The 115343-nt window shown below is 49.2% G+C and carries 119 protein-coding genes (1 of these 119 running past the window's edge); 73 read left to right on the top strand and 46 right to left on the bottom strand.

The annotated features are described in order from the left end of the window. The first annotated feature begins 205 nt into the window (after positions 1-205). The 5 genes from KNP64_RS00005 to KNP64_RS00025 all read left to right on the top strand — a co-directional run bounded on the left by KNP64_RS00005 (position 206) and on the right by KNP64_RS00025 (position 5572). Positions 206-586 carry a YisL family protein gene (locus KNP64_RS00005; protein ID WP_214791786.1) on the top strand — a complete coding sequence of 127 codons (381 nt, stop codon included), beginning with the start codon at positions 206-208 and terminating at the stop codon, positions 584-586. A gap of 101 nt (positions 587-687) precedes the next feature. Then, positions 688-1689: a class I SAM-dependent methyltransferase gene (locus tag KNP64_RS00010; RefSeq protein WP_214791784.1), complete on the top strand. Its 1002-nt coding sequence runs from the start codon at positions 688-690 to the stop codon at positions 1687-1689. Positions 1690-1762: 73 nt separating this feature from the next. Beyond that, positions 1763-3289, top strand: coding sequence for a phytoene desaturase family protein (locus KNP64_RS00015; RefSeq protein ID WP_214791811.1), 1527 nt, complete (start codon positions 1763-1765; stop codon positions 3287-3289). Next, entirely contained in the window at positions 3286-4764 is a 1479-nt protein-coding gene (locus KNP64_RS00020) for a phytoene desaturase family protein (protein ID WP_214791782.1), read from the top strand. The genes KNP64_RS00015 and KNP64_RS00020 overlap by 4 nt, the downstream gene beginning before the upstream one ends. Beyond that, on the top strand, positions 4733-5572 hold the full coding sequence (locus tag KNP64_RS00025) for a phytoene/squalene synthase family protein (protein WP_214791780.1): 840 nt from the start codon (positions 4733-4735) through the stop codon (positions 5570-5572). Before KNP64_RS00020 ends, KNP64_RS00025 begins: the two co-directional genes overlap by 32 nt. 431 nt (positions 5573-6003) lie before the next feature. Here KNP64_RS00025 and KNP64_RS00030 read toward each other — a convergent pair whose 3' ends face one another. From KNP64_RS00030 to ybaK, 6 genes are all read right to left on the bottom strand, one after another. Next, entirely contained in the window at positions 6004-7470 is a 1467-nt protein-coding gene (locus KNP64_RS00030) for a phytoene desaturase family protein (RefSeq protein ID WP_214791778.1), read from the bottom strand. A gap of 19 nt (positions 7471-7489) precedes the next feature. After that, complete coding sequence (locus KNP64_RS00035; protein ID WP_214791776.1) at positions 7490-8557, bottom strand: glycosyltransferase family 2 protein; 1068 nt, start codon at positions 8555-8557, stop codon at positions 7490-7492. Further along, a complete protein-coding gene (locus KNP64_RS00040; RefSeq protein ID WP_114166384.1) occupies positions 8557-9252 on the bottom strand; it encodes a lysophospholipid acyltransferase family protein in 696 nt (231 codons plus the stop codon). The genes KNP64_RS00035 and KNP64_RS00040 overlap by 1 nt, the downstream gene beginning before the upstream one ends. Then, complete coding sequence (locus KNP64_RS00045; RefSeq protein ID WP_214763663.1) at positions 9218-9970, bottom strand: carotenoid biosynthesis protein; 753 nt, start codon at positions 9968-9970, stop codon at positions 9218-9220. Before KNP64_RS00045 ends, KNP64_RS00040 begins: the two co-directional genes overlap by 35 nt. Positions 9971-10058: 88 nt before the next feature. After that, on the bottom strand, positions 10059-10757 hold the full coding sequence (gene pssA / locus KNP64_RS00050; protein WP_021066674.1) for a CDP-diacylglycerol--serine O-phosphatidyltransferase: 699 nt from the start codon (positions 10755-10757) through the stop codon (positions 10059-10061). A gap of 19 nt (positions 10758-10776) precedes the next feature. Next, on the bottom strand, positions 10777-11241 hold the full coding sequence (gene ybaK, locus KNP64_RS00055) for a Cys-tRNA(Pro) deacylase (protein ID WP_214763665.1): 465 nt from the start codon (positions 11239-11241) through the stop codon (positions 10777-10779). Positions 11242-11393: 152 nt separating this feature from the next. Here ybaK and KNP64_RS00060 point away from each other — a divergent pair, with 152 nt between their 5' ends. Beyond that, positions 11394-12128 carry an enoyl-CoA hydratase/isomerase family protein gene (locus KNP64_RS00060; RefSeq protein ID WP_214791774.1) on the top strand — a complete coding sequence of 245 codons (735 nt, stop codon included), beginning with the start codon at positions 11394-11396 and terminating at the stop codon, positions 12126-12128. A gap of 88 nt (positions 12129-12216) precedes the next feature. Next, positions 12217-12561, top strand: coding sequence for a hypothetical protein (locus KNP64_RS00065; protein ID WP_214763668.1), 345 nt, complete (start codon positions 12217-12219; stop codon positions 12559-12561). Positions 12562-12857: 296 nt separating this feature from the next. Here the strand turns inward: KNP64_RS00065 and KNP64_RS00070 are convergent, their stop codons facing one another. Continuing rightward, positions 12858-13463, bottom strand: coding sequence for a hypothetical protein (locus KNP64_RS00070; RefSeq protein ID WP_214763669.1), 606 nt, complete (start codon positions 13461-13463; stop codon positions 12858-12860). Positions 13464-13466: 3 nt separating this feature from the next. Next, the gene (locus KNP64_RS00075) at positions 13467-13988 is read right to left on the bottom strand and encodes a hypothetical protein (protein ID WP_214763671.1); all 522 of its coding nucleotides are present in this window, start codon (positions 13986-13988) and stop codon (positions 13467-13469) included. Between the two features lie 168 nt (positions 13989-14156). Here KNP64_RS00075 and KNP64_RS00080 point away from each other — a divergent pair, with 168 nt between their 5' ends. The 4 genes from KNP64_RS00080 (at position 14157) to KNP64_RS00090 (ending at position 16727) form a co-directional block, all read left to right on the top strand. After that, positions 14157-15416, top strand: a complete 1260-nt coding sequence (locus tag KNP64_RS00080; RefSeq protein WP_214763673.1) for a helix-turn-helix domain-containing protein — start codon at positions 14157-14159, stop codon at positions 15414-15416. Positions 15417-15691: 275 nt separating this feature from the next. After that, positions 15692-15823 (top strand): hypothetical protein, encoded by a 132-nt coding sequence (locus KNP64_RS14890; RefSeq protein ID WP_256441338.1) that lies wholly within the window; start codon positions 15692-15694, stop codon positions 15821-15823. A gap of 179 nt (positions 15824-16002) precedes the next feature. After that, the gene (locus KNP64_RS00085; protein ID WP_214763675.1) at positions 16003-16353 is read left to right on the top strand and encodes a hypothetical protein; all 351 of its coding nucleotides are present in this window, start codon (positions 16003-16005) and stop codon (positions 16351-16353) included. Continuing rightward, positions 16350-16727, top strand: a complete 378-nt coding sequence (locus KNP64_RS00090) for a hypothetical protein (RefSeq protein WP_214763678.1) — start codon at positions 16350-16352, stop codon at positions 16725-16727. The genes KNP64_RS00085 and KNP64_RS00090 overlap by 4 nt, the downstream gene beginning before the upstream one ends. Positions 16728-16926: 199 nt before the next feature. Here the strand turns inward: KNP64_RS00090 and KNP64_RS00095 are convergent, their stop codons facing one another. Both KNP64_RS00095 and KNP64_RS00100 read right to left on the bottom strand, forming a co-directional pair. Beyond that, entirely contained in the window at positions 16927-18285 is a 1359-nt protein-coding gene (locus KNP64_RS00095; RefSeq protein WP_214763681.1) for an MATE family efflux transporter, read from the bottom strand. Positions 18286-18443: 158 nt separating this feature from the next. Next, positions 18444-20228, bottom strand: coding sequence for a glycoside hydrolase family 13 protein (locus tag KNP64_RS00100; RefSeq protein WP_214791773.1), 1785 nt, complete (start codon positions 20226-20228; stop codon positions 18444-18446). Positions 20229-20600: 372 nt separating this feature from the next. Here KNP64_RS00100 and KNP64_RS00105 point away from each other — a divergent pair, with 372 nt between their 5' ends. The 12 genes from KNP64_RS00105 to KNP64_RS00155 all read left to right on the top strand — a co-directional run bounded on the left by KNP64_RS00105 (position 20601) and on the right by KNP64_RS00155 (position 33247). Then, positions 20601-21866, top strand: coding sequence for an extracellular solute-binding protein (locus KNP64_RS00105; RefSeq protein ID WP_214791771.1), 1266 nt, complete (start codon positions 20601-20603; stop codon positions 21864-21866). A gap of 105 nt (positions 21867-21971) precedes the next feature. Further along, a complete protein-coding gene (locus KNP64_RS00110) occupies positions 21972-23324 on the top strand; it encodes a carbohydrate ABC transporter permease (protein ID WP_052090084.1) in 1353 nt (450 codons plus the stop codon). Position 23325: 1 nt separating this feature from the next. Further along, the gene (locus tag KNP64_RS00115) at positions 23326-24159 is read left to right on the top strand and encodes a sugar ABC transporter permease (RefSeq protein WP_034776607.1); all 834 of its coding nucleotides are present in this window, start codon (positions 23326-23328) and stop codon (positions 24157-24159) included. Between the two features lie 23 nt (positions 24160-24182). Next, positions 24183-25706 carry an alpha-amylase family glycosyl hydrolase gene (locus KNP64_RS00120; RefSeq protein ID WP_214791769.1) on the top strand — a complete coding sequence of 508 codons (1524 nt, stop codon included), beginning with the start codon at positions 24183-24185 and terminating at the stop codon, positions 25704-25706. A 38-nt stretch (positions 25707-25744) separates the two neighbouring features. Continuing rightward, entirely contained in the window at positions 25745-26788 is a 1044-nt protein-coding gene (locus tag KNP64_RS00125) for a LacI family DNA-binding transcriptional regulator (RefSeq protein WP_021066665.1), read from the top strand. Between the two features lie 248 nt (positions 26789-27036). After that, positions 27037-27984, top strand: a complete 948-nt coding sequence (locus tag KNP64_RS00130; RefSeq protein ID WP_214763692.1) for a YsnF/AvaK domain-containing protein — start codon at positions 27037-27039, stop codon at positions 27982-27984. Positions 27985-28072: 88 nt separating this feature from the next. After that, complete coding sequence (locus KNP64_RS00135) at positions 28073-28882, top strand: YsnF/AvaK domain-containing protein (protein WP_214791767.1); 810 nt, start codon at positions 28073-28075, stop codon at positions 28880-28882. Next, the gene (locus KNP64_RS00140) at positions 28879-29286 is read left to right on the top strand and encodes a general stress protein (protein WP_214791765.1); all 408 of its coding nucleotides are present in this window, start codon (positions 28879-28881) and stop codon (positions 29284-29286) included. Before KNP64_RS00135 ends, KNP64_RS00140 begins: the two co-directional genes overlap by 4 nt. 210 nt (positions 29287-29496) lie before the next feature. Continuing rightward, positions 29497-31794, top strand: coding sequence for a glycoside hydrolase family 65 protein (locus KNP64_RS00145; protein WP_214763695.1), 2298 nt, complete (start codon positions 29497-29499; stop codon positions 31792-31794). Between the two features lie 146 nt (positions 31795-31940). Continuing rightward, on the top strand, positions 31941-32789 hold the full coding sequence (locus tag KNP64_RS00150; protein ID WP_034776620.1) for a YitT family protein: 849 nt from the start codon (positions 31941-31943) through the stop codon (positions 32787-32789). 74 nt (positions 32790-32863) lie between these two features. After that, a complete protein-coding gene (locus KNP64_RS14895) occupies positions 32864-32986 on the top strand; it encodes a hypothetical protein (RefSeq protein WP_256441343.1) in 123 nt (40 codons plus the stop codon). A gap of 9 nt (positions 32987-32995) precedes the next feature. Further along, positions 32996-33247: a nucleoside phosphorylase-I family protein gene (locus tag KNP64_RS00155; RefSeq protein ID WP_232939043.1), complete on the top strand. Its 252-nt coding sequence runs from the start codon at positions 32996-32998 to the stop codon at positions 33245-33247. Between the two features lie 45 nt (positions 33248-33292). On the opposite strand, the gene KNP64_RS00160 is transcribed toward KNP64_RS00155, so the two are convergent. Continuing rightward, entirely contained in the window at positions 33293-34105 is an 813-nt protein-coding gene (locus tag KNP64_RS00160) for a Cof-type HAD-IIB family hydrolase (protein WP_214791763.1), read from the bottom strand. A gap of 165 nt (positions 34106-34270) precedes the next feature. Between KNP64_RS00160 and KNP64_RS00165 the strand changes: the two genes are divergently transcribed. The 11 genes from KNP64_RS00165 (at position 34271) to KNP64_RS00215 (ending at position 41012) form a co-directional block, all read left to right on the top strand. Next, positions 34271-34465: a YjzD family protein gene (locus tag KNP64_RS00165; protein ID WP_034776626.1), complete on the top strand. Its 195-nt coding sequence runs from the start codon at positions 34271-34273 to the stop codon at positions 34463-34465. A 67-nt stretch (positions 34466-34532) separates the two neighbouring features. Then, positions 34533-34952, top strand: a complete 420-nt coding sequence (locus KNP64_RS00170; protein WP_034776627.1) for a thioredoxin family protein — start codon at positions 34533-34535, stop codon at positions 34950-34952. Then, the gene (locus tag KNP64_RS00175) at positions 34949-35731 is read left to right on the top strand and encodes a phosphatidylserine decarboxylase (protein ID WP_214763700.1); all 783 of its coding nucleotides are present in this window, start codon (positions 34949-34951) and stop codon (positions 35729-35731) included. Before KNP64_RS00170 ends, KNP64_RS00175 begins: the two co-directional genes overlap by 4 nt. Positions 35732-35858: 127 nt before the next feature. Next, positions 35859-36485, top strand: coding sequence for a YqeG family HAD IIIA-type phosphatase (locus tag KNP64_RS00180; protein ID WP_034776630.1), 627 nt, complete (start codon positions 35859-35861; stop codon positions 36483-36485). Positions 36486-36619: 134 nt separating this feature from the next. After that, positions 36620-37732, top strand: a complete 1113-nt coding sequence (gene yqeH / locus KNP64_RS00185; RefSeq protein WP_214764016.1) for a ribosome biogenesis GTPase YqeH — start codon at positions 36620-36622, stop codon at positions 37730-37732. Continuing rightward, complete coding sequence (gene aroE, locus KNP64_RS00190; RefSeq protein ID WP_214763701.1) at positions 37729-38514, top strand: shikimate dehydrogenase; 786 nt, start codon at positions 37729-37731, stop codon at positions 38512-38514. The genes yqeH and aroE overlap by 4 nt, the downstream gene beginning before the upstream one ends. A 5-nt stretch (positions 38515-38519) precedes the next feature. Beyond that, positions 38520-38816, top strand: coding sequence for a ribosome assembly RNA-binding protein YhbY (gene yhbY / locus KNP64_RS00195; RefSeq protein WP_034776635.1), 297 nt, complete (start codon positions 38520-38522; stop codon positions 38814-38816). Then, entirely contained in the window at positions 38813-39382 is a 570-nt protein-coding gene (locus tag KNP64_RS00200; protein ID WP_214791761.1) for a nicotinate-nucleotide adenylyltransferase, read from the top strand. The genes yhbY and KNP64_RS00200 overlap by 4 nt, the downstream gene beginning before the upstream one ends. Continuing rightward, positions 39372-39929, top strand: a complete 558-nt coding sequence (gene yqeK / locus KNP64_RS00205; protein ID WP_214707941.1) for a bis(5'-nucleosyl)-tetraphosphatase (symmetrical) YqeK — start codon at positions 39372-39374, stop codon at positions 39927-39929. The genes KNP64_RS00200 and yqeK overlap by 11 nt, the downstream gene beginning before the upstream one ends. 10 nt (positions 39930-39939) lie before the next feature. Further along, complete coding sequence (gene rsfS / locus KNP64_RS00210; protein ID WP_034776639.1) at positions 39940-40287, top strand: ribosome silencing factor; 348 nt, start codon at positions 39940-39942, stop codon at positions 40285-40287. Then, a complete protein-coding gene (locus KNP64_RS00215; RefSeq protein ID WP_214791759.1) occupies positions 40287-41012 on the top strand; it encodes a class I SAM-dependent DNA methyltransferase in 726 nt (241 codons plus the stop codon). Before rsfS ends, KNP64_RS00215 begins: the two co-directional genes overlap by 1 nt. A 153-nt stretch (positions 41013-41165) precedes the next feature. Here KNP64_RS00215 and KNP64_RS00220 read toward each other — a convergent pair whose 3' ends face one another. Both KNP64_RS00220 and KNP64_RS00225 read right to left on the bottom strand, forming a co-directional pair. Beyond that, positions 41166-41714 carry a GrpB family protein gene (locus KNP64_RS00220; protein WP_214791757.1) on the bottom strand — a complete coding sequence of 183 codons (549 nt, stop codon included), beginning with the start codon at positions 41712-41714 and terminating at the stop codon, positions 41166-41168. Positions 41715-41932: 218 nt separating this feature from the next. Further along, on the bottom strand, positions 41933-42346 hold the full coding sequence (locus KNP64_RS00225) for a VOC family protein (RefSeq protein WP_214791755.1): 414 nt from the start codon (positions 42344-42346) through the stop codon (positions 41933-41935). 154 nt (positions 42347-42500) lie between these two features. On the opposite strand from KNP64_RS00225, the gene KNP64_RS00230 reads away from it, so the two are divergent. From KNP64_RS00230 to KNP64_RS14940, 4 genes are all read left to right on the top strand, one after another. Further along, positions 42501-43082, top strand: coding sequence for a DUF2238 domain-containing protein (locus KNP64_RS00230; protein ID WP_052090087.1), 582 nt, complete (start codon positions 42501-42503; stop codon positions 43080-43082). Positions 43083-43190: 108 nt separating this feature from the next. Beyond that, positions 43191-44660, top strand: coding sequence for a catalase (locus KNP64_RS00235; RefSeq protein WP_214763706.1), 1470 nt, complete (start codon positions 43191-43193; stop codon positions 44658-44660). Positions 44661-44798: 138 nt separating this feature from the next. Then, on the top strand, positions 44799-45551 hold the full coding sequence (nfsA, locus tag KNP64_RS00240; RefSeq protein ID WP_214791753.1) for an oxygen-insensitive NADPH nitroreductase: 753 nt from the start codon (positions 44799-44801) through the stop codon (positions 45549-45551). Continuing rightward, the gene (locus KNP64_RS14940) at positions 45458-46048 is read left to right on the top strand and encodes a YrvL family regulatory protein (RefSeq protein WP_371815260.1); all 591 of its coding nucleotides are present in this window, start codon (positions 45458-45460) and stop codon (positions 46046-46048) included. Before nfsA ends, KNP64_RS14940 begins: the two co-directional genes overlap by 94 nt. Before the next feature lie 68 nt (positions 46049-46116). Here the strand turns inward: KNP64_RS14940 and KNP64_RS00250 are convergent, their stop codons facing one another. The 3 genes from KNP64_RS00250 to KNP64_RS00260 form a co-directional block, all read right to left on the bottom strand. Then, on the bottom strand, positions 46117-47238 hold the full coding sequence (locus KNP64_RS00250; RefSeq protein WP_214791749.1) for a redoxin family protein: 1122 nt from the start codon (positions 47236-47238) through the stop codon (positions 46117-46119). 63 nt (positions 47239-47301) lie between these two features. Beyond that, the gene (locus KNP64_RS00255) at positions 47302-48702 is read right to left on the bottom strand and encodes an MBL fold metallo-hydrolase (protein ID WP_034776653.1); all 1401 of its coding nucleotides are present in this window, start codon (positions 48700-48702) and stop codon (positions 47302-47304) included. A gap of 69 nt (positions 48703-48771) precedes the next feature. After that, on the bottom strand, positions 48772-49068 hold the full coding sequence (locus KNP64_RS00260) for a rhodanese-like domain-containing protein (protein ID WP_029595926.1): 297 nt from the start codon (positions 49066-49068) through the stop codon (positions 48772-48774). A gap of 113 nt (positions 49069-49181) precedes the next feature. On the opposite strand from KNP64_RS00260, the gene KNP64_RS00265 reads away from it, so the two are divergent. From KNP64_RS00265 to KNP64_RS00280, 4 genes are all read left to right on the top strand, one after another. Then, positions 49182-49553: a rhodanese-like domain-containing protein gene (locus KNP64_RS00265; RefSeq protein WP_251126230.1), complete on the top strand. Its 372-nt coding sequence runs from the start codon at positions 49182-49184 to the stop codon at positions 49551-49553. A gap of 42 nt (positions 49554-49595) precedes the next feature. After that, entirely contained in the window at positions 49596-50375 is a 780-nt protein-coding gene (locus KNP64_RS00270; protein ID WP_214707954.1) for a sulfite exporter TauE/SafE family protein, read from the top strand. A gap of 196 nt (positions 50376-50571) precedes the next feature. After that, a complete protein-coding gene (locus KNP64_RS00275) occupies positions 50572-52479 on the top strand; it encodes an LTA synthase family protein (protein ID WP_214763708.1) in 1908 nt (635 codons plus the stop codon). A 103-nt stretch (positions 52480-52582) separates the two neighbouring features. Continuing rightward, positions 52583-53197, top strand: coding sequence for a class I SAM-dependent methyltransferase (locus tag KNP64_RS00280; RefSeq protein WP_138859835.1), 615 nt, complete (start codon positions 52583-52585; stop codon positions 53195-53197). 20 nt (positions 53198-53217) lie between these two features. Here the strand turns inward: KNP64_RS00280 and KNP64_RS00285 are convergent, their stop codons facing one another. The 4 genes from KNP64_RS00285 to KNP64_RS00300 all read right to left on the bottom strand — a co-directional run bounded on the left by KNP64_RS00285 (position 53218) and on the right by KNP64_RS00300 (position 55785). Beyond that, positions 53218-53412, bottom strand: coding sequence for a hypothetical protein (locus KNP64_RS00285; protein WP_034776662.1), 195 nt, complete (start codon positions 53410-53412; stop codon positions 53218-53220). Positions 53413-53518: 106 nt separating this feature from the next. After that, positions 53519-54067, bottom strand: a complete 549-nt coding sequence (locus KNP64_RS00290) for a cysteine hydrolase family protein (protein ID WP_214791747.1) — start codon at positions 54065-54067, stop codon at positions 53519-53521. A 64-nt stretch (positions 54068-54131) separates the two neighbouring features. Next, a complete protein-coding gene (locus KNP64_RS00295; RefSeq protein ID WP_034776666.1) occupies positions 54132-54869 on the bottom strand; it encodes an ABC transporter permease in 738 nt (245 codons plus the stop codon). Continuing rightward, a complete protein-coding gene (locus KNP64_RS00300) occupies positions 54847-55785 on the bottom strand; it encodes an ABC transporter ATP-binding protein (RefSeq protein WP_214791745.1) in 939 nt (312 codons plus the stop codon). Before KNP64_RS00300 ends, KNP64_RS00295 begins: the two co-directional genes overlap by 23 nt. Before the next feature lie 334 nt (positions 55786-56119). On the opposite strand from KNP64_RS00300, the gene KNP64_RS00305 reads away from it, so the two are divergent. Beyond that, on the top strand, positions 56120-58966 hold the full coding sequence (locus KNP64_RS00305) for a 2-oxoglutarate dehydrogenase E1 component (RefSeq protein WP_214791743.1): 2847 nt from the start codon (positions 56120-56122) through the stop codon (positions 58964-58966). A gap of 18 nt (positions 58967-58984) precedes the next feature. Then, a complete protein-coding gene (odhB, locus tag KNP64_RS00310; protein WP_214791741.1) occupies positions 58985-60262 on the top strand; it encodes a 2-oxoglutarate dehydrogenase complex dihydrolipoyllysine-residue succinyltransferase in 1278 nt (425 codons plus the stop codon). Positions 60263-60299: 37 nt separating this feature from the next. Here odhB and KNP64_RS00315 read toward each other — a convergent pair whose 3' ends face one another. Then, positions 60300-61892, bottom strand: coding sequence for a diguanylate cyclase domain-containing protein (locus KNP64_RS00315; protein WP_214710436.1), 1593 nt, complete (start codon positions 61890-61892; stop codon positions 60300-60302). A 159-nt stretch (positions 61893-62051) separates the two neighbouring features. On the opposite strand from KNP64_RS00315, the gene KNP64_RS00320 reads away from it, so the two are divergent. The 4 genes from KNP64_RS00320 (at position 62052) to KNP64_RS00335 (ending at position 64918) form a co-directional block, all read left to right on the top strand. Next, positions 62052-62723, top strand: coding sequence for a DsbA family protein (locus tag KNP64_RS00320; RefSeq protein WP_214791739.1), 672 nt, complete (start codon positions 62052-62054; stop codon positions 62721-62723). Then, positions 62720-63136, top strand: a complete 417-nt coding sequence (locus KNP64_RS00325) for a disulfide oxidoreductase (RefSeq protein ID WP_214791737.1) — start codon at positions 62720-62722, stop codon at positions 63134-63136. Before KNP64_RS00320 ends, KNP64_RS00325 begins: the two co-directional genes overlap by 4 nt. 11 nt (positions 63137-63147) lie before the next feature. Beyond that, positions 63148-63735 (top strand): SCO family protein, encoded by a 588-nt coding sequence (locus KNP64_RS00330; protein ID WP_214791809.1) that lies wholly within the window; start codon positions 63148-63150, stop codon positions 63733-63735. 88 nt (positions 63736-63823) lie between these two features. Next, positions 63824-64918 (top strand): MBL fold metallo-hydrolase, encoded by a 1095-nt coding sequence (locus KNP64_RS00335; protein WP_251126231.1) that lies wholly within the window; start codon positions 63824-63826, stop codon positions 64916-64918. A gap of 22 nt (positions 64919-64940) precedes the next feature. Here KNP64_RS00335 and KNP64_RS00340 read toward each other — a convergent pair whose 3' ends face one another. Then, a complete protein-coding gene (locus tag KNP64_RS00340; protein WP_214789439.1) occupies positions 64941-66158 on the bottom strand; it encodes an MFS transporter in 1218 nt (405 codons plus the stop codon). Positions 66159-66298: 140 nt separating this feature from the next. On the opposite strand from KNP64_RS00340, the gene relB reads away from it, so the two are divergent. Next, positions 66299-66523, top strand: a complete 225-nt coding sequence (gene relB / locus KNP64_RS00345) for a type II toxin-antitoxin system RelB family antitoxin (RefSeq protein ID WP_029335717.1) — start codon at positions 66299-66301, stop codon at positions 66521-66523. Continuing rightward, positions 66520-66789: a type II toxin-antitoxin system RelE family toxin gene (locus tag KNP64_RS00350; protein WP_214710439.1), complete on the top strand. Its 270-nt coding sequence runs from the start codon at positions 66520-66522 to the stop codon at positions 66787-66789. Before relB ends, KNP64_RS00350 begins: the two co-directional genes overlap by 4 nt. A gap of 90 nt (positions 66790-66879) precedes the next feature. Here the strand turns inward: KNP64_RS00350 and KNP64_RS00355 are convergent, their stop codons facing one another. Together KNP64_RS00355 and trhA are read right to left on the bottom strand one after the other, a co-directional pair. Then, on the bottom strand, positions 66880-67575 hold the full coding sequence (locus KNP64_RS00355; RefSeq protein WP_214791735.1) for a DsbA family oxidoreductase: 696 nt from the start codon (positions 67573-67575) through the stop codon (positions 66880-66882). An 86-nt stretch (positions 67576-67661) separates the two neighbouring features. Further along, positions 67662-68306, bottom strand: coding sequence for a PAQR family membrane homeostasis protein TrhA (trhA, locus tag KNP64_RS00360; protein WP_021066766.1), 645 nt, complete (start codon positions 68304-68306; stop codon positions 67662-67664). Between the two features lie 124 nt (positions 68307-68430). Here trhA and KNP64_RS00365 point away from each other — a divergent pair, with 124 nt between their 5' ends. Next, positions 68431-68955 carry a DUF1836 domain-containing protein gene (locus KNP64_RS00365; protein ID WP_214707982.1) on the top strand — a complete coding sequence of 175 codons (525 nt, stop codon included), beginning with the start codon at positions 68431-68433 and terminating at the stop codon, positions 68953-68955. 39 nt (positions 68956-68994) lie between these two features. Here the strand turns inward: KNP64_RS00365 and KNP64_RS00370 are convergent, their stop codons facing one another. The 4 genes from KNP64_RS00370 to KNP64_RS00385 all read right to left on the bottom strand — a co-directional run bounded on the left by KNP64_RS00370 (position 68995) and on the right by KNP64_RS00385 (position 71724). Continuing rightward, positions 68995-69273, bottom strand: coding sequence for a hypothetical protein (locus tag KNP64_RS00370; RefSeq protein WP_034776686.1), 279 nt, complete (start codon positions 69271-69273; stop codon positions 68995-68997). 14 nt (positions 69274-69287) lie between these two features. Continuing rightward, positions 69288-69902, bottom strand: a complete 615-nt coding sequence (locus KNP64_RS00375; RefSeq protein WP_021066768.1) for a PH domain-containing protein — start codon at positions 69900-69902, stop codon at positions 69288-69290. A gap of 13 nt (positions 69903-69915) precedes the next feature. After that, positions 69916-70749 (bottom strand): aldo/keto reductase, encoded by an 834-nt coding sequence (locus KNP64_RS00380; RefSeq protein ID WP_214763717.1) that lies wholly within the window; start codon positions 70747-70749, stop codon positions 69916-69918. Between the two features lie 63 nt (positions 70750-70812). Then, positions 70813-71724, bottom strand: a complete 912-nt coding sequence (locus KNP64_RS00385) for an MBL fold metallo-hydrolase (protein WP_214791733.1) — start codon at positions 71722-71724, stop codon at positions 70813-70815. Between the two features lie 365 nt (positions 71725-72089). On the opposite strand from KNP64_RS00385, the gene abc-f reads away from it, so the two are divergent. From abc-f to KNP64_RS00400, 3 genes are all read left to right on the top strand, one after another. Next, on the top strand, positions 72090-73784 hold the full coding sequence (gene abc-f, locus KNP64_RS00390; protein ID WP_214791732.1) for a ribosomal protection-like ABC-F family protein: 1695 nt from the start codon (positions 72090-72092) through the stop codon (positions 73782-73784). Positions 73785-73796: 12 nt separating this feature from the next. Then, positions 73797-74573, top strand: a complete 777-nt coding sequence (locus tag KNP64_RS00395) for a hypothetical protein (RefSeq protein ID WP_214791730.1) — start codon at positions 73797-73799, stop codon at positions 74571-74573. Between the two features lie 115 nt (positions 74574-74688). After that, positions 74689-75600 (top strand): cation diffusion facilitator family transporter, encoded by a 912-nt coding sequence (locus tag KNP64_RS00400; protein ID WP_214791728.1) that lies wholly within the window; start codon positions 74689-74691, stop codon positions 75598-75600. Positions 75601-75641: 41 nt separating this feature from the next. On the opposite strand, the gene KNP64_RS00405 is transcribed toward KNP64_RS00400, so the two are convergent. From KNP64_RS00405 to KNP64_RS00415, 3 genes are all read right to left on the bottom strand, one after another. Further along, positions 75642-76781 (bottom strand): zinc-dependent alcohol dehydrogenase, encoded by a 1140-nt coding sequence (locus tag KNP64_RS00405; RefSeq protein WP_114165942.1) that lies wholly within the window; start codon positions 76779-76781, stop codon positions 75642-75644. Positions 76782-76887: 106 nt separating this feature from the next. Continuing rightward, entirely contained in the window at positions 76888-77745 is an 858-nt protein-coding gene (locus KNP64_RS00410; protein WP_214791726.1) for a metallophosphoesterase, read from the bottom strand. Between the two features lie 93 nt (positions 77746-77838). After that, positions 77839-78252 carry an organic hydroperoxide resistance protein gene (locus KNP64_RS00415; RefSeq protein WP_021066776.1) on the bottom strand — a complete coding sequence of 138 codons (414 nt, stop codon included), beginning with the start codon at positions 78250-78252 and terminating at the stop codon, positions 77839-77841. 118 nt (positions 78253-78370) lie between these two features. Here KNP64_RS00415 and KNP64_RS00420 point away from each other — a divergent pair, with 118 nt between their 5' ends. Together KNP64_RS00420 and KNP64_RS00425 are read left to right on the top strand one after the other, a co-directional pair. Then, positions 78371-78817, top strand: a complete 447-nt coding sequence (locus KNP64_RS00420; protein WP_021066777.1) for a MarR family winged helix-turn-helix transcriptional regulator — start codon at positions 78371-78373, stop codon at positions 78815-78817. Positions 78818-78836: 19 nt separating this feature from the next. Beyond that, complete coding sequence (locus KNP64_RS00425) at positions 78837-79763, top strand: CAP domain-containing protein (protein ID WP_214791724.1); 927 nt, start codon at positions 78837-78839, stop codon at positions 79761-79763. A 42-nt stretch (positions 79764-79805) separates the two neighbouring features. On the opposite strand, the gene KNP64_RS00430 is transcribed toward KNP64_RS00425, so the two are convergent. After that, positions 79806-80279 (bottom strand): glutathione peroxidase, encoded by a 474-nt coding sequence (locus tag KNP64_RS00430; RefSeq protein WP_214791722.1) that lies wholly within the window; start codon positions 80277-80279, stop codon positions 79806-79808. Positions 80280-80441: 162 nt separating this feature from the next. Between KNP64_RS00430 and KNP64_RS00435 the strand changes: the two genes are divergently transcribed. Together KNP64_RS00435 and KNP64_RS00440 are read left to right on the top strand one after the other, a co-directional pair. After that, entirely contained in the window at positions 80442-80963 is a 522-nt protein-coding gene (locus tag KNP64_RS00435) for a VanZ family protein (protein WP_214791720.1), read from the top strand. A 290-nt stretch (positions 80964-81253) separates the two neighbouring features. Continuing rightward, the gene (locus tag KNP64_RS00440; protein ID WP_214791719.1) at positions 81254-82555 is read left to right on the top strand and encodes a murein hydrolase activator EnvC family protein; all 1302 of its coding nucleotides are present in this window, start codon (positions 81254-81256) and stop codon (positions 82553-82555) included. Positions 82556-82590: 35 nt separating this feature from the next. Here KNP64_RS00440 and KNP64_RS00445 read toward each other — a convergent pair whose 3' ends face one another. The 3 genes from KNP64_RS00445 to KNP64_RS00455 all read right to left on the bottom strand — a co-directional run bounded on the left by KNP64_RS00445 (position 82591) and on the right by KNP64_RS00455 (position 84986). After that, entirely contained in the window at positions 82591-82797 is a 207-nt protein-coding gene (locus KNP64_RS00445) for a hypothetical protein (RefSeq protein WP_138859809.1), read from the bottom strand. Between the two features lie 42 nt (positions 82798-82839). Continuing rightward, positions 82840-83685, bottom strand: a complete 846-nt coding sequence (locus KNP64_RS00450) for a GNAT family N-acetyltransferase (protein ID WP_214791717.1) — start codon at positions 83683-83685, stop codon at positions 82840-82842. Between the two features lie 86 nt (positions 83686-83771). Beyond that, entirely contained in the window at positions 83772-84986 is a 1215-nt protein-coding gene (locus KNP64_RS00455; protein WP_138859807.1) for a dicarboxylate/amino acid:cation symporter, read from the bottom strand. Positions 84987-85198: 212 nt separating this feature from the next. Here KNP64_RS00455 and zapA point away from each other — a divergent pair, with 212 nt between their 5' ends. From zapA to KNP64_RS00505, 10 genes are all read left to right on the top strand, one after another. Next, a complete protein-coding gene (zapA, locus tag KNP64_RS14790) occupies positions 85199-85420 on the top strand; it encodes a cell division protein ZapA (protein WP_021066785.1) in 222 nt (73 codons plus the stop codon). A gap of 8 nt (positions 85421-85428) precedes the next feature. Continuing rightward, complete coding sequence (locus KNP64_RS00465; RefSeq protein WP_034776712.1) at positions 85429-85965, top strand: CvpA family protein; 537 nt, start codon at positions 85429-85431, stop codon at positions 85963-85965. Between the two features lie 63 nt (positions 85966-86028). Beyond that, positions 86029-87744, top strand: coding sequence for a DNA polymerase/3'-5' exonuclease PolX (polX, locus tag KNP64_RS00470; protein WP_214791806.1), 1716 nt, complete (start codon positions 86029-86031; stop codon positions 87742-87744). After that, the gene (locus KNP64_RS00475) at positions 87745-90099 is read left to right on the top strand and encodes an endonuclease MutS2 (RefSeq protein ID WP_214791714.1); all 2355 of its coding nucleotides are present in this window, start codon (positions 87745-87747) and stop codon (positions 90097-90099) included. It begins immediately after the preceding gene. A gap of 13 nt (positions 90100-90112) precedes the next feature. Then, a complete protein-coding gene (locus KNP64_RS00480) occupies positions 90113-90523 on the top strand; it encodes a DUF350 domain-containing protein (protein ID WP_240731249.1) in 411 nt (136 codons plus the stop codon). A 141-nt stretch (positions 90524-90664) separates the two neighbouring features. After that, a complete protein-coding gene (locus KNP64_RS00485) occupies positions 90665-91129 on the top strand; it encodes a hypothetical protein (RefSeq protein WP_214791712.1) in 465 nt (154 codons plus the stop codon). Between the two features lie 32 nt (positions 91130-91161). Beyond that, positions 91162-91629 (top strand): hypothetical protein, encoded by a 468-nt coding sequence (locus KNP64_RS00490; protein ID WP_214791710.1) that lies wholly within the window; start codon positions 91162-91164, stop codon positions 91627-91629. A 292-nt stretch (positions 91630-91921) separates the two neighbouring features. Next, the gene (locus KNP64_RS00495; protein ID WP_214791707.1) at positions 91922-92734 is read left to right on the top strand and encodes an EcsC family protein; all 813 of its coding nucleotides are present in this window, start codon (positions 91922-91924) and stop codon (positions 92732-92734) included. Between the two features lie 76 nt (positions 92735-92810). Next, positions 92811-93014: a hypothetical protein gene (locus KNP64_RS00500; protein WP_034776722.1), complete on the top strand. Its 204-nt coding sequence runs from the start codon at positions 92811-92813 to the stop codon at positions 93012-93014. Positions 93015-93023: 9 nt separating this feature from the next. After that, positions 93024-93347: a nucleoside triphosphate pyrophosphohydrolase gene (locus tag KNP64_RS00505; RefSeq protein ID WP_214791705.1), complete on the top strand. Its 324-nt coding sequence runs from the start codon at positions 93024-93026 to the stop codon at positions 93345-93347. Between the two features lie 44 nt (positions 93348-93391). Here the strand turns inward: KNP64_RS00505 and KNP64_RS00510 are convergent, their stop codons facing one another. Genes KNP64_RS00510 through KNP64_RS00525 form a run of 4 tightly spaced genes read right to left on the bottom strand, consistent with a single transcriptional unit; the run spans position 93392 to position 97476 of the window. After that, a complete protein-coding gene (locus tag KNP64_RS00510; RefSeq protein WP_214791703.1) occupies positions 93392-93859 on the bottom strand; it encodes a hypothetical protein in 468 nt (155 codons plus the stop codon). Next, positions 93859-95877: an AAA family ATPase gene (locus KNP64_RS00515; RefSeq protein ID WP_214763741.1), complete on the bottom strand. Its 2019-nt coding sequence runs from the start codon at positions 95875-95877 to the stop codon at positions 93859-93861. Before KNP64_RS00515 ends, KNP64_RS00510 begins: the two co-directional genes overlap by 1 nt. Before the next feature lies 1 nt (position 95878). Then, on the bottom strand, positions 95879-96067 hold the full coding sequence (locus KNP64_RS00520) for a hypothetical protein (protein WP_128122838.1): 189 nt from the start codon (positions 96065-96067) through the stop codon (positions 95879-95881). Positions 96068-96087: 20 nt separating this feature from the next. Further along, a complete protein-coding gene (locus KNP64_RS00525) occupies positions 96088-97476 on the bottom strand; it encodes a DNA phosphorothioation system restriction enzyme (protein ID WP_214763742.1) in 1389 nt (462 codons plus the stop codon). Positions 97477-97597: 121 nt separating this feature from the next. On the opposite strand from KNP64_RS00525, the gene dptF reads away from it, so the two are divergent. From dptF to dptH, 3 genes are read left to right on the top strand one after another with little or no spacing between them, the layout of a single operon-like run. Then, positions 97598-99907 carry a DNA phosphorothioation-dependent restriction protein DptF gene (gene dptF, locus KNP64_RS00530; protein ID WP_214763743.1) on the top strand — a complete coding sequence of 770 codons (2310 nt, stop codon included), beginning with the start codon at positions 97598-97600 and terminating at the stop codon, positions 99905-99907. A 22-nt stretch (positions 99908-99929) separates the two neighbouring features. After that, positions 99930-101339: a DNA phosphorothioation-dependent restriction protein DptG gene (dptG, locus tag KNP64_RS00535; protein ID WP_214791701.1), complete on the top strand. Its 1410-nt coding sequence runs from the start codon at positions 99930-99932 to the stop codon at positions 101337-101339. After that, positions 101320-105357 carry a DNA phosphorothioation-dependent restriction protein DptH gene (gene dptH / locus KNP64_RS00540; RefSeq protein ID WP_214791699.1) on the top strand — a complete coding sequence of 1346 codons (4038 nt, stop codon included), beginning with the start codon at positions 101320-101322 and terminating at the stop codon, positions 105355-105357. The genes dptG and dptH overlap by 20 nt, the downstream gene beginning before the upstream one ends. A gap of 61 nt (positions 105358-105418) precedes the next feature. Here the strand turns inward: dptH and KNP64_RS00545 are convergent, their stop codons facing one another. The 7 genes from KNP64_RS00545 to dndD (KNP64_RS00575) all read right to left on the bottom strand — a co-directional run bounded on the left by KNP64_RS00545 (position 105419) and on the right by dndD (KNP64_RS00575) (position 114504). Further along, positions 105419-106537 carry a cysteine desulfurase family protein gene (locus tag KNP64_RS00545; protein ID WP_214763748.1) on the bottom strand — a complete coding sequence of 373 codons (1119 nt, stop codon included), beginning with the start codon at positions 106535-106537 and terminating at the stop codon, positions 105419-105421. Between the two features lies 1 nt (position 106538). After that, complete coding sequence (locus KNP64_RS00550; protein ID WP_214763750.1) at positions 106539-106919, bottom strand: DndE family protein; 381 nt, start codon at positions 106917-106919, stop codon at positions 106539-106541. Next, positions 106903-108927 carry a DNA sulfur modification protein DndD gene (dndD, locus tag KNP64_RS00555; protein ID WP_214791697.1) on the bottom strand — a complete coding sequence of 675 codons (2025 nt, stop codon included), beginning with the start codon at positions 108925-108927 and terminating at the stop codon, positions 106903-106905. Before dndD (KNP64_RS00555) ends, KNP64_RS00550 begins: the two co-directional genes overlap by 17 nt. Then, the gene (dndC, locus tag KNP64_RS00560; protein WP_214791695.1) at positions 108917-110572 is read right to left on the bottom strand and encodes a DNA phosphorothioation system sulfurtransferase DndC; all 1656 of its coding nucleotides are present in this window, start codon (positions 110570-110572) and stop codon (positions 108917-108919) included. The genes dndD (KNP64_RS00555) and dndC overlap by 11 nt, the downstream gene beginning before the upstream one ends. Before the next feature lie 28 nt (positions 110573-110600). Then, positions 110601-111701 (bottom strand): DNA sulfur modification protein DndB, encoded by a 1101-nt coding sequence (gene dndB, locus KNP64_RS00565; RefSeq protein WP_214763754.1) that lies wholly within the window; start codon positions 111699-111701, stop codon positions 110601-110603. 156 nt (positions 111702-111857) lie between these two features. Further along, complete coding sequence (locus KNP64_RS00570) at positions 111858-112253, bottom strand: hypothetical protein (protein WP_214791693.1); 396 nt, start codon at positions 112251-112253, stop codon at positions 111858-111860. 4 nt (positions 112254-112257) lie between these two features. Continuing rightward, a complete protein-coding gene (gene dndD, locus KNP64_RS00575) occupies positions 112258-114504 on the bottom strand; it encodes a DNA sulfur modification protein DndD (protein WP_214791691.1) in 2247 nt (748 codons plus the stop codon). A gap of 152 nt (positions 114505-114656) precedes the next feature. Between dndD (KNP64_RS00575) and KNP64_RS00580 the strand changes: the two genes are divergently transcribed. Further along, the gene (locus tag KNP64_RS00580; RefSeq protein WP_251126260.1) at positions 114657-114905 is read left to right on the top strand and encodes a hypothetical protein; all 249 of its coding nucleotides are present in this window, start codon (positions 114657-114659) and stop codon (positions 114903-114905) included. Positions 114906-115032: 127 nt separating this feature from the next. Beyond that, a protein-coding gene (locus KNP64_RS00585; protein WP_214763760.1) for a hypothetical protein crosses the window boundary here: on the top strand, positions 115033-115343 show its beginning. The gene runs 1228 nt beyond the window's last position; 311 of the gene's 1539 nt are visible here — the first part of the coding sequence; it begins with the start codon at positions 115033-115035; its stop codon lies beyond the right edge, outside the window.

A 115343-nucleotide genomic window follows, 5' to 3' on the forward strand; every position in this document is an offset into this window, starting at 1 on the left:
GTATGTCGACTTCTCGTCATAAAAAAACACTCCCCAATCAGATAAACAGATTTGTTATTTCATCTGTCTACTTATTGGGGAGCATATCATTCCTCGATCAGGCCTCTTTTTGATAGGCGATCAGATTTTTCAGTGTCCTGCTTGACCGTAAAGCGATCGACTCGTGTACAATAGAGATTGTACATAATGGAAAGGGGGACTTTGAATGCCATTGACTGCATTCCTACACACGCACGTCACGAGCTGGATTTTATTACTCGTCTTGTTCGCTGTCGCCTACGTCGGCTATAAGAACGCGAACAAGAGCGGGAAGATTGCCCACATGGTGTTTCGACTCATGTTGCTCGTCGCGTTCGGCACAGGACTTTATTTGTATTTACAATTGAACGGTGGCGGCATGTTCTATCACGTGAAAATCACGGTCGGACTGCTCACGCTCATCTTCGGTGAGATGACGCTCATCCGTGTGAAGAAGAACAAACCTGCGGGCACGATGTTCGGCGGTTTTGCGATTCTCGCGCTTGTGACAATCTTCATCGGCTATGCGTTGCCGTATGGACAGTCGTTCTTCAGCAACTTCATTTAAGTTTGGTTCCCACTTCGCACATCGGAGTGGGATTTTTTGTTTGTCCGTAAATTATTAGGGGAAAATAAAAAAATCAGTGATAAAGATGATGAGGTGAAACGATGGAACAACAGATGAATGAATGGTCACGCGTCTTGCACGCGCGAAGATGGATGAAACAAACCGAATCGTTCCTGCCGCTTTGGCACGGATATATCGGCTATAAATATGGATTGTTCGATGCACTCCAAGGCGGGGCCAGCTTTGCGGAGATGACGCTTCGCTTGAAGCAACCGTTGACGAAGCTCGCGCTGGAGCGTTGGCTCGACGTTGGGGTCGCCGTTCGTCATTTGAAGAAGAGAGGCTGGCGTTACTTCCCGACACGTAGTTTGAAATATCAATTGTCGCATGAGGATGAGCGCAGCATCGGCTTTATGCTCCAAGAGATGATGGAACTTCATATTCCGGCACTCATCGCATATCCTGACTTTTTAGAGTCGGGCAAACAGAAAACGTTCGATGGGGCGACACATGGCCAGGTCGTCGCACAGACGTCGACGCTCGTCGAGACGGTCGCGTTCCCGGTCGTGCAGCAGCTGTTGCGGCAAGCCGACGTCAAGACGATGCTCGATATCGGGTGCGGCCACGGGGGTTACTTACGCAAACTGCACAGACTCGAACCCGATTGGCAGTTGACCGGGATTGATTTGGAAGAAGACGTCATCGCCGAAGCCCGGGAGCAGGATGAGTCGGGCGACATTCGTTACGAAGTGGCCGATTTCATGGAATGGGATCATGAGGACCGGTTCGATGCCGTCATGATGAATAACATGCTCTATTACTTCTCGCCAGAAAAACGAATCGAATTGCTCGAACGGATGCTCGAGAACCTCGAAGCGTCCGGTGTCGCCGTCCTCGTCACTCCGCTCGCAGAGACGCCGCTCGGCTCTCGGTTTGCCTCGGCGTTCAATGCGTTCATGACCCTCCACGACAACTTGCATCCGTTACCGACAATTCGAGAGTTGCGCCGTCAAATGCAGCAAGTCGGCTTTGAAAATATTCGCTTTATCCCATTCATCCCGGAAGGATCATGGTATATCGTCATTGCCGAACGCGGCAATTGACACATGGCGGACACACGACGAGCCGATTCAAATTTGAACTTGTCTCCAGTCATTTCTATAATGAGATAGAAGCATAAGAGACTATTCACATAGGGAGTTGTTCAACGTGTCGGAAAAAAGAGTCGCCGTGATCGGTGCCGGACCAGGAGGACTTGCGGCTGCGATGCTGCTCGCAAGCCGTGGTGTGAAGGTAACAGTATTTGAGAAGCAGGCGTTCGTCGGTGGACGAACGTCTCGTCTTCAAGTCGGAGAATTCACGTTCGATCGTGGCCCGACTTTTTTAAATATGCCGTATATTTTAGAAGAGATTTTCGAAGAGACGGGTCGCGATTTACATGACTACGTCGAGATGAAACGCCTTGAACCGATGTACGACCTTTATTTCGATCGAGGGAACCGGGTACTGTCGATGACGACCGACCGTGATCAAATGCATCAGGCGATTGAAGAGCAATTCCCTGGGAACGGGGAAGGCTATGAACGTTTCATGGCCGAACAAGCCATCAAGCTGTCGAAGTTGATGCCGGTCCTGCAGACGGCGCATGACAAGCTGACGGATTACGTGGCTACACGCGTCTTGAAGGCGTTGCCGTTCTTGTCGATTGGTAAATCGTTATATGACGTGTTATCGGAATACTTCACGAGCGAGGAGCTGAAGTACGCGTTCACGTTCCAAGCCAAATATTTAGGGATGTCTGCTTGGGATTGTCCAGGCGGCTTCTCGATTCTGTCGTATATGGAGCATGCCTACGGCGTCCATCATCCGATTGGCGGCGTGAACCAACTATGTACAGCAATGGCGCGCGTCATCGAAGAAGAGGGCGGCGAGATTCGTCTCGGAGAAGGCGTTGACCGCCTCTTGCTCGACGGGAAACGCGTCAACGGACTCGTAGCGAACAATGTCCACTATGCCTTTGACGAAGTGATTGTCGGTGCCGACTTCGCACATGCGATGACGACACTCGTCCCAAGCGACGCACTCACACGTTGGAGTCCAAAACAGCTGAAGAAGAAACGCTACTCGTGTTCGACGTTCATGCTTTATCTTGGACTCGACCGTGTCTATGATGATGTCGCACACCATTCGATCCATTTCGCCGACGACTACGAGCGTAATGTGAAAGAGATGACGCAAGACCTGAAGCTGAGCGAAGACTTCTCGTTCTATGTCCAAAATGCTTCACGGATTGATCCAACACTCGCACCGTCAGGGAAATCCTCGCTTTATGTGCTCGTCCCGGTGCCGAACAACCTGTCGAATTTACCGTGGGAGACGCTCGAGACGACGATGACCGAGCGCGTCCTCGATGCACTTGAGACTCGTTCGCCGTATCGTGAGATCCGGAACCATATCGAGGTGATCCAGCCGCTCACGCCAAACGATTGGGAAGCGTTCGGTGTCTATGAAGGGGCGACGTTCAACTTAGGACATAACTTGTCACAGATGATGTATTTCCGTCCTCATAACCAGTTCGAGGAGCTCGACCACGTCTGGCTCGTCGGCGGTGGGACACATCCAGGCAGCGGACTGCCGACGATTTTTGAATCGGCGCGCATCACCGCCAACCTGTTGCGTGACCGGGCAGGTGTCGGCCAATGAACATCAGTTTCGTCGGTGCCGGAATTGGGTCGCTTTACGCGGCCTTGCTCCTGACCCACAAATATCCGTCGCTGGACGTGACCATCTATGAAAAAGAAGCTCGTGTCGGCGGCCGGCTCAATTATGTCGAGTTCGAGAACGGTGCCCGCGTCGATGAAGGGCCGACCATCGTCTTATTGCCCGGAAAATTGAAAAGTCAGCTCCTCGAGGCCGGTTTCCCGGAGCGAGAGCTCGAGTTGATCGAGGTCGACCCGCTTTATCGCCTCCGTTACGAGGATGGCACGACGTTCTACAAATACCGTGACATCGAACGTCAGGCGGCCGAAATCGACCGTCTGTTCAACGAGGGCGACGGCTTTAGAAAGTATATGACTCAAAAACGGGAAGAGTACCGCCTCGGGTTCGATGCATTCTTAGACCGGGGCTATAAAGGCAAGACCGATTTGTTCGAACCGAAACTATTGATGCTCCTCATGCGCTTGAAGGCGTATGAGACGGCCCACGAGAACATGAAACGCTTCTTTAAAGACGAGCGTCTGCGCGTCGCCTACAGCCTCCAAACGCTCTATATTGGTGGGAACCCATATGATACCCCATCCCTCTATGGTTTGATCCCGTACCGCGAACAAGAAGAAGGAATCTGGTACGTCAAGGGAGGATATTTCTCACTTGCGACGAAAGTAGAACAAGAGTTGAGACGACGCGGCGTCAAGTTCGAGTTGAACGCGAACGTCGAACGGGTGCAGGTGGAACAAAGCCGGGCGAACGCGGTCATCGTGGATGGTGTCGTTCATCCGTATGATGCGGTCGTCGTCAACGGCGACTTCCCGCTCATGGAACGGTTGATTGATGGCGTCAAGCCGAAATCATACGAACCGTCGAGCGGGACGCTCCTGCTTTACTTCACCGTGACCGGGGACATCGATTTACCGATCCACCAATTCGACTTGCCGAATGATTTTGCGGGGTCGATGCGGACCATCTTCGAAGATGGTAAACTAAGCAAGTATCCGGCGATGTATACGTTCAATCCGTCTTTGATGGACGACACGCTGGCACCGGACGGGATGAGCGTTCTCTATGTCCTCGTGCCGGTCCCACGTAAATTGGAGCGTGAGGACTTTGAAATGAGCGGTGCGATCGAGCATTTGATTGGCCGGATCGAACAGATGGTCCCCGACTTCAGGGATCGTGTCATTGAGATGAAAGTTCGGACGCCGATGGATGCGGAACGATTTGGGTTATTCGAAGGCGGGAGCTTCGGCATCGCTCCGAAATTGGCCCAATCGGCCGCGTTCAAACCACAGGCTCGCCCGTATGCGCATATCGATCGACTTTACGCTGTCGGAGCATCGGTGCATCCGTGCGGAGGCGTCCCGATCGTCATGATCGGCTCGCAGCTGTTAGTGAAGAGAATGGAAGAAGAAATGGGGGCATTGTACCATGACGACACAAGAAGCGTATCGTCACTGTGAAGACGTAATGAAAAAAGGCTCGCTCACGTTTTATCGGGCCTTTTCTTTGCTCTCCAAACCAGACCGTCAGGCCGTGGCCGCGGTCTATGCGTTTTGTCGGACGCTCGATGACGCGGTCGATGAATCCGACCGTCCTGAAGAGAGCTTGACGGACTTTTTGACCGAGTTCGATCGCTTCTTGGCCGGTGAACATCTGACCGATGCGCTCTGGGTGGCGTTGCGTGACGTTTGGGGACGGTACGACATGGACGTCGAACCGTTCTTTGAATTGGCTGAAGGCATGAAGTGGGACTTACATAAAACGCGCTACGCGACGCTCGAGGAGACGGAGCAATATAGTTACTATGCGGCCAGCACCGTCGGTTTGATGCTGTTGCCGATCCTCGCGCCGGATGTGGATGCGACGGGACGGCAACAGTTGAAACAAGGTGCGATCGACTTAGGCATCGCCATGCAGTTGACGAATATTTTGCGTGACGTCGGGGAAGACCTCGACCGAGATCGGATTTATGTCCCACAATCGTTGCTCGCCGAGTTCGGTGTCGCGGAAGCCGATTTGTTCGCGCGACAAGTGACCCCGGCGTTCATCGACGTCTGGGAGACGATGGCGCGCCGGGCCGAACACCTATACGTACGGGCCCGGGAGACCCATCACTTATATCCTGCGACGAGCCGGAAGCCGGTCAGCGCGGCGGGATTGCTCTATGAAGGCATCTTGGACGCGGCCCGGCAGAATGGGCACGACGTCTTCACGAAACGGGCGTTTGTCTCGACGATTCAAAAAGGGAAACTGTTGGCCAAGTTATAAAATCAGGCAGCCGTCGCAAAACGGCTGCCTTTTTTGTGCACAAAAAAAACCACTTTTGGCGGGGGACCAAAAGTGGTGTAAGCGTTGTGTGATTCGTTCATCGGGGAAACGAACGAATCGGACGTGATGAACCCTAAAGATGTGCCTCGTTTCATGGGGAATGAAACAATGGGGCATCTTCGCTGAAGCAGGATGCTTGATGGACTAAGGGGGAACATCATAATGCATGCTGTTCCAGCCGCGGGATACGAGTGGGGAAACTCGCTCATCACTTTTTTCTCGGGTGTGACAAGTTCAAAACGCGATAGGCTCGGGGAAGCCATTCGATCGCTACAGGTGTAACAAACGTTACAAAACTGCTTGAACTCGAATATGATGTTATCACGTCTATCCCGTGTCGACAAGTGTCGAATCTTCTGTTCACAAAATGTTCAAATTGTCAGAGGTATGTCCTCTAACATCGACCGGGCCGCAAATTGTCCTGAAAGCGTCACCATCGGGCTGCCGCCGCCAGGGTGGGTCGAGCCTCCGGCGAACCAAATGTTGGACACATCTTCCGAGCGAGCGGAAGGTCGGAAGAACGCTCCTTTTTTCGAGTTGGCCGATGTCCCATAGAGTGCCCCGTAATATGCGTAAAAATCACGCGTCAAGTCGAGCGGGGTGACACGGCGATGGAAGACGACATCGCGATCTTCCCATTCAACGCCGAATTTCCGGAGGCGTCGGCGAATCAAATGTTCATACGTCTCGGCATCGATGTCGGTCATATGGGCCGGCGCATTGACGAGGATGAACAAGTTGTCGCCAGCTTCTCCCATCGAAGGGTCGGTATGGGCCGAGTTCGAGATGTAAATCGTCGGCTCATCGGCATACCGTTCCTCGTCGAACAGCGCCCGGAATTCCGCTTCGTAGTCGTCTGAGAAGTAGACGTTATGATGCGCCAAGTTCAACCGCTTGTTCAAGCCGACCATGATGACGAAAGCGGACACCGATGGTTCAATCGTGTCACGCGTCGGTACCGGGAACGACGGACGGTCAGAAGCATCGACGAGTCGTGGATACTGCGTGAGCAGTTCTCCGTTCAATAAGACGGCGTCACAAGACACGACATCTTCATGGTCGATGACGACCGCATGCGCTTTTCCGTTCGTCACTTCAATTTTTGTGACTTCATGACCGAGCCGGAACTCGACGCCAAGCTCGCTCGCCCGTTTGGCGAAGCCTTTTGCAATCGTCCAGTTCCCACCTTTGGCGAAATAGACGCCATCATTCAGCTCCAGGTGCGAGATGAGCGCGAACGTGCCGGGTGTGACGTACGGACTGCTGCCGATATACGTCGCATAGCGGTCGAGCGCCTGGATGATGCGTGGGTCTTTAAAATACTTCTTATGGAGCGCATGAAGGCTCTTGAGCGGATGTACTTTCATCATGTCAGCCCAAAGGCCGGTATCGATTTTTGAATCCATCCGTGTGAAGAACCGGTTATTGGCGATTTCAAACAACTTCTCCGCCTCGTCTAAGTAGTCGGTCAATTGATTCTTGTCGGCCTTATCGCCGGTCAGACGGCGTACCTCAGCTTCCATTTTCTCGCGGTCTGAATGAAACGTGAACGTCGAACCGTCAGAGAAATGATTGACCGTGTGCGACTCAAGTTTGACGAGCTCAAAATAGTCATCCGGGTTGGCCCCGCTGTTGCGAATGACGGAGCGGAACACGTCCGGCATCGTAATCGTATTCGGCCCGAAGTCGAACCGGTGTCCATCGGTGATGATCGGCATGAGCTTTCCGCCGACGTGTTCATTCTTTTCAATGACGGTCACGTCGTAACCGCGGACGGCAAGGGTGACGGCGGCGCTCAAGCCGCCGAGCCCGGCCCCGATAATAGCGATATGTTTCATGTTGTGCCTCCTAGCGAGATTATTGATACGTCCGGCCTTTCCATGAAATCGGCTTTCGTCGCCATTTGCGCACGACCGCGCTCGCGAGGAGCAACAAGTAGGCGATGAGGCTGAACGGATGGAGCCAAAAGTGGCGTCCTCCCGATTTGACGTCGATCGCCAGTCGAGCGAGCAAGACGAACACGCACGCCAAGAACGAGATCCAGTCCATGCGGACGAGGAGTGCGATGAAAGCAGACAGCTGGGTGCCGTAGTATAAGAAGAAATAAAGGGCGATGCCCACTGCTTCATTCATTCCCTTGAATACGTTTTTTGAAAACCCGTTCCACACTTCTTCATTCGTCGCATACATGTCACATGTGATGTAAGGCGAGACGTTGACGAGCGATGTGACTTTTTTGCGTCGCTTGAACTCACGGCACAGATCGATATCATCGATCAATGAATTGTGGATCGAGGCGTGTCCACCGACGTCGTCATAACTTTTCCGTTCCACGAGCACGTTCATTCCGTTGGCGGCGGCGAAGGCGGGATGACGCACCTTTCGCCAAAACAACGGCAAATGTTGGGCGATCAAGACGTGTTGCATCGGAATCAACAGTTTCCCGAGCCACGTTGGTGTCGGGAAACGAGGAAAACCTGACAAGAAGACCGCCCCTTCACGGGCGAGTGTGCCGTGCAGTCGCCCGATGAACGTCGGGTCGATCGTCACGTCGGCATCGAGAAACAACACGTACGGTTCGGTCGTCCGGCTCGCCAACTGGTGACACGCGTGGACTTTACCGGCCCACCCTTTAGGTAACGGCACACCACGGAAAATGGTGAAGCGGACATCATCAGCGATGGCTCGAACGAGTGCCTCGTATGTATCGTCCTCAGACCGGTCCTCGTATAAATAGACGCGACATTCATCCGGCAAGGCGGCCTTCAAACTCGTGATGAGTTTTGGCACGTTCCGTTCTTCGTTCCGAAGTGGAATGCACACCGCAGTCGGAGGAGCGGGAACGGGTGCGGTGAGCGGACGTAAAAATAGTAAATTGACGAGTGTGAACACGAACATAAGGAAAGTGAGCGATAAAATCACCATCAGCGGCCTCTTCCAATTTGGAGCAAGTGTTCCGTCCAATCCGCGAGGCTGCGCTTTGGCGGGAACAAGGCGATATAGCGGTCAGACTGCGTGATCACGTCGTCGCGCGTATCGTCATATAGGCGTTCGATTGCTTCGGCGAGCTCTTGTTTTTGAAGCCGTCTCGTCTCGGAGACGACCGTATGGTTGCGGAAGCGCACATAGACGAGCGGGGCGGCGTGCGACGCGAACGTGTAATAAATGGCGCACAGCCGGACTTCGGGCTGGCGGAGCAACATCGTCACACCTGAGCCAATCTCGAGCGGACGATGTTCTTGTGGATACTCGCGTCCTTGCGGGAATACCCAGACGGATTTGCCTGCGAGTAACAGCCGATTGGCGTAGTCGAGAGAAGCGCGCACATCCGACAGTTTGCCTTTTTTGATGGAAAACGCGCCCAAGTGACGGAAGAACGGAAAGCGGCGCAACCCGTCCTCATCCATCAAGACGTGAACGTCGTGGCGCAAGTAGTATTCGTTCAACATGAGCAAGATCATCCCGTCCCACCAAGAGCTGTGGGTGCTCAAAAACAATCCTGGTGTCGGCACATCATCGGCCCGGACGTAAATCGTATGGAAAAACGGACGGATTTGACGTTCTTTCACGAACGTCGAAAACAAGTTATTGAACCATTTCTTTTTGCTCGCTTCGATCATGTCGGCTCCTCCGTTCTAGCAAGATGAGGCCTGCTGCTGTCACGATGCTGAGTACACCGATGCCGTAGAGGCCAGCGTTGACGGCCGTGACGCCAAACAAGGCGTGAAGCATGACGAACAAATAACGTCCATGTCCGAGTAGCAACGGTTCCGCCTCGACTTCAAACCGGTCAAGCAACCAAGAGAAGATGAGCGACAGTCCGAACCAACCGACGAAGTTTTGCGTCGGGATGTCATAGTAGAGACCGTCATTGGCCCATTCCCAGTACCCTTTCACGTTCGCGGCGACCGGGTCGATTGCCATGTCGAGCCAAACAGCGAGGAACGGGACGAGCCAGAGCGTCCGGTTCTTGAATGAGAATAGGCGGGCGACGGCAAAACTGGCGCCGATGACGGCGAGCCAGGCCGCGCCGATCGTGACCGGTACACCGAACACGGTGGGACCGAACGCCTCGGCATAGATGTACTCACTGAACGGGAACCCGGTTTTCACACCGAGCGTCTCGACGGCGATCGAACCGAAAAAGATGAACGGGACGATCAGACGGGCGTGGCGGACACCGTCCGCAATCACCCAGCCGCCGATGAGACCGGCGAGCCACAAGAAGACAGGGTTCGCCCATTCGAGCCAACTCGGCAACAAATCAAAGCCGACAAGGACGACCCCGACGACATACCAAACCAAAAACCATTTCCAAATCCATGGATACACTTTCATTTCATCACCTCTACCCCCATTCTAGAGAGGTTTTTGGTTCCCGTCTAATAAATGCATGCAAAAAAAAGAGCCCCTCGAGAGGGGCCCGTCAATTCGCCATCCGTTTCCGTTTCTTGACGAACGAGAAGGCAATGAACAAGACATAGAATGTGACGGCGATGAACCAAAATGATGGCCATTCTTTCCAGCGGGCGAAAATCATGTACGTCAAATAAATGAGACTGACCGTGATGATGAACGAGTGGCGCGGAAGCGGCACATCTTTAAAGCTCGGGATACGGACACGGCTGACCATGAGCAGAGCGAGACCCGTGAAGAAGATCGGGGTGAGGAGCTCGTTGATCTGGTCCCCGAACGTCGTCACGACGGCGAGGAGCCCGCCGGCCGCTGTAATCGGGACACCCGAGAAGTAACTGGCCGTGACGTTCGTCGCCGACAAGTTGAAGCGGGCCAAACGATAAGCACCGAATAACGGGAACAAGGCGGCGAAGAAGAGACCGTAGTTGCCGTAATCGATAAAGAACGTGTAGTAGGCGAGAAGTGCCGGGGCGACCCCGAACGTGACGACATCAGCGAGCGAGTCGAGTTCTTTTCCAAAATCACCGGCCACTCCGAGCATACGGGCTAGCCGTCCGTCTAGACTGTCAAGCATCATGGCGATGATAATCAATAACGTGGCATTCGAAAAGTCTCCTCGCGCGGCATAGACAATCGCCAAGACGCCGCAAAACAGGTTACCGAACGTAAATGAGTTAGGAATCCACGAGCGGATTCGTTCTTTCCACATAGGTGTTGCCTCCATCTTTTTATTGAGTGAACCAGCGACCGTCCGTGAACCGAAGCAAATCAGCCGGTGTGAGTTCGAGTTGGTAGCCGCGTTTGCCGGCCGAGATGATGATCGTATCTTTTTGTCTGGCGTTGTCATGAAGAAAAACAGGGAACCGTTTCTTCGCCCCAATCGGTGAAACACCGCCACGGATATAGCCGGTCAGCGCCTCGAGCTCTTTCATCGGGACGGGTGTGGCTTTTTTGGCACCCCAGGCTTTCGCGGCCGCCTTCAAATCGATATCTAACTCTCCTGAGATGAGGAAAAAGGCGTAGCGCCGCTCCTCGTTCTCGAGACAAATCGTTTTATACAGTTGGTCGAGCGGTTTACCGAGTGACACGGCGACATGTTTGGCGGAGACGTCGGACGCGTCCACTTCATAGGAGTGGTACGTGAACGGGATGTTCCGTTGTTTCAATTGTCTTGCGGCATTCGTCAGTTGCATCAGCCCCACCCTTTCGTTGAACGACTCTTTTAAGAATAGCAAATAGTGGTAGCGTCGGGCAATCGAACTCAGAAAGTTTTCATGACAAGAAGGAAACAGAATGGACGATATAGAAATGAATAGTGATTCATTTTAGTAAAGGGGGAATTGGGATGGAAACGATTCAACTAGAACGACATAACGGGGTCGGCTGGCTCAAATGGAACCGACCGGAGAAACTGAACGCGCTGAATGAGACGCTGCTCCGCGAGGCAAGGGAAGCAGTCGAGGGGCTCGTGGCAGACGAGACCGTCCAAGTCATCGTCCTTGTCGGGCAAGGACGTGCCTTCTCATCGGGACAGGATTTGACGATCGAGGGGGATGCCGACTATGGCCTCTATCTAGAGGAGGTCTACCATCCGCTCGTCCGGGCGCTCGAAGCTTGTCCGAAACCGGTCATCGCCGGGATTCACGGAGTCGTCGCGGGGGCGGGCTTGAGTCTAGCGCTCGCGGCGGACGTCCGTCTCGTCGCCAGGTCGACGAAGTTCAGTTCGGCCTTCATCAAGATTGGTCTCGTCGCAGATGCCGGGGGGCCGTATCATTTACGACGTCTGATGCGCCCAGACCTCGCGCTCGCTTGGATGTGGAGCGGGAGCACGATCGGCGCCGAACAGGCCGAGACGTTCGGTCTCGTCACCGAGCTCGTCGAGGATGAGGCGTACTTGGAGCGGTTGACGACATATGCCGAGACGCTCGCCGCCCAGTCACCGACGGCGGTACAGGGCATGAAGGCGTTGTTCCGAGCCAAGTCGTTCGAGGAAGAGCTCGAGCAAGAAATCATCTGGCAACGGAAATGTGGTCAGACGGACGTTCATCGGCAGGCGATGCAGGCGTTCCTAAATCGATGAAAAAAGAAGCGGTCATGGCGACCGCTTCTTTTTGATTCGGTGTACCCGGCATGGGCGTAATCTATTTGATGACTATGCATTCGGGGGATTGGATCCGTTCGTCCGGACGGTGTTCTTGGAACTGATGGAACATCCCGAGTGGATGCGTGTCGTCGACAGAGGACATTGCGTCGAAAAGGTCGTACGGTTTGATGAAGGACGGAACTCGCCTTATTTCCGTGTGGTGATCTATCTGGATGGAGAAGAGCGTCCGATCAAGATTGTGTATCTATATGGGACATGGGTGGTGGCGAATGGGGACGTCAGTTTCGTCGTCTCAGAGATACCCAAGGGTGTATTCGAATATGAAGTGATGCATGTCCATTGGCTCATCACGTATCGCTTCGAGGATTGGGGAGTCTTTGAGGACGGGGCATGGGAGAAGGAATGGTGATCCGGGCTCATGCGTGAGCGTCTAACGCCTTGTGGCGAAGTCGCTCATCGCACCGCTGCCCCCCTGACGGCCCGATAACAAGAGCTGCTGGCTCACCGCCGCATCTCTATGTTCCTGGATCTTTCTGACGGGAGGCACGGAGCGTAAGGACAACGTCAAAAGCACGAGCGTGGGCGCGTCTAACGCCACGCAAAAACACCATTTAAATTCTTTAAAGTACGCGTAGTAAAAAAAGAATTCTCTTCGGGATTGAAGTGAATTCTTTTGTTGAGAATATCTATTTTGCTGTTGAATAATCAGTCTATATTTACAAAAGATTCTAAATCAACAAATACGAATGCTTCTTCATAATTTTCATCATGAAGTTTAAATGCGTATCCAGAGTCCTTTTTTTGAATCAACTCTTCTACTTCCGCGACGTGTTCTTCTGAGACTTCAAATCGTTGTTGTATCCGATAAAAGTTAGCATAACGAGATTTTTCTCGCTCACTATTTGTTAACTCTTCCGCAGATACAGAAACAAACATAACCGGCTCAGGTACGTCCGAGACCTTTTCGAAAAGAGAAGTTGGAAGTTGAACACTCCAGTAAAACTGTTGCTCAGTAGAAGTGAATTTTGGACTTAGAATGTTATCTACTGAGAACGTTACGGTTGTGATCAATTCATTGTTTTCTACTTCTTTTTCGAAACTTATAAATGAAAATTGTTGAGCTACCATACTATCGATGTATTCATTAATAGATACATACTGTGTTGTACCTGAAACATCCTGGGTAGTTTGTTCAGTTTTCTCGTTAGACTTCTCCTTACCCAAAGAAGTACTCTTTGATGAATCGTTTTCGCTACATGATGCCAATACTAAAGCACTCGCTAAAACGTATAAAGCAACATACTTTTTCATATATCAGTATGCAAGATTCTGAGAGTAGCTGTAACGGCTGTAGTCTGCAGAAACGGCTTTTGATCTTGATACCAAACCATTAGAGTATGTGACTAATTTTCCTGTGGTATCAACACCGATGCTACCATAAACTAATTTACGCGTGGATTTTGGAGGAATATTAAAGGCGAATTTAGTTGATGTGGTGGTATCCGTCCCATAAGAAACCTCGGCTGTTACTTTTAGGCCATTTTGCAAAATTTTAAATTCTGTTTCACCTGTAAGAGTTCCAGTAGCAAATACACGACGAGAAACCTCATAGTTTACTGTGTCTACAAGAGACGATGTTTTTGTAGCAATATGCGTCCATTTAGGAAGCTTTACTAATGTATTAGTGAGTGTGGATTGATATACTGTTCCATCGTAAACTGGGGCATAAATAGGCACATCATTTTCTACTGCTGACACTGAATTAGGTACTCCTGATAAAATCGATGCGCTCAAAGCTAGTGAACCTAAGATTTTAATTGTTTTCGACTTAAACATTAAAAAAACCTCCAATATTTTTTGTGAAAAATCTGGTGAAAATAAAAAATCCTAAAAATCATTGTCTCCTTTACATTAAAAAATTGACTTTTGAACTAAGCTTTATTCAAAATATAGCATTTATTTACCATTTGAAATTTGGGATAATATGAGGTGGAGGAGATTAAATTGCATAAATATATCGGGAATATCATCCGATTTAATCGTATAAAAGCAAAGAAAACCCAACAAGAAGTCGCAACAGGGATATGTTCTATCTCACATTTAAGCAAAATCGAAAAAGGTGTGTACCTTCCTAATCAAGAGACATTACATCTGCTTCTCGAAAGAATTGGGAAAAAAATTGATTTTGAGAAAGACCAGCATCAAAGACTAGTAAAACTTATTGATGACTTTTATTACCATTGGTCTTACAGTGAAGTTAGTCAAATGAAATCGACTTTTGAAATGATGGAAAAGGAGGAGTCACATTACATAGTCAGTGATTATTTGAATCGATACCTATTGGCTCAACTGGCCTATGAATTAAACGAAAAAAATTATGAAAAGGCTGAATCTCTTTTATACAACCTTGATAATTTAGAGATAATGTCCAATGCCGACATGAGTAAATTTGTCGTTTTAAAAATGTCGTTCTTGAATAAGTATAAAGACTCTAAGAAAGCTGCAGAATACGCTGAATCAAATGAAGATCTCATAGTGAGTGACGACAAAGCAGAATATTTTTACCAGAAAGGTCTAATTTACAGCTATAACATCAGTCCATCACTTTCTTTAATTCATATGAATAAAGCCTATGAATCTTTTGGTAAAGGGACGAATTTCACTAGAATGATAACTTGTAAGTCGGTTATGGCAATTAATTACTCAAGATTGGGTTTAATGAAAGAAGCAGAAAAAGAGTATATTGAGTTGTTGCGTATGCTATCAAAATTTCGTAACGAGAATATGTTACACGAGACGCGGTATAACTATGGTATATTCTTGAAAAATGCAAAACGATATGAAGAGGCATTTGAAGTCTTTGAGAGTTGCGAAGAATATTTTTCGACTAAAAATGAACATCGATGTCTTTTGATTCTTGCTATGTGGGAAACCAAACTCCATTTAAACGATCTTCAAGAGGAAGAGATTTTAGAATTTACTTCATCTTTCGAGAATACTTCTTCAAAGTGTAAGCTTCATAAGAAATATTTGGTTTATGCCGATTTAATGATTCTAAAGAGTAAAAAAAATGAGAAAGAATATTATCGGTTACTTGAAACTAATTACTTAAGGTTAATCGAGAAAGAAAACTCTTATATTGAAATAAGAAAAAGATATTTGGAACTCTTAGATTATTATAAAAATAAAAATCATTCTAAATATCAGAAATTATTAGTAGCGTTTCATCAAAATGAAGAATCTATGGAGATGATCAGATGGTAAAAAAAATATTGATTATCATGACAATTATGACAGTTTTCAGTTTTTCACCAAGTATAGATGCAAAAGGTAGTGTTAGTAATGGGTCACAAAATCACCTTCCTGAAAAAATTGATCCTATTCATCCCACTAAATAAATATTTAAAAATCGTCCCTATGAAGGAGTGTGAACTGAACTCTGAATGATAGACACTTGATCAAAAGTGCGCATTCAGGTTTTTTTGCGTGCGGTCGAATCGATATAATGAACCTATTCATTCAGACGGGGGAACGCATCCATGAGTAAAATCATCTTCAACGAACATCAGATCAGTCAGCTCGAGTTAAACCCGAAGATGCAGGCGTTGATCGAGCATGTCAGGTTGAGAAAGCGGTCGGGAATGTATAAAGATGAATCTGATGGCAACTAAACGTTTCAGCACCAGATATGGCTGGCTGGCATTTATGGACAACATGGTCACCAAAATTAAGGGGTGGGAATCGCTCGTCCTCCTCGGCAGGTCTTCTTTGCTAGACCCGATTATTCATGTTACAATCAAGGTACATTAGAAGTGACACTTAAAGTGACGCTTTAAAAGGGGGCAATTCAATGATTATCGAACATCGCAATACGCTCACCCCTACAGATTTGAAGCGTAAGGATGGATTCACCCGTGTCAAAGTCGCGATCCAGAATGATCCTTCACAAGTCTTTGTGGTGAGAAGTCCTCGAGAAGAGGAAGAGATTGTTCTCATGTCTGTCGCAAACGCGGAACGTTTGATGGCCCTTGAGGAGCGGTTTAACAAATTCATCGATGCGTCCGTCTTCCATGAGTTCGAACGTCGTCAAGAGCTGGGATCCAAGTCTTACGTGTTAAAAGATGTCCCGGACGTCGATCTCGATGAAGATGATATCTATATGCCGATTGCCCTTCAAGAAGAGGAGGGCGACCTTCGATGATCGCCAAGGCACAGAAGTTCTGGTTCACATTCTTCGAGCAAATGAAAGTTCATTACGATGTAACAATCGAGGTCACCTCTTTCTCAGAAGGTGACCTCGATCATTTCTATCGTGAAAGACGCCATAAAGAGATTGCTGGCTATATCGAACGTCAAGTCCGTCAAGGCATCTTCGCGCCCCTAGATGGGACTGCAAATCCGATCCACGGGAAGTATTCGGATTATGTCTATATCAAGATACTTCGTGCCGGCATCCGAATCATCTATCTACCGAAGAAAGTCGACGGAGCCACTCTGATGGTCCTAGACACTATCGGCTATCGAGCGGGCGATGCGGTGTACAATGAATTTCAGAGAAGACGTCCCAATACATAAAAAAAACTGTTCTATCTATCCAGGAGCCCGACTCCTTCCCACTCTAATAGCCGTTTTGTTTTCTAACACAGTCAACGGTTCATGTGAACAAATGAGAAAAGACACTCTTCAATGGGAGGGCACTGAAAAACTTCAAATGATTTTGAACAGAGGAGCGTCGTCCCGTTTGGGATGACGCTCCTCTGTTTTCCTTCTCGATTTATGAAGTAGGCTTCGGTTCGAATTGGAACCCTTTTTGTTGCCACGTGCCGTATTTCCAACGACGGAAGGCGAAGAAACCGCGGAACCACTCGTCAAGCGAGAAGGCGAGCCAAATTCCGAGGACGCCAAGTCCCATCTGGAGGCCGAACAAATAACTGAAGACGACGGCGACGCCCCACATCGAGGCGATCCCGATCATGACCGGGAAGCGAACGTCACCGACCGATTTGAGCGAGCCCATCAAGACGATGTTCATGGCACGACCTGGCTCAAGAATGAGCGTCGCCCATAAAATCGGCACTCCGACGGCGATGATGTCTGGGTTCGATGTGAACAGGCCGAGCAGCGACTTGCCGAATACGGCGAGTCCGAGCGACGCGACGAGCGATGCGAACATGGCGAGCTTCAACGTCTTCACGGCACGAGTATACGCTTCTTTGAACCGTTTTCCGCCGATGTCACGAGCAATCAATAGCTGCGTCCCTTGGGCGACAGCGACCGTGAACAAGAAGGCCAGCATCGACAAGTTCATGACATATACCCGGGCGGCTAGGGAAGCCTCGCCCATCGTAGCGATGAAACCGGTGATGATGATTTGTGAGAACTGATATGACAAGTTCTCTCCGGCCGATGGGACGCCAATCTGTAACAAGGCACGAATGTCGTCGCGTTTCGGACGAATCAATTCTTTGAGCGGGAAGCGGAGCAAGAGCCGCTTCTTGACGATCCAAAATAACAAGACCATGGCCGAGAAGCGGGCGATGACGATGGCCCACGCGACACCGGCGACACCCGTGACCGGAAGACCGAACCAGCCCATGACAGCGAGCATCGCTCCGATGGCTGTGATGATATCGATCAGGAGCGTCGCGAGCATCGCATGCTTCGTCATCCCATGACTCCGGAGAACCGAACTGAGCGCCATGATGAGCGCTTCAGTGAACAGCGACAACCCGACGATTTGCAAGAACAACAAACCGTGGTCGAACAACTCATCGGATAAACCGAACAAGCGAAGGAACGTCTCGCCGAACAAAAAGACGACGGCGACCATGAGCACGCCGAGCCACATATTCAAGCTGACGGCAGAACGGGCGAAATCGCGGCTCTTCTTCATCCGGTTGGCACCGAGCGCTTGACCAATTAAAATGGTCGCTCCGACCGAGGTCACGCTGAAGACGATTAAGAAGACGTTCAAGATTTGGTTGGCGACGCCGACCGCGGAAGCGGCGGCATCTGAGTAATGGGCGAGCATGAGCGTGGCGATGATCCCGGTCCCCATATGGAGTGCGAGTTCGATGAAGATCGGCCACGAGATTTTAAATAAACTGAGCTGTTCGGTGTCTTTTGTCGGCATGGTGTATTCTCCCTTGTTTTCTACAATTCTCTCTATGAAATATTTACGTTGTCAAAATCACAAGGGTCATGTTACTCCTTTTGAAATGAAAAAGAAAGGGATTTGGTAAATTATTTTCAACAAAAAAAACACCCGCCGAAACGGGTGGAAAACCGAATTTATTTCATTTTTAAAATTGTGGCGCTGAACGGCGCCAGTTCGACTTCGAGCGAGTCTACATCACGGTCGCGCAGTAAATCATAGGCGCTTCCGGTATGGCCGAGCGGGTTGAGCTTCGACACGGAATCTGAGTTATTGAAGTATATCAAATACGTCTCATCTTTCGTACAACGCTCGATGATGAGGGCGTTATCCTCATCGTCGACGAGATTGAAACGATACGAGCCGCCGTTCGCGAGCACCGGATGCTCTTTGCGGAGTCGAATCAATTTCTGCACGTAGCGGAACAGTTCACGATCTTCTTCGGCTTCGTCCCACGGCATACAACGACGGCAACCCGGATCTTGTTCGCCTTCGAGGCCGATCTCGTCCCCGTAATAGATGCATGGGCTTCCTGTGTACGTGAGCATCGACGTCATGAGCAACTTGAACTTCCCTTTATGCCCTTTTGCCCGAGTGAGGGCGCGCGGGGTGTCGTGCGAGTCGATCAAGTTGAACGTCACTTCGTTCACGTTCGTCGTGTTCATCATCTCGACGCGTGTCAACTCATTGCGAAACTCGGAAGCAGACGTCCGGTCGAGCGCGAAATAGTTGAGGCTCGCGTTCGTGAACGGATAGTTCATGACCGCATCGAACTGGTCACCTTTGAGCCATGGCTGCGCATCGTGCCAAATCTCACCGAGGATGTACGCATCCGGATTCGCTTGTTTGACCGTTTTACGGAAATCGCGCCAGAACGCGTGATCAACCTCGTTGGCCACGTCTAACCGCCATCCGTCGATGCCGAATTCTTCGACCCAGTAGCGGGCCACTTCTAATAGATAAGCTTTCAACGCCGGGTGCTCCGTATTGATTTTCGGCATGTTTTTTTCGAACGCGAACGTGTCGTAGTTCGGCTTCGGCGTCGTCTCGATCGGGAAGTCACGAAGATAGAACCAGTCACGGTACTCTGACTGTGGTCCTTTTTCGACGACGTCTAAGAACCAAGGGTGGTTGTAGCCGACATGGTTGAAGACGGCGTCGAGCATGACTTTGATACCGTTCTCGTGGAGAAGATCGACGAGTTGTTTGAACTGCTCCTTCGTCCCGAATTGTGGATCGATTTCCATATAATCGAGCGTATCATATTTATGGTTCGTCGTTGCCTTGAAGATCGGGCAAAAGTAAATGCCGGTGATGCCGAGGTCGACGATGTGGTCAATATGATCGATGATTCCTTGGAAGTCGCCGCCAAAGAAGTTGGTGACCGTCGGCTCGGTACTATTCCACGGCAACGTACCTTCGGGGTCGTTAGAAGGGTCACCGTTCGCGAACCGGTCCGGGAAGATTTGATACCAGACTGTGTCCTTCACCCACGATGGGGCGTGGAAGATGTCGACCGGGTTGATGAACGGGATGCAGAAATAGTAGCCCGTGTCGTCGAGCGGTTTATCTTCGAACCAACCTTTTTCCGTATAGACGGCCGTCTCATTGCCGTCATGGAGCCGGAAGCCGTAACGGAGGCGGCGGAATGGCGGTTTGATGGCGATGAACCAATAGTCGTATTGATCATCATGGCCGATTTTTTCCATCGGTGTCTCGAACGTGCGCCAAAAGCTCGGCTTGTCCGGGTCGAAATTCCACATGGCTGGGTCTTCCGAGTGCCAGTCGTACGGGTCGTTCCAAATTAAGTCAACAGATTGGATATCATTTCTTTTCGTATGGAAGCGAATATGTATCGTTTCTCGGTCATACTTGTACACGAAAGGGGACATGGCGCGGTGGTAGATGGCTTCTTTGATCATGGGTTTGAATTCCTTTCTCTATTAAGGGTTATAACCATTTTACACTGTCTGTTCAGAAAAGAAACAACAGTTGTGAAAACGTTTGCTCAAGCAAAGGGTAATAAAGCGTTTACATTTTGTCAATCGTTCGATTCCTTGTTTCATAAGAAAAACACCTACAAAAACTTCAAAAAGAGATAAATGGGACAACAGCAGGAAAAATTCCTAAAAAAAAGTCTTGTAAAACGCTTACACAACTGTATAATAAAAATTGAGGTGAGGATGCAAACGTTTTCACTAACCTACTGATTCTGTAGCGGAGTTGTTTAAAATCAGTAGGTCGGTGCGATTTCGCAAATCTGACCATACTATTCCTTGGGGAGGTTTTTCATCATGAAGATGAAAAAAATGGTAGCAGGACTTTCAACAGCAGTATTCGCTTTCGGTGCACTTGCTGCATGTGGTGGCGGTACGGACAACAGTTCTACTAACGAAGGCGGTTCTACTAACGAGAACAAGCCAGAAAAAATCGTAATTTGGGAAGATATTGAAAAGTCGGAAACGACGAAAGAAGTTGCGAAGGCGTTTGAAGAAGAACACGGTGTCGCAGTTGAAGTCGTTGAAGTCCAAATGACGGATCAAAAAGACAAGTTGGCGCTTGATGGCCCAGCTGGTAAAGGTCCGGATATCGTTCTCGTACCACACGACCAAATCGGAACGATCGCTGACCAAGGTCACTTGGCTCCACTTACTGACGAAGGCGCTCTTGACGCGTTCACTGACGCTTCGAAATCGGCTGTCATGTTCGACGGACAAGCTTACGGCTACCCGAAATCAGTTGAAACACCAGTCCTCATGTATAACAAGGATTTGGTATCAGAAGCTCCTGCTTCAATGGACGACTTGTACAAGCTGTCTACAGATCTTAAAGACAAAGGCGAGTACGGCTTCCTCGGTCTTTGGGATAACTTCTACTTCGCACACGGTGTAGTGGCTGGCTTCGGCGGTTACGTCTTCAAAGAAGACGGCGGCGCGCTCGACCCATCAGACATCGGTTTGAACAACGAAGGCGCAGTTGAAGGCTTCGACTACATCGGCAAATGGTACCAAGAAGGTCTCTTCCCTAAAGGGTTGATCGGCGAGTCTGGCGGCCAAGCGATGGACCAACTCTTCACTGAGAAGAAAGCACACACAGTCATGAACGGACCATGGGCCGTAGCTGGTTACCAAGATGCTGGCGTCAACCTTGGAGCGTCTGCATTGCCGACACTTCCAAACGGTGAGCCAATCAAGACATTCATGGGCGTGAAGACATACGCACTTTCTGCTTACACAGAAAACCAAGAGTGGGCTGAAATGTTCCTCGCAGAACTTACAAACGAAGAGAACGCATTGAAAATGTTCGAAGCGTACAACGAGATTCCACCAGTAGCAGCACTCGAGTCGAACGAGACAATCACGTCGAACGAAGTTGCGAAAGCGGTATTCGATCAAGCAACGAACGCAATCCCAATGCCTAACATTCCTGAAATGGGACAAGTTTGGGAGCCAATGGCACAAGCGCTTCAGCTCGTAGCGACTGGCAAGCAAGATGGACAAAAATCAGCTGACGATGCTGTTAAAGTCATCGAGCAACAAATCCAAGCAAACAACCAATAAGGATATGAAATGATGGGGTACGCCGACTGGCGTTCCCCCTCATTTTCTAGAATTGAGCAAACGCTTGCTCGATTGATTTGCTCAAATTGAAAGGAGAAATTGAGGATGGCTTCAATCGCGAACCCTAAAACGCCGGAACAACGTCCGGAAAAACCGACCAATCATGCTCGGAACGCCGCATTACTTTCGATCATTCCGGGAGCCGGTCAATTCTATAACAATCAAAAAGCGAAAGCGATCGCTTTCTTTATCGTCATCATGTCTTATTTTGCAGTAAACTACGATCTCTTTTTCAAAGGAGCGGGCGCAGGACCTGGCGACCGTGGTGGCCTTTGGGGATTGATCACGCTTGGCGAAGTGGCAGGACCTCGTAACGACCACTCCATCTTCTTGATGGTAGAAGGGATTGTCGCATTAATCTTACTTTTCTTCGGAATCGCGTTCTACATCTGGAACATTCGTGACGCCTACCGAGTCGGTCGCATTCGTGATCAGCACCTAAACGTCCCAACGTTCCAAGTGCAACTCCGCAACTTGCGCGACCATGGATTCCCATACTTGATGTTGATCCCGTCGCTCATCTTGCTCGTTTTCACAGTCGTATTACCACTCATTTTCACATTCTTGATCGCGTTCACGAACTATCGTTACAACAACGCGCCACCGGCAAAACTTGTCGAGTGGATTGGGTTTGAGAACTTCACACGAATTTTTGAAATCGACATTTGGCGCGACACATTCGTCGGCGTTCTCGGTTGGACACTCGTCTGGACGGTCGCTTCGACGGTCGGTGTCATCGCGATCGGGATTTTCCTCGCGGTCCTCTTGAACCAAGAAGGCCTTCGCTTCCGCCGCTTGTTCCGCTCGATTTTGATTTTGTCATGGGCCGTTCCAGCGTTCATCACAATCTTGATTTTCCGTTCGATGTTCAACGAATCGTTCGGTGTGTTCAACACGACGATCCTTCCAGCGTTCGGACTTGATCCGATCAACTGGATGACCGATCCGACGGCGACACGCAGCGCGCTCATCTTGATTCAATGGTGGCTCGGCTTCCCGTTCATCATGACGCTCATGACTGGGGTATTGCAATCGATCCCTGGCGACTTATATGAAGCGGCGACGATTGACGGTGCGACCATCTTTGACAAGTTCCGCTTGATTACGTTACCGATGCTCTTGTTCGCAACAGCACCGATTCTCATCACGCAGTTCACGTTCAACTTCAACAACTTCAACATCATCTATCTCTTTAACGGCGGTGGACCGGCTGTACCGGGACAAACTGCCGGTGGTACCGATATCTTGATTTCATGGATTTACAAATTGTCTCTCGGAGCCAACCCGCAATACGGACTTGCGGCTGCGATCACGCTCATTTTGTCATTCTTCATCATGACACTTGCCGTCATCCAGTTCCGTCGGACAAAATCTTTCAAAGACGAGGATATGATCTGATATGAAAAAACAAAAACGAATCAATTTGGCGTTCTCTTATGTCATCTTGACGCTTGCGTCGATCATCATTCTCTATCCAATGCTTTGGGTGGTAGGGACGTCATTCAACCCGGGTCGTACCATCACGTCAAAAATCATTCCAGAAAATCCGACGTTCATTCACTATAAAAACTTGTTTGATCTAACGATTTCGGATTATAGTTTATGGTATGTGAACACGTTGAAAATCGCTTTCATTACGATGGCGCTCGCTGTCATCTTGGTGACGATCACTGGTTATGTGTTCTCGCGCTATCGTTTCGTCGGACGGAAGAACTCGCTCGTCTTGTTCCTCGTCTTGCAAATGGTGCCGCAATTCGTCGCCATCATCGCCATCTACGTATTGCTCAACATGCTCGGTCTTCTCGACACGCACACAGCGCTCATTCTGCTGTATGCCGGTGGCGCGATTCCGATGAATACGTACTTGGCAAAAGGTTATTTCGATACGATTCCGAAAGAGCTCGATGAAGCCGCTCGGATGGATGGTGCCGGTCACCTTCGTATCTTCTGGCAAATCATTTTGCCGCTCGCGAAGCCAATCGTCGCAACGATCGCCCTCTTCAACTTCATGGGCCCGTTCAACGACTTTATCTTGGCATCGCTCGTCCTTCGGACACCAGAGAAACAGACGCTCGCGGTTGGTCTTTACAACATGATTTCTCGACAGTTCGACAACAACTTCACGTTGTTCGCGGCAGGCGCCGTCCTTTCGGCCCTCCCAATCGTTCTCTTGTTCTTCATGTTCCAACGCTACTTCGTCTCGGGTCTCACTGCCGGTGGTACGAAAGGATAATACTCACTTAAGGGGGAAGCGATATGAGGCGAGGCGTCGTGCTCGTTCTTCTGTCGCTTCTTTTGTTTCCAACAGTCGTCGGAGCGAAAGAAGCAGCATCGTGGGAACAGGAACGCATGTACTTTATCATGGTCGATCGGTTCGTTGACGGGAATCCCGATAACAATGACCAGGTCGATCAGAATGACCCGAAAGCCTTTCATGGGGGCGACATCCGAGGCGTGATTGAAAAACTTGATTACATCGAGTCGCTCGGATTCACGTCCATCTGGTTGACGCCGGTGTTTGAAAACATGCCGGGCGGTTACCATGGCTATTGGATTAAAGATTTTTATGACATCGATCCCCAATTCGGGACGAAAGAAGATTTGCAGGAGCTCGTCGATGAGGCGCATAAGCGGGATATGAAAGTCATCCTCGACTTTGTCGTCAACCACGTCGGGCCGGACCATCCGTGGGTCGAAGAAAAACCAGACTGGTTCCATGACGAGCTACCGATTGTGCTGTGGAACGATCAAGAACAAGTCGAGACGCACTGGCTGTTCGATTTGCCCGACTTTAAGACCGAAGACCCGGAAGTGAAAGACTACTTGCTCGAGGCGGCCACGTATTGGATCGAAGAGACCGGGATCGACGGCTATCGTCTCGATACGGTGCGCCACGTCGATAAGCCGTTTTGGGAAGATTTCGTCAAAGCGGTCCGTGAAGTCGATCCAGATTTTTATCTCTTGGCCGAAGTGTTCGATCCGGACCCGCAGTATGTCGCCGAGTATGATGACTTAGGCTTCAACAGCATCACCAATTTCACGTTTTATGACCGCGTCTCGAAGACGATGACGCAAAAGACGGCGAACGTCGACGAAATCGACGTGGCCGCAAGTTACGCCGAGACGTTCTTTAATGATCCGAACCAAATGGCGACCTTCCTCGATAACCATGACGTCGAACGTTTCATGCACGTCGCGGAACTAGGTGGTGTCGAGTCGGCCGAACGCAGGCTCCGCCTCGGATTGTTCGCCCTTTACGCGTCACCGGGGATGCCAATCGTCTTCCAAGGAACGGAGAATGCCCAGTCAGGCGGGGCTGATCCCGCGAACCGAGTCATGACCGATTTTCCCGGGAATGAAGAGCTCCATGAATACGTTGCGACGATGAACCGGATGCGCGCCGAATACCCGGTGTTTGCGACCGGTGAACAACGGATGATCGCTTCGAAAGACGGCATGGCCGTGTTTGAACGTCGTGACGGCGAAGATGTCGCGCTGTACGCCATCAATATGAACGCCGAGGACAGAGAGATTGAATTCGAGGTAAGCGAGGTCGGAGAAGATACACGGCTTCGTGGTCTCTTGTTCTCACAACTTGTCACGGACAGCCGTGGCACGTTTACCATCAAACTCGCAGGAGAAAGTGCGAACGCCTACATCGTCGAAGAATCGGAAGTGAACATGTGGACGATCGGTCTACTCGTGGTCGCCATCCCGATTTTCTTGACTGGATTGGTCATGTGGAAGCGTCGCAAGAGCGCAGCTGAGGATACCCTGTGATAGGGAACTTTGAACTAACGGAAGCAAAGGGGAGCATCATGCAAATCACGATTAAAGATGTCGCCAAACACGCCAATGTCGCACCGTCGACCGTGTCTCGCGTCATCGCCAACAGTCCGCGTATCAGTCAAAAAACAAAAGAGCGTGTACGCAGTTCGATGGAAGAACTCGGGTACCATCCGAACATTCACGCCCGAAGCCTTGCCAACCGCTCGACGCAGTCGATTGGTCTCGTCATGCCGAGCGCGGCGACGAAGACGCTGCAAAATCCATTTTTCCCGGAAGTGTTACGCGGGATCAGTACGAAAGCGCATCAAAATGGCTACTCGCTCTATATGACAACGGGTGTGACCGAAGAAGAAGTATTGTCCGGGGTCATCGAGATGGTGCAAGGACGTCGCGTTGACGGCGTCATCGTCTTGTATTCACGAGAAGACGACAAGGTCGTTCAATACTTACGTCAGACGAAATTCCCGTTCGTCGTCGTCGGGAAGCCGTTCGGGGATGCCTCGTCAATCACGTACGTCGACACGGACAACTATTTGGCCGGACGAGAAGTGACGAAACATCTATACAATCTTGGCCATCGCTGCATCGCCTTCATCGGAGGCTCGGATAAACTGGCGGTCACGCAAGACCGGCGCAACGGGTATGCGACGGCGCTCATGGAAGCAGGGATCCCGGTTCGCGAAGACTATATCGCCCGGGCCGAGTTCATGACGAAAGGCGGCGCCAAAGCCGTGCGCGAGTTGCTCCAACTAGAGGAACCACCGACAGCCGTCGTCGTCAGTGACGATATGATGGCGCTCGGTGTCATCAGCACGCTCAGTGAGATGGGCCTTAAGATACCTGAGGATGTCGCCGTCGTCAGTTTCAACAACGTCTACATCGCGGAACACTCGAACCCGCCGCTCACCTCGGTCGAAATCAACATTTTCGGCCTTGGTTTCGAGGCGACGAACTGTTTGATTGAACAGATCGGTGATAGCGCGCCACCTTACGGGAAACGCGTCATCGTGCCGCACTATTTGGTCGTCCGCCAGTCGTGCGGTCAGAAAAAGAAGACTGAAATCGTTGAATGAGTGCAAACCTTCCGTATCATGCGGAAGGTTTTTTTTGTGGAAAATCTCAATGCATATACTCAATGCATATAGTAGAAGCGAAAGCAATCGGTCAAAAGTCATGACGTTACAAACAGATTACAATTATGAAAGAAATGCATGAAACGGAGTTGCAAGGGAATATCTACATTACCGGCCGAATGGCAGATCATTACGAATCCGCCTAGCCAATAACCAAAAAATACAGAATGTGAAAGGGAGATACAATCATGGATAACAAACGTTATGTAGGCACTTACTATCAGGAGTCAGAGCTCGTGGCAAAAATTGATCAACTTCGTGCCGAGGGGCATCGCGAAGACGATTTGTACGTCGTTGTGAAAGATAAATCGAACCTTTCGATGGTTCGCGGCGAAACGGATGCAGAAGTAAAAGAAACGAAAGCGTCATGGCTTGATCGCTTCTTTGGAGTCGCGGACGGAGAAGACGAAGTTCGACATACGTTCGATAAACTCGGTTTCTCAGAAGAAGAGACAGCACGTCACCGTCAAGACATCGAGAACGGTGGATTCGTCCTCTTGTTGGACTCGAACGACGGCATCTTAGATGACGGTCGTAACTCGACGTTCGAAGGTGGCCGCACATCAGCTGGCTACGGTTCAGAAGGCAACGAAGCAGGCAACATGACCGCACGTGACGTCGGGATGACAGGAGCTTCAAGCACTGGTATTCCATCGGAACGATTCAACGATATGGATGAAGACATTCGTAACCGCACGGATTTGACGGATGAGCAAAAGCTCGAATTGCATGAAGAGCGTCTCCAAGTGAACAAAGAGCGTGTTCAAACAGGAGAGGTTCGCGTCGAGAAAGATGTCGTCGAACACGAAGAACGTGTCGATGTCGAAGTCGAGCGCGACGAAGTCTACGTCGAACGCCGTCGCGTTGATGGGGACCGTGAAGCGACAGGACATTCATTCGATGCGACAACGGACCGCGATGAGATTCGCGTGCCGGTCACGGAAGAGCGCGTCGATGTGACGAAGAAAGATGTCGTCGCCGAAGAAATCGTCGTCGGCAAAGAGAAAGTGAAAGATACAGAAACGGTACGTGAGACGTTACGTAAAGAAGAGGCGCACGTCGAAGGGGAAGACGACCTTCGCCACCGTGATCATGACCGCGACCATACACGTCGTGATGAGCGCGACCGCTTCTAATCTGATTGACTAAGTACCTCGACAAGGATGGCTCTCTCTGAGGGACCATCCTTTTTTTCGCCAATTGACTAGAGGAGGAACGAACGCCATGAAACATGCAATCATCTCAGAAGTATTTGATCATCCCGATGCGTTGCTTAATCGAACGGTCGATTTAAAACGAGAAGGGTATGAAGAAGAAGACATGTACGTCCTTGTCAAGCGGGCCGATGTGGCGGACGCTGTCCGACGTCACTCGAACCTCTATGTTCTCGTCACCGATGAACCGGGAACGGTCGCCTCGCTCGTCACGTCGAGTGAGCGGCCAATCGAACGCTGGCTCAAAAGCATGCGCTTGACGTCAGAGCAACAAGACCGCTTTGCGAAAGAAGTTGAACAAGGTAGACTCTTCCTCTATGTCGACGCGGACCGGAGTGAACAACAGTTTAATGCGACGAGTTCGAAGACCGAACCCGCGCCGAAGACGGAGGAACAGACGCTCGCCTTACACGAGGAACGGTTGACGATCGAGAAGCAAGCGGTCCAAGCAGGAGAAGTCGTCATCAATCGACACGTCGCGGAGACCGAACAAGAGATTGAAGTCCCGGTCCGCAAGGAACAGGTTCATGTGGAGCGGACACCAGGGTCAGAAGACGTGCTCGAGGACTATGACTTTAATCAGCCCGGCATTCGCACGATTGACGAAGGGGACCATCTTCGGATTCAAGTCATCGAGGAACGGGCGTTCATCGTCAAACGTCCTGTCGTCGTCGAAGAAATCATCGTTCGAAAACAAGTGACCGAAGACGTCAAGACGATGACGGAAACGCTCCGCAAAGAAGAAATCGAAGTGACCGAAGTCGGACAAGCCGATGTCATGGTCGAAGACCATACAACGCGAAAGGATGAGACACAATGAGTAAACGTCGTTTTGTAGATACGTATCCAGAGGAGGCGGCACTCGTCGCCAAAATCGATCAACTGACCGAAGAAGGTTACGATGAAAGTGATGTGTTCGTCGTCGCGAAAGATCAAGACGATGTCTCGCTCGTCAAACGGAAGACCGATGCGAAAGTGGAAGAAGCGAACGCGAACTGGATGCAGAAATTCACTGGCGTCGCGGAAGGCGAGGAGGAAGTGAAGCGGGCCTTGCTGGACCTCGGTCTCGCTGACGACGACGTCAACCGCGCGTATGGCGATATTTTAAACGGAGGCTACGCCTTGATTCTCGATGAACCGGACACGGGGTTCAATGACGGAAACAACCCGGCGTTCGAAGGGCACGAAGCGAACGCGGCGTTCGGGCGCGACCAAGACAAGTGACTAGAGCACCTACTGCCTTCTTGAAAAGGTGGTAGGTTCTTTGTTTGCTCCAAAAAGTAAAAAAAAAGTTTATGCAAACGATTGCATTCTCGTGCGAGTCGTGTAAAATGAGAGGTGAGATTGAAATACAGCGCTTTCATAGACAAACGGTTGCATGATTCGATTGTCTAATGACGAGTAGCCTTGTAGAGAAAAAGGAGTGGCAGACAGATGAAACGATTGTTTGCAGTTGACGAATGGAAAGTAACGGAAAAAGGCCTACATCCGGAAGAAAATCGCCTGGCGGAATCAATTACCTCGCTCGGGAATGGACATATGGGGATGCGTGGCAACTTTGAAGAAGATTATTCAAACGATACACACCAAGGCTTCTATGTGGCCGGTATTTATTACCCAGATAAGACACGTGTCGGTTGGTGGAAGAACGGTTATCCGGAGTACTTCGCAAAAGTATTGAACGCGACGAACGTCGTTGGGCTTCGTGTCGCCATCAACGGGACGCCGGTCGACTTGGCGAAGTGGGAAGTGAAAGACTTCACGCGTGAACTTGATATGCAACGCGGCGTCCTCACACGGACGTTCACGCTCGTGAACGGAACGGAAGAGACGAACGTCGAAGTCGTCCGTTTCTTCTCAATCGTCGATAAAGAGATTTTGGCAATCCGTTACAACGTCACTCCGGTGAACTACGAAGCGAAAGTTGAATTCACACCTTACTTGGACGGCGATGTCGTCAATGAGGATTCGAACTATGATGAGAAGTTCTGGTTACCGGTCGAGCATGGTGTTGAAGAACGTTTCGGATTCGTGACAACGAAAACGAAGAAGCTCGACTGGCACATCACGGCCTCGATGATCGCAGACGTCGAAGGAGCCCGTTGTGAAGTGCTCGAAGCGACTGATCTTTACGTCGCCAACAAATTCACAGTCACGGCGGCAGCTGGCGAGACGGCGACAGCGTACAAATACGTCTCGGTCGTCACGAACCGTGACTACGAAGTCGAGGAATTGCAGTCGACGGGAATGCAACGCGTTGAGATGGCGTTTGAGAAAGGCTTTGAAACGCTTCTCGCCGAGCAGACAGAAGCATGGCTCGCTCGTTGGGAAGATGCCGACGTCCGCATCGATGGGGACGCCGAAGCGCAACAAGGCATCCGCTTCAACATCTTCAACATGTATCAAACGTACACAGGTGAAGACTCGCGCCTCAACATCGGACCGAAAGGGTTCACCGGTGAGAAATACGGCGGTGCCACATACTGGGATACGGAAGCATATTGCCTCCACTTCTACTTGGCAACGACGAAACCGGAAGTCTCATGGAACTTGCTCAAATATCGTCACAACCAATTGCCGCAAGCAAAAGAGAACTCGGTCAAGAACGTCGGCATGGAAGGCGCCCTCTATCCGATGGTGACGATGAACGGCGAAGAGTGCCACAACGAGTGGGAAATCACGCATGAAGAGATTCACCGGAACGGTGCGATCGCCCACGCCATCTTCAACTATACGAACTTCACGGGCGACAAGTCATACCTAGGTCAATACGGACTTGAAGTATTGGTCGAGATCTCGCGTTACTGGGCGAGCCGCGTCAACTTTGTCCCGCACAAAGACGTGTATATGATCCTAGGCGTCACAGGTCCGAACGAATACGACAACAACGTCAACAACAACTGGTATACGAACTTGATTGCCGCGTGGACGCTCGAGTACACGCAAGAAGTGTACAACTATTTGAAAGAAGCAGAGCCAGCGCGCCTTGAAGAACTTGTCGCGATGCTCGGTCTTTCAGACGAAGAACTCGCGAAGTGGAACGATATCCAAACGAAGATGTACTATCCGAAAGATGACCTCGTCCCAGACGTGTTCATGCAACAGGACGGCTTCATGGATAAAGAACAGATTTTGGTGAAAGACCTTGATCCGAAACACTTGCCGCTCAACCAAAACTGGTCGTGGGACCGCATCCTCCGCTCGAACTTCATCAAACAAGCGGACGTACTCCAAGGGCTCTATACGTTCAGCGACCGCTTCACGGTCGAACAGAAGCGGGCCAACTTCGACTTTTATGAGCCGCGTACGGTCCACGAGTCGAGCTTGTCGCCTTGCGTCTACTCAATCATTGCGGCCGAAGTCGGTTACGAAGACAAGGCGGTCGAGTTGTACCAACGTTCGGCACGACTCGATCTCGATAACTATAACAACGATACAGAAGACGGGCTTCACATCACATCAATGGTCGGTTCATGGATGTCGATCGTTCACGGTTTCGCAGGCATGCGCGCCCTCGAGTCGGAGCTCACGTTCAGCCCGATGATTCCTAAGGGCTGGAACGGGTACTCGTTCAACATGCTCTGGCGCGGTCATCACTTGACGGTCACGTCGACGCGTGAACAAGTGACAATCAAACAGACGGGCGGTACGGACGTATCGATCCGTGTCTACGGAAACGTCGTCACGGTCCCGGCAAACGATGCGGTGACCATCGAGACAGTGAAAGCGTGACCAAACGCATCAGCTCAACAAGTCGGCCTCGGCCGGCTTGTTTTTTTTATGAGAAGCGCGAACAAATCCCATTATTTTTATGGTAGGCAGCACTAGAAAACTATGTTATCTTGATTCTTAGCCATTTTTGAAAGGGGAGACAAAACTTGACGGAAGCCGTTAAAGAACACGCACGCATCGGGATCGTTTCGATTATCGGGGGAGTGTTCGTTGCATTATCTATGACATTATTCTTAATCCCGGCGGGGGTATACTCGACCGGATTTACAGGGCTCGCCCAAATCTTTACGAAACTGTTTGCGGGGACACCGTTTGAGCTCGGAGAAGGGATTTGGTTCTTCGTCTTGAACGTGCCGCTCTTGATCGTCAGCTACTTCATGCTCGGCAAGAACATGATGATTCATACGTTGATCAGTGTTGCGGCAGTTACCGTGTTTATTCGCGTGCTTCCGCAGTCGTCAATCATTTCGGACGACCCGCTTTTGAACGCTGTGTTCGGCGGGGTTTTGCTCGCCATCGGTTCGGGGATCACGATTCGCTTCGGTGCCTCGACCGGTGGATTTGATATCGTCGCCCTCATCTTGGCGAAGTTCACGAACAATTCGGTCGGCGTCTATCTTTTCCTCATGAACATGATGATCGCGCTTTGGGCTGGTGCTTTGTTCGGGTGGCCGACCGCGCTTTATACGATTGTCTTCTTATACGTCACGTCGAAAGTCATCGACGAAATTTATACGAACACGCAGCGGCAGACGCTCTTCATCGTCACGAGTCATCCGGACGAAGTGACGAAAGAACTGCATCAGCATGTTTTCCGCGGCATCACGCTCATGCCGGCAATCGGTACGTATTCGAAAGTCGAGAAAGCGACGCTCATGATGGTCGCCCAGCGCCACGAAGTGCGTGAAATCACGCGAATCTGTAAAGACGCCGATCCAAGCGTCTTCATCAACATGGTTCCGACTGAAAATGTCGAAGGTGCGTTCCGACGCTAAAATAAATCCCCGCTGAACGCTCAGCGGGGGTTATTGTATAGATAGAGATAAAACGAGTGTGAGGGGGACGTGCGATGATTGGAGTCAGTATTGCGACGAAGTGGGAATATGAAGCGACATTGGAGTATTATGACGTCAAAGCGGATGAGTGGTTCAGCTACCCGTATGGCGAGTACTTCATGAGGACGGTTGATTGAGCGGTCGTGATGTGGAACGATTATCTAGAACTCAAAGAGCATAACGTCACCATCGCGGATACGGAAGCAGGCGCGATCGCCTATATCTGCAAGAAAAATGACGTCGAGTGTATCATCATCAAAGGCATCTCTGACTTCCCGACGGATGAACGCGACGCGGATCCGTATGACTCGAACGCGGAGCAAATCAATGTGTACATCGCGAACACCCCGAAAGTCATGACCAAGATTTTTGACGACTATTTGATGCGCTTTCTGTAGGCAAATCGCAAAACACACCGACTGCAGGAACAGTCGGTGTGTGGATTATGCTTTGATGCCAAGCTGTTCTTCGAGGTAGATGGCGATGCCGTCTTCCATGTTCGACGCGGTCACTTCATCCGCGACGGCTTTCAACTGGCTGATGGCGTTGCCCATCGCGACGCCGGTGCCGACGTAGTCGAGCATCTCGAGGTCGTTTTCCTCGTCGCCGAACGCGATGATGTTTTTGCGGTTGATGCCGAGATGTTTCGACACTTCGCGCAACCCGAGCGCTTTTGACGTGTTCTGGCTCATGACCTCAATCATGTGCTCCGGCATGCGCCATTGGCGGTTCAAGACGGCCTCTGCGTGGACTTTATTCAAACGAGCGCGGACGTTGTCGACGTGCTCTTTCGTCGCGTGGATGAGGAGCGATGTCGGCTCATCCTGCAAATGCTTGAGCAAGTTGCCTGACGTGACGCTGAGCGCGCGCTCGGCATACGGGCTATAAAACTCTTGCGGGTCTTTATGGAAGTAGACGTGGTCGGTCACTTCGACGACGATGTTGTGCGCTTTCGTTTCCGATACTTCCTCGATAATCTCGTGCGCCGTCTTGAGGGGAATCGGCCGGTGCGTCACTTTGTATGACGGATCTTTCGGGTGATGGACGAGCGCTCCGTTAAAGTTGATGAGCGGTGTCGTCAAGCCGAGCTCTTCGTAATACATGATCGAATGGCGTTGTGGGCGTCCGGTCGCGATCATGACTTCATGACCGGCCTCACGGGCCGCTTGAAGCGCGCGCACGTTGCGCTCACTGATCGTCTTGTCGTCGCGCAACAACGTTCCATCTAAATCGACTGCGATTAAATAACGTGACATAAAGGGTTCCTCTTTTCTACGAGATGCTTATTTCTCAAACCGTACCATATTTCCCGTTTCGACGGAAAGAATATACAATCGAGGTCGCACATTTTACGGTAACAATGCTATACTAAGGTCGTATGAATTTTTCATGAATCATCTGTGAGATGGAGGGGACTATCGATGCGTTACTTAGTCACATTGTTCTGGGCGATCTTGCTTTCGAATACAGCAATCTTTATCATTTCTGCTGTCGATGGCGTGTCGTTCAACGCGATGCTCGCGACATTCTTTGGCGTCGTCATCACGATCTTTATTGTACTCTTGGACACGCTTAACCAAGATATGGGGATTAGCGACGTCGCCCAAGAGAAGTAAGACGTCCACAACCAAGCTGGCTCATATCCGAGTCAGTTCTTTTTATATTATTTAGGAGGAATCGAATATGAAAAATAGTGCCAAACGGGCGAACTTCATCACGTTCGCCATCATCGGTGTCATCATCATCGTCGGGATCGCTCTCTTGTTCTTCTTGAACAATGCGAACGAGGAGACAGGCGTCAACGCTGTCACACCGGACGAGCTTGAGACGAAGATTTCAGAAGAAGAGGAAGTTGTTGTCTACTTCTGGCAGACTGGTTGCGAATACTGTGAGCAAGTCAAACCGTACGTCGAGCCACTCATCGAAGAATATGACGCCGTGTCGATCAACTTGGCCGACCACAACGTCTGGACGACTTACGGCATCAACGGAACACCGACAATGATTCGTTTCCAAGATGGAAAAGAAGTCGGTCGTGTGGAAGGTGCCGTCTCTGAACAACAATACGAGACGTTCTTTAAAAACGAGGAGGGCGCACAGTGATCAAAAGCCGCTTGTATCAGACTTTGTTTGAGTTGAACGCGACCCCGGTCATTGCCAAACGACTCCGTGCCTTCGCTGAATCGTCAGCGAGCCGGTCCTTCATCCCTTCGTTTGCGAAAACGTATCAAATCAATCTTGATGAAGCGGCGGAGCCGATCGAGGCTTATCCGAGCCTGCACGCCTTTTTTACACGTCATTTGAAAGAAGGGGTCCGGCCGATCGATGCAAGTCCGGACTCGGTCGTCTCGCCATGTGACGGGAAATTATCCATCGTGGCCGATATCACGGACGATAGCCGCTTCGAAGTGAAGGGACAATCGTACACGCTCGCCGAACTGCTCGGGTCGCAACAAGAAGCGAGACGTTACGCCGGCGGCACGGTCTGTGTCCTCTACTTGAGCCCACGCGACTATCATCGCGTCCACGTCCCGCTCGCCGGGCGGGTGCTCAGCCACTACGAGCTCGGTGACCGTTCGGCCCCGGTCAATGACATCGGCTTGACGGAGACGGTTCGTCCGCTCTCACGAAACTATCGCCGCGTCACACGCTTTGAAACGGCGGCCGGGTTGTACGAACATATCATGGTCGGCGCCTTAAACGTCAACACGATCGAATGGACGCTCGACGGCGACCGCGCTGCCAAAGGAGAAGAGGTCGGATACTTCTCGTTCGGTTCGACCGTCATCCTCTGTTTTGAGAAAGACCGCGTCACGATCGACCCAGCAAAAATCGGTCCGGTACGACTCGGAGAAGTCATCGGTACGATGCAAAACGATTGATTTTTAAAACTTTTTCAGGCCGACCGAACGATACACTAGTCGTTTGGTCGGTTTTCGTTTACCATAGAAGGGATATCACTACATGTATAGTAGTTGAATCGCTTTAGCTAATTGGAGGAATTTAAACGTGTTTAATCGACTTTATCCGAAACAGTTCGTCGCGTCAGTTTTTGACATCGACCTTGAAGAATTGAAAGACCGTGGGGTCCGCGTCATTTTGACGGACCTTGATAATACACTCGTAGCCTGGGACGTCCCGCACGCACCGGAGCTTCTTTTGCTATGGCTTGAAAAAGTGAAATCACACGGACTCGATGTCATCGTCGTCTCGAATAACAACGAGAACCGCGTACGTACGTTCACGGAACCGCTCGGCCTTCACTATGTGGCGCGTGCGAAAAAGCCGTTGCCGTCTGGATTCAAACAGGCGCTCGCAAAATATGGATACTCGACGAAAGAAGCCATCTTCTTAGGCGATCAATTGTTCACGGACGTGCTCGGCGCCAATATGGCCGGAATTCACGTCATCCACGTGCAACCGGTCGTCAAGACGGACGGACTCGTCACCAAGTTCAATCGCATGCTTGAAAAAGTCGTGTTCGCCCATATGAAACGTCGCGGGAAGTACGTGTTGATCACGAAAAAAGTTGAGGAAATCGCTGTCGATGCGAAGCGCGCCAAAGTGGCGGTCGCTGAGAAAATCGGTGAAGCGATGCACTCTCGTTCCGAAGATTCACATAAAAAAGATGAATAAGGACCTCGAACGCACAGGAAGAAGGAGGCTGTCCATGTACGGCGCGTAAGGCGTCGGAATTAACGCTTCAGGAGTAGCGGCGAGGCGCTACGGTGAATGAAGAAGAGGCAACTCAAATGACAGCAGACAACATTATGGAAGAAACAAAACGTTATTGCGCCGGTTGCGGCGTCGCCATTCAAACGGAAGACCCGACCGGTGTCGGTTATGCACCAAAATCGGCACTCGATCGCGAGATCGTCATTTGCCAACGCTGCTTCAAATTGAAGCACTACAATCAAATTCAAGACGTCGAATTGACAGATGACGACTTCTTGCGCATCTTGAACGGCATCAGTGCTAAAGAAGCGCTCGTCATTAAAATCGTCGATATTTTCGACTTCAACGGTAGCTGGTTGCCAGGGCTTCAACGCTCAGTCGGCACGAACCCGGTCCTCTTGGTCGGAAACAAAGTCGACTTATTACCGAAGTCGGTCAACCCGAACCGGATGGCCAACTGGATGAAGTCTGAAGCGAAAGAGCTCGGCTTGAACCCGGTCGATGTGCACTTAATTAGTGCGAAAAAAGGGCACGGCATCGACGAGCTCGCAGAGAAAATTGAGTACTATCGTAAAGGCAAGGACGTCTATGTCGTCGGTTGTACGAACGTCGGGAAGTCGACGCTCATCAACCAAATCATCAAGCGTTTCGGGGCAGAGGACGAGGCCATCATCACGGTCAGTCATTTCCCGGGAACGACGCTCGACTTGATCGATATCCCGCTCGATGATGATGCGAACCTTTATGACACGCCAGGGATTATCAATCGTCACCAAATGGCGCATTACGTCGATGCGAAAGATTTGAAAACGATCACCCCGAAAAAAGAGATCAAGCCGCACGTGTTCCAGTTGAACCCGCAACAGACGCTCTTCTTCGGTGGACTCGCCCGTCTCGACTACATGGAAGGCAACAAGCGCTCATTCGTTGTCTACATGTCAAACGAGTTGAAGACACACCGGACGAAGCTCGACAAAGCAGATGAACTATACGAAAACCATATTGGTAAGATGCTCAACCCGCCGAACGAGAAGACATTACAAATGTTGCCTCCGCTCGTGCGTCACGAGTTCAGTCTCCGTGACGGCGTCAAGACCGACATCGTCTTCAGCGGACTCGGTTGGGTTGCGATTCACGGAAAAGGTGGACGCATCGCCGCATGGGCACCAAAAGGAGTGGCCGTCACATTGCGTGAGGCGCTCGTATGAGACTGGCCGTCCTCGGTCACCCGATTGCTCATTCGCTCTCTCCCGTCCTGCACGAGCAGTGGCTGAGCGCGTCTGGGCTTTTCGGGCGCTATGAGGCACTTGACGTCGCCCCGGACGAGCTCGGGGACTTGTTTCAAGCGATGAGGGACGGCGTCTGGGACGGCTTTAACGTCACGATTCCGTACAAAGAGGCGGTCATCCCGTATCTCGACGAACTTGATCAGGCGGCTGAAGCCGCCGGTGCCGTCAACACCGTCTATAAACGGGAAGGAAAGCTGATTGGGACGAATACGGACGGTGTGGGTCTAGTCACCGCACTCGACCGTCATACCGATTGGACGGGACGTGTGCTCGTTATCGGGGCAGGTGGGGCAGCGCGCGGGATTATCAGCGCCTTGCCGACCCGAGCCGTCACGGTCACAAACCGAACGATGGAACGAGCGGAGCGTCTCGCGGAGGCGTTCGGCATTGAAGCGCAGGCGCTCACCGACGTTGATCCCTCATGCTATGACGTGATCATCCAGACGACTTCGGTGGGGATGGATGGTATCCATTCGCCTCGATCATTAAAAGGTTTACGACAAAACACCGTCGTTTGTGATATCATATATCGTCCACTCGTCACACCGTTTTTAAAGGAAGCCGCCAAAAATGACGCGAAAATCGTCAACGGAACTGCCATGTTCGTCGGACAAGGCGCTTTGGCGTTTGAATATTGGACAGGTGTGAGACCGGATCAACTTGTCGGAATGAAGTTAATTGAAAGCTTATTGGAGGAATAAATAGTATGTTATCAGGTAAACAAAAACGCTTTTTACGTGCTGAAGCACACCACCTTTCACCGATTTACCAGGTCGGGAAAAATGGAGTCAGCGAAGCGATGTGCAAAGACATCAGCGACGCGCTCGAAAAACGTGAGCTCTTGAAAGTTCAAGTGCTCCAAAACTGTGCCGATACGCCGAAAGATGTAGCCGGTGAATTGGCTGAGGGCACGAAAGCCGAAGTCGTTCAAGTGATCGGAAAAGTCATCGTCTTGTACAAACAGGCGACCGAGAAAGAAAATCGCCAAATTAAACTTCCATGAGCCGCATCGGCCTGATGGGAGGCACGTTCGACCCGCCGCATCTCGGTCATTTGTTGATTGCCGAGCAGGCACGTGAACAGCTCGCCCTCGACGAGGTCTGGTTTCTACCGGCGGCGATCCCGCCTCACAAGGCGGGGTTCAGTCCGGCCGAGGATCGGATCGAGATGACACGACGGGCGATCGCGGACCAAGCCGATTTCAAGCTGAGCTTGATCGAGTTTGAACGCGACGAACCGTCTTACACGGTCGAGACGATGAGACGGTTGCGGGACATGTACCCAGATGACACGTTTTTCTTCTTGATCGGGGCGGACTCGCTCGAGTCGCTCGAGAAGTGGTACGATTACGACACGCTCGTGACCCTCGTCACGTTCGGGGCCGTTGCGCGTCCGGGTAGCCGGTATCGCATCCCGAGACAGGCAGATGTGCGCACAATCGATATGCCGCAACTCGAGATCTCATCGACCGATATCCGGGAACGGGCGAAACGGGACAAGTCAATCAAATATCTCGTCCCACACGATGTCGAAACTTATATCAAGGAGCGCAACTTGTATGACGTATGAGGAAGCACAATCATTGATTGAGGCGACATTACCGGAGAAACGCTATATCCACACGCTCGGTGTCGTTGAGACGGCAGATCGGTTGGCCCGTTTATACGGTGCCGATGTGGAGCAAGCACGTCTCGCGGCGATGTTGCATGACTATGCGAAATATTTGGATAGCGATATGATGCGCCAAGTCGTGGTCGAGGAAAACCTTGACCCGAGCTTGCTTGCGTTCGATGACGAACTGCTGCATGCACCGGTCGGCGCGATTCTGTTAGACCGGGCGTATGACCTTGACCCGGCCGTTGTATCGGCCATTAAGAACCATACGACCGGAGAGCCTGGCATGTCACGCCTCGACCAGATTTTATTCGTCGCGGACGCGATTGAACCGAACCGGTCGTATCCGGGCGTCGACACGTTGCGTGACCTCGCGGACCGTTCGCTCGAAGCGGCCGTCGTCGCGACGTTGCGTCAGACAATCGATTATTTATTGAAGAAGTCGGTGCGAATCTTTCCACTGACGATTGAGACGTATAACCATTTTGTGAAAACACCCTAGGAGGTACAGTATGACTGTAAAAGAAGAATTAGAATTAATCGTGAAGGCCGCTGACGATAAGCGTGCCGAAGATATCGTCGTCCTCGACATGGAAGGCATCTCACCGGTCGCAGATTATTTCGTCATCTGCCACGGTAACTCAGAGAAGCAAGTCCAAGCGATTGCACGCGAAATCAAAGACGTGGCCGGCGAGCATGAGCTTCCGCTCCACAAATTCGAAGGCATGGACTCGGCACGTTGGGTGCTCGCTGACCTCGAAAACGTCGTCGTCCACATCTTCCATCGCGATGACCGCGACTACTACAACCTTGAAAAATTGTGGGCAGATGCGCCACACGTTGAAGTGGAAGTCGGCTAATGGCGTACGAAGGGTTCGCCTACGTCTACGATGAGTTAATGAAAGATGCCCCGTACGAGGACTGGGTCGCCTTCGTGCGTCGCCACGTCCAAGACGGTGCATCGCTTGCTGACGTCGGATGCGGGACGGGCTCGGCCACGATTCGCTTGGCGGAACATTACGAGACGATCGGACTCGATTTATCCGAGTCGATGCTCGAAATCGCCCAAGAGAAGGCGCTCGAGGCAGGCATCACACTCCCGCTCTGGCAACAGGACATGCGGGAGCTTGAATTGCCACACCCGGTCGACGCCGTGACGATCCTTTGTGACTCGCTCTGCTACCTCGAGGATGAGGCCGACGTCATCGACACGTTCGAGGCGGTGTACGAACAATTGAAACCGGGTGGCATGTTCATCTTCGATGTACATTCGCCGAACAAGATGCAGACGCTCTTCAATCAGAAGACGTATGCCTCGAACGGAGAAGATTGCTCGTACATCTGGTTCGCCGACCCGGGCGAAGCACCGCTCTCGGTCGTTCACGATTTGACGTTCTTCGTCGCCCTCGAAGATGGCACGTATGAGCGTGTTGAAGAGACACACGAGCAACGGACGTACGAGCCGGGGCAATATATGCAGTGGCTCATCGGGGCCGGCTTCCATGTGAAATCGGTCACCGCTGACTTCACGGACCAAGCCCCGGGCCCGAACGCAGAACGAATCTTTTTTGTCGCCCAGAAATAAACGAGACCCCATCGCGGATTTGCGATGGGGTCTCGAGCTGTTAACGAATCAAATCGCAACATGCGGTCTGATTCTTTTTTTATTGATGGTTCTGCCCGAAGTGAAGCATTGTTGCAGTCATGTTTGCCCAATTCGTGTTTCCGTGCCTCCAAGTCAGGTGTTTAATACTTGACTTATAAAGGCAGCTTTAGCTTGAGTATACTTTTCTCGGTCATTACGAAATTCTTTTGCTAAATGCCTTTTAAGAAGCCCGTACTCTTTTACAAGCGAAGGATTGTCTCGTAATTTATCTCGAAACTCAATCTGTTTTCCCCAACGATCTTCTGCCACTTTCATGATGTGTAAATGAGCAACTCGCTTATCATTTTTTACTTTCACAAAAAATCTCCGCCAGGTTTGTCCATCTAGTTCAGGTGGTACATAGTGCCAATCATGCAACGTTAATGTATCAACAATATCGTGGATTTTTTCAAACGATTCGATACTAATCATCACATCTATAATAGGTTTTGCGGGTAGACCAGGAACGGCCGTACTACCTATGTGTTCTGCTTCCTTGATGTCAAACTTTGAAAGTAAGTCGAACAACTCTCTTGTTTCTTGTAGACCTAACCGTGCCCAATGCACGTTAGAATCTTCTATTTCAATAGTCTCATAAGCCCAAATTGGAATATTTGAGTGTTCGTGTTTGTCTTCTTTCATGAGTTTATCCCATCTCCCTGAAAGTTTTTTTCACTTTATACCCAGAATCTCATTTTTAAACGCGATATAGAGAAACAGATAATTTTTATCTCATTTTGCTTACAGCCTTGTTTCTCCGTTCACAAGTAATTCAATGTTGATTCATGGCCCCGTCATAATGCTAATCATAAAAAGAGTCGAAAGACCCCATTGCAAGTAGCATGGGGTCTTTGTCATGGTCAAGCCTCGTGACTGAATTGCCATTGGACACCGAAACGGTCTTCGACCATGCCATACGCCTTGCTCCAGAACGTCTCTTGGAGCGGCATAAGGACACGGCCACCGGCAGATAAAGCCTCGAATTCTCGACGGATGGCGTGGAGGTCATCTGTCACGACGGCGAGTGTGATGTTCTGCCCGAACGTGACCGGACCGTCCGGCATAGCGTCCGAAAACATGAGCGATGTACCATGGACGCTCAGACGGGCATGGAGGACGAGGTCGGCCAGCTCGTCCGGTACAGGTTCACCGTCCGGTCCAGGCTGGGCACCGAACGCCATGATATCCGGGGCGGGCTCGGCGAAGACGTCGGCATAAAACAGGACGGCGTCGCGACAGTCGCCATTGAAATTGAGATAAGGGTTGATCGTCATGAGTGTTCCTCCTCGAATCGTTTCTTTCAGTATGAGACAAACGGGTGACGGAAGAATCCGACAAAAGCACGAATTTTCGGACAAGGTTGTTGAAACGGTCGCTGAAACGGGAATGGAGTAGGTGAGACATTCTTACGAAAGAAGGCGTAAGGAGATGAAACTGACACGAGGACGTCTACTAGAATTCGGGTTCGTGTTGTTCATGGCAATCATTCTCATCACGTCGATTATCGAAGGGGAATGGTTTGACGCGAGTGTCGCCGGGGCGGGGATCGTGTCGGGTTTGATTCCGTTCATACTCGAGAAGACGTTCAAAACTGAGTTCGACGCTAAAATGAAAGTCGCCTATATCTTATTCTTGTTTGCGTCGCAGTACTTGGGGTCGATTGTCGGTTTATATTCGAACGGTTGGTGGGACACGTTTCTTCACGTGTTGAGCGGCGTGTTCTTGGCGTTTCTCGGCTTCGATTTCTTAAGTCGACTTGATGAGGACATCCGGCTCGAGATGCCGAAGCGGTTCGTCTTCGTCTATATCGTTGTTTTCGCAATGGCCGGGGCAGCGCTTTGGGAAATGTATGAATTCACATCGGACTTGGTGTTGAACACGACGATGCAAGGGAACGGGAATGATGACACGATGGTCGACATCGTCGCGGGATCACTCGGAGGTATTATTGCGGCTCTCCTTGTGACCGAAATCCATCGGAAAGAACAACGTAACAAACATAAAAATTGAAAGCGATTTCAAAAACGCTCGAGTCCATCGAGCGTTTTATTTGTAATAATTATTATCTTTTAATATTATTAATCTTGTAATAATGATTATTAAGAGGAGGCAATATTAATGGATCAACACCGTCATCTAACTACTAACCAAGGCGTCCCAATCGGGGATAACGCCAACTCCATCACAGCGGGTCGTCGCGGCCCGACACTTCTCGAAGATTATCAGCTAATTGAGAAACTCGCCCACTTTGACCGTGAGCGCGTACCGGAACGGGTCGTTCATGCCCGTGGCGCCGGAGCCCACGGTGTCTTCAAAGTTAAAAATAGCATGAAACGATATACAAAAGCCAAATTTTTGCAGGAAGAGGGACAAGAGACACCAATCTTTGCTCGCTTCTCGACCGTCATTCATGGTCTCGGCTCACCAGAGACGCTTCGTGACCCACGTGGATTCTCGGTCAAGTTTTACACGGAAGAAGGGAACTACGACTTCGTCGGAAACAACTTGCCGGTCTTCTTTATCCGTGACGCCATCAAATTCCCGGATGTAATCCACTCACTCAAACCGGACCCGCGGACGAACCTGCAAGACCCGGACCGTTTCTTCGACTTCATGTCGCTCACGCCGGAATCGACGAGCATGCTCATCCACTTGTTCAGCGATGAAGGAATTCCAGCGTCATACCGTCATATGCGCGGCTCATCGGTCCACTCATTCAAATGGGTCAACGAATACGGAAACACGGTGTACATAAAACTCCGTTGGGTCCCGAAACAAGGTATTAAAAACTTGTCGATGGAAGAAGCGGCGAAAGTGCAGGCCGAAGACTTCAACCATGCGACACGCGACTTGTTCAACGCCATCGAGGAAGGCGACTTCCCGGAGTGGGATCTTTACGTCCAAATCCTCGACCCGGCCGATATGGACAACTTTGACTTCGATCCGCTCGACGCGACGAAAGATTGGTTCGAAGACGTCATCCCGTATCAACTTGTCGGTACGATGACACTCAACAAGAACGTCGACAACTTCTTCGCCGAGACAGAGTCGGTCGGTTTCAACCCGGGTGTGCTCGTTCCTGGAATTCAACCGTCTGAAGACAAGATGCTCCAAGGCCGCTTGTTCTCGTATTCGGACACGCAACGTTACCGCATCGGGGCAAACTACTTGCAGCTCCCAATCAACTGCCCGTTCGCACAAGTGTCGAACAATCAGCGTGATGGGGCGATGCCGTTCAAACAACAGACGAGCCCGGTCAACTATGAACCAAACCGCTATGAGGACGCACCGAAACCGGACGCGGCTTATATCGAGACGGAACAACCGCTCACAGGCGTAGCCGGTCGTCAAAAAATCGAGAAGACGAACGACTTCGGTCAAGCGGGTGAAGTGTACCGTCGCTACTCGGAAGAAGAGAAAACGGCGCTCGTGAACAACTTGGTGGCACACATTAAAGAAGTTCGCCACGAGAATACGGTGCTGCTCTTGATTTGCAACTTCTACCGGGCCGACCGCGACCTCGGCGCGCGTCTCTCGGAAGCACTCAACGTCGATATCACACCATTCTTGAATCAAGTGACGGAATAACTTGTCCGCAACAGAGATGCGTAGCTGCATCTCTGTTTTTGTTTTTTTTTTTACCTTAGGAGGATAAGTGGTTCGAATCTCAAAAATTGTCCCAAGCCCGTCCATATGCCAAGATAAGAAAAAAGGGGGATGTTACACATGAACCAAGTCATCGACACACTATTGAATCATCGCTCCGTCCGCTCATTCACGAATGAGACGTTGACCGACGAACAAATCCGACTCATCGTCGAGAGTGCCCAGCGCGCTTCGACGTCGAGCTTCATCCAAGCCTATTCTATCATCGGGGTGACCGACCCGGAGAAGAAAGCAAGGCTAGCCGAAATCGCCGGTAACCAGCAATACGTCATCGACAACGGTCACTTCTTCGTCTTCTGCGCCGATTTGTATCGACACGAGTTGATTGGAGAACTGCGGGAGGCAGACGTGAATGCGACGCTCGAGACGGACGAGAAGTTGCTCGTCGCGGTCATCGATGCCGCGCTCGCGTCCCAAAACGCGGTCGTGGCCGCTGAATCGATGGGCCTCGGCATTTGCTATATCGGCGGAATCCGCAATGACATGTTCGCTGTGAAGGAACTGCTCAGTTTACCGGAGCGGGTATTGCCGCTCTTCGGACTTGCCGTCGGTGTCCCGGAGCACGTCGAAGACCAGAAACCGCGCCTCCCGCTCGAACATATTTATCACGAGAACACATACGTCGCCGACACCGAGCAACTGAAACAAGAACTCGATGCGTATGATGCGACGATTCATGACTACTACGCGGCCCGTGGGTCGAACCAACGAAGCGACACGTGGACCGGACAAATGGGACGGATGTTATCGAAACAGACCCGGCTCGACGTAAAAGACTTCTTGAAGACTCAAGGTTATTTAAAGCAAAATTAAGAACCGCTCAGGCGGTTTTTAATTTGGGGACGCTGTCTAAACAGAAGGGGGCAATCACGATAAAAGGAATCAAACCTTTATTGATTTGTACGTTGATTGTTTTAATCATATTGATTGTGTTTACATCTCTTGAATTTCTAATCTTGAAAATACTCGGTCTACAATATGAATCGTTGTGGAGTCTGCTCCTCTTCTTCCTCGTATACGGACTGTCAGAGATCCCGATTAACTTGTTTCTGTCGGCTTTATTGAAGGCGTTGACGACTCTCAATGTCATCCAATCACATACAGAGATGTTAGCTTTGTTCCTTCACATCATGAGTACATTCATCATTATTAACATCATTGACCGATTGATGACGTCTGTGTCGATTTCTCAACTGGGGATCAGTCTGTTCTCGCTTGTCACAGGTCTAGTAGGGTGGTTATCTATTCAACAAAATCCTGATCCTCCAAAACGAGGTTCAAAAGAATTTGAAGCTTACGAAAAAAGATGAGTAGAATTACCGGCGAGACAAACAAAGGAGCGGCTTTTCTCAATCGAGAGAAAACCGCTCCTTTATTTTCAATTTGTCTGAGCATCGAGCCAGGCGTGGTCGATCGCGCCGAATTGCTTGGCAATGATGACCCCATTTTCATCAAGGACGTATGTTGTCGGCATCGCTTGAATTCGGTAGGCGTTACCGACGATTCCTTCCTCGTCATAGACGACCTTGAACGCATCTTCATATGGGGCGACGAACGTCCGCGCATCCTCGATGTCCCGTTCACTCGTCGTCGTATTGACGGCGACGATGGTCACATCGTCTTGTTCTCGGGCAAACTTGGCCATATCCGGCATCTCGGCCCGGCACGGAGGGCACCACGATGCCCAGAAGTTGACGACGACCCGCTCACCGCGTAAATCTTCCAAGTTGAACGGCGTCCCATCGGTTCGCTTCAACTCAAAATTCGGTAGGACTTGGCCGATGTTCAATCCGGTCTGGGACGAGTCGGCCTCGAGCCGTGGCGTCTCGTCCGGTAAGCTCGCATTGATGACGGCGAGCACGACGATGAGCCCGAGTCCGTATTGGACCGCCTTTTGAGATGGCCGTGCTACATATGTGGCGACGGCGATGAGAAGAAAGAGCGGAATGAGCGACCACAACTCGAATGTATCGGTCACAAGCGACCCGACCGACCAAATCGCGAACGCACCGACCACGGTCCAGAGTAACAATCCGAGCGTAGGACTCTGCATCCAGCGCCATGTCGTGACGAGCAGCAAGGCGATTAGGCCGGCCATATAGATATGGAGCGGTTGCGGAGATGAGAGCAGTGGGAGCATCCCATATTTGGGGACGACGAGCGTCACCGCAAACCAAAAGACCAAGGCCGAGAACAACCAATAGCCACGAAGGCTAGGCGTGAGCCGGAATACAAAAATAGCAATCACGGCAGCGGCAATGAGAAGTGACCACGTGCCGCCGGTCGCATAAAGGGATAAGGCCAAACTTCCCGTCGACGCGAGACCGAGGACGATCGCACTTCCTTTCCATGCGAGAAAGCCGGCGAACCAGGTGCCGAGGACGGCGTCGCGTTCTTTTTCTGACAAGCCGATTTTTTTAAAGCCGATGTAGAGAATAAGTAGGCTGGCCATCATAGCCAGCAAATCGAGTCGAACGTTCAATGGACCGATGGCAATCACAGAATCCCTCCTAGAGAAAAAGCGCCCAAACGAGTGGGCGCTTTCTTTGTTTGTAGTATAGCATTAGCCGATTTGTTCTGCATTGAGGACAGTCTTCATCGCGCCATAGCCACCGAGGATGTTTTGGATATCCTTGTAGCCGAGTGATTGAAGCACACTCGCGGCCATTCGTGAACGGACGCCAGATGCACAGTGAACGGCGATTGTTTGATCTGTCGGGAGACCTTCATGGTCGCGTGCCAGTTTACCGAGTAGGATGCGCTCGGCTTTCTCGTAGTGGCTCGCGTTCCATTCTGTCGCATTTCGGACATCGAGGACGAAAACGTCACCTTTTTCTGCCGACTCGATCGCTTGTTCCGCTGTCACATCTGTGTACGTTTCCGTCAACAGTTCTTGACCGAGTTCTTCGACTGGGACGACGAAGCGGAGACGGTCGAGACCGATTGATTGGAGGTCCGTCTGTACTTGATCGACATCTTCCGCGCTCGCGATGAGCGTGATGTCTTTGTCGAAGTTGACGAGCCAGCCGGCCCATGAGACGAACTTCGTGTTGTAAGGGATGTTGATTGTGCCTGGGACGTGACCTTTGGCGAACTCTTCCCCTTTACGCGTATCGACGACTTGTGTTTCCTCGACGAGCGTATCGAGGCGGTCCGAACCGACGACTTCTGGACGAGCGATTTCGTTCGTGACTTGGATGCCTTCTTTGTTCACTTTTTTCATCATCGCGAAGTAGTTCGGCGGTTCTGGTTGGTCCGTCGTCAACTCTTTGATGAACGCGTCTTTGTCTGTCATTTGAAGCGCCCAGTTCGTCGCTTTCTCGTAACCGACCGTCGATGTCGGGATGGCGCCGAGCGCTTTCCCGCAGGCACTTCCGGCACCGTGACCCGGCCAAACTTGAACGAAGTCAGGAAGATCTTTGAACTTCTTGAGCGAGTCGAACATTTGCTCGGCACCGATTGCTGTCGTTCCTTTTACACCGGCTGCTTCTTCGAGCAAGTCAGGACGACCGATATCGCCGACGAAGACGAAGTCGCCTGTGAAGATACCCATTGGTTGTGTTTGGTTTCGGTCGTAGAGCAAGAACGAGATATGTTCTGGCGTGTGCCCTGGTGTATGCATGACTTCGAGTGTGACGTTACCGACTTTGAACGTGTCGCCATCTTTGACGAGTTTTGAGTCGATGTCTTTCGCGAATGCATATTTCCATGACGCGTCGCCTTCGTCTGATAGATAAGCCGTTGAACCGGTACGTTTCGCAAGCTCGAGTGAACCTGAGACGAAGTCGGCGTGGATGTGAGTCTCAGCCGTCGCGACAATCTTCATGCCTTCTTTTTCAGCTTCCTGAAGATAAGGTGTGATGTTACGGGCCGGGTCGATGACGACGGCCTCGCCGGTCATTTGGCAACCAACCATATAAGATGCTTGTGCTAATTTTTGATCATAGAAATAACGTAATAACATGTGAAATACCCCCTAAGAATAGTTGACTGTAAACGATTGTCGTTTTTGAAATATATATATAGAAGATTGTTAGACTGTTTCGCCCGTCCAGCTCATCATGCCGCCATCGACGTTGATGACATCGAAGCCGAGTGAATCAAGGTAAGCCGAAGCGTTCATGCTTCGTCCGCCTGCTGCACAGATGACGTGAATCGGTTTCGAACGATCGAGCTCATCGACTTTCGCACCGAATTCAGAGAGTGGCACGTTTTTCGCTTGCTTGATGTGGCCACCTGCAAATTCGTCTGTCTCCCGAACATCAATCAAGTTGAGTGTCTCGTCAGATTGAAGCAATGTTTCTAGTTCAGTTGTCGAAATGGTTTTCATGAGTCATTGATCTCCTTTGTGATTGTAGAATTTTTGAAGTGAGTTTCTTTCGTTGTTTTCAATATACCCCCTGAGGTATACTGAATGCAAGAAAAAGAATCGGAGGTCGAAAATTGAAGAAATTCATGATGATTTTATCGATTTTGGTGCTGGTGACGATCGGAATCGTCCTTTTCACGTCCAAAGAGACTGGAATCACAAAAATCGACGTGGAAACACTACAAAACAGATTGGAAAACGAAGAAATAACCTTGTTAGACGTCCGAGAAGTAGACGAATACGAGGGGGGGCATATCGAAGGAGCGGTGAACGCACCACTTTCTTCATTAAATGAAACCGAATTGCCTTATCCGAAAGATGAACCGATCTATGTCATCTGCCGGAGCGGAAATCGAAGTGCCCAAGCGGCACAACTGTTGAAAGAACGTGGCTACACTGAAATTTATGATGTCTCGGGCGGCATGATTGCCTGGGAACAAAAATAAAAACTTACTTATTATATAGGGTAGGGAATTGGAGGAATTGATATGGAATTTGGATTTATCATCACCATCTTTTTGATCGGCTTTATCGGGTCGTTCATTTCAGGGATGGTCGGAATTGGCGGATCGATTATTAAATATCCGATGTTGTTGTATATTCCACCGCTCCTCGGCTTCGCGGCGTTCAGCGCCCACGAAGTATCGGGAATCAGCGCGATTCAAGTCTTCTTCGCGACGATCGGTGGAATTTATGCATACCGGAAAGGTGGTTATTTGAACAAACAGCTCATCTTGTATATGGGTGTCGCTGTCTTGATTGGGAGTTTCATCGGCGGCTACGGCTCGACGCTCTTGTCTGAGAACTTGATTAACGTCGTTTATGCCGTGCTCGCGACGATTGCGACAATCATGATGTTCTTACCGAAAAAGAACGTCGAGGATGTTCCGCTCGACCAAGTCACATTCAATAAAGTAATTGCAGCGAGCTCGGCGTTCATCGTCGGGGTGGCAGCAGGAATCGTCGGGGCAGCAGGAGCGTTCATCTTGATGCCGATCATGCTCGTCGTGCTCCGGATTCCGACGAAGATGGCGATCGCGAGTTCGCTCGCCATCACGTTCATCTCGTCAATCGGCTCGACAGCGGGGAAAATCATCACCGATCAAATCGTGTGGGAACCTGCCGTCATCATGATCATCGCGAGTTTGATTGCGGCACCGCTCGGTGCAAACGTCGGTAAGAACATGAAGACGAAGTCACTTCAAATGATTTTGGCGTTACTGATTTTAGCGAGTACAGTAAAAATTTGGATGGACATTATCGGTTAAGCGAATCAATGTTAAATGGCTACCAAGGCGACTTGGTAGCCATTTTTGTGTAAAGACTGCAATGGAATTGTTAAGTTTATGTATAGTTGTAAACGTCAATTAGTTGAATCGGGTTCACAAGAACGTTAAAATAGAGGCTATACGTCTAAAAAAGAAAATGAACCTTTCACTTGAATTCCATATAAGGAGTGTTTACATGAATCGCACGAATCAATCGAAAGGAAGAATGGACCGATTCCGCCAAGCGGCGCTCGACTCGTTCAAAACACATCGTCTGTTCTGGATGTTCACCATCTTGTTATGGACGAAGTCGCTGATCGCGTATCAGTTCTTCTTCAACATGCCGGCCGAGAATCTGGTCCAGGCATTCATTCTCATCATCAACCCGCTCAGCTTCACGTTGTTCTTGTTCGCCTTCAGCTTCTTCTTCGGGGGAAATAAGAGGAAGTGGGCGCTGTATAGTCTATATCTCGTCTCCTCGCTCATCTTGTTCGCGGATACGACCTATTACCGTGAGTTCACGGATTTCTTGACCGTACCAGTCCTATTCCAATCGTCGAACATGGAGACGCTCTCGTCGTCATTCCTCTCGCTTCTCGAATGGAAAGACTTGCTCTTGTTAGGGGATCTCGTCGTGCTCCCGTTCCTACTATGGAAAATGAAAGAGACGAGCCAAGCGTCACAGCGCCGCGTCTTGATCACATTTACGGCAGCCGCCGCCATGTTCGGGTTCAACCTCGTCCTTGCGGAAACGGAGCGTCCAGAGTTACTCACGCGCTCGTTCGACCGGGAACTGTTGGTCAAAAACTTAGGAACGTTCAATTTCCACGTCTACGATGCCATGCTTCAAACGAAGACATCGGCCCAAAAGGCGCTCGCAGACGGATCTGAATTGGATGAAGTCGAGAACTTCACACGTCAGAACTATGCGGCTCCAGACCCGGAGATGTTCGGGAAGTATAAAGGCAAAAACGTTGTCGTCGTCTCGTTCGAGTCGGCTCAAAACTTCACGCACAACATGAAAGCGTCGAACGGCGAGTACATCACGCCGAACTTGAACAAACTGATCGAAGAATCCCACTACTGGCCGAACTATTACCATACGACCGGCCAAGGGAAGACGTCAGATGCCGAGTTCGCACTCGATAACTCGCTTTACGGCCTCTCGCGTGGAGGAGTCTACTTCACGAACGCCGATAACGAATACAACGCGTTACCAGAAGTCATCAAAGAAGATAACTACTACTCGGCCGTATTCCACGCCAACAACAAGTCGTTCTGGAACCGCGACCAGATGTATCAAAACATCGGCGTCGACAAGTTCTTTGACGAAGCCAGCTACGACCTCGGGAACCCTGAGGATATGACGGAGTGGGGTCTGCTCGATGATGAGTTCTTCCGCCAATCGGTACCGATGCTCGAAGAGCTGCCAGAACCGTTCTATGCGAAGTTCATCACGCTGACGAACCATTTCCCGTACACGATGCCGAGTGAGAAGCACGAGCTCGTCCCGAAATTTGAGACGAACTCGACGACACTCAACAACTTCCCGCAGGCGCTCGCCTATCAGGATTACGCGCTCGGGTTGTTCATCGACGAGTTGAAGGCGAACGGCATGTGGGATGACACGATCTTTGTCGTCTACGGCGACCATTACGGCATCTCGACGAACCATAACGCCGCCATGGCGGATTTGCTCGGGAAAGACGAGTTGACGCCATACGACGTCGCCAAGCTCCAAGCGGTCCCGTTCGCGATTCATTTGCCGGGACAAGACAAAGGTGAAGTGCACGAGACGATTGGAAGTCATGTCGACATGAACCCGACGATTCAGCACTTGCTTGGAATCGATACGTCACAACAGGTCGGATTCGGGAACGACTTGTTCTCGAAAGAGCATTATGACCGCGCCATCTTCCGTGATGGGACGGTCGTGACGCAAGACCATCTGTTCACGCAGTCGATGTGCTATGACGCCAAGACTGGCGAAGTCGCAGAAGACGGTGAGGCGTGTACACCACTTGAATCAGAAGCGAACAAAATCCTCGAGATGAACGACCAGCTCATCTATTCAGATTTACTCCGCTTCAAACAAGCTCAATAATGAAGAGAGAAAAGATTGGAAACAGTCTTTTCTCTTTTTTTGTGGTCGTCGCGCCTTAGGAAGACTAAGATGAAAGAAGTGCACATCAGAAAAGGAGAACGAGATGACATTAGATTATACGGGAGAACGGGTCATCCCAGATCGCATGGACCCGCTGAACGGCTTGTTGCTTGAACATATCGCCCGTTACCATTTCGCCCTCTTATACATGAACGGACGCGTCCTCGATTTTGCGAGCGGGAGCGGATACGGCAGTCAATTGATCGCCAAGAACTTGAAAGGGACCGTGACCGAGGTCGTCGCGCTCGACTTGTCAAAAGAGGCGACGCGCTATGCGAAAGGCCGCTATCACCATCCGAACGTGGCCTATGTAGTAGGCGACGTTTTAGACCGGACGTTGCCGGAGAAACTCGGGACGTTCGACTGCATCGTCAGCTTCGAAACAATCGAACACGTGACCGACTATGAGGCGTTCATGGCGAACGTGTGGCAACTCTTGAAGCCAGGGGGCATCTTGGTGTTATCGACGCCATTCGGGCAAGGGGTCGGGCAACCGACGAATGAACTGTTCCATGTCCACCAGTTCACCGAGGCCGAGTTTGAGGAATTATTTACGTCATTCACGTCGACCGAATTTTATTATCAACGAGGTGTGCTCGTCGAACCGAAACGGGGGGCACGCCATTATCCAATCGGGATCACCGTCGCGGTTAAATAAAAAAATCCCGATGAACGAGGTCATCGGGTAATGAAATAGTATAACAGGCCGAGCGCCACGAAGGAGATCGGGAACAGGACGATATACGTCCACGACACCATCGACCAGCTTTTCTTTTGACTGTAGTCTGATTTGTCTTTCCCGAGTCCGACCATGATCGTAAAAATGAGGGCAATCAAGCAAACGAGTAGCGATAATCCGATTGTGAGATACATATTGTCACATCCTTCTTTGTTTCTTCATATATCAAGCATAGCTGAAAACGTAACGAAAAAGCCTCTGAAATGTTGGGATTCTGTGTCCGACAATCAGAGGCTTTTATCACACCTGGGTATCTTTTATATATGTGTCGGCATCATCGATTGGAATGCCAAGCGCCTCGTGGATGACGATCAAGGCGCTGTCGTTGCGCTTGTCCGTCTCGGCGGCGACACAGTCGTGCGGGACATGAAGCTCATACTCACGCATATAGCCGTCATTCGCCGAGAACAGGATACAGATATCTGAGGCGACACCGGTCAGGACGAGCGATGTGACGTCAAGTTGACGCAACAAGATGTCGAGCTGTGTCCCGTAAAACGTCGAGTGTCTCGGCTTGATGATGAAGTATTCTTTTTCTTCCGGCGCGATCCGCTTGGCGATGGCGCTGCCTTTTGAAGACTCGACGTGCCGGATGATATCCTCGGTGCTGTCTTTCCACTGCCCGAAGTTATCGTTGCAGTAGATGACCGGCCAGTCGTTCTCTTTAAAGTGACGTTTCAGTTTCAAAATCGGGTCGACGATCGGCTCCGTATGTCGAAACAGGTCGTCCCCACCGACGAAGTCGAAGTCGTTAAACAGATCGATGATGAGTAACGCCGTCTTTGGCATCGTGGTCCCTCCATTCAAAGAAGTCTCTGTATAGGAAGTACCACACTCGTTCAGACGTTAATCGTCATTCAGCAAACGTTTTGCTGCGGAACATGAACGCCGTGATGATGTAGAAGGCGACGATGTGAATCAAGACGTAGAACGCCGAGAACCAAATCGTCACGTCCATCGTCTCCATGAAACCTGGGCTTTGGTAGTAGATCGACAAGTCCGTGTGTAGGAAGACAATCCATTTGGCGATGGCCGGTTTCCACGCGATGAGAAGACCACCGATCATCGTCGAGACGAAGTTTGCGAGCACGGTGAAGCCGATCACGACCCCGACCGATTTGAAGACGACCGAGAACATGAGCGTCAAGAAGATGACGAACACGCCGCTCGAGACGCTAAGCAGGACATTGCGGAACTGCTCGAGCGTCAACTCCCCGTCGAGCGTCAACGCAAAACCGTACGTGACGGCAAGAATGAACACGAACTGGGCGAGCATGATGAGAAGGGCGGCCACAAGTTTCGACAGTAAAATTCGATCGCGCGAGTAAGGACTCATGAGCAAATGCTTCAACGTATCAAATTTCAACTCGTTCCCAATCATCTCAGCGGTGAACACGATCGTGAAGATGCCGAGGAACGTCATCGCCGCCATCGTCGCATAGTTGACGAACGTTTCCGCGTCACCTGGGTTGTTGCCGCTCCGGACGATGAAGTACGTTAAGACGATGATCCCAGTGTACATACCGAGTGCGACGAGCGGTTTGATCGTACGTCGCCATTTCATGAACTCATTGGCTAGTAATGAACGCATTGTTCGTGCCTCCTTCTTTTTTCGTCAATTTCAAGAACTGTTCTTCAAGTGTCTCGTGTTTCATCCCGATCTGATAGACGGCGATGTCACGTTCGACGAGATGTTTCAACAAATGCGGAATATCGGTTTCCGGACGCGGGACGATGAACGTCTCAGCTGATTGTTGAATGATCTTCACATCATCAAAAGCGAGTGCGACGACATCGAGCGCTTCGTTCATCTGCTCGCGGCCGACTTTACAGAGGATGACACTTTCCGTCTTAGCCTCACCGTCTCCGCCTTGGACCGACTTGATTTGTCCTTGATCGATGATGGCGAACCGGTCGGTGATCAGTTCCATCTCGCTCAATAAGTGACTTGAGATGAGGATGGCGATGCCGCGGTGGTCGGCTAAATGCCGTAAGTAGTTGCGCAAATCAGCGATGCCTGCTGGGTCGAGACCGTTTGTCGGCTCGTCGAGGATCAATACTTTCGGGTTATGGAGCAGGGCACGGGCGATGCCGAGTCGCTGTTTCATCCCGAGTGAGTATTGTTTCACTTTCATATCGAGCTTTGTCTCAAGTCCGACGAGGGCACCGAGGGCGTTCAAGTCGACTTTCTTTAGACCAGGAATCAAATTCATCGCGTGAATCAGGTTCTCGCGGCCCGTCAAATACGGATAGAAAGCCGGGTTTTCGACGATGGCCCCGATGCGACTGAGCGCTTGTTGGCGTTCTGTCGAGACGTCGAATCCGTCGACGGTCACTTTGCCGTGTGTTGCTGACATGAGGCCGGTGATAATACGGATCGTCGTCGTCTTCCCGGCGCCGTTCGGTCCGAGGAAGCCAAAGATTTCTCCGGGCGTGACGTCAAAACTGACATTTGTCAGGACGTTCGTCTGGCCCATTTTCTTGTGTACATTTTGTACGGATAACATAGGGTCACCTTGCTTTCGTTTAGAGTATTTTCCAACTGGACACCCCTATATACGGACTGGATTGAAACAAGGTTTCACCTTTTTTTGAAACTGTTGAAACAAAGCGGTGATTTCACAATTAGTTGATAAGGAAAACTTATTGAAATAGTATGGACGAATTGTGAATTTGAAAGGGTCTTTCCACAGGGAAAGGTGTAGTATGAAGAGGAGAGAAAGAGGCAAGATTTGGCTCTTTTTGCAGGACGAATCAGATAGATGAACTGCTTCGTGCTTAATGTTAAAATGAAAGCGTTCACACATCGGACGCACAGGAACGGATAGGGGGATTTATTCAATGGGAGAGTCGTCGAACGGTCGCGAAGAAGTGCAAGCATTTTATGGTCCAAACTTAGGCTACATCGTTGAATTATATGAGCAATACGTTGAAGACCCAGAATCGGTCGACGCGGAGACGCGTCAATACTTTGACGAACACGGGGCACCGGAAGCGAGCGCGCCTGTCGCGTCGGCTGCATCGTTTGATTTAGAGAAAGTCGTGGCAGCGACACGGTTGGTCAATGATATCCGGGCACTCGGCCATAAAGCGGCCGATATTTATCCGCTCAAAGACCACCCGCGCGAACACGGCTTGTTTGCGTTTGACCGTTACGGATTGAGTGAGGCCGACCTCGAGCAAGTACCAGCTCACTTGTTGTCGGAAGACGTGCCAAAACCGGGCGCGAACGCGCTCGAACTCGTTCGTCATTTGCTTGATGTCTATACGGGCACGGTTGCCATCGAGCTCCGCCACTTGGACGATATGGAAGAGAAGCGTTGGATTCGCCGCCGTATCGAGCAAGGCGCATTGAAAGCGAAGTACTCGAAGAACGAGAAAATCGAGCTGTTCCAGCGTCTAGCCGAGACAGAGTTGTTCGAGTCGTTCCTTCATAAAACATACGTCGGACAGAAACGCTTCTCGATCGAAGGGCTCGACGCGATGGTGCCGCTCCTTGACGCCATGGTCGGCGGTCTCATCTCGAGCGGGTCAGAACATATCAATATCGGGATGGCCCACCGCGGACGCTTGAACGTACTCGCCCACGTGCTCGGCAAACCGTATGAGATGATTTTTGCCGAGTTCCAGCACGCCCCGAACAAAGAGTTGATCCCATCGGAAGGGTCGATCGGCATCAACTTCGGTTGGTCCGGCGACGTGAAATATCACCTCGGTCTCGACCGCAAAGTGTTAGAAGAGAAGAAAGAGGTCCGTTTGAACCTCGCCAATAACCCGAGTCACCTCGAGTTCGTCGGTTCGGTCGTCGAAGGCTACACGCGCGCCGCGCAGGACGACCGCTCAGAAAAAGGGATGGCAGTCCAACATGACGACAAAGCGGCATCAATCTTGATTCACGGGGACGCCGCGTTCCCAGGTCAAGGAATTGTCGCCGAGACGCTCAACATGACGAACTTGCAAGGCTATCGTACAGCGGGGACGGTCCATGTCATCGCCAACAACACGATTGGCTTCACGACCGACCCGAGCGATTCGCGCTCGACACGTTATGCGAGCGATATCGCCAAAGGCTATGAGATTCCAGTGTTCCACGTCAATGCGGACGACCCGGAAGCGTGTGTCGCCGTCGCCAAACTGTGCAGCGAGTATCGCGCCAAGTTCCATAAAGACATCCTCGTCGACTTGGTCGGTTACCGCCGCTACGGTCATAACGAGATGGATGAACCGATGAACACGAACCCGGTGCTCTATAAAGCCATCAAAGAACATCAATCGGTCCGTCACGTATACGCAGATGTGCTCGAAGCGGAAGGTGTCATGTCGAAAGAAGACAAGGCGACGATCGAACAGTCGATCGAGGATCGTCTCAAGTCGGCCCGTGACCTCGTCCCGGCCGAAGAAGAAGATGCTGACATCGTCTTGCCGGAAGTGGTCCATAAAGGATTCCCGTTCGTCGAGACGGGCGTGGAACGTGATGTGCTCCAACAATTGAACGACGAATTGCTCGTCTGGCCGGAAGGCTTCGGCGTGTTCCATAAACTTCAAAAAGTGCTTGACCGTCGCCGTGACGCGTTCGCGGACAATGGGAAAGTCGACTGGGGCCATGCTGAGACGCTCGCCTATGCCTCAATCATCTCGGACGGCACGCCGATCCGCTTGAGCGGGCAAGATTCAGAGCGCGGAACGTTCGCGCAACGTAACATCATGTTGAACGATGTCGAGACTGGCAAGAAGTTCTCACCGCTCCATCACTTGTCGACGGCGAACGCCTCGTTCTCGGTCCACAACAGCCCGCTCTCAGAAGGCTCGGTACTTGGTTTCGAATACGGATACAACGTGTTCGCCCAAGACACGCTCGTCCTATGGGAAGCACAGTACGGTGACTTCGCCAACTCGGCGCAAGTCATGTTCGACCAGTTCATCTCGGCCGGTCGCGCCAAGTGGGGCCAAAAATCAGGTCTCGTCATGCTGTTGCCACACGGCTATGAAGGTCAAGGGCCAGAGCACTCGAGCGCCCGGATGGAGCGTTACTTGACGCTCGCCGGAGAGAAGAACTGGACGGTCGCGAATTTGTCGACGGCCGCGCAGTACTTCCACATCTTGCGTCGTCAGGCGAAGATGCTCGGTACAGAACAAGTCCGTCCGATGATCATCATGACACCGAAGAGCCTGCTCCGTCATCCGCTCGCAGCCTCATCGGTCGATGAACTGTCCGACAATAACTTCCGCCCGATCATCGAACAAGTTGGTCTCGGTGAGAATCCGGATCAAGTCGAACGTCTCGTCTTCTGTTCAGGGAAGATGGCAATCGATTTGCAAGAAGCGACGATGAAGTCAGAGGAGTCACTCGACTTCCTGCACATCATCCGTGTCGAAGAAATTTATCCGTTCCCGGTCCGTGAGATCCGTGAATTGATCAGCCGCTATCCGAACGCGAAAGAGATCGTCTGGGTCCAAGAAGAGCCGAAAAACATGGGGGCATGGACGTACATCGAGCCTCGTCTCGAAGCGGTCACATCGAACCGATTGAACGTCCGCTACGTCGGCCGCCGCCGCCGTTCGAGCCCGGCCGAAGGAAATCCGACGGCCCATAAACAAGAACAAGCACGCATCATCCGTGAAGCCATCTCACGTGACGCCGTCTCGGCTGCTGCCGGCACGAGCACATATCAAAAAGATCGTAAATAAGTTAAGGGGGAACTCATTGTGATCGAAATCAAAGTACCGGAATTAGCAGAGTCCATTACGGAAGGAACGGTCGCGTCGTGGCTTAAACAGCCAGGCGACCACGTTGAAAAAGGGGAAGCCATCGTCGAACTCGAGACGGACAAAGTCAACATCGAAGTGCCGGCCGATGAGTCGGGCACGCTCGACGAGCAATTGGCGGCCGAAGGGGACACGGTCCAAGTCGGACAAGTGATCGCCCGCCTCAGCTCAGGATCGGGCGGCGGTACGGCTGTCGCGACGAAGATAAAAACGGAAGCGGCGACAGAGACAGCTCCGGCACCGGCCGAGACGAAAACAGAGGAAGTCGGCGAAGCGAAGAAAGTCGAACGCCGTGAAGAGCACGTGGCGAGCCCAGGCAAAGGACCAATCGCGACACCTGCGGCCCGTAAATTGGCCCGTGAGAAAGGCATCGACTTGTCGGCGATCCAAACGAACGACCCGATTGGCCGCATCAACGTCCATGATGTGACGAACCACGAGTCGAAACCGGCACCGGCACAAGCACCACAAGCGCCAAAAGCACCGGCAGCGGCACCGCAGCCGGCAGCGAGCGGCAAAGATGAAGAGCGCATCAAAATGACGCGTCGTCGTCAAACGATCGCCAACCGCCTCGTCGAAGTGCAACAGACGGCAGCGATGTTGACGACGTTCAACGAAATCGATATGTCGGCTGTCATGGCGCTCCGCAAACGTCGCCAAGAGAAGTTCGTCAAAGATAACGACGTCAAACTCGGCTTCATGTCGTTCTTCACGAAGGCGGCCGTCGCGGCGCTCAAACGGATGCCTTACTTGAACGCAGAGATTCAAGGCAACGAGATCGTCTTGAAGAAATACTATGACATCGGCATCGCCGTGTCGGCTCCGGACGGCCTCGTCGTCCCGGTCGTCCGCGAAGCGGATCGCAAAAACTTCGGTGAGATCGAGAAAGACATCTTGCACCTCGCCGATAAAGCCCGCAACAACAAGCTCGGGTTGAGCGACCTCACAGGTGGCACGTTCACGATCACGAACGGTGGCGTCTTCGGCTCACTCTTGTCGACACCGATCTTGAACGGACCACAAGTCGCCATCCTCGGGATGCACTCGATTCAACTCCGTCCGATTGCCATCGACGCAGAGACGATGGAGAACCGTCCGATGATGTACGTGGCCCTCTCGTATGACCACCGTATCGTCGACGGTCGTGAGGCTGTGACGTTCCTCAAGCACATCAAAGACATGATTGAAGACCCAGAACAATTGTTGTTCGAAGCATAAGCAAAAAATCCATGTCGCGTCCGCGACATGGATTTTTTTATGTGAGCGATTCATCGAGCGTGATTTGATTTTTTCCGTTCGCTTTGGAGCGGTAGAGCGCCTGGTCCGCCCGTTCGATGGCGGCGTGCGGCACCGTTTCTGTCTGCCAGAGCGAGGCGCCGATACTGGCCCCGACGGTTGCCGTCCCGCTTTCAATAGCGATCGGTTTGGACAGGGACGCGATAATGTCTTCGCCGATGCGTGTGATGGAGTGTCCGCTCTGTCCATTCCGTTCGAACAAGAGGAAGAACTCGTCACCGCTCAACCGGACCGGATAGGCACCGTCGAGCGTCACACGTTTCAATCGTTCGGCGATCTCAATCAAGACGACATCACCCGTGGCGTGGCCATACGTGTCGTTGACGGCTTTGAAGCCGTCGAGGTCGATATAGAAACAGACGTATTCGTTCTTCGTCGCCTGGGCTTCGTTCAAATAGTGACGGAGCGCCGTCCGATTGGCGAGTCCGGTCAAGACGTCACGGTTGGCGAGTGACTCGTAATGGACACGTTCCGACTCGGACTCGGTGAGCGACGTGACGAGTGACTCGAGGGCGAAGGCGAGCGTTTCGATTTCATGGATGCCCGACTGGTGCGGGAACGTCTTCGCTTTCCCTTGTTTCATGAGAGCGGCCGTCTCGGTGATGCGTTGTAGCGGTCGGGTCACAATCGAGGCGAGGAACCATCCTAGCGTGGACGTGACGAGCGAGGCGATGAGACCAATCCATAAGATTTTATTCTCAAGTTCGATGACCGGGGCGAATGCGACCTCGGTCGGCTGGCGAACGACGACGCTCCAACCGAGACCGGCGTAATCTTCATACCCTTCGCCGGTGGCGACACCGGTCAGATAAGACGTTCCGTCCTGCCATGTGTCGACGTGCCAGCCTTCCTTCAATGACGTCGGGAGCGGCTTGCCGATGAGATGATCTGGTCCGAGCAACACCGTGTTGTCGCGTCCGCTGACGACGAACAAGTCGGTGTAGTCGGATTGATGATGGAGCGTCCGATTGAAGTGGCGGAGCACTTCCTTGCCCCATTCCCAACTGAGGTGGGTCGCGAGTACACCTTGGAAGGCGCCGTCGCGGACGAGCGGGACGCTGATGTCGACGAACTGGAGCGGTTCGCCGCTAGGGTTCGGCAACAGTTCGGCGAGCAATACAGCTTCATGCACATCACCGATGAACGGCTCTTGCTGTGCATTTAGAAACACGGGACGTTCGCCAATCGAAGCGCCTTCTAAAATCCCGTTCGTCGACGCGACGACATTCCCTGATGCGTCGGTCACGCCCATCCATGAGAAAGCAGGGATGTTCGTCTGGACCTGGTCGAGAAGCGCCCGGCTCGAAGCAGGGTCGTTCAAGGCGTCGAGCCCTTGTAGCAATTGGATCTCTTGATAGCGCGACCACATGTAGAAGTCGAGCTTATCGACGAGCTGGTGCGACGTCATCGACAACCGTTCCCCGATCTCTGCTTCGAGCGAGGCGGCGGAGCGTTGGCTGGTCATGTACGTTAGCGTGATGGTGAGCAAAAAGACGAGTGTGGCGATGCTGAGCGCCAAGATCAGGCCGAGGCGCATCGAAAATGATTTCATGAACAAATTCCTCCTACACAGTGACAATCTCCACTCTGTTCATCGTCATCTTTGCCGTGACATGAAGCGAAGTTACGAAAAAACAAGGGTGATTTCGTGGAAACAGATAGCGCTTTCGTTATAATGAAAGACGAATCGATACAAATAGAGGTGAGACAAATGAAAAAGAATAAACTATTGGTCATCGCGACGCTGCTCGCGGTCGCCCTCGTGGCTGTCGTGGTCGTTCTCTTGAACCGCCCGACCGAACAAGCGGAGACGGCGGCACCGGTAAAGGCAGAGCATGTGTCGACCGAAGGACAGCCGACGCTCGGCGATGCGGACGCACCCGTTTCGGTCGTCGAGTTCGGGGATTATAAATGCCCGTCTTGTAAACAGTGGGGTGAGACGGTCTATCCGAAGTTGAAGCAAGACTATATCGACACAGGGAAAATCAGTTTCAGCTACATCAACGTCCTGTTCCACGGACAAGAGTCGATTTTGGCATCGCTCGCGTCAGAGTCGGTGTATAAGCAAGACCCGGACGCGTTCTGGGATTTCCATAAGGCGCTCTACGACGCGCAACCGGCGAGTCAGCAGCACGACGAGGCATGGGTCACGGTCGAGCGGTTGACAGAGATTGCGAGCGAGACGACATCGGTCGACGTGGCGAAGCTCGAGGACGATTTGAGTGAGAACTCGACGGTGCTCGACCAAGTGAGCCTCGATGACGGGCTCGTCAAAGAGCACGGTGTCCAGTTCACCCCTTCAATCATGATCAACGGGGTCATGCTCGAGGACCCGTTCGATTACGAGACGATTGAGCGATTGATTGAGCAAGGCACGCCATGAAGCAGTCATTCTTGACCCGTTATGGTCTGTATCTCGCTTGGCTCGTCGCCCTCATGGCGACGCTCGGCAGTCTTTATTTCAGCGAGATTCGCGAGTTCGTGCCATGTGAGCTCTGCTGGATTCAACGTATCTTTATGTATCCGCTCGTCATCTTGCTCGGGGTCGCCGTGTTCACGGACGACCGGGCGGTGAAGAAGTATGTATTGCCGCTCTCCATCATCGGAGGTCTGATTTCACTGTACCATTATTTGGTTCAAAAAGTACCCGGTTTCGCCGATATCAAACCGTGTGTCGCAGGCGTACCGTGCAACGTGCAATACATCAACTGGTTCGGGTTCGTGACGATTCCGTTCCTTGCCTTGACGGCATTTACTTTGATCACGCTCCTCGTCTGGCGCGTGAGACGCAATTGACAATGAAGGAGATGGAACGTGTGAAGAAATGGATGCTCATCGGATTGATCAGCTTGATGGCGGTGCTCGCCGCGTGCGGCCAGGAGATTGAAGACCCGCTCAATTGGGAGATCGAGTCGTTCGACTATATGAATCAAAATGAAGAGATGGTTAGTCTGGACGATTTGAAGGGCAAAGTTTGGATGGCCGACTTCGTCTTCACGAGCTGTGAGACGGTCTGTCCACCGATGACGTACAACATGACAAAGCTCAATGAGGCGCTCGTTGAGGAAGGTGTCGAGGACGTCCAGTTCGTGTCGTTCAGCGTCGATCCAACCGTCGACACGCCAGATAAAATCAAAGAATTCATGGCAAACTACGACTTGGCACAGGCTGACTGGCAGTTCTTGACGGGCTACTCGCAGGAGGAGATTGAGGCGTTCGCTCAACAGAACTTCAAGGCGCTCGTTCGTAAACCGGCAGAGGGCACGCAAGTCGATCACGGGACATCCTTCTACCTCGTCGACCAAGATGGGAAGATCATCAAAGTGTATCCCGGTTTCCAAGACGTACCGCTCGAGGATATCGTGAACGATATCAAGATTTTAAAAGAATCATGAGACGGCCATGTGCCGTCTTTTGCTGTATTCAAAAACAGGGAAATCGGCGTTGGTACCGTATAATGAAAACGTAGAGGAGTTGATGAACATGAAGAAGACATTATTATTTTCATTGATGGGCATGGCAGCCGTGACGGGGACCGTGCTCACCCAATATAAACCGCTCGGGAAAAAGCCGAAAACGCTACGGTCGCCGAACCTCGTGAACGGCAAGTTCCGCAATCAGCTCGAGACGCCGATGCGGTTTTCAACGGACGACATGATCTCGATGTCGAAGGAATATTTGAACCCGGACTCGCTTCGGAAACCGAGTGAGCGGTTGCCGGTCGTCCCAATCGACTTCAGCGAGAAACTCGGCTCGAGCTTCACCCGCATCTATTGGCTCGGCCATTCGGCGATGCTCGTCCAAATGGACGGCAAGACGATGCTCGTCGACCCGATGTTCGGCCGGAGCCCGTCGCCGCTCCCGTTCGCAAAGAACGAGCGGTTCAGCGAGGACTTGCCGTTCGAGCTCAACGACTTACCAGATATCGATGTCGTTCTGCTCACGCATGACCATTACGATCATTTGGACTATGCGACGATCCAAACAATCAAAGACAAGGTCGCGGTCTTCATCGTCCCGCTCGGTGTCGGCAGCCACTTGAAACGGTGGGGTGTCGGGGCGGAACGCATCGTCGAACGTGATTGGGGCGAGACGTACAACTTCGGGCCATGGACGTTCGTCTGCACGCCGGCTCGGCACTTCTCGGGCCGCTCGCTCACGGACCGCAACACGACGCTCTGGGCGTCATGGGTCGTCCTCGGTGAGACGGATCGCCTGTTCTTCAGTGGGGACGGTGGATACGGGCCGCACTTTAAAGAAATTGGTGATGCGTACGGACCGTTCGACTTCGCAGCGCTCGAGTGCGGCCAATACGACGAGCGTTGGCCGGACGTGCATATGCAACCGACTGAGACGGCACAGGCGTTCCGTGACGTGCGGGCCGACAAGATGCTCCCGATCCATTGGGGCGCGTTCACGTTATCGTTCCATGCCTGGTTCGACCCAGCCGAACAGATGGTGGGGCTCTTACCACGAGAGGACGTGCTCACGCCGCGAATCGGTGAGCGGATCACGCTCGACGGACGGAACGACACGACCAACTGGTGGCGTGACATCGAAGACATGAACAAGCGCTGACCGAATTCGGTCAGCGCTTTTGTCACGAAGAGAGGCGTTCGGCCTCGTCCGTTTCGATATGAAGTTTGTGTTTGCGCGTGTAGATGAGGAACGCACCCGTCATGAGGATCGAGCTGATCCCGAACAAGACGACCATGAGCTGTAAGCCGATCAAGTCGAGGAAGAAGCCGGTGACGAGTAACACGACTTGGAAGACGATCCGGTCGAGCATGTTCCGGAACGAGAAGAAACGTCCGTGATAGTCTTTCGGCATCCGTGTCTGGAAAATCGTCACCGCCGTCGGGAAGAAACAGCCGACCGAGAAGCCGAACAAGACGAACGCCGCGATCGAGACGGCCGGGATGTCGGCGAAGTAAAGCATGAGCTGGGCGACCCCGATCAAAAACGAGAACGTGAACAAGATGGAGAACACGGAGAACTTCTCACCGATCCGTTTGATGAGGAACGCACCGACCATGAAGGCAATCCCTTCGGCCGTGTAAATCCATCCTTTGATCGCCGTCGAGTCCTGTAGCTCGCTAATGTTGATGACGAGTAAGTTGAACCCGCCGATGAAGAGGAGCGGGATGAGCGTCATGACGAGCGTCATAAAGATGACCGGAATCGATTTGATGATCGGAAAGACGTCCTTAAACCCGCCGGACGACTTGGCGTCCACTTTCTTCGCAGACGGGACGGTCGTCTCGTCGATCTTCAAGAACCACGTCGCGACGGCGAGGAGCAGATAAGCGACAAGCGAGAGCGCGTAGACGTCCCGAAGTGAGATGAGCGTGAGCAAGATGCCGGCGATGGCCGTCCCGATGACACGCGACAGCGTCGACACGTTCATATGCACCCCGTTCAAGGCGAGCAACTCCCGTTCTTTGACGATGAGCGGGATGGCCGCCTGGAGCGCCGGGAAGTAGAACGCGGCCGACCCTTGCAGGAAGACGAGGAAGACGACCATCCACAGCACGCTTCCCGTCTCGATGGCGACGAACATGAACAGGACGCTCAGCGCCCGGACAATACTTGAGATGAGCATGATTTTCTTTTTCGAGCCTTGGTCGGTGAGACGGCCGGCGAGCGGCCCGATGGCGACCCCGGCGAGCAATCCGCCAGCGAGGATGAGCGCCTTGACGAAGTCAGACGGCACTTTTTCCTGCATGAACTCCAAGTTGCCGATGATGCCGAGCCAAAGCCCGAGACCGGCGACGAACTCCCCGGTCAAGATGATCCAGACGTTGCGATTTTTCCACATATGGTTAAGTCCTCGATTCTTATTAGCTAATAATAATTATCCTTCAGAACGATTTAGAAAGCTACAAAAAAAGAAGCCGGGATTCGGCTATACAAATATGCATTTTTGTAATACAATGTATTACAAAGGAGGTCGATCATATGAGTACAATATCTGTTCGACTCGACGAAGAGGATGCTCGTCTCATTAGAGAGTATGCGAAAACAAAGAATCTTACCCTTTCCACTCTCGTCCGCGATGCTGTTTTAGAACGAATTGAGGATGAACTCGATTTAAAATTGTATCATGAAGCGATGAAGGCTCATCAAGAGCATTCTGAGGCAATTTCATTTGACGACATGATGAAGGATTTAAACTTGAAATGAAAGTTTATCAAGTCGCATTCGAACGAAATGCTCAAAAAACATTGAAAAAGATGGATCCCCAACAGGCGCGGATCATCATGGCCTGGATCAAGAAAAACTTGGTCGGAACAGATGATCCTCGCCGTCATGGGAAAGGGTTAGTTGCCAATCACTCTGGCGAATGGCGGTATCGCATTGGTGATTATCGTCTAATTGCAGATATTCAAGACGAGACAATCACAATTCTCATTTTAGAAATCGGTCATCGCAGAGATATCTACAAGTAAAAAATTGCGTATACATAAGGTTTTTTTAAGAAAACCCTAAAAAGCATTCGTCCAAATATGGGCGAATGCTTTGCTTTTATTCGTTTAACATCAGATATCGCAGTTATCGTCCGTGCACGTCGCGCCACCCGAGAGCACTTGAAGCGTCGGTGCCGATTCGGCCCACGTCTTCTCAAGCACTTGTGTGAACGCCTCGGTCGGTTGCGCGCCAGAGACGCCATATTTTCCGTCAAAGACGAAGAACGGGACGCCGGTGATGCCGAGGTCGCTTGCACGCTTCTCTTCAGCGCGAACGTCTTCCGTGTATACGTCTGAAGCGAGCACGTCTTTCACGGCGTTAGCATCGAGTCCGACACTTGTCGCGATCTCGACGAGGACGTCGTGGTCGCCGATATGTTTCGCGTCGACGAAGTACGCCTTGAGGAGCGCTTCTGACAGTTCTTTCTCTTTGCCGACCGTCTTCGCATAGTGCGTCAATCGGTGCGAGTCGAGTGTGCCCGTGACGACCATGTTGTCGAAATCGTACTCAAGTCCGACGGTGCGGGCCTGGGCGGCGACTTGTGCCGTCGTGCCTTTCGCCTGCTCGAGCGGCATGCTGTATTTCTTCGCGAGCGCTTCGTAAATCGAACGCGAGTCGGTCGTCGGGGCGTTCGGATCGAGCTCGAAGCTCTTGAACTCCACCTCGACGTTATCCGCGTGCGGGAACTGTTCGAGCGCTTCTTCTAGACGACGCTTGCCAATATAACAGAACGGGCAGACATAGTCTGACCAAACTTCAATTTTCATATTCAATCCCTCCTACAGTCAGTGTAGGATGTCTTGAATTCGAAGTAAATCAATGTGCTCACGAAAAAAGCCCTCACGAGGAGGACTTAGAAGACATACCAGAACACGCAGACGAAGTGGGCGAAACTGCCGAACAAGATGAACAAGTGGAACACCTCGTGGAAGCCCCAACCGCGCCAGTTGACGAACTTCGGTTTGAAGCCGTAAATGAGTCCGCCAATCGTGTACATGACGCCACCGAGGATGAGCCAGAAGATGCCGGCGTTGCCGATGACGTTATGGAGCGGTCCGATGAAGAAGACCGATAACCAACCCATGCCGATATAGAGCGCTGTCGACAAGAAGCGCGGGGCATGGAACCAGACGAGCTTGAAGACGATGCCGAACAAGGCGAGCGCATGGACGGTGCCGAACAATACCCAGCGCGTCGGACCTTCGAGCGCGAGCAAGGTGAGCGGGGCATACGTCCCGGCAATCAAGGCGTAAATCATCGCATGATCGATTCTCCGGAAGAAGGCGATGACGTTCGGTGAGGCGATGATGCTGTGGTAGAGGCCGGACGACAAGTAGAGGAAAACAAGGCTGATGCCGAACAAAATCGCGGCCATGATGGCGAGCGGCTCGCCGAGCAGTGACGCTTTCACCGTCATCGCAATCAACGCGACGAACGCGAGCACGGCACCGGCCAAGTGGGTCAGTGCGTTAATCGGTTCCCGAAAAATCGAATTCATGCTAAACACTCCTTATTACGTCATGTAGTATCCATAACTACATGATAAGCTGTATACTGAAAAACAACAAGGTTTTTGTTTCGACAAATCCGGTTTGTCCGTATACTGAAGGGGAGGTGATTGAATGAAACCGCACGAGATAATAGAGACGGAAGGGACGCTGCCGAAGCAGGTGCTCCCGACGATTGACTTATATATGGACCAGGTCATCCAGTTGTTCGAGCAACATTATGGGAAGATGAAGCGAAGTGACGACGAGACGATTTTGACGAAGACGATGATTAACAACTACGCCAAGGGCAAATTGTTCCATCCTGTCAAAAACAAGAAGTACACGAACGAGCACTTGATGTTGCTCAGCCTGATTTACGAGATGAAAGGGCTCTTGTCAATCAACGACATCAAAGAGACGCTTCGCCCGCTGAACGAGTCGGACGAGGGCTTCTCGCTCGAGGACTTCTATGACGCGTACCAAGTTCAGAAAGAGCAGAACATGCAGGCGTTCGAGGCGCAAGCCGAGACGCTCCTCGCCAACGTACGCACGAACGAGACGAACGGCATCCAACAGTCGCTCGCCATCGCCTCGGCCGTCCATATGAGCCACTTGTTCCAACGGCTCGCTGAACAGTTGATTGATGAAGGCAAATAAAAATGTCCCCTAGAATCCGATTGGAGTCTAGGGGACATTTCATTTCAGACGATCGCGTTCGAAGCGCTCACCTTTGTTGTACAGTTTGATGACAAGAAGTGGTGCTGCATAACTGATGGTCACGAGAACGAGTAGCGTCCAGAAGAGATTATAATCTAACATGAGACGCTCATACGCAAACGATAACAACAAGATGACAGCGATATGAATTACCGGGTGGAGGTGCCGGAACAAGGCGTTGAGCACACTACTGATGAATACAGTCAAAATTACGAGCATGAACAAGCCGAACGCAATCAACAGCCACATGTAATCCATAAGTCACCGCCTGGTTAATTATTGATGTACTTCTCGAACACGTCACCGAAGTCTTTGCGGTTCCACTCGTGATAGTGACCTTTGAGCCAGTCGAAGCTTTGTTCGTTCAATTCCTTGAACGTCGACGCCACGTTCATGTCGCCTTGGCGGAGCCCGCTCAAAATCGACACCGAGTGCGTGAGTGACGCGTTGGCATACTCCATCATCTTCCGGCCTTCACGTTGCTTCTCAGCGATGGCGAGGAGCGATTTGTACAAGTCTTTCACATGCTCGATTTGTTTCTTGTTCACGTCGATCGAGTACGGCTTGTCGCCGATGGTGAACTTGATCTCGACGTCCATGTCGACCGTACCGGCTGTCTCGAACATGACGTTATTCAATGGGAAATGGGCGTAAGGATAACGGTACAAGACGCGTTTCGAACTCATCGCACTCGTCCCGTCCAGGTGGATCATCGCCAAGTTTGTGAAGCAGTACTCGTCCGATTTCGATTTGATCAAGAAATAAATCTTCTCGTTGTCCTCATGCAGGACGTAATCATCCGAATCCGCTTTATCGAAATCTTTCGGGTCGATGACTTCGCCGATATCGCTGAAGCCTGTCAAATCAGAAGCTAGTTTTTTGAACATGTACAATCTCTCCTCAGTAGTGGATTTTGTGCATCTCGTTCGGATCAGACCCGGTCCGCTCGTCGCGGTTGAGTCCATCGATCGCGTGCATCTCTTCTTTCGTCAACGTGAAGTCGAATACCTCTATATTCTCGCGAATCCGGCTCGGCGTGACCGATTTGGGGATGACGGCGACGCCGTTCTGCAAGTGCCAACGCAAGATGACTTGAGCCGGCGACTTCCCGTACTTATCAGCGATCTCGGTGATGACCGGGTCCTCGAGCGCCTCACGCCCTTTCATGAGCGGGCTCCACGCCTGAATCTGGATATCGTACCGCTGGCAGAACGCGATCAATTCTTTTTGGGACAGGTATGGGTGGATCTCGACTTGGTTCACCGCCGGTACGATCGAGCACGACTGGATAATCTGTTCAAGGTGGCTGATCTCAAAGTTCGAGACCCCGATAGCCCGAACCTTGCCTTCCTCATACAACTGTTCGAGCGCTTTATACGTCTCGACGAACTTTCCGAAGCGCGGCATCGGCCAGTGAATCAAGAACAAGTCGACATATTCGAGCCCGAGCCGGTCGAGGCTATCTTGAAACGCTTGGAGTGCCTCGTCATAGCCGTGGAACTCGTTCCACAGTTTCGTCGTCACGAAGATGTCTTCCCGCGGGACGCTTGACTCGCGAATCGCTTGGCCGACGCTCTCCTCGTTTTGATAGATGGCCGCCGTGTCGATTAACCGATAGCCGGTGTCAAGCGCCGCTTTGACCGTGTCGACCGTGACTGCACCGTCTTCCACTTTGTACACGCCGAGTCCGAGCATCGGCAGTTTCACATCATTGTTGAGTGTTGTCCATTCCATAAATTGATTCCCTCCCTCTCACCTCTTACGTTACCGAAAATCGTCCGGAAGTGAAAGCGAAAGCTACAGCCGAATACTTTCGCCGTGCGCCTTGATCACGATTTGATCACGTTCAAGCTTTGCCGCGGCGACGAGTCGCTCATACGGCTCTTCGACCGGTTCATATGACAAGACGAACGTGTCCCAATGCATCGGGAAGAAGCGTTTTGCTCCGCTCTGTTTGAACATCGTCCATGCCTGTTCCGGCGTGCAGTGCGCTTCCTCGAACGACTCGGGTTGATAGGCCCCGATCGGGAAAAAGGCGAGGTCGATCGGCTCTTTGTTCGCGAGCCCGTTAAACGACTCGGTGTACGCCGTATCCCCGGCGAACAGCATGCGGACGCCTTTATATTTCAAGACGTAGCCGTTATAACCCATATGTTTGTCCCATGGGAAACGATTGCCCCAGTGGGCGACAGGGATCGCTTGGACGTGGAGCCCGTTCGCGAGCGTCAATTTGTCGTGTGGATGCATCTCGAGCGTCTGTAAGCTCGGATATTTACGCAACAGTTTGCTCGTCCCTGGAGCCGAGATGACGACCGTATCGCGATTGATGAGTAGCTTCAGGCTCTTATGGTCGAAGTGGTCCATATGGGCGTGACTGAGCAAGATGACGTCGACGTGCCCGATTTCCTCGATCGAGAGGGCGGGGGCGGTATGGCGTTTCATCCCGAACGTGACCGGGCCGACGTGGACCCCAATCCGGTTCGAGAACACCGGATCGGTCAAAATCTTTAATCCGTACCAATGGATGAGCACGGTCGAATGGCCGACCCAGGTGGCGCCGACCATCGTCTCATCGAACGAGGCGAGGTCCGGCTTGACCGTCGGGACTTTGAAGGCGGGGCGAGGCAGTCTTTGTTTGAATCGTGTATATAAGAACGTACCGACGCTCGCTAGGACAGCGCTCGGGACGAGTAGGTTTCGTAATTTCATGGCAGTCACCTCATCATCTAAGTTGGTTTAATCATACCGCTCGCATGACGCGCTTGCATCCGCCGGAAGGTGTAGAAAAAATCGGAGATTGTGGGGCACCCCCTTGCGAATCCGCTTTCAATTTGGTACGGTTGCAATAACTTAGGAAAGGAAGGTACAACGTGCCATGAAAAAGTCACACGCCCTCAACTGATGAAACGAATCATCACTGTTCGCACGAACAGTCACGGGTGAAGTGTGTCCAATTTCAGGCTACGGAGGTAACCCTTCTTTCCGCTTGACCGGAGCTCTTCACACCATCGCTTTTGAGCGGATGGTGTTTTTTGTTTCATCGCGTATCCGAACAATTAGCGAGGTGAAACAATATGTTATCAATCCAACAAGTCCGGTTCGACCACGACCGGCAACCATTATTCGACAACGTCTCGTTCGACGTGGCGGCAGCAGAACGGGCCATCTTATTCGGACAGAACGGGTCCGGCAAGACGACGCTGTTCAAGCTGCTTATCGGCGAGCTGACCCCACAGGCAGGCACGATCGACGTCTTAGGTTCGGTCGGTGTCGTCGAACAGACGGTGTTTGACGGAGAAGAGACTGCGCTGGACTACGTCATGCAAGGCGACCCGCAGCGCTATCCGCTCTACATGGATGTCACATCAGGTGACACGGCGCGCGTGCTTGAAGCATACGACGAGGCGCTCGCAACTGACGCCTTCGGACTCGAGCTTGAGGCGAGACGAGCGCTCAAACGGCTCGGTCTCGACGCACAGGACTCGATCCGGCTCCGCGAGTTGAGCGGCGGTGAACAGACACGGGCCCAACTTGCTCGGCTCACGATGCGACATGTCGATATCGTCCTCTTAGACGAGCCGACGAACCATCTCGATGTCGACTCAATCGAGTGGCTGACGCGCTGGGTGAACGAGTTTCCGGGTACGGTGCTCGCCATCTCCCACGACCGCCAGTTCATCGACGATGTTGCGACGGTCATCCTTGAATTAGACGAAGGGAAAGTCGTCCGCTATCCTGGCAACTACACGGCCTATAAACACCAGAAGGCCGAGGAACGTGTACGCGACGAGCGAGCCCATGCCCGCTACGTAGCGCGGAAGTCGGAGCTGCTTGATATGATCGCCCAATATAAGGGGTGGCATTTGAAAGCGAAAGCGACGGCGAGCGTACGGAGTCCCGGCGCGCAAAAAGGAGCGGCGAACCTCGCCGTCAAAATGAAGGCAAGGGAACGTAAGCTCGAGCAACTCGAAGGTTCTCGGCCCGATCGCCCGAAAGACGCGGCCCATGTCTCCGTCCGTTTCCAAGCCGACCCGCTCGAGGCGAAGACGTGGATCACGGTCGACGACGTCTCGTTCGGTTATGAGGAACCCCTCTTTGAGCACCTCTCGTTCACGGTGAACCGGGGTGACCGCATCTCCATCGTCGGTCCGAACGGAAGTGGGAAGACGACGCTGTTGAAACTATTGATCGGCGAACTCGCACCGGAGGCAGGGGACATCAAGCGTCACCCGAAACTGAAGGTTGGCTATTTCTCGCAGACGCTCGCGCGATTGCCGAAAGACGGGACGTTGCTCGACGCACTTCTAGCCGAGAGTGACATCACAGAGACGGAGGCACGGACGCTTTTGGCACACTTCTTATTCCGCCGCGATGAGGTGTATAAGCCGATCCGTGACGCGAGCATGGGGGAGAAGTGCCGCATCGCCTTCCTCATCCTCTACTTCTCGGATGCGGATTTGCTCGCGCTCGATGAGCCGACGAACTATTTGGATGTGGCGACACGGGAGCAAATCGAAGCCGCACTCGACGTATACCGGGGCGGGTTGATCCTTATCTCGCACGACCGGACGTTCCATCGCTTGGCGGACCGGACGATCGAGCTCGGAAAGACGGTGCGCGTCCTTGAGTCGGGTGATACAAAGCCGCCGGTCGACGTCGACGCGACGCTGCGGACGCTCGAGACGCTGACGAGCGAGCCGCAAATTTTCTTCGACGAGGCAGGAAACGGGATCCCCCTTGCCGAATCGGAGAAGGGACGAAACAAATAGGGGTGGAAGAACATGAAAGAAGAAGTACGGGTATCACGGGCCGCATCACGGAAACGGAAACGGTTTTGGCAATCAGCGACGGTGGTGTTGTTGATCGCCTCGCTCATCGGCGTCATCGCTTTCGCGGCGCTCATGGACTCGAAGAAGTCGGCGTTGCCGGAGACGGACGACATCGCGACCGAATCGGTCAACAGTGAGACGGAAGCGACAGAGGAGACCGAGGCGGAAGCAGAGGCTGACGAGACCGACGGGGTGTTCGTCTATATCGCGGCGCCGTATACGAAAGTGTTCGCTGATGACCGGGTGACGGTCATCTATGAGGCCGACCTCGGCGACCGTTTCGAACAACTCGAGGCCGTCAGTGGTTTCGTCAAGCTCCAATTGAACGAGCGGACGACCGGTTGGGTGACGGAAGCGCAAGTGACGAAAGAAGCGACGAGTGTCTCGGACGAAGATGTGACCGCGGCCTGGAAAACGGTCGTCCCTACGGCCGACCCGGCGACGCTTGAATGGCTCGGACAAGATATCTCGAGCGTCCGCGCCACGCTCGGGGCCCCGAAAGCCGTCCAGCGTGACCAAGTGAACGAATATCATTTCTATGACGGTTTCTTCTTGATGGTGCGTGACCAGCAGGTGAAGGCGATCGACTGGGACCGCCAAGCGGTCGCGACGCCTGATATGACGGCGACGAGCAGTCAAAATGCCGGCAGTTGGTATGAGGGCGAGACGCGACAATTGAAGTTGTTCCCATATGACGGGGTCATGCGGGTCCGGCTCGAACAAAAATAACTGCGATCGTCGAGAGGACATCCCTTTCGACGATTGTTTTTTATGTATTCATTCAAACATACGTTTGAATGTTAAAGGAGAAAGGTATAGAATGAAAGGGAGAGGAGGGGATGGTATGGGTGCACATCACGATCACCACGGACATGACCACCATCATCACCATACGACGAACCAACGGGCATTATTCTGGTCGTTCGTCCTGATTGCGACGTTCATGGTCGTCGAGGTCATCGGCGGATTATGGACGAACAGTTTGGCGCTCTTGTCGGATGCGGGCCACATGCTCAGTGACGCAGCCGCGCTCGGTCTCAGTTTTCTCGCCGTGCGGTTCGGGGCACGGCAGGCGACGCCGGAGCGCACGTTCGGCTATCGACGGTTCGAGATTTTGGCGGCATTCGTCAACGGATTGACGCTGCTCGTCATATCCATCTACATTATCATCGAGGCGTATCAGCGCTTGTTCGCCCCACCTGAGATTTTGAGCGGGGGCATGCTCACGGTCGCCATCATCGGACTGCTCGTCAACGTACTTGCGGCCTGGCTGCTCATGCGGGGGGAACGTGACAACTTGAACGTCCGCAGTGCACTGTTGCACGTGTTCGGCGATTTGCTCGGCTCGGTCGGTGTCATCACGGCGGCCGTATTGATTATGGCGTTCGGTTGGACGCTTGCCGACCCGATCGCGAGTCTGTTCGTCGCTGTCCTGATTTTATTGAGCGGCTACCGCGTGACGCGGGAGGCGATCCATATTTTGATGGAAGGGACACCCGACCAAATCGACGTCGTGGCGATGCAACGTGAACTCGGTGGCGTCGATGGCGTCAAAGAAGTCCATGACTTACATGTCTGGTCAATCTCATCGAACGAATTCGCCGTCACGTGCCACGTCTTGATCGAGGCGGACACGGACGACCAGCGCGTCTTGCGTGAGGTGACGAAACGAATCCGAGAGTTCGCCACGTTCGAGCGTTCGACTGTTCAAATCGAACGGGAAGCACAATGTTGTGAAGAGCGGACGATCTGGTAAATAAACAAGCGGTCCCTGACAAGAGTCGGGGACCGCTTTCGTTATGGTTTCAAGACGACTTTGACACAGTCGTCCAAATGATCATTGAACATCTTGTACGCATCAGCTGCCTGCTCGAGCGGCAGACGGTGCGTGATGATATCGGTCGGGTCGAACTTCTTGTCGACAATCATTTGGAACAGCTCAGGCATGTAGTGAATGACCGGCGCTTGTCCCGTCCGAATGCTGACGTTTCGGGTAAAGAAATCACCGAGCGGGAACTGGTTGTAGTTCATCGCGTAAATCCCTGTCAATTGTACGGTACCGAACTTACGCACCGCTTCTTTCGCGACTTTGATGGCGCTGAGGGTTCCTCCTTGGACCATCAACTTTTGTTCGACTTTCTCAATCGGTGATTTTTTTCCGTCGAATCCGACACAATCGATGACCACGTCAGCCCCGCCGTTTGTAATTTCATAAATATACTTGCCAGTATCGATCGGGTCTTTCATCAACACGGTCTCGACATTGTTAGAGAGTTTAGCCCGGTTCAACCGGTAGATTTCCGGGTCGACGGCGATGACGCGTTTCGCACCACGCACCCAGGCTAATTTTTGTGTCATCAAACCGACAGGACCTGAGCCGAGGATGACGACCGTGTCTCCCGCTTTCATACCGGCATTCTCTAGACTCCACCATGCTGTCGGAATAACGTCCGACAAGAACAAGAGTGCCTCGTCGTCTAGTTCACATGACTCTGGGATAACAAGCGGCATGAAGTTTCCATATGGCACTTTTAAGTACTCGGCCTGGCCCCCTGGATGGTTCCCGAACTGCTCCGTGAAACCGAAGTAGCCGCCTGCATCGGTATGAGGAGCATGGTTCGAGTTGTCGCACTGGCTCTCCATTTCATGCTCACAGTAGTAACAGTGTCCGCAAGAGACGTTAAACGGTAAGACGACACGGTCGCCTTTCTTCACTTTCGTCACATCCGGACCGACTTCTTCGACAATTCCCATCGGCTCGTGACCGATCACATAGCCATGACGGGTCGGCATATTTCCTTGGTAAATATGCAAATCGGATCCGCAGATGGCCGTTGACGTGATTTTGACGATAATCTCTTCCCGGTTCTCAATCTCCGGGTCTTTCACATCCTTGACTTCAATGTTTTTTGCTCCTTGATAGGTGACAGCACGCATATGTCCACTTCCTCCTTTTTTTGAAAACAGGTAAGTTACAACAAGAGTACTGTACCCTTCTTAAGCGCCTGCGAATCCGATTTATGGGGAACATAGGAAAAGGGGCTCACTGGGGAGCCCCTTTCCCGATGACGTCGATGACGACAATCTCCGGTGGATTGAACACACGCGGTACGCTGACGCTATAGTTGAAGCCACGCCCGATGACGTGTGTGAATGATTCGTGCTCGTACAAGCCCCCGGCGTACTTCGGGAAGAAGCCTTGGTCCGGCGCATACAGCCCGTTCAATAAATAGGGAATTCGAACCTGTCCGCCGTGGGCGTGGCCTGACAGGACGAGGTCAAACGGTAAGGCGGCGTACGTCTCGACCTGTTCGGCCCGGTGAGACAAGAGCAGGCTGAAAGCCGTTTCCGTGTCAACTTCACCGAGCGAGGTCAAAGCTGTTTCTTCCCAGCTCGCATGAATGTTTTCCGTGTATGTCCGGAGCGGGTCTTCGAGCCCGCCGATGAGGATGTCGACGCCGTTGACATTGATCGACGCGGTCTCGTTCTCGAGCACGGTCACGCCATAGGCGCGGAAGACGTCTTTGACGTCGTGACGGACGAAATCGTCCGAGCCGTCGATCTCATGATTGCCGGTCACGAAATACATCGGCGCGATGCCTTGTAAGCCTTTGATCAATTCAAACGAGGCGTCAGGTGAGCGGAACCGGTCGAGAATATCGCCGGGAAGGGCGATCAAATCGGGTTCTTGTTCTCGTACTTTGTCGATCAAGACACGTTGGTCGTCCCCGTATGAATAACCGTGCAAGTCGGACAACAAAATCACCCGGAACGATTGACCGGTCTCAAGTTTGTCGGATTCGACCTTATAATTTCGAATGGTCAGTCCGTTATAAAAAGCAGCGAGGAGGAACGCGACCCCGACGCCGATCGTCACATATTTACGTTTGCCTTTGAACATCATCCGCCTCCTCTCCTTGTCTATCGTTCCTTCATTCTACTCCGTAGAGTAGGGAGACGCAAAAAAAAGCCCGCTCGGAAGCGGGCCATCGAATTATGCTGCTTTGGCAGTCAACTTGACGTCGACGTTGCCGCGTGTGGCTTTCGAGTACGGGCAAACTTGGTGTGCCGCTTCGACGAGACGTTCCGCCGTCGCTTGATCCACACCTTTGATCTCGACTTCGAGTTCGACCGAGATGAAGAAGCCTTCATCGTCTTGGTTAAGTGTCACGTGTCCTGTGACGTTCGTGCCATCTGTTTTAATACGTTCTTTGCCGATAACGAGGTTCAAGGCGCTACCGAAACATGCCGCGTAACCTGCTGCGAAGAGTTGCTCCGGGTTCGTCGCTTCGTCCGCGTGTTTTGAGCCAGGCATTGAGACGTTCAAGTCGATGACGCCGTCCGTCGATGTGACGCGACCTTCGCGGCCACCGATTGCAGTTGCAGAAGCTGTGAATAATGGTTTCATGATTCAATTCCTCCATTTCGTTTTTAGGCAATTAAGTTGTGCACAATCTAATTATAGAGCAGTCAAACAGATAATCAAATGATATGCTTGTCCTAAGACTATAGCCGGAGGAAATACTATGAAAAGTTCGTTAACATTAGAGCATCAGATCTGTTTTCAGCTCTATACCGCTTCAAAAGAGCTTACAAGATTATATCGCCCGATTTTGGCGCCGTTAAACCTGACATATAGCCAGTACTTGGTCATGCTCGTCTTGTGGGAAGAAGACAATATCGATTTGAAACAGCTCGGGGATCGACTCACGCTCGATTCGGGCACGTTGTCACCGCTCGTCAAGCGGCTCATGCAACTCGATTACGTGGAGAAAGTGCGGGCGACCGACGACGAGCGCCGTGTCCTCTTGTCACTCACGCCGTCCGGGAGCGCATTGCGTGAGCAGGCCGAAGAGGTACCGCTCAAAGTGAGTGGTATGCTGAATATAGATGAAGCGACGTATATCGCTTATATGGAGATGCTCATCGACATCAAGGCGCGCTTGCGTGCGTTCGGTGAGCGAGAGGAGTAAGTTTTCGAAAGGAGACGCGATGTTTCGTAAACTAGTGATTTTATTGCTCGCGATCGGCATGTATGCGGCCTGGAAGTATGAAGTACCGAACGTGTCGGCGCCGACGAGCATTCAAGTGAAGTCGACGGAAGTGGCGGAGGAGCAACAAGAACGCTCGACCGACGCCCCGCGCTTCACGAGCCAATATGCCGGGCACGACTGGTACTTGCTCGAGAAGAGCGGTGACCGTAGCCTCGAGTTGATCGATGCTGACGAATCGAAGCAAGGCCAATATCAGTTCGAGACGGGCAGCATCTTTGAAGGGCTCATCGTGGGCGAGACGACACGACAACAAGTCGAGCAAATCGGTTTCGATGAGGTCAAGTCGTATAATAAGGGACTCAAACGCTATTTGATTCCGGACGACCCGTCATTCAACGTCTATGCGATCGACGACGACTATGTGACGCTCTTCTTCGATCAGCACGATGAGGACAAGCTAAAGGCCGTGCTCACTGTCGACCGGGACGTCGAGGAGTCGAGTGACGGCTATTACGGCGACGTGTCGGAAGACAATCTCGTCGCGAACGAACAGTTGATGCGGATGCTCATGAACTGGGACCGTCAGAAGTTCGGATTGTCGGCGCTCGCTGACTACGAACCGCTGCTCCCGGTCGTGCGCGCCCATAGTGAGAACATGGCCCGCAACAACTTCTTCAGCCATACCGATCCCGAGGGCCGCGACCCGTTCGAGCGGATGAATGAGGCCGGCATCGCCTACTCCCTCGCCGGAGAGAACTTGGCGATGGGGCAGATGAGCGTCTTCCACGCCCACTGGGGACTCATGAATTCGCTCGGCCACCGGGAAAACATTTTGAAAGATGGTTTCACGCACGTGTCGGTCGGCCTCGTCTATAATGAAGAATCAAGTCCGTTCTACACGATCAACTTCATCACCCCACGCTAAAAAAAGGATGGTTCGCCGGATTTCGGTGGACCATCCTTTTCCTTATAACAGACGTTTGACCGCCGTCTCGATCTCGTCCGGTGTCGTCTGCGGCGAGAACCGTTCGATGACGTTGCCTTTCCGGTCGACGAGGAACTTCGTGAAGTTCCATTTGATCGTCTTCGAGCCGAGCAGGCCAGGTGCTTCTTTCGATAAGTATTGGAAGAGCGGGTGGGCGTCTTTCCCGTTCACGTCGACTTTGGCGAACATCGGGAACGTCACGCCGTAGTTCAATTGACAGAACTCGCTGATTTCCTCGTTCGAGCCCGGGTCTTGATTGCCAAACTGGTTGCACGGGAAGCCGAGGATATGGAACCCTTGCCCCTGGTAACGTTCATATAATTTCTCGAGCCCCTCGAGCTGTGGTGTGAAACCGCACTTGCTCGCCGTGTTGACGATCAACAGGACGTCCCCCTCGTATTTCGATAGCGGTTGGAGCTTGCCGCTCATGTCGGTCGCTTCATATTGATAGATCATGTTGATTCCCCCTTTTTGTTTTCATTATACCAATCGGAATTTCAAGACACGACTTTGAACCGGTTGTTCGCAATCAAATTGTCATGAAATGATGAAGTCGTTGTTACAATGAAACATGATGGACGGCGTATAATGAGACTCGTTGTAGAAAGGAACGGTGTTATGTACATACTGAAAAATGAATTTATATGGATTAGTTTGATCCTGATTGGCTTATTCTTCTCGAGCGCGACCCCGTATTCGGACCAGAGCATCGTCTCACCGCTCGAACGGTTCGATTGGACGTGGGCCGAACCGGTGCTGTCGACCGTCGACTTCGAGTACGCCGGAGGACCGGTGTCGCTCGAGGCGAAAGGGAGCGTCGGCTTGATTGAGTTCTTGATTCGGAAAGCGGCGCACTTCACCGTCTTCTTCGCTCTCGGGGCACTTCTCGTCAAAGCCGTGTCGCGGACAAGACTCCATGCCGGTCTGACAATCTTGTTTGCCTGGACGCTCGCGAATACGGTCGCCATCTTTGATGAGTTCCATCAAAGCCTGACGCCGGAGCGGACGCCGCTCATTCAGGATATCCTGCTCGACAGTTTCGGGGCAGGCTGTGGCGTCCTTCTCGTTGGCGGTTATTATTTGTGGAAACACGGCCGGACGAACCGGTCGCGATCGGGGTATGTCTCCCCAAGGTGGTAAAAAAATCATATAGGTAGTTATTTGAAAAGCGCTTTCAAGAAGTGCTTTTCTTTTTTATTTATAACGTTTTTGTGACATGGGGAAATGAGAAATCCCTTTATACCCCCATTTTTAAACGTATAAAACCTAAAACAGGTCAATGTAATGCGAATGAAATATAAGTGTAAAATAACTTTAGGTTTAGATTGCTATAATGAGTCTCAGAGCGATACAGGAATTCGCTTTTTAACTTATAAATTATTCGATCTATTTTATATAGAAATTCACAGAACTCAGCGGAGGGAAGCACATTGGTTAACTTTAAGAAACTTGCAGCAACCGTCACTTTAGGAGCTCTTCTCATTAGCGGCACGACACCTGGCTATGCAGCGTCACTTACAGACAAACAGAAAAAGGTGCAGCAGCAACAACAAAAGAATAGCAGTGAACAGAGCAAAGCGAACGCCTCGATCCAAAAACGTGAACAGGCAATCAGCAAAGAGCAGCAAGAAATCAACAAGTTAGATGCTGAACTCCAAGACGTCATCAACGACGTCGTGCAAAAGAAAGCTGAGATTCGTGCGACACAACAAAAAATCGCAGCCCTTCAAAAGCAAATCAAACAATATGAAGCGAAGATGAAGGCGCAAGAAGAGCTCATGAAAGAGCGCATGGCCACAATGCAAAAAAATGGCGGCGGTTCGATCGACTGGGCAGAGTTCATCTTCGGTTCGAAAGACTTCGGTGACTTGCTCACACGCATGATCACAGCTGGTACAATCCAAGAGAACGACAAGCAGATCTTCGAAGAGTACCAAGCGACAAAAGAGAAATTGGCGAAAGCGCAAGCTGAATTGAAAGCCGAGCGCGACGCTCTCGTGAAACAAAAAGAAGAACTCGAACAACGTCAAAAGACGCTCAACAAGAAAATGAAAGAGCGCGCAGCGAAGATCAAGAAACTCAACGCTGAAAAAGTGAAGTTCGAATCGAAATTGGTGAGCCTCCAAGAAATGGAGTCAACACTCAAGTCACAAGAAAAAGCCATCAAAGCTGAAATGGAAGCACAACGTCGTGCGGCCGAAGAAGCCAAACGTGCGGCAGCGGCAGCAGCGGCAGCGAAGAAACAACAGAGCTCAAACTCTGCTGCGAGCGCAGTCAGCACGCCGACGGCATCGGCATCAGCTTCAGTACCAGCAAGTGGTGGCATGTTCCAACGCCCGGCGAACGGTCGTCTTTCACAAGGTTGGGGCGCGGCGAGCGGTGCGAACGGCTACTCGTTCCACAACGGACTTGATATCGCGGGACCAGTCGGAACGCCGATCAATGCGTCACAAACAGGTACGGTCACACGTGCTGGATGGGGCGGCGCCTACGGCAACCACGTCATCATCACGCATGTGTTGAACGGGCAGGTCTGGACGACAGTGTACGCACACATGAGCTCGGTATCGGTATCAGCCGGCCAACGTGTGACACAAGGCCAAAACATCGGCGCGATGGGTAGCACAGGGAACTCGACTGGCTCACACTTGCACTTTGAGATTCACCGTGGCGGTTACTCGTACTCATCTTCGAGCGCGGGCAACACAGTCAACCCAGCTTCATTCTTCTAATAAGCCTATACAAAAAGTGATCGACGAAGCGTCGATCACTTTTTTGTTGCCTTGTACGTGATAAAGGTCAAAAGGGCGGCGCCAATCACGCTCAGCCAGAGCGTGTCCCAGTTCGGGTCGTCGAGCATGCTCCTCCCGCCGAGGAAGACCATATAACCGAGCACCGCGAGCGTGGCGAGGGTCAAGACGGTCATCCGGATCCGGCGCGGGATGCGGAGCCACCAACCGAATAGTCTGTTCATCAAAAATCGCCTCCACCTACAGTATAGGGGAGGCGACACGAATCAGCTAGGCAATCGAATCCACGCTGAAGTGAAGATTTTTTGATAGCCGACTTCTTTGTAAATCTTGTTCGATGTCGGGTTGCTCAAATCTGTATAGAGCGTACAATATTGTTTCGACGTCAAGAGCTCCCGGCTCAGCTCGGCGACGAGCGAACGGGCATAGCCGCGCTTGCGCAGCGCTTTCGGTGTGTAGACGAACGAGACGGTGACGCCGTTCGCGGTCTCACGCGATTTCTTCGCGCAGGAAACGACCTTGCCGTCGACTTCCCAGACGTACACTTCTTGATTCTCGAGCATCGTCGCAATTTTTTGTGTCGCGTTTGCCTTCGACGAGACCGGCAAACCGGTTTCTTTTTCAAACGCGTTATACGCCTTTACGAGGAACGTCTCATCGTCCTCGGTCGCCCGTCGCATCGACCCTTCCGACAGCGGGATGTCGTTGACGTGATCAAGACGATACAGACCTTGCTCCATGAAGACTTTCGGCTCTCGCGCCGTCAGGATGTACCAGAGCGTGTAGAAATTCATCGCTAGATCAGCTTGCGAGACGACCTCGGTGAATGGGATATCACCATTTAATAGTTCAGGCACGAGCAGACGAAGGACGTCATCCTCTCGCTCGGGCGTAACGAGCACATAGTTGAGCGGATGGGGCGGCGTCACTTGCAGGATCGCGAGCACATCACCGTCATCTTCGACGGTCAGTTGATGATACGACTCGTATCGGCCTTGCTTGATGGCATCGAGCACGCCAATCATCAAGCTGTTCTCGGCCTCATGTTCGAGCAGGTGGGGCATGACACGTTCTTCAAATCCGGATAGGTCGTTCCAACGAATCAGTTCCATGTAAACACCCTTTCTTCGTATGTATGAAAAACGGGCAAACCGCGTGGCCTGCCCGTTTTCCTCATTCTATCAAATTTTGGAGCGTATTATGCGATCTCTTCGCGCGCTTTGGCGTCGTCGAGGAGTTTCGTGTTGCGTTTGAAGTAGTGAACGATCTTGGCGATGGCCCCGTCTCCCGTGACGTTCGTCGCCGTGCCGAAGCTATCTTGTGCCAAATAGAGAGCGATGACGAGACTTTGCATCGTCGCATCGAACCCGAGGATTGAACCGAACAAACCGAGTGAGGCCATAACGGCTCCACCTGGTACGCCTGGTGCCGCGATCATCGTGACGCCGAGGGCGAGGATGAACGGAAGCACGATCGCGTAAGACATCGGCATGCCGTTCAAGTACATGAGGGCGACACCGACCGATGTGAGCGTGATGGTCGACCCTGACAAGTGGATCGTCGCACAGAGCGGGACGACGAAGTTGGCGACGCCCTCGTCCGTGTTGTTCGCTTTCGCTTGGCGAAGCGTGACCGGGATTGTCGCCGCTGACGACTGTGTCCCGATGGCCGTGAAGTAAGCCGGCATCATCGTCTTCAAGAGGCGAAGCGGGTTCTCTTTGTTGAGACCCCCTGCGATTGAGTATTGAATCAAGAGCATCGTCAAGTGTAGGACGATGATTGTGACGAAGACGAGCGAGAACACCGAGAGAATCTCAGCGACTTGTCCGGCATACGTCATGTTCATGAAAATTCCGGCGATGTGAATCGGTAATAGTGGAATGATGACTTTGCTGATGAGTAGTTCAATGATATCGCGGAAATCCATGGCTAGGTCGAGCGAGCGCTTGCTTTCGATGGCGGCAATCCCGATGCCGATGACGAATGCGAGAATGAGCGCCGTCATAACGCCGAATACCGGTGGGATCTCGAATTCCATGAAGCCTTTTAAGAGCGCTTCCTCCGGGCTTTCAGCTGACGCGTTGTTACGTGTCAAAATTTGTGGGAACAGGTTGCTCGTCGCGAAGTAGGCGAGCGTCCCGGCAGCGATTGTCGATACGTATGCGATTAGTGCCGTCAAACCGACCAATTTCCCAGCGCCTTTTCCAAGTTCCCCGATTCCTGGAATGATGAAGGCGAGAATGATGAGTGGGATGGCGAAGCCTAGGAACTGTCCAAAGACCGTGTTGAACGTGACGAACGTCCGGACAATCCAGTTCTGGCTTTCTGGTACGATGCTACCGAGTAGAATCCCGAATGCGATAGCGATGATGATGCGACCTAGAAGGCCAATGCGTAATTTCAAATAAATCATCCTCTCTAAATGTTTGAATTGTTGCTATTTTCGCACATTTCATGCGGTGTTGCCACCCTATCTTTCATTTTTCAACGAAGATTGACGTTTGACAACTTTGAAATAGGGTATCACAAAATGTTGGAGTGGAAAAGGGAGGGACCTTCTTCTTTTCCTAATATACAAACGATGTTATGATTAATTTTGAATAGACGTATAAGGAGGGGTGACGCGTGCAGGTACAACGAACAACAATTCATATCGCGGGTCAAGACTATACGATCGTCAGCGAAGAGCCGGCCGATCATGTGAGGGAAGTGGGCTTTCTGGTCGATAGCAAAATCCGTGAGATTCGTGAACAGTCCCCTCATCTAGACGCTCGTCAGGCAGCGGTGCTCGCCGCTATCCAAATCGCGAGCGATCACGTCAAAACTAAACGAAATACGGGAGAATAAATCACTTTATGGTTACTCTACTTATACTGTTTTTCTTGTTCATCGGAATCGTTAACGGGTTCCGTCGCGGGGCGATCTTGCAGCTCGGCCATTGGGTCGCGCTCATCATCAGTTTCCTCGTCGCCAATGCATACTACCGTGATCTCGCCGAAGCGTTCAAGCTTTGGATTCCGTATCCGTCGCAACTCGATGGAACGCTTCCGAAAGGTGTCATCGATTTAAACGCGCTCACGGGGCTCGAGATGACATTTTATAACGTCTTTTGGTTCGTCGTCTTGTTCGTCATCACGAAACTTGTCTTGCATCTCATTCTATCGATGCTCGACTTCTTGACGGACTTGCCGATCTTGCGCCAATTGAAAGGCATCATCGGTGCCGTCCTCGGTTTCTTCGAGGCGTATGTGATCACGTTCTTCATTTTGTGGGTCATCGCCTTCGTACCGATGGCAAGCGTCCAAAGTGCGGTCGATAACTCGTCGCTCGCGACGTACATCATTCAAGACACGCCATACCTCTCAGAATGGTTCTCGAATAAGATGTTGTAACACGACAGGCCGGAATGCAAGCTAGTGCTTGTGTCTCGGCCTTTTCTGTATGGAAAAGGGGGAATTTCAATGAATAAAGTTGAAGCGATGATGCTGTTAGAAAAAATCGCGCAATATATGGAGATTAAAGGGGAGAACCCGTTCAAAATCAACGCCTTCCGGAAAGCCGCGACGGCGCTCGAGAACACGGAGCTCGAGCTCGAGGACATCGAGGATTTGACGACAATCTCTGGGATCGGCAAAGGGACGGCCGCCGTCCTGCAAGAGTGGCGAGACACGGGGCGGAGCGAAGTGCTCGAGTCACTCCAAGAAGAGATCCCATACGGTCTCATGAAACTGCTCAAAATCCAAGGGCTCGGCGGCAAGAAGCTCGCCAAGCTCCGTGAAATCGGCGTCGTCGACCTCGAGACACTCATTACCGTGTTAGAGGACGGCACGGCCGCGAGCCTGCCGGGATTCGGGGCCAAGAGCGTCGAGAAGTTGCTCACGGCGGCACGGAACCTCGAGTCACGTCCGGAACGTTTGGCGTACGCCATGATGCGTCCGGTCGTCGAAGAGATTGAGATGGTGCTCGAAGCCGAGCCGCTCGTCTTGCGCCATTCGGTCGGAGGCAGTTTCCGCCGTGCCGAGGAGACGTGTAAAGACCTCGACTTCATCATCGCGACCGAGGAACCTGTCGCCCTCCGCGATAAGCTGCTCGCCCTCCCGTTCATCAACGAGGTCATCGCGGCCGGCGAGACAAAAGTGTCGCTCGTCCTTGAGCGCGAGGAGATGGTGTCGGTCGACTTCCGCATGGTCGAACCGGGCGCCTTCGCTGCGACGCTCCATCACTTCACCGGCTCGAAAGACCACAACGTCCGCATGCGCCAGCTCGCCAAGGCGAAGGGTGAGTCGATCTCCGAATATGGCGTCGAGACGGCGGACGGCCTCTGGCAACCAGAGACGGAAGCCGAGCTGTTCGAGCGATACGGTCTGCCGTTCATCCCGCCAGAGCTCCGGGCAGGGAATCTTGAGTTCGAACACGACATCTCGAAGCTCGTGACGCTCGAGGACATCAAGGCCGACGCCCATATGCACACGGTCTGGTCGGACGGGAAGCTGACGGTCGACGAGCTCGTCGCGGCGATGAAAGCGCGCGGCTACGAGTGGATCGCCATCACCGACCACGGCAAATACATGTCGTTCGTCAACGGATTGACCGAGGAACGGCTCGAGGCGCAAGGGGAAGAAATCCTTGAGGCCGCGAAGAAACACGACATGCACGTCCTACGCGGTGTCGAGATGGACATCCGCCCGGACGGGACGCTCGACTATGAGCCCGAGTTCTTGGCGACGCTCGACTACGTCGTCGCCTCGATTCACTCAAAGATGGACCAGTCCGTCGACGAGATCATGGCCCGGCTCGAGAACGCCTGCCGCTCGCCGTACGTCAACGTCATCGCCCATCCGACCGGTCGCCTCATCGGGCGCCGTGACGGCTATCCGATCGATGAGGAGCGCTTGATCGCCCTCGCCAAAGAGACGGGGACGGCGCTCGAGTTGAACGCGAACCCGAACCGGCTCGATTTGACGGCCTCGACGCTGAAGAAAGCGAAGGCGGCCGGCGTCAAACTGATGATCAACACCGACACGCACCACCCTGATATGATGGAAGATATGGCACTCGGCGTCCTGCACGCCCGGAAAGCCTATCTCGAACCGTCAGACATCATCAACTGCCTCTCGTTCGAGGACGCCAAGGCGTTCATCGACGCGAAGCGACAGAAAGGAACATGCTAGATGGATCACGCGTTACGCGTTTTAGAATATGAAAAACTACGCCAGCAGCTCGCCGCCCACGCCGCGAGCTCGCTCGGGAAAGAACGGGCGCTCAATATGCAGCCCGACTATACGTACGACCGGGTATTGTCGAACTTGAACGTCACTCGTGAGGCGACCGAGGTCGTCCGTCTTCGGGATCGTCTCCCGCTCGGCGGGCTGACCGATGTCCGCAGTGAAGTGAAACGGGCCGCCATCGGCTCGGTCCTGTCGACGAGCGAACTGCTCGCCGTCGCCGCCGTCATGTACAGCGGTCGCCAAGTGAAGAACTTCTTCGAGAAGCTTCATGAAGACAATGAAGACCTCCACATCCCGCGCCTCGACGAGTATGCCGAGCGTTTGACGAAGCTGATCGAGGTCGAACAGTCGATCCGTCACGCCATCGACGACCAAGGCACGGTCCAAGATTCAGCAAGCGACCGTCTCCGTGGTCTCCGGACCCAGCTCCGTAGCTTTGAAGGCAGCGTCCGCTCACGGATCGACAACATCCTCCGCAACAACGCGAAGATGCTGTCAGACGCCATCGTCACGATCCGGAACGACCGTTACGTCGTCCCGGTCAAGATGGAGTACCGCCAAGCGTTCGGCGGGATCGTCCACGACCAATCGGCATCGGGCCAGACGCTCTTCATCGAGCCACAGGCGATCGTGTCGATTAACAACGAGATTCAAGAAGTCCGCCTGAAAGAGCGCGCCGAGATCGACCGCATCTTGAGCGAACTGTCGAACCTCGTCGGCGGTGTCGCCGATTCGGTCGTAATCAATCTCGACGTGCTCGCCACGCTCGACTTCGTGTTCGCGAAAGTCGCCTACGGCCATCAGCTCAAAGCGACGGAGCCGAAATTGAACGACGAACGCGAGATCAAGTTGAAACAGGCGCGTCACCCGTTCATCCCGCAAGATGAGGTCGTGCCGATCACGGTCGAGCTCGGTGAGGCGTTCACGTCGCTCGTCATCACCGGACCGAACACCGGCGGTAAGACGGTGACGCTCAAGACGCTCGGATTGCTCCAACTGATGGTGCAGTCAGGTCTGTACGTACCGGCCGAGTTCGGGACGGAGCTGTCCGTCTTTGACGCCATCTATGCCGACATCGGGGATGAGCAGTCAATCGAGCAGAGCTTGTCGACGTTCAGCTCGCACATGACGAACATCGTCAGCATGCTCGACAAGATCGACTTCATGTCACTCGTCCTGTTCGATGAGCTCGGTGCCGGGACCGACCCGCAAGAAGGGGCAGCCCTTGCCATCGCCATCCTCGACGAAGTGAAACGACGCGGCGCCCGTGTGGCGGCGACGACGCATTACTCGGAACTGAAAGCTTACGCCTATAATCGCGAAGGCGTCATGAACGCCTCGATGGAGTTCGATATCGAATCACTCAGCCCGACGTATCGCCTGTTGATTGGCGTACCGGGCCGTTCGAACGCGTTCGAGATCAGTCGACGTCTCGGCTTATCGGAACAAGTCATCGACAAGGCACGGAGCCACATCGGTACCGACGCCGAATCGGTCGAATCGATGATCAACGAGCTCGAGGCGGCCAAGCAACGCGCCGAACAGCTCGAGAAAGAACTCATCGTCAAACGCCACGACCTTGAAGAAGAGCAGGCGGCGTTCGAGGCGAAGCTGACCGATTTCGAGCGCGAGCGCGACACGATGTACGGCGAAGCCGAGGCCCGTGCCGAGAAGGCCGTCGAACAGGCGAAGCGCCAGGCGAACGAAGTCATCGACCGTTTGAAGAAGCTACGCGCAGAAGGGATCGTCAAAGAGCACGAGATCATCGCCGCGAAGAAACAGCTTGAATCGGCGAAACCGACGCTCCAAGAGAAAAAGATCCAAAAAGTGAAACAAAAAGCGCAACAGAAACGTACGTTCAGTAAAGGCGAAGAAGTGAAAGTGACGACGTTCAACCAAAAGGGCTATATCGTGAAGCAATTGAACGACAACGAGTACAACGTCCAAGTCGGGATCATGAAAGTGAACGTCAAAGCGGACGACCTTCAGAAGATCGGCCCATCGAAAGAGCAGTCGCTCCAGTCGAAAGGCAGCTCGCTCAAGCGTCAGAGCTCGACGAAGTCGGAGCTCGACCTGCGCGGCGTCCGGGTCGAAGAAGGGCTTTCCCGCCTCGACAAATATATCGACGAGGCGCTCGTGTCCGGGTATGACAACGTCCGTATCATCCATGGTCTCGGGACCGGTGCGATGCGACAGGCGACACAAGAGTACCTAAAAGGACATCGTCACGTGAAGAGTCAGCGCCCCGGTGGGATGGGGGAAGGCGGACTCGGAGTCACGGTCGTCGAACTGAAGTGAGGGTATGATGATAATGGGGAACGTAACGTTTGGTGTATTGCTTGAATCGCTCGGTCTGTATTCAATCGCCGGACTCATGATTGTCGTCGGTCTCGCCGTCTTCGAGGTGACGACACCGTACAGCAATTGGCGCGAGATTCAAAAAGGAAACATCGCCGTCGCACTCGCGACCGGCGGGAAAATCGTCGGTCTCGCCAACATCTTCCGTGTCGTCGAGAGCCATCACGACCAAACGATGGATGTGTTGGTCGGGGGGAGCTTCGGCTTCTTCCTTCTCTTGACGACGTATTGGTTATTCGAATTTTTGACGCCGTCGCTCAAAGTGAACGAGGAGATCGGGAAAGGGAATATCGCTGTCGGACTGATGGCGTTCCTGCTCTCGATTGGGGTCTCGCTCGTCGTCGGCGCGGCGTTGGTGAGGTGAAGACATGGTATATGAGAGACTAGCGAAGATTCTCTTCATCGGAGCCGGCCTGTTTTTAGTGGCAGCGGCACTGTGGTTTATCTTTTATTGAGGGAAAGCGACGTTTTCGGACGTCGCTTTTTTTGAAAGGGGGAGACAAGTGTGGCAATCGATTTGAACTTTTTGATGACGACGGAAGACTATGTGCTCGAGACGGAGTCGTTCCAGATGAAGGGCGTCACCTATTATCCACTTGAGTGGACGTTTTTCGGGGCAAATGATCCGACGATGTTGCTGACGTGGGACGCGGAACGCGACCGAATCAGTATCCGTTTTGAGCAATATGCGGTATTTCTTGGGACGATCGAGGACCACAGTATGCATGAAGATGGGCTACGCAATGCCTGCCCAATCGTGAAACTGAAGACGTCCCGATTCACACGATTTGCTGCAGAGAACATGGGGACAGAACGTGTCAACACGTACCGAGGCGAACTATCCCATTATGTGATTCGGACGTTTGAACAAGAGTTTCACGTCTTGGCGTACGAAGACCCGACCGTCATCGACTTGGGGAAAGCCGGGGATACAGGGGTTGTGGTCGAAACCACAGATGAACTTTCTTAAGAAAATCTAGCAGATGCGGAGGAGGGTCGATGATGAAGAAGTTACTCTTATCCGTCGCTCTGTTCGCAGGAGCAATGCTTGCTTTAACCGGTTGCGGAGGAACGGACACGGTTGAAACGATTGACGACAGACCCGTTATTCATTTCGATGCCGGTTCAATCATTTCGTCAGCACGCGACCATCAAATCAAGATGCTCACGCTATCGAGTGTTCCGACCGATGTCGTTGCCATATCCGGAGCGGTTAAAGAGTTGCAGGGCATGCAAGCAGACAACGACATATACTCGACCGAACTGGAGGGCTTGCAACATGAGGATTCCTCGGCCGTTCAGTTCAAAGACCTCATTGTCGAATATTTAGAAGCTGAAAACGCGTATATCGATCAAACCATCGAGGCCTTATACGGTGGAGGCACGAGCCGCCCAAGTCGATTTTCGATGGAGTCGCTCTACTCGCGAACAAACGCAAACGTGTCAGACTTTCGATATGAGCCAAAATGAATGACTAAATAATATGAAAACGTGTATGCAGATGATGTGATACACGTTTTCAGCATCTACATCGACGTATTCAAAAGCCTCAATCTAACCGAGTACATCTCACAGCCCTAAACTCAGCTATGTGATGTAATGCGTGGTGAGGTTTTTTTGGTTTTTAGTTGGTGAAAAAATCAACTGTTAAGAAAGCGATCAATCTAAGCTGAAATGTTTCTCTAGACGAGCTTAAAGGAAACAGTATATAGCTGAGTAAAATTCAAATGATGAGGACTAGAGAAGGGGATGAAAGGTAAACATGTTGAATGGAGCAAAATTTTTCGAGCAGTTAGTGATCAATGTCGTGAAATTACCAGGGGTGAAAGTAGATCGAACAGAGTTTTTAGCAAAAAGTTTTAGTAAGCACGTGACCGCGAAACAATTAGCCGACATCCTTGAAAAAGGACCGGTTCAATCAAACGTTTCAAAAAAGTTGATTCGACGAGTCGCGAAGAAGACCATTTTGAATCGAACGATGAAAAGTTCATCGGCTTCGTTTGCCGCGGGGTTACCTGGTGGGGTGGTCATGGCGGCCACTGTTCCAGCGGACACGGCTCAATTCTTTGGTGTAGCGCTTCGAGTGGCTCAAGAAATTGGTTATATCTATGGATATGAAGATTTTTGGAGTGAGAATGGCTTAGATGTCAATCGAGTGAGCGGAGAATTGATTTTGTTTCTCGGTGTCATGTTTGGTGTAGGTGGAGCGACGGCCACCATTAAAGTGTTGTCTTCTCAATTATCCAAACAAGCATTGAAGAAAATTCCGAATCGAGCAATGATGCAGACCATCTATTATCCGATTCTTAAGAAGATGGGAAGCTACATCGGATTGAAGATGACGAGAAAATCTTTCGCGCAAGGGATCTCTAAAGTGATTCCGATCGCTGGCGGCGTGATTTCAGGTTGGATCACGTATTCATCCATGCATCAAATGGGGAATAGACTACTGACAGCACTTGAAGAAAGCATGGATCTCTCTGATGAGGAACTTGTAGCGAGTATCAAAGAGATGAAACAAGAAATTCCGAACATGACTGAGAAAGATTTCGGGATTTTGCAAGGGAGTGTGTAAGCAAGGAGATGAAAATAAGTCTGGCAGACGGTGACGAGCGGTAGAAGGACATCATGAGTGTAACGGAGGAGACGACATGAAATCGTATGAAATTGAATTCCATATGATCAATGATGAGGTGTTGACGCAAGTGGTGGAAGCGGAGAGTCGCTATGCGGCGCTCGAATCGATTTATCAATCGTTCCGTCATGCGACGGACGGATTCGTTCAGTTCGAGGATGAGTGGATCATCTTTCTTGACCATGTCGTGTATGTGAAGGCGTTTGAGATTGTAGAGTAGGGGGTAGCTATGGGGAAGCATAACAAGTTGGTTCGAGACCGTGTGCCTGAACTGATTCAAGCAGAAGGGAAGCAGGTCATCGTCAAGCACTTGAATCAGGCCGAACATTTCGAACAAGCACGACTGAAGCTATATGAAGAATTAAAAGAGTATGAAGATGCGAATATTGATGAGGAGTGCCTTGAAGAGCTGGCAGATATCCTTGAACTCGCGTATGAACTAGGGAAGATGCATGGGGCTTCGTTTGAAGAGATGAATGCGATTCGTGCCGAGAAGCGGGAACGGAAAGGTGGATTTGAGAAGGGATTTTTTTTGGAGGAAGTTCTAGAGTGAAAAGTTACAGCCTGCAAACTAGTAATGAGTTTGCAGGCTGTCTTTTAATTAAATGGCAATTCTTTAACTAAATCTTCAGTGTGAAACTCTCGATTCTCATATTCATTCATCAAATCTAGATATGCATTTTGAGCAGTTTCAGGGTCGGTCAAGAATACTTCTAGCTTTTTGTAAAGCATATCCAGTCCACCAGCTGCATACTCCTCAATGATTTCAAAGTTATCAAGAGGAGCATCTTCTGTGTCATCACTTGCATCGTGATCCACTGAAAAGCTTTCAAATGCGTCTTCTAGATGCATAATTAATTTCATGAACTGTAAATCTTGTTCTGAAAAAATTCCTAGCAAAATTTCTGGACCGGCTTTAATTTTCTTTCTACGCTCGTTACTGTAGCCAAACAATAACGCTGCCATAAATGTGTCTTTGTATGTCTCAAACAATTGAGCATCTTCTCTTAACGCCGTGTACATATGATCTTGTGTGCTATCACGACGAACTGATCGCTTTGCCATTACATTACCTCCGCAATTTCAGTATATTCTCCTGAAACTTCATTCGTGTGATTGAGAAGTTTATAAGATTTACCTACCCGGTGATTAATCGCTTCGTCTACTTCGCCACGCCATTGCGAGGTAGATACGATTACAACTACTTGATCAGATAATTTAGGAAGATTCGTAGCTACCCGAGAACGATGATCGGCATCAAGTGCTCCAAACGGAGAATCCATGACGAGGGGGAAAATGTTTCCGAGCTTTAAATCTTCATCTAAAGCATGACCTTTTTCTTTATCTTTATATTCCCGCGTTAAATCTACAATAGCTCCGATAAAAGCCAAGCTTGTGATTTGAGATTCACCTTGAGACAGCCCGATATTTCCTCCATTCACATCAGACACAAGTAACTCGTAATTATCGGTCAATGAAATCGGATAATCTTTTCTTAACAACTGCGAATAGGTTAACTTAATTTTCTCTTCTAATTCAGATTTAACTTGAGATTCTCTTAATTTTAATAGACCGACCAAAGTATCCTTTACTTTAGTCGCAGACTCCAGAGCAAGTTGAAGTTTGAGTTGTCGCTCTTCGGCCTTAGTTAATTTACTTACTTCTTTATTCAAAAGCTCTTCTTCTTTTGAAAGTTCATCAATGGAACGGATTAAATCGTCAATTTGTGTCTCAGCTTTAACAATAGCAGTTCGGACTGCTGACTCTTTTTCAATTAAATTGCTAGAGTTTTCGATATTGCGTGAACTCGTCTTCATCCGCTCTTCAATTTCTCGTAATTCCTCTTCAAATGTTTGAAGTGTTGCTCGCAATTCTTCGCGCTCGCTAATCAATCGTTTTATTTCTGAGTAAAAATGTGTTCTAGCAACTTCCCAACCGCTTAACTGAAAATAAAGATGATCCATTTCGTTTTTCGATGTTGATAAATCCAACACTTCATTTTGTACTTTTTCTAATGTTGAAATAGAGGCTGATTCGAGTTCATGTCCACAAAGACATTTTCCATTTGAAAGTAAAGATGGAATCAGCTCGGGATGAATCAACTTCTCAATTGTATCTCGCTGATCTGTGCGGGCGATCCGCTGGAATCTCTTGATTGGTAACTTCGAGAAAGCAAGGTACCCGGAATTGGACAACTGAGTTCTTAGTTCTTTTAGTTTGTCATCAAATGCATTCTTCGTTTCGGTAATGGATTCAACCAGATGGTCCCGAGTTGTTTGAAAAGTTCTAGTCTCCTCTCCATTTCGAAGCGCATTCTCGATGCTTTTTAATTCGTTTTGAGCGGCTGACAGTTCTTGTTTTGTTTCAGCTAACTGATGTTTCTTTTTTACTTTGTCTTCTTCAAGTTGATTGATTCGCAAGTATTTCTCGCTCAATTCACTTTTTACGTTTTTTGATACTTCGTCACGTAACTTCACGATGGTTTTACTTAGATGCTCAATTGAATTATCAAATAGTTCTAATCCCATCATTCGTTTGATGGAGTCTCGAATTTCAGAATAAGCCTCTTTCTTTCCTAAGTGGTCCATCCGCTCTCCATCGAAGAAAAAGAACGTATGGAGTTTGTATGGTAAAATTCGATTAATTTCATAAGCAATATCTCTAATTTTTGTTGATTGATTTGTAGCAATATTACGCTTAGTAAGTTCAACTTTTTGATTCACAGTCTTATTTTTTGGGAGATTGAGTACGTTTGTCTCGTCATCATATTTTGCATGTAGAAGCCGACGAAGGTCATATTCGTAGTCGTTGTGTTCGAATCTAATTCGAACTGATGTACTTAAATCTTCTTGATGATTTGTGCTTTCATGAATGGCTTTGTTATTAAAAATAGACTCAGGGTTCGGTAGTTTGAGTTCTCGGCCATAAAACCCCCAAATTAATGCGGTCAATAGTGCCGTTTTACCACTACCATTTTCTCCATGGATGACAGTAACATTTTTTCCTGATCCGTGAGCAAATTCAATTTCATTCTGGCCATAATACTGACGAAAATTTTCAATGACGATTTGCTTAAGAATCATGTCAGATGTACTCCTTTTTAATGAGTTTTGAGAATTCATCGGGCAGTTGTGCAGCGGTAAATGATCCTTCTTTGTCTAAGTAGTCTTTTTCTAATCGAATAATATTTTGAAGAATTTGTTGTTCTATTTCTGTTAGATTGTTTAATAATGCATACACATCTTGTTCATTAGATGATTGGTTCGGATTCATTGAATTCACCTCATAGTTCGTTATAGATCGACTAAATTAAATGCTTCTTTAATTGGAGTTAAGACACGAAGTGCTTGATAATGGTTTTCAGATATTGATGCAAATTCATTAACTCGTTTCAGTTCATTCATTAAAAGTCGTCTTTCAATGTTAAACTCTTTGTCAGTCAGCAAGTCAATTTCTGACAAGGGGCGTGGAATAACGATATAGTCGTGAATGTAGGCGTACTCTTTTCCCGGGTGTTTTCTTAATATTCTTCCGCGGCGTTGGATAAACTCCTTAGGATTAGTCGTGCTCGCTAAAATGTAAGCGGTCTCAGCAGAAGGGACGTCTACGCCTTCATCCAAACAACGAATGGCAACAAGCGCCTGAATGGTGTTCTCTGAAAAATCTTTTAAGAGCTCCTGCCGAAGTTCTTTTGTTTCAGTCGAAGTGAAGGTTTTAGCTACAATCCTCAAATTGTCGTTTAAGAATTGAGCAATATGATCGACATGACGTTGATCTTCCTTAGAATGATCACCACAATACACAATGGTATGAGTTAGGTTATCTTGGGTACTAAGTTGCTGTTTCAACAATATATCTTTTTCTTGCGCCGCATTAATTAAACGGGCTCGCTTAATTAATAGCATTTCCAACATTCCAGTGTCACTTCCGGAAGATTCGATTGATTTGTCCTCAGAAAGATTAATCAATTTTGAGATTTTATTTGTAAGCTCATGATAAATTTCAAGCTCTTCTTCAGTAAGGGACACCAAATGAGGATAATAATAATACTTCGTCAAAAACCCTTTTTGAATGGCCTCTTCCAAAGTAAACTGATATATTGATCCACCAAAATAATTTAGCAGTTGCTCGGTTCCAATTTCATCATGATGTCGAATCGGCGTAGCACTGAGAGCTAGTCGATTTTTAAATTGTGTTGGGAGAGACTGTAACGATTGTTTAGTACCCAAGTTGTGTGCTTCATCGGCGACAAGCATGCCAGCATCTGAAATTCTACTAAGTTGAGCCTGGAAATGATCATTTTTGAATGTACTGTTGGTAGTAATGACGCACATGAAGTTTTTGATTTTAAAATTATATTGCGTGATTTTTCCTGAAAGAGTAGTGCTCCATTGGGACTTTGAACCGTAACATAGAATTGGATCCATGCCAAAGGCTCTTGCATCCTTTGCCCATTGATCTACTAAGTGCTGGTAAGGGCATAAAATGATGACGGCCAGTCGCCCAGTCTCTTCCACTCGTTTTGTGATAGCAGTAAGAGCCGTAAGGGTTTTCCCAGTACCGGTAGCCATCTCTAATAGACCGTGATAATTATTGGCTCGCCATTTGGAGATTGCTTCAAGTTGATAGTCTCGAGGCATAAACCATGTAGGTAAAGAAGGGAATTGAGTGGTTGAATCCATATTATAGCTCCTTTATCATATATAGAAGTAGGTAAAACCTACCATATACTCTTATTATAGATATAATAAAGGATATAGTTAATAAAAAAGTTATTAAGGTTGATTGAAAGGAATGAATGACATGGAATATTTTTTCTCATTTCTAAAACCCATTAATCCAAAAGCCGAAGAATTGGCGCAGATTATAGAGGACAAATATTATTCGAAGGAAACAGAATTTGCATTACTAAACGCAAGAAAAATGATTGAAGTTATTGTGAATGATTGGATAAAGGTAAATGATTTACATAATACATATAACTTAAATGATAATATACGATTACTTCAGTCAGAAGGGATTATAAATCGTGAAATTGCATCGGATCTTCATTACATTCGTAAAAATGGAAATAGTGCAGCTCATGAATTGTTTACCAAAGAAGCTCATGAAATCTTACCTCAAATATGGTCAAAGCTATATGACATCGTAGAGTCGTACGTTCTTAACTATGCAAATCCGCCAGCCATTCCAAAATATGCGCCACCCACACATCCAGCAGAAAAAAATGGTAGTCGGGGTCATGATGATATTTTAAAGATTTTGGAAGAACAGCTTGAGGCTAAAATTAAAGCTTTAAATGTGAGTAACAAAGGGGAGAGTTCTTCCGCCGGAAATGACTCACAAGCAACTGAAAAAAATAAATTATATGAATTTATACCTCAGGTTGAGAGTGGAAATGAGAGTTATTTGTATAATCTTTTATCAAGGCTGAACGAGTCTTCAAAAGAGGCAGTTGAAAGTGCCGAACTTCCATTAAGTTCTCTAAAGCAGTATCTACACGTTGAACGACCAATTGAGAAAAAATTAGTTCAGCTTTTACAGCAGCCTGAGCAAAAACGATTAACACTCTTGATTGGAAGTGTAGGTGATGGAAAGTCACATATCCTATCACATCTACAATCTGCTGAGCCTGAATTGATGAACCGATACAAAAATAAAATTTGGAATGATGCGACGGAAAGTCTTTCTCCTCATAAGACAGCGATGGAAACCTTATTTGAGAAGCTCATTCCATTTTCAGACCAACGATTGACGGAAGGCTCAGATGAGTTTGTTTTGGCTATAAACTTAGGTGTATTACATAAGTTTTTGTATGATTATGTGAACTCATTGGACAGTGAAAATACATTTAACGAGTTGATCGCATACGTCGAACAATCAGGAATCTTTGAGAATGAAATTTCTCAAGCTTCGGAGCATGAGTGTTTTTCAATGGTTAGTTTTTCGGACTATCCAATGTACGAACTCACTAAAGGTGGAGTGGAGTCGAACTTCTTAATGCAAATTTTATCGAAGATGTTCGACCAAAACGATGACAATCCATTTTATTTGGCATATGAGGAGGACATGAGGCAAGGCATTGACTCCATCGTACATCGTAACTTTTTACTCATGAACAATTTGAATGCACGGCGCAACCTTGTGAATCTGATCGCCCGTTCTCTCTTGAAGGAAAAAGCGGTTTTATCGATGCGTCAATTTTTCAATTTAATTTATGAAGTAATGGTTCCAGGAAATTGGTCAAACATTAGTAAACAGAAAATTGTACTTGAAACGTTACTAATTCATGGTCTTCATCAAAAGCTATTTACGAGTCAAAATGATTCTCCGATTTCCGTCATGTTAAGAAATGAGGATCCAATTGCTTATCGTTCTCAAGAAATTGATCAAATCATCCTTCAAATTAATCTTGAAGCTGACGTAAGTGGTTTCGTTTCTAGGTTCGATGAGTCGACTAGACAAACGTATCAACTTGATTTATTGGATCGAGCACTTGTCACCGAACATACGCAATCGTTGTTGCGGTTACTTTATCTATCTAACCCTCGAGAGATGAATATTTCTCAAACAACGATTGAGACATTTTCAAAATATCTGTATGCCTATTACACAGGACAAAGATATGATCTCAAATCACTTTATGAGAAATTTGAAAATGCGCTCATGCTATGGTTTGGTTTCAAAAAAGACCAAAAGAAATATCTATTTGACACAAGTGCAAAAGTTTCAAAACGTTATCGCATTGCAAAACCGGTCAGCTTTACGTTAGATCCAATCAGCATGGTGGCGAAGAATGAAGAACAAGTCGTTCAGTTCCGCAACTCATTATTTATTCAGTTCGCAGTAGGTGAAAATAAACAAAGAATCAAACTTGAAATCGATTATAAAATGTTCAATTTGATTACGAAAATTGATCAAGGTTACCAACCATCCAAGATTGATTTTGATGATGCGATTCGATTCAGCGAATTTGCAAATGCCATCCGCACATATAATTCAAACAATGAAGAAGTGTTGATTTATGTAATTCAAACGGGAGAAACATTTGTCTTAAAACAAGAAGCAGATCCATTTAGTAGTGAAGAAAAAATTGTGTTCAGTAAATTGTAAGTTCTGAAAGCAGGTGTAAATGATGAGATTATTACCAGAAAAAATATTTGATGAGAAACAAGTGATTGTGCTAGATAAAGATCGAAAAAAAATAGCAAAACGTCAAACCTCAAATTTTTATCAAGTTCTTCCTTTTACTACAGGGAAGAGTGATTCAATTAAAAATGCCCTTTCAGACTGGGAAAAAGAAGTCGGAGCGTTCTCTAGAAGACTTCTCAATCAAGATTTATCAGCCAAATCATTCAATACAGATCACCTTTTAGAAGGAGTCTTGGATCGAGTCGAGAGTTTACCTGAACACGAAGATGAAATCCATACCTTTTTCAGTGATTTGCTTCTTCAAAGAGACGGTGGATTGAATGTTACTCATCCGAGTATGTTCATGTACATTCAAGGAAATCCTGCTACAAAGAAAAAATTAGGGACTTTTTTAGCAGACTTGACACATCATGCTTTGGAGGAAGAACAAATCAAACAGATTAGACAAATTTTTATGTCTGAGCAAAATGAGACGTTGTTAGACAAAATGATTGTGAATTTACTGCCTAAACTTACTGAGAAGAAGTATAGCGTGGAGCATGCTCTTTATTCTTCGTTACCAATAAAATTACTGGGCGAAGATTTGATTTATTTAGCACAGCATCCTCAATATTTTTTGAAAGAAATCAACCACTTACTTAAGTACTACTTACACTATGTTGTTTCCCAGACGACAATTAAGATTAATAATTTTGAAACGTCTAATTGGCATCAGCCATCTAAGTTGTTTTATACCATTCATCATGAAACGACTGTTACTTCAAGACGGAAGACGATGAACTCTGGTATGGGATTATTAAATAGTGCTAGTGAGAATATATTTGTACATGAGTTGACGATGGCACAGTTAAGTTGTAATTCTCATAACCAATCACTAGAGCAAGATAAGTCTAAAATCATGACTTATGATGAGATTTATAAGTATTTTGAATCCCTAGAAGAGGCGGACCAAAATCAATTTTTAAATGATATTGATTTGCAAAGTGAACGGATTCTCACATACGCTGGCTTAGAAAATCAAGTGAAACGTAGTGTGACATTTAACGAAGCGGTTAAACAATTGTTCAACACGATGAAAATTACGACTCCTAAAGAGGCGCAGTCACGTTATGGCGATCACGTCAAGAACATTGCAAAGTCGCACTTTACGAAACGTCGAGGACGTCTAGGATACGTATTATCGTTGAACCAAGAAATGCTGATCCTTATGTGTGCCGTTAGTTGTAAAGACGATCGAATTACATTTGTAGAGCTGCTGGAGCGTTTGAGTCAAAGAGGCATCAATTTTGACAACGAATCATCAACAGCACTCTTACAATTATTAGAAAAAATAAACGTCATCGATAAGAAGAGCGATAGTGGGGAGGCGCAGTATGTCAAACCAATTTTATGAGTACGTCACTAAAAAAATAAACGGTCATTTTTTAGTAAACACTCCGCAACCTGGAGACAAATATTACTTGCAGCTAGAAGAAGAAAGTCATGTTAAATATTTGAAAGACTATCTTGAACAAGAAGCAAGCGAACGAGTAAGAATGTTTGAGTACGAGCTCAATGGTGTTACTGAATACCGCACGATTGCAATTGATTACGGTAAAAGCGAGTTGATTATTGCGACTCAAATCGAAGGCGTCCAACCCGATTTCTTCGTTAAGCTTCGCAACTTGGTCAGTGAACAAGAAGGGGAAGGCGTGAACCGCTCACTCCTTGTGATTTACCATGGACAGCTCGACAGTATTGATGGTGGTGGCGCCAACCTTCAAAAAGAAGGAATGCCTTTGAACCCACAAAAAATTCTAGAAGAACTGAAGAGTGAATTAAAACAGATGGCCGAACGTAAGGGCGCGTTAGTTGAAGTAATTGATTTTCATTTGAAAGAAATTGAAGAAGAATTCAGCTCGTTCAAAGGTGTCTCGTTCTTTGATTTTGAAGAAATCTTATCCCTCATGCAAAAATCAGAACTTTCAAAGTCTGATTTTCTAACGTTACGATTTTTCCATGACCAAGAGCTCGAATCATTTGTGCAGACATCTTCCAAAAAAGAAATACGAGAGAGACTGCGTGAAAACCGAGATTTATTTGAGTTTGTTCAAGATAGTCATTTCAACGAAACGACGGAGACGCAATTACCTAAAAAGTTCAATGAACAAGGTGTCAATAAACTCAAGCATGACCATTGGAATGAACTCACGTTACAAGATGTCATCAAGCTGAAAGCTGAAAAAAACAATAAAGTGTTTGAAATTGATGAAATTACAATCGTCAATGAACATTCGTCAGTAGTCGTTTGGGATCGTCCACACAAAACGACTAAGACTGGAAAACGTACGCGCTATGTCGCGATTTTCAATCCGTCTCACGAACAAGAAATTAAATTGCGAGCTAAGTATGTAATTGAAGGAAAAGGTGTTCGCAAGAGTTTGGAAGAATCACAAGTCAAAATTGAGTATTGCAATCCATTGCTCGAAGTGACGCCAAGTGTGAAAACAAACAATCTATATGTGACGCTCTCTTCTACTCAAACCCAAAGCGCTACACAATGTACGGTGAAATATAAAGTGAAAAATGAAAATACACTGTATTCAGAGTTAAATATCATGGTGTTTCCATTCTCAAGCGAGGTATTTAAAGACTACGCTGGAACTTATGAAGTGAAGCGAGTAAAAGGAAGCGATACCGAATATTTGATTTTAGGGAACAAAGAAGGCGAGCTGCGATTAGGAGACGGTTCACAAACGCCTGTGTATCAAGAGCAAGCACTGGTAAAAGTAGATGATGAACCGAACATCACGTATCATTTTGATCAAGATTTGTTTGAAGAAGATCAATTTTTGCAATTAAGCGTTGGAGAATCAACTCCAATTAATATCAAGCTGAGTGTTGATGCCTCTAAACCGCATCCAATCGCAAATATTAGATTGTATAAAGAGAAACGTGAGAAGCGTTCTTCGATTGTCCATGGCACGGATGGAAAACTAATTTTAAAGAACCAAATTTACTATCCACAAAATGAATATAAAGATTTTTTAGAGTATGAAATGGAATGGCTTGAGCAAAGTATGCAAACAGCTGTATTGTCTTCAGGTGTAATCAGTCCTGTCAATTTGGAGTTTGGTGCTTTCTATGAGTTGAGAGAAGCGTACAATCTCTTCCTAAATCACTTTAAAATCAAAAAGACTGTCCCGATGTTAGCATTTTGGGATGATGAATATAAACGAGTTGCTTTGAATTATGTGGAAGCCTATGTAAAAGCGATTGAATCGATTCAAGAGGCTGATCGGTTATTTGAAGTCGGTCACTCGATTTTAAAATTAGGTGTGTTGTTTAACAAAAAAGAGGAAATCGTCTACTTCACTCCATTCCATCCGGTTAACGTTGCGTTTCAATTAGAGTTGAACACTCAACTTGGGGATGAAGAAGTGTCGGAAAGTGTGCTTAAACGTTTACGTGCTGATGCACTGGCCCCATACCTTTGGTTTGAAGGTAAAGCATATAAAGCAGAAGCTCAGTCGAATTTACCGGAATGGATGATTTATCGAGTAAAGGAAGAAGTTGTTGTAGCTGAGGCTGACCGCTTCCTGTCAGAAGTGGTCAAAGAAAAGTTAAATCAGTTTGTAGACCATTTCACCTCACTCTTTTATCAGACAAATCAAGTCGTTAGAGCTCCTTTATATTTAAATGTGATTGAGATAAAAAATGATGAGATGGTATTAAAAGGTGTTGTTGAATGGATTTTCCGTCAACTGAAAGATAGTTATGAAAAGAATAAAGATGAAGTGATTCCGGTTGAAGTAAAACTTTATTGTGATTCCGGTCGATACAGAAGTGCATTCGATCAATTTGCAGCTAAAGATTTTATGGAAGACGATTGGGAGCAGTTTGAGTATTTATACACGCTCATTCCCAAAAACTTTATTCTTTCTCCACAAGAAGTGGCAGAGAAGATTCAATCGTTCATCAATCACTATCATATTCAAAATGAGCAATTTAATGATTTTGATTATGCTCACATCAGTTTCTATAAGATGAGTGGTGAGGAGCAAGTCATTACCGATAAAATGGAGTACATTAAGAGCGGAAATGCGATGAGTGGTTTGTATTCGACGCTCGCACCGACCATCAAAGACGGTCAATTTAGTATGGGCTTTGGACTTCGCGGCTATGAAATTGAAGACAATGATTTACTCTTGCGCTGTGCTAAGTCATTTAATGAATTGAACGTTCATATGAAGGACAACGGTAGTAGTTCATTCGCACATGGTGTTACGGCACTGGCTAGTATTACTGATGCTAGAGATGGCTATAAGTTGCAGAATATCTATGAAAGTTCTCACTGGGTCACGTTAATTGAACCGACTGTTGACCTTGGATATTTTTCATCTAAGCAAGGAAACCCAGATAATGAATTAATCATCATTCACTATAACGATCAATCTTCTTCTTATCGGTATGATGCGATTACTGTTACGAAAAAAACAGCGCAATATCAAGCCGTTATTAAAGATTATTTAAACCATGAAAAACCTGATTTGAATACAGATGAGAGTATCAAAGAGATTATTCAAACGTTCAACGTCATTAACGGTGAATGGCTGCTGTCTATGATTCAACAAGGGCTCAGCAATGAGACGGCTCGAAATATTCATAAGAGTCGAGAAAAATTCAGTTTGTTGGCCGCTGTGAAATATTCGTTGGCTATGTTCACAACCGACGACATCACCTGGGTTCCAATCTCTCTAGAGGAAATTTTACGTGTGGCAAAAGCAATCGGGTTGAACCACGCAAGTTCACCGTTCACCGTTAAAGCGCTAGGGAAGTCAGGAAGCTACTCAGACGACTTACTCTTGATTGGTATTCAAGAGACAGAAGGCAAATTAAAAATGCACTTCTATCCGATTGAAGTGAAAATCGGTAGAAACTTGAGCAATGTACTAGATAAAGCACGAGAACAAGTTATAAAGACGAAAAAACTTTTCGATACTGAGTTGGGTGCTGGGGAGAGAGAGACTACATTCTCGCAGCAGTACTATCGGATGTTCTTTGCTCACTTATTCTTAGCGAATGCCAAGAAGTTGTTCGAGGGTAACTTGTGGCAGGAAAAAGATCAACATTATGATTTTGAGAATGTACGCCTTTCAGTCGTCGAGAAGTTGATGAAAGGCGATTATGAAATCTCTAACGAATTAGCGGATTACTTCAACAAAGGTGTAGTCGTGTCGTTCAAGACCGAAGAGACCATTTCGTCAGTAGAACGAATCGAGGATGACATCCTGTTGCTCAATTTACCAGAACAATATGGAATCAGTGGTGGTTCATATTCGATTGAAGAGATTCGACAATCAATTGTTCACGGGAAAAAGGATATTCCTAGAGAAGAAATGCTCGAGACATTTAAAATTAATAAATTTTAAATTAGGAAGACCGGCTCATTTTCAATTGAGCCGGTCTTATTTGTATACTTTCAAAATACTTTCAAAGTTCTTTGAAAATATCTAAATCTTTTAAAGAGATGCTTGAAGATAGCGAGAATCGAATCGAAGATCGCACTTCGTCCAATGTTAATCCAATCGCTTGTAACACATGACTTGGCTTACTCGAACTACATGCCGAACCAGTAGAGACAGCCATCACGGGCGCAAGCTGTTTCACGAGCACTTCATTGTTAATCCCGACGAATTGAACATTAACAATACCAGGTATTTTATCAGTATGATCGCTGTTGAATCGAATATTCGATCCGAATTTTTGGGATAAAAGTTGAACCAAATGCTGTTCAAGTTTTTGTAATTTTTGAATATTCTTAGACAAAGATGCCTGATGCATTTCAGCGGCTTTCCCCATTCCTACGATTAAAGGAACCGCTAACGTTCCACCGCGCACGCCTTGTTCTTGGCCACCACCGTGTATTAAGGGTGTCAACTTTCTTGGAATACCATCCTCATCCTTTTGCACATAAGCTACGCCGACACCTTTTGGACCGTTGAACTTATGCGCAGAAGCGGATAAGAAATGAACGTTCGTCAGTTCTGACAGGTTGATTTTCATCTTCCCGACGACATGTGTCGCATCGGTGTGGAAGAGTGCACCATATTGAGCAGCTAGTTCAGAAGCTCTCTGAATGTCATTTAACGACCCTAACTCGTTATTTCCCCAGATGATTGAAACGAGTGAAGTAGGGCGTTTTTTTAGTAGGGATTCTAATTCAGAGAAATTGATTCTTCCGAACTGATCAACAGATAGATACTCGACGTGAATTTTCAATTGTTCACTCAAATACTTGGCAATTTCCAAGTTAGATGAATGTTCGGCTACCGTTGTAATCACTTGATGGTTCGGTTGAGAAGAACTCACACTTTTTAAAATCCAATTGTTACTTTCTGTGGCTCCCGAAGTGAAATAGAGCTCTGTGGAAGAACAGTTAAAAAACTTACTTAACTGTTCTCGAGCCTGTTCAACAGCATTCTTGGAGTTCTCTGCGAGCGAGTAATACTTACTAGAAGGGTTTCCGAATTCTTCAAGAAAGTAGGGGAGCATCGCTTCAAGTACTTCAGGATAAACAGGTGTCGTCGAACTGTTGTCTAGGTATAGCATGTTACCCCTCCTGTAGAGCCAATAACTCTCTTAAGAATTGATTCGTACTTCTTGAGAACTGAAACATTTGATAAAGTTCTTCAGCGCCTCTAGTAATGTGCGCATTGAAATAGTCAGGAAAGTAATGCTCTTCCTCAATGTGCATATTTGCATGTTGGAGAATCATCATTTTGAACATCTCATCATGCTCACCAGTTAACGTCGCACGATTGATTTCGAAATTTGAAATCGTTTGGCCCTTAATGCTGGTTGGAGTTTGTTTGTTCTTTAGTGAAATACCCACGGCAAAACGAGCCAGTATATTTGGCGTGATATGAGTCGAGTTTGAAATCTCTTTAAAATAGAGATGAGTTTGCTCAGTTAGTTTAAGACGGTAATTCATTAGTTTTCACCTGCGCGTTTTCAAATTCAAAATACGATGGAATGACTTGTGTTTCTAAAAGCTCGTTATCAAATTGGAGACTATACTCTCTAGAAATAGACGGTTTTAGTACGTCATAGTAATCTTTACTGATTTCTGAGTCAGTAGATAGCACTAAGACCTGTTCACCGAAGTTAGGCAGCAAGTTGCGAAGAATATTATAACGATGGTCTCGGTCCAGGCGACCTAACAACGTATCGAAAATAAATGGCATCTGGTTTTCAGAAACTTTAAAGATTGCCCAAATCAATGAAAGCAATAAAATCTGTTTCTCACCAGAAGACAAAGTGGCCACAGAGATTCGAGATTGATCTTTGGATAATAAAGTCAAAGAGAAATCTTCAGGCATAATCGATAGCTTCTCAATGTAATCTTCTTTGCGCATCAATGTTTTTAACATCCGTAAAGCATTTTCTTCAACATTGCGAATGACTTTGTAGCGTTGTTGTAGTCTAAAGTCTTCGAGTAAAGCTAATGTAAGATTTGCGTTCTGCGAAAGAAGGCTCGATTTTGAAGTGATTTTCTCAATTTCTTGCTTGAGCAGGGCATTTTCTTCTACTAAATTTGAGTATTGAGCATGAAGTTCATCTTCAGTTTGAACGATGTGTTCAAAACGTTCTTTTAAGTGAAGGTGATTTACTTTTAATCGATTTAGCTCTTCAAACTGCTTCTCGAAATCGATATGATTCTCTTCTCGAATGATCAGTTTTCTTCGCAACGTTTTCAATTCGTCGATGATTTCATCATCTCGGTTGAGGTTTGACAATAAATTTTCAGATGAATGAGCATCAACAAGCGAGAGCATATTTTCTACTTTTGCTTTCGAGCTGAATGAAGCATCGTGAATGATTTCAGTAGATGGAACCGCCATTTTTAAAGCAGCATTGAATTCATTCTTTAACAAATCATGTTGAACCGTACCGCCTAAGTTGCGTGAGACATTTTTATAGAACTCATCGGAGAAGACCTTTTCTAAGTCCTCCACACTTCGCACTAATAATTCTGACTCCACTTGATCAGCAGCTTGCTTAAGTAAGTCGTGATTAATCGTAAAGGCATAATATTCACTAAAGAAGTTTGAAGTCGATTGCTTCAACGATTGACGCTCATGTTCGAGTCTTCTAATGTCATCTTTTAATTTCGCTTCTTCTTCTTTACTAATCACATCATGGGATTTTAGTGATTCAGAGAAAGAGGCGACTTCAGCTTCACTGATTTCAATTTTCTGAAGAGCTTGTGATTTTTCAATCTGATTTTTTTGAAGCTTTTGTTCGGCCTCAATCAAGTCACCCTTGATTTCATCCAAACGTTTTGATTTTTCTTTACTCAGTTTCGTTTTCGCTTCATCGCGAACAAGCGTTTCAATGGTCTCAGTTAATAAATCAGGAATTTCCAACTTGAAGGCACTTTTCATTAAGTCATCAAGGTATTCCGAAAGTTTTCCTTCGTTGATGATTTGGTTAATTGTCTCCCCATCAAATAAAGAAACATTGAAGAGATATAATGGGGTTCGTTCCAAGAATAATGAATAGACTTGGCTTTGATCTTTTTCTGCTAACGGTAGGGTACTCCCGTCCCGATAGATATTAAAATATTCTTTGATATTTTTTGCGTCGATTCCCCAAGACCGTTCAAACAGATAGCGAGACATTGTTTGGTTCGTAGTCGTAGTGAACGTGATTTGAATCTTTGAAATCACTTTTTTCACGTTATACCATTCACGTTGGTCTCGAATTTCGCTGTTGATTAACTTTTCAATCTCACGGAAGTAAGAGGGGGTTGGCGCTTTGATTCCAAACGCCTGACTCCCGTATAAACCTGTGCGGAGAGCATTCAAAAATGTCGTTTTACCCGCGCCATTCTTCCCTCCGATTAAAACAACATTTTTATTAGAATTTTGATTCGTAAAATCAAACGTTTGGTTCTTATAGGCTCCAATGTTTTTCAGGACAATCGATTCAATCTTCATAGTTCTTTAAATCTCCTTGCTCTTTATACAGATTCAAATAATCTTGGCTCAATAATGCAGCAACATCTTTATTGAATCCACGCTTTACTTTTACGCCTAGAAAATCATTTGCCGTCGTAAATAATTTTTGAACCATGTTGAAATCAAGACCATGCTTTTGAGAGAGTAGCTCTAAGTCACTTGCTTGATCACTCGTCAAGATTTGGCGATCGTCTTGTTCCCAATCCAAATCGACACCGAATACTTCACGATATAGTCCAGGTAACGTGTCTTTCCAATCCCCCTCACGGAGCCATAGACGACGAATTGCACGTAGTTCATCGTTTTGAATCAACTTATACTCCACCGAGTTTGGAACTTTTAAGTCACGTTGTAGGATGAGCAAATCACGCATCAGTTCAATTCGAGTAGCTAACGTGAACGGTCCGAGTCCAAGATGTGAGTAAACAGCTTGCCCGTCGTCATTCGTTTCAAGAACGACAAATTGAATATTGAATTCCTCTGGTTTACTCAAATCAATATTATGTGTCGCGATGAACTGACTTAATTGACGTTTTGGAACTGCAAGAACGCTCTCGTCTGTTAAGTCCTCAATACGATCTACAACTTTATGAGAAGTGGCTGCACGACCACCTTTTTTCTTTTGAGCGATATAGATACCATCTTCTTTAATTTCGTGTGGAACTTCTAGCAAGTAGAAGGCACCATTCATCCGCTTATGCATCCGTTTCGAACGGTCGTCTCGAATAAGTACCATCTTATTACGGAATTTCAATAAAGGCTTCAACCAGTCATGTTCACCAGTTTGAATGAAACCAGTCAGCGATTTGTCTTGGTTGACGACGGTACATGTCCAACAGCCAAAGCGACTATTCCCACATGAACCGGCGCTTTCCTTAATATTCTGGTCTACGACTAAAGGACATTCGCTACTTGAGTCCATATACATCTTCTGAAGTTTGTGATGATCTTCGCCCCAAGGAGCAGGATTTTGAAGCAGATAGCTCCATACATCGTCTAAAACGAACTCTTTGATTGGAGCAAATACATACGCATTGGCCAATGAGGTATGTCGCATCAGTTCGCTACCAGAAATTTCATGATCTTTAATTGATTGACCACGGCTCGTACTCTCAGATGAGCGGACACCAAGTACCATGATGATTTCACCATACTTCGAAACTTTATCTTTAATAAAACGGTTGGCTGGATCGATTTTTAATCGATCGGTACACCATCTAAATGTCTGGTTAGGGGTAGGGTACCCACGGCCGATAATATTCGTCCAAAAGGTCTTTTCCGTAAGCGGTTTGACCTTCTGAGTTTCAATCGGGAGATTATATTTTAACGCGGCTTCCTGCATCCGATGGAGTGATCCATTAATCATCGAGACGACGAGCGGGTTCTCGACCAATGTATCAGATGAAATGATAAATACTTTTTTGTGGAGTTGTTCTGGTGAAAGCTCCAATAGCGCTTCAAAAATAAGTTGTGTCGTCAGTGTTGAGTCTTTTCCGCCGCTGAATCCGACTACCCAGGGACGTGAGTCATTTAAATAGACTCGTTTAATCAAATCGATAGAGCGTCTAGAGACCGTGTCTCCTTCATGCTGAGTAAATAAATTACTAATAATACCTTGTGTCATAAATCATCATCCTCTCGTGCCAAAACAGTTATATAACGTTCATGCTGGATTTTTGTTGGTCGAAGTCTTTCTCTTCTTTAGTAAGTTCGATGCCAAGTAAAGATTTGATGCGAATGGCAGTTAAACGAATCGTATAGTTATTCTTTAATATTCTTCCATTCTCATTAAAAGCACGACCTTTCCAATCCTTCTCATTCGATCGACTCCAATCGATGTCTTTGAATTTTGAAAGATATGCAGTCCATGTATCAGGTTTCTGTTCGATCAATGCACGAGCTACTTCTGCTGCAGCCTCGATGAATAGACCTTGACCGGCAATTGAAATCATACGGAGATCACGGGGAGAGATTTCTTTATTAAACACCTGCTCCCATTCATGAATACTATTGCATAGAGTCATCCAAAACGTTTTAATGTTCAATGCGTCTTCTTCAGTTAAAAGCGCACCTTTTTTCTTGTTGATTAAGCGCTTATTCGCATTGTAAATATGATTCAATGCCAATAGTTTTGGTGAATTTTTAGACAGCGAAGTCTTTTCCATTTCTGTATAGCGTTTTAAAAGCGGGATTTCTTCGACAAGTTCCTTTGTCAAAAGTGACAATTGGTCCCGGTGATCATATAAAATTCCAATCGAAGACGTAGTGTTCACGGCATGACGGTTCAAATCCGAGAAAATCTGTTGAGAACGTTCTAATCCTTCATCATGGAAAAAGACGACCGAAATCGTTTCATTACCTAACTCAGGCATAATCTTCAAAGCTTCTTCAATGGCGGCTCGTCGATGTTGACCGTCATTGATTAAAAAGCGTGAATCTAGCGCGATAGAGAGTTTTCCTAAATCTTTAAAATTTGGCTCATCTGAAAAGGGAGTAAATTGAATCTCACCATCAATAGATGCAGTCAAAGAAGAAAAGACATAATCCTTTGATTGATCTACAATATAATTTGTAATTTCAGGAACTCGAGATTTATTCAATATACGTTGCGAACGGTATTGTGGAGGAACTTCTTCCTCATCAAATAAAAAGATTTTTGGAATCAATTTTAAGGGGCACATTACGACGAAGTATTCTTTTTCGGCTTGATGGCCTCGTAAAGCAGGGAAGTTATAACTGAAATTAGGATCCATAGCCAATCTCCTTTAAAATAAATTACGTACGTAATTTAAAGAAAGTACAATGTTTTATTAGGTAAAGTTTATCATATGATTCTTTTCAAAAATAGCGGAAAGCTCAATTAAATTAGAATTTATAGTAAGAAAAATCTCAGCGATAATTCGCTGAGATCATGCAGTCAATAGTTTAATTAAAAACTCTTCTTCAAAAATGGCATCGTCTGATTCAAGTAAAGAAGCAATATGTGCTACCCCCAATTCAATGAACTTCTTCATATAATCTCGGATTATTTTTTCGTCCTCAATCTCTTTTTGGAGTTCATTAATGATGAGGTGTTTTGCGAGCAGGTAGTCATTGCCGTTAATGATCGAACCCATGTCCCATGCTCCAGAACTTAGTTCAGAAGGGAGGTCGGATGTGACAGAGTAGTTTTCGATTCCATGCATCAAACTAAGCTTAACTATAAATGGTCTCGGATCTTTCGGTACATAGTGCTCCAAATGACTAATGATGTTGTCGATTCTGTCTTTACTTACTTTTGATAGCTTAATTCCTTTTGAGTCCATAATCTTATCCTTTCACTAGTTCGAAGTAACCTTCACGAATCAGTGTATATTTCTCTTTTTGGTTATAGTCCAACATGATTTGCTTAGACGTGTATTCTTTCATCAGCTCCACATACTCAGGTGTAATCTCGGTATCTGTCGAAAGAATAACGACCTGCTTACTAAGGTGCTTATAAAAATGTTCAACTAAGTTTTTACGGTGATAGCTGTCCAAACGGCCGAGCGGGGTGTCGATGATCATCGGTAAGTCCAAATCGGCTGCTTTAATCATTCCCCAAATAAATGCAGAAGAAATGATTTGCATCTCGCCGGCGGAACGTTCCTCAACGGAAATTTCAGCACCGCGCTCATTCTCGATTCGAATCATCATCTTATGACGATCGACGAAAGCACGACCAAACTCATCTTGCTTTCGCATGAGTCTATTGAGCATTTTATCGAATTCGCGACTGATCAAATCAATTTTCCAGCCTAAAACTTTTTCTGAGTATTTATCGATGGCTTCTTTGATTTTACCGTAGATCTGAACGTCATCTGCCAACTCAACAGCATTTGAAGCTGTAGATTTAGTTCCTTTTAACTTGGCTTCCAACGAACGAATCTCTTGGACGCACTCTTGTTCTTTCTTCTTGATATTCATATGAATGCTCTTCGTTTTTCCAAGCACTTCGGTAATTTCTTGAATTTTTTTATCTTCTTCTTCAACACTGATTGCCGAAGGGGCTAAATCAATTTTTTGTTGTAATGAATCAATAGAGTGCTTAATGTTGTTTGCCTTCTTAATCAGCTCAACAATTTGTTGCTTAACAGAAGAAGCATTAACACCCATGATAAATCTGCGATCATTCGGTGAAATGTCATGCCAAGTCTGTTGATTCTCTACTCCTGTCGTAGCCTTATAGTTCTCCTTTGATAACCAAATTGTTTTTCCGATTTCTTCAACTTGATGTAATTGGTCTTCAGTCAAAGGCGGATTGATTGGTTCTGAGAGAAGTTTTGACATAAATTGATGATAAGGGGTCAAGATTTGTTCAACTCTTTGCTGGTCAGAAACATATTGTTGTTCTACATTTAACCGTTTCTTTAAAGCATCAATTTTTTTAGGAGCAAAGGACGGAATTCCTTGCTCGCTAAACAGTTTTGAGATTTGATCCATGATTTGCGCATGCTGAGCTGTTAACGAACTCATCGTTGAGATAAACTTCTCTCGTGATTCGTTGTTTTGCATTTGTTTCTCATTACGAAGCTTCTTGAATTGATCAAGTTGCTTGTTATATGTTGAAACACGTCCTTCAGCTTTGATTCTTTTTTCCGTCAGTTCACTTAATTGGTCTTTTAATTCAGAGATTTTTTTGTTGAATTTTAATAGCTCGGTGCTTTTTTGAGCAGTGGCCAACTCATTGACTTTTCGTGAATAGATTTTGTCCAAATCACCTTTAAGTTCGTTAAAGTATGACATCCCATTCATTCGTCGGATTGTTGCTTTAAAGTCTGCTGAATTACGTGACGAAATAATCCGTCGAATCTCTTCACCATCAAAGATTAAGAATTGCGAAGCTTCAAATGGAATCAATTTATCGATTGTTCGGTTGAAGTCGTCAACATTGTGTGGACCGATTTGTTCGTTCCGTTTAGGGCGAGCCGCGCCAATGGTGCGCTTGCTAAATGTTTTATTTTCATTTACAACTTGTTTCTTACTATTGTATTGCCACACGACTTTAATTTCGTAGTGGTGACCATCTCCGGGTTCAAACACTAGAGACGCACTGGCTTCACGTCCACCTTGTTCAAAGAACGAATTATTAATGGTGTTCGTGAACTGTTGTTGGAATTCAGAATCAGTCATTCCTCGTTTTCCGTAGAGTAGGTATCTTACGGCCTTTAAAATCGTGGTCTTCCCGGCACCATTCAAGCCACCGATGAGAATGATGTTTTTATCCTCAGAATGTGTATCGAAATTAATTGTTTGTGAATTTAAGTATGTTTTGTAATTATTTAATTGAATACGTACTAGCTTTAACCCTGACCTTTTTCCAGATGAAGTAGGGTGGGTTAACGAATTCCCTTTTTTTATTAGGTATTTTAGTTCTTCTTCTAATTCTTTTTGGCGTTTGGTAGGGGATGTTGCTTCACCGTAATAATTGGCCTTTGAAGTAGTGAGAACGTTTTGAAGTAGGTTAGGAGATAGGTCATGTTGAGCAGAGACTTCTTTTAGAATTTCTTGCTCATTCTCATAAAACTTGTGGTTCATAGTAAAATCCTTTCTAGAAAATAGTATGTTGGGACTATATTGTTATTATAAAGGAAAATAACCTAAAAACCTGTAACTTTTTTAGAAAGGGTTTGGATAAATAAACCATGTAATGACTACATACATAGTAAGGAGAGATTACATTGAAAAGAATGTTACTTCGCAAAATCCAATTCGCCCTCCAGCATCATGGCGGGACGGCTTCATTGAAAGAAATCAACGCATATATCGAGCGGTCATACTATCAACTCGAGCTCGATCGGTATAAAGATTGGAAGGCTCACGTCAATAAACAGATTCGGGCCCATTCAAGTGATTCGGCCAGCTTCGCGGGGAAAGAAGACTTGTTTTATTCCACAGGAAATAAGGGCATCTGGGGCCTTCGCCAACCGAATAACTAACCGAAAGCGGAACCATTTCAGTTGGTTCCGCTTTCAATGTTTACAAAACATCACACCCCCTTGTCACAGAATGTTCAATCCTGTAAACTTCGAAACAGTGTGAAAAAAATGTATAAGGGGTTTATCCATGGAAATCGTTCAGCAATTATCGCAAGTACAATTACTCAACCAATTCTGGTTGCTCATGGCCTTCGTCATCCCAATGGTCATTTTATCGCGGATGGTCGTGGCCGGTTCACGGTTCTCACCAATCCTCGTCATCGTCATCTTCGGTCTCGGACTTGGCTTCGCCATGGTCGAGATGGGCATCGCGACACCGGGTCTCCCTGAGTTCCCGCTCGTCGACTTCATGTCACGGACGACGATCATCGCGCTCGTCGTATCGTTCTTCGTCGGTGGACAAGAACTTCGCAAGATTTTAAGCAAGCAAGAGCTCGA

Source organism: Exiguobacterium sp. s64 (assembly GCF_018618035.1).
GTDB classification, from domain to species: Bacteria; Bacillota; Bacilli; order Exiguobacteriales; family Exiguobacteriaceae; genus Exiguobacterium; species Exiguobacterium mexicanum_A.

Bases quoted from the DNA above. Each gene is read 5' to 3' on its own strand.
- KNP64_RS00005 (WP_214791786.1), top strand. From the start codon at position 206: ATGCCATTGACTGCATTCCTACACACGCACGTCACGAGCTGGATTTTA.
- KNP64_RS00010 (WP_214791784.1), top strand. From the start codon at position 688: ATGGAACAACAGATGAATGAATGGTCACGCGTCTTGCACGCGCGAAGA.
- KNP64_RS00020 (WP_214791782.1), top strand. From the start codon at position 3,286: ATGAACATCAGTTTCGTCGGTGCCGGAATTGGGTCGCTTTACGCGGCC.
- KNP64_RS00025 (WP_214791780.1), top strand. From the start codon at position 4,733: ATGACGACACAAGAAGCGTATCGTCACTGTGAAGACGTAATGAAAAAA.
- KNP64_RS00030 (WP_214791778.1), bottom strand. From the start codon at position 7,470: ATGAAACATATCGCTATTATCGGGGCCGGGCTCGGCGGCTTGAGCGCC.
- KNP64_RS00035 (WP_214791776.1), bottom strand. From the start codon at position 8,557: ATGGTGATTTTATCGCTCACTTTCCTTATGTTCGTGTTCACACTCGTC.
- KNP64_RS00040 (WP_114166384.1), bottom strand. From the start codon at position 9,252: ATGATCGAAGCGAGCAAAAAGAAATGGTTCAATAACTTGTTTTCGACG.
- KNP64_RS00045 (WP_214763663.1), bottom strand. From the start codon at position 9,970: ATGAAAGTGTATCCATGGATTTGGAAATGGTTTTTGGTTTGGTATGTC.
- pssA (WP_021066674.1), bottom strand. From the start codon at position 10,757: ATGTGGAAAGAACGAATCCGCTCGTGGATTCCTAACTCATTTACGTTC.
- ybaK (WP_214763665.1), bottom strand. From the start codon at position 11,241: ATGCAACTGACGAATGCCGCAAGACAATTGAAACAACGGAACATCCCG.
- KNP64_RS00060 (WP_214791774.1), top strand. From the start codon at position 11,394: ATGGAAACGATTCAACTAGAACGACATAACGGGGTCGGCTGGCTCAAA.
- KNP64_RS00070 (WP_214763669.1), bottom strand. From the start codon at position 13,463: ATGAAAAAGTATGTTGCTTTATACGTTTTAGCGAGTGCTTTAGTATTG.
- KNP64_RS00075 (WP_214763671.1), bottom strand. From the start codon at position 13,988: ATGTTTAAGTCGAAAACAATTAAAATCTTAGGTTCACTAGCTTTGAGC.
- KNP64_RS14890 (WP_256441338.1), top strand. From the start codon at position 15,692: ATGAGTAAAATCATCTTCAACGAACATCAGATCAGTCAGCTCGAGTTA.
- KNP64_RS00085 (WP_214763675.1), top strand. From the start codon at position 16,003: ATGATTATCGAACATCGCAATACGCTCACCCCTACAGATTTGAAGCGT.
- KNP64_RS00090 (WP_214763678.1), top strand. From the start codon at position 16,350: ATGATCGCCAAGGCACAGAAGTTCTGGTTCACATTCTTCGAGCAAATG.
- KNP64_RS00095 (WP_214763681.1), bottom strand. From the start codon at position 18,285: ATGCCGACAAAAGACACCGAACAGCTCAGTTTATTTAAAATCTCGTGG.
- KNP64_RS00100 (WP_214791773.1), bottom strand. From the start codon at position 20,228: ATGATCAAAGAAGCCATCTACCACCGCGCCATGTCCCCTTTCGTGTAC.
- KNP64_RS00105 (WP_214791771.1), top strand. From the start codon at position 20,601: ATGAAGATGAAAAAAATGGTAGCAGGACTTTCAACAGCAGTATTCGCT.
- KNP64_RS00110 (WP_052090084.1), top strand. From the start codon at position 21,972: ATGGCTTCAATCGCGAACCCTAAAACGCCGGAACAACGTCCGGAAAAA.
- KNP64_RS00115 (WP_034776607.1), top strand. From the start codon at position 23,326: ATGAAAAAACAAAAACGAATCAATTTGGCGTTCTCTTATGTCATCTTG.
- KNP64_RS00120 (WP_214791769.1), top strand. From the start codon at position 24,183: ATGAGGCGAGGCGTCGTGCTCGTTCTTCTGTCGCTTCTTTTGTTTCCA.
- KNP64_RS00125 (WP_021066665.1), top strand. From the start codon at position 25,745: ATGCAAATCACGATTAAAGATGTCGCCAAACACGCCAATGTCGCACCG.
- KNP64_RS00130 (WP_214763692.1), top strand. From the start codon at position 27,037: ATGGATAACAAACGTTATGTAGGCACTTACTATCAGGAGTCAGAGCTC.
- KNP64_RS00135 (WP_214791767.1), top strand. From the start codon at position 28,073: ATGAAACATGCAATCATCTCAGAAGTATTTGATCATCCCGATGCGTTG.
- KNP64_RS00140 (WP_214791765.1), top strand. From the start codon at position 28,879: ATGAGTAAACGTCGTTTTGTAGATACGTATCCAGAGGAGGCGGCACTC.
- KNP64_RS00145 (WP_214763695.1), top strand. From the start codon at position 29,497: ATGAAACGATTGTTTGCAGTTGACGAATGGAAAGTAACGGAAAAAGGC.
- KNP64_RS14895 (WP_256441343.1), top strand. From the start codon at position 32,864: ATGATTGGAGTCAGTATTGCGACGAAGTGGGAATATGAAGCGACATTG.
- KNP64_RS00155 (WP_232939043.1), top strand. From the start codon at position 32,996: ATGTGGAACGATTATCTAGAACTCAAAGAGCATAACGTCACCATCGCG.
- KNP64_RS00160 (WP_214791763.1), bottom strand. From the start codon at position 34,105: ATGTCACGTTATTTAATCGCAGTCGATTTAGATGGAACGTTGTTGCGC.
- KNP64_RS00165 (WP_034776626.1), top strand. From the start codon at position 34,271: ATGCGTTACTTAGTCACATTGTTCTGGGCGATCTTGCTTTCGAATACA.
- KNP64_RS00170 (WP_034776627.1), top strand. From the start codon at position 34,533: ATGAAAAATAGTGCCAAACGGGCGAACTTCATCACGTTCGCCATCATC.
- yqeH (WP_214764016.1), top strand. From the start codon at position 36,620: ATGGAAGAAACAAAACGTTATTGCGCCGGTTGCGGCGTCGCCATTCAA.
- aroE (WP_214763701.1), top strand. From the start codon at position 37,729: ATGAGACTGGCCGTCCTCGGTCACCCGATTGCTCATTCGCTCTCTCCC.
- yhbY (WP_034776635.1), top strand. From the start codon at position 38,520: ATGTTATCAGGTAAACAAAAACGCTTTTTACGTGCTGAAGCACACCAC.
- KNP64_RS00200 (WP_214791761.1), top strand. From the start codon at position 38,813: ATGAGCCGCATCGGCCTGATGGGAGGCACGTTCGACCCGCCGCATCTC.
- yqeK (WP_214707941.1), top strand. From the start codon at position 39,372: ATGACGTATGAGGAAGCACAATCATTGATTGAGGCGACATTACCGGAG.
- rsfS (WP_034776639.1), top strand. From the start codon at position 39,940: ATGACTGTAAAAGAAGAATTAGAATTAATCGTGAAGGCCGCTGACGAT.
- KNP64_RS00215 (WP_214791759.1), top strand. From the start codon at position 40,287: ATGGCGTACGAAGGGTTCGCCTACGTCTACGATGAGTTAATGAAAGAT.
- KNP64_RS00220 (WP_214791757.1), bottom strand. From the start codon at position 41,714: ATGAAAGAAGACAAACACGAACACTCAAATATTCCAATTTGGGCTTAT.
- KNP64_RS00225 (WP_214791755.1), bottom strand. From the start codon at position 42,346: ATGACGATCAACCCTTATCTCAATTTCAATGGCGACTGTCGCGACGCC.
- KNP64_RS00230 (WP_052090087.1), top strand. From the start codon at position 42,501: ATGAAACTGACACGAGGACGTCTACTAGAATTCGGGTTCGTGTTGTTC.
- KNP64_RS00235 (WP_214763706.1), top strand. From the start codon at position 43,191: ATGGATCAACACCGTCATCTAACTACTAACCAAGGCGTCCCAATCGGG.
- nfsA (WP_214791753.1), top strand. From the start codon at position 44,799: ATGAACCAAGTCATCGACACACTATTGAATCATCGCTCCGTCCGCTCA.
- KNP64_RS00255 (WP_034776653.1), bottom strand. From the start codon at position 48,702: ATGTTATTACGTTATTTCTATGATCAAAAATTAGCACAAGCATCTTAT.
- KNP64_RS00260 (WP_029595926.1), bottom strand. From the start codon at position 49,068: ATGAAAACCATTTCGACAACTGAACTAGAAACATTGCTTCAATCTGAC.
- KNP64_RS00270 (WP_214707954.1), top strand. From the start codon at position 49,596: ATGGAATTTGGATTTATCATCACCATCTTTTTGATCGGCTTTATCGGG.
- KNP64_RS00275 (WP_214763708.1), top strand. From the start codon at position 50,572: ATGAATCGCACGAATCAATCGAAAGGAAGAATGGACCGATTCCGCCAA.
- KNP64_RS00280 (WP_138859835.1), top strand. From the start codon at position 52,583: ATGACATTAGATTATACGGGAGAACGGGTCATCCCAGATCGCATGGAC.
- KNP64_RS00285 (WP_034776662.1), bottom strand. From the start codon at position 53,412: ATGTATCTCACAATCGGATTATCGCTACTCGTTTGCTTGATTGCCCTC.
- KNP64_RS00290 (WP_214791747.1), bottom strand. From the start codon at position 54,067: ATGCCAAAGACGGCGTTACTCATCATCGATCTGTTTAACGACTTCGAC.
- KNP64_RS00295 (WP_034776666.1), bottom strand. From the start codon at position 54,869: ATGCGTTCATTACTAGCCAATGAGTTCATGAAATGGCGACGTACGATC.
- KNP64_RS00300 (WP_214791745.1), bottom strand. From the start codon at position 55,785: ATGTTATCCGTACAAAATGTACACAAGAAAATGGGCCAGACGAACGTC.
- KNP64_RS00305 (WP_214791743.1), top strand. From the start codon at position 56,120: ATGGGAGAGTCGTCGAACGGTCGCGAAGAAGTGCAAGCATTTTATGGT.
- KNP64_RS00315 (WP_214710436.1), bottom strand. From the start codon at position 61,892: ATGAAATCATTTTCGATGCGCCTCGGCCTGATCTTGGCGCTCAGCATC.
- KNP64_RS00320 (WP_214791739.1), top strand. From the start codon at position 62,052: ATGAAAAAGAATAAACTATTGGTCATCGCGACGCTGCTCGCGGTCGCC.
- KNP64_RS00325 (WP_214791737.1), top strand. From the start codon at position 62,720: ATGAAGCAGTCATTCTTGACCCGTTATGGTCTGTATCTCGCTTGGCTC.
- KNP64_RS00330 (WP_214791809.1), top strand. From the start codon at position 63,148: ATGGAACGTGTGAAGAAATGGATGCTCATCGGATTGATCAGCTTGATG.
- KNP64_RS00335 (WP_251126231.1), top strand. From the start codon at position 63,824: ATGAAGAAGACATTATTATTTTCATTGATGGGCATGGCAGCCGTGACG.
- KNP64_RS00340 (WP_214789439.1), bottom strand. From the start codon at position 66,158: ATGTGGAAAAATCGCAACGTCTGGATCATCTTGACCGGGGAGTTCGTC.
- relB (WP_029335717.1), top strand. From the start codon at position 66,299: ATGAGTACAATATCTGTTCGACTCGACGAAGAGGATGCTCGTCTCATT.
- KNP64_RS00350 (WP_214710439.1), top strand. From the start codon at position 66,520: ATGAAAGTTTATCAAGTCGCATTCGAACGAAATGCTCAAAAAACATTG.
- KNP64_RS00355 (WP_214791735.1), bottom strand. From the start codon at position 67,575: ATGAAAATTGAAGTTTGGTCAGACTATGTCTGCCCGTTCTGTTATATT.
- trhA (WP_021066766.1), bottom strand. From the start codon at position 68,306: ATGAATTCGATTTTTCGGGAACCGATTAACGCACTGACCCACTTGGCC.
- KNP64_RS00365 (WP_214707982.1), top strand. From the start codon at position 68,431: ATGAAACCGCACGAGATAATAGAGACGGAAGGGACGCTGCCGAAGCAG.
- KNP64_RS00370 (WP_034776686.1), bottom strand. From the start codon at position 69,273: ATGGATTACATGTGGCTGTTGATTGCGTTCGGCTTGTTCATGCTCGTA.
- KNP64_RS00375 (WP_021066768.1), bottom strand. From the start codon at position 69,902: ATGTTCAAAAAACTAGCTTCTGATTTGACAGGCTTCAGCGATATCGGC.
- KNP64_RS00380 (WP_214763717.1), bottom strand. From the start codon at position 70,749: ATGGAATGGACAACACTCAACAATGATGTGAAACTGCCGATGCTCGGA.
- KNP64_RS00385 (WP_214791733.1), bottom strand. From the start codon at position 71,724: ATGAAATTACGAAACCTACTCGTCCCGAGCGCTGTCCTAGCGAGCGTC.
- abc-f (WP_214791732.1), top strand. From the start codon at position 72,090: ATGTTATCAATCCAACAAGTCCGGTTCGACCACGACCGGCAACCATTA.
- KNP64_RS00395 (WP_214791730.1), top strand. From the start codon at position 73,797: ATGAAAGAAGAAGTACGGGTATCACGGGCCGCATCACGGAAACGGAAA.
- KNP64_RS00400 (WP_214791728.1), top strand. From the start codon at position 74,689: ATGGGTGCACATCACGATCACCACGGACATGACCACCATCATCACCAT.
- KNP64_RS00405 (WP_114165942.1), bottom strand. From the start codon at position 76,781: ATGCGTGCTGTCACCTATCAAGGAGCAAAAAACATTGAAGTCAAGGAT.
- KNP64_RS00410 (WP_214791726.1), bottom strand. From the start codon at position 77,745: ATGTTCAAAGGCAAACGTAAATATGTGACGATCGGCGTCGGGGTCGCG.
- KNP64_RS00415 (WP_021066776.1), bottom strand. From the start codon at position 78,252: ATGAAACCATTATTCACAGCTTCTGCAACTGCAATCGGTGGCCGCGAA.
- KNP64_RS00420 (WP_021066777.1), top strand. From the start codon at position 78,371: ATGAAAAGTTCGTTAACATTAGAGCATCAGATCTGTTTTCAGCTCTAT.
- KNP64_RS00425 (WP_214791724.1), top strand. From the start codon at position 78,837: ATGTTTCGTAAACTAGTGATTTTATTGCTCGCGATCGGCATGTATGCG.
- KNP64_RS00430 (WP_214791722.1), bottom strand. From the start codon at position 80,279: ATGATCTATCAATATGAAGCGACCGACATGAGCGGCAAGCTCCAACCG.
- KNP64_RS00435 (WP_214791720.1), top strand. From the start codon at position 80,442: ATGTACATACTGAAAAATGAATTTATATGGATTAGTTTGATCCTGATT.
- KNP64_RS00445 (WP_138859809.1), bottom strand. From the start codon at position 82,797: ATGAACAGACTATTCGGTTGGTGGCTCCGCATCCCGCGCCGGATCCGG.
- KNP64_RS00450 (WP_214791717.1), bottom strand. From the start codon at position 83,685: ATGGAACTGATTCGTTGGAACGACCTATCCGGATTTGAAGAACGTGTC.
- KNP64_RS00455 (WP_138859807.1), bottom strand. From the start codon at position 84,986: ATGATTTATTTGAAATTACGCATTGGCCTTCTAGGTCGCATCATCATC.
- KNP64_RS00465 (WP_034776712.1), top strand. From the start codon at position 85,429: ATGGTTACTCTACTTATACTGTTTTTCTTGTTCATCGGAATCGTTAAC.
- KNP64_RS00475 (WP_214791714.1), top strand. From the start codon at position 87,745: ATGGATCACGCGTTACGCGTTTTAGAATATGAAAAACTACGCCAGCAG.
- KNP64_RS00480 (WP_240731249.1), top strand. From the start codon at position 90,113: ATGGGGAACGTAACGTTTGGTGTATTGCTTGAATCGCTCGGTCTGTAT.
- KNP64_RS00490 (WP_214791710.1), top strand. From the start codon at position 91,162: ATGAAGAAGTTACTCTTATCCGTCGCTCTGTTCGCAGGAGCAATGCTT.
- KNP64_RS00495 (WP_214791707.1), top strand. From the start codon at position 91,922: ATGTTGAATGGAGCAAAATTTTTCGAGCAGTTAGTGATCAATGTCGTG.
- KNP64_RS00500 (WP_034776722.1), top strand. From the start codon at position 92,811: ATGAAATCGTATGAAATTGAATTCCATATGATCAATGATGAGGTGTTG.
- KNP64_RS00505 (WP_214791705.1), top strand. From the start codon at position 93,024: ATGGGGAAGCATAACAAGTTGGTTCGAGACCGTGTGCCTGAACTGATT.
- KNP64_RS00510 (WP_214791703.1), bottom strand. From the start codon at position 93,859: ATGGCAAAGCGATCAGTTCGTCGTGATAGCACACAAGATCATATGTAC.
- KNP64_RS00515 (WP_214763741.1), bottom strand. From the start codon at position 95,877: ATGATTCTTAAGCAAATCGTCATTGAAAATTTTCGTCAGTATTATGGC.
- KNP64_RS00520 (WP_128122838.1), bottom strand. From the start codon at position 96,067: ATGAATCCGAACCAATCATCTAATGAACAAGATGTGTATGCATTATTA.
- KNP64_RS00525 (WP_214763742.1), bottom strand. From the start codon at position 97,476: ATGGATTCAACCACTCAATTCCCTTCTTTACCTACATGGTTTATGCCT.
- dptF (WP_214763743.1), top strand. From the start codon at position 97,598: ATGGAATATTTTTTCTCATTTCTAAAACCCATTAATCCAAAAGCCGAA.
- dptG (WP_214791701.1), top strand. From the start codon at position 99,930: ATGAGATTATTACCAGAAAAAATATTTGATGAGAAACAAGTGATTGTG.
- dptH (WP_214791699.1), top strand. From the start codon at position 101,320: ATGTCAAACCAATTTTATGAGTACGTCACTAAAAAAATAAACGGTCAT.
- KNP64_RS00545 (WP_214763748.1), bottom strand. From the start codon at position 106,537: ATGCTATACCTAGACAACAGTTCGACGACACCTGTTTATCCTGAAGTA.
- KNP64_RS00550 (WP_214763750.1), bottom strand. From the start codon at position 106,919: ATGAATTACCGTCTTAAACTAACTGAGCAAACTCATCTCTATTTTAAA.
- dndD (WP_214791697.1), bottom strand. From the start codon at position 108,927: ATGAAGATTGAATCGATTGTCCTGAAAAACATTGGAGCCTATAAGAAC.
- dndC (WP_214791695.1), bottom strand. From the start codon at position 110,572: ATGACACAAGGTATTATTAGTAATTTATTTACTCAGCATGAAGGAGAC.
- dndB (WP_214763754.1), bottom strand. From the start codon at position 111,701: ATGGATCCTAATTTCAGTTATAACTTCCCTGCTTTACGAGGCCATCAA.
- KNP64_RS00570 (WP_214791693.1), bottom strand. From the start codon at position 112,253: ATGGACTCAAAAGGAATTAAGCTATCAAAAGTAAGTAAAGACAGAATC.
- dndD (WP_214791691.1), bottom strand. From the start codon at position 114,504: ATGAACCACAAGTTTTATGAGAATGAGCAAGAAATTCTAAAAGAAGTC.
- KNP64_RS00580 (WP_251126260.1), top strand. From the start codon at position 114,657: ATGTTACTTCGCAAAATCCAATTCGCCCTCCAGCATCATGGCGGGACG.